This is a genomic window from Paenibacillus sp. FSL R7-0189 (assembly GCF_037969925.1).
Lineage (GTDB): Bacteria > Bacillota > Bacilli > Paenibacillales > Paenibacillaceae > Paenibacillus_AQ > Paenibacillus_AQ odorifer.
The window spans coordinates 5594132-5709474 of sequence record NZ_CP150223.1 but is presented as its reverse complement, the minus strand read 5'-3'; the positions used below and the strand labels follow the sequence as shown (position 1 = coordinate 5709474).

General features: G+C 43.1%; 114 protein-coding genes, 1 pseudogene and 2 riboswitches (2 of these 117 running past the window's edge). Of the genes and pseudogenes, 23 read left to right on the top strand and 92 right to left on the bottom strand.

The window, feature by feature from the left end; all coding sequences use genetic code 11:
- The 6 genes from MKY63_RS25055 to MKY63_RS25030 form a co-directional block, all read right to left on the bottom strand.
- Nucleotides 1-239: the start of a spore germination protein gene (locus MKY63_RS25055; RefSeq protein ID WP_036677387.1), read on the bottom strand. 1432 nt of this gene lie to the left of the window's left edge; only the first 239 of its 1671 coding nucleotides appear in the window; its start codon is at nucleotides 237-239; the stop codon falls past the left edge of the window.
- Nucleotides 240-411: 172 nt separating this feature from the next.
- Nucleotides 412-2610: a DEAD/DEAH box helicase gene (locus MKY63_RS25050; RefSeq protein ID WP_076296605.1), complete on the bottom strand. Its 2199-nt coding sequence runs from the start codon at nucleotides 2608-2610 to the stop codon at nucleotides 412-414.
- Nucleotides 2607-3926 carry an ATP-binding protein gene (locus MKY63_RS25045; protein WP_036676916.1) on the bottom strand — a complete coding sequence of 440 codons (1320 nt, stop codon included), beginning with the start codon at nucleotides 3924-3926 and terminating at the stop codon, nucleotides 2607-2609. Before MKY63_RS25045 ends, MKY63_RS25050 begins: the two co-directional genes overlap by 4 nt.
- A gap of 15 nt (nucleotides 3927-3941) precedes the next feature.
- Complete coding sequence (locus MKY63_RS25040) at nucleotides 3942-5501, bottom strand: TerB N-terminal domain-containing protein (protein ID WP_076316473.1); 1560 nt, start codon at nucleotides 5499-5501, stop codon at nucleotides 3942-3944.
- 187 nt (nucleotides 5502-5688) lie between these two features.
- The gene (locus tag MKY63_RS25035; RefSeq protein ID WP_094900681.1) at nucleotides 5689-6900 is read right to left on the bottom strand and encodes an MFS transporter; all 1212 of its coding nucleotides are present in this window, start codon (nucleotides 6898-6900) and stop codon (nucleotides 5689-5691) included.
- Between the two features lie 82 nt (nucleotides 6901-6982).
- Complete coding sequence (locus tag MKY63_RS25030) at nucleotides 6983-7750, bottom strand: DUF1836 domain-containing protein (protein WP_036676915.1); 768 nt, start codon at nucleotides 7748-7750, stop codon at nucleotides 6983-6985.
- A 114-nt stretch (nucleotides 7751-7864) separates the two neighbouring features.
- Here MKY63_RS25030 and MKY63_RS25025 point away from each other — a divergent pair, with 114 nt between their 5' ends.
- Nucleotides 7865-9175 (top strand): hemolysin family protein, encoded by a 1311-nt coding sequence (locus MKY63_RS25025; RefSeq protein ID WP_036676912.1) that lies wholly within the window; start codon nucleotides 7865-7867, stop codon nucleotides 9173-9175.
- 50 nt (nucleotides 9176-9225) lie between these two features.
- Here MKY63_RS25025 and MKY63_RS25020 read toward each other — a convergent pair whose 3' ends face one another.
- Genes MKY63_RS25020 through MKY63_RS25010 form a run of 3 tightly spaced genes read right to left on the bottom strand, consistent with a single transcriptional unit; the run spans nucleotide 9226 to nucleotide 10591 of the window.
- Nucleotides 9226-9759 carry a GNAT family N-acetyltransferase gene (locus MKY63_RS25020; RefSeq protein ID WP_076296602.1) on the bottom strand — a complete coding sequence of 178 codons (534 nt, stop codon included), beginning with the start codon at nucleotides 9757-9759 and terminating at the stop codon, nucleotides 9226-9228.
- Between the two features lie 24 nt (nucleotides 9760-9783).
- Nucleotides 9784-10212: a GNAT family N-acetyltransferase gene (locus MKY63_RS25015; RefSeq protein ID WP_076106756.1), complete on the bottom strand. Its 429-nt coding sequence runs from the start codon at nucleotides 10210-10212 to the stop codon at nucleotides 9784-9786.
- Between the two features lie 25 nt (nucleotides 10213-10237).
- A complete protein-coding gene (locus MKY63_RS25010) occupies nucleotides 10238-10591 on the bottom strand; it encodes a VOC family protein (RefSeq protein ID WP_036677380.1) in 354 nt (117 codons plus the stop codon).
- 191 nt (nucleotides 10592-10782) lie between these two features.
- Here MKY63_RS25010 and MKY63_RS25005 point away from each other — a divergent pair, with 191 nt between their 5' ends.
- Nucleotides 10783-12099 (top strand): TrkH family potassium uptake protein, encoded by a 1317-nt coding sequence (locus MKY63_RS25005; protein WP_036677378.1) that lies wholly within the window; start codon nucleotides 10783-10785, stop codon nucleotides 12097-12099.
- Nucleotides 12100-12156: 57 nt separating this feature from the next.
- Here MKY63_RS25005 and MKY63_RS25000 read toward each other — a convergent pair whose 3' ends face one another.
- Entirely contained in the window at nucleotides 12157-12432 is a 276-nt protein-coding gene (locus MKY63_RS25000) for a hypothetical protein (protein ID WP_038571400.1), read from the bottom strand.
- Nucleotides 12433-12610: 178 nt separating this feature from the next.
- Here MKY63_RS25000 and MKY63_RS24995 point away from each other — a divergent pair, with 178 nt between their 5' ends.
- From MKY63_RS24995 to MKY63_RS24985, 3 genes are all read left to right on the top strand, one after another.
- On the top strand, nucleotides 12611-13843 hold the full coding sequence (locus MKY63_RS24995; protein WP_038571402.1) for an aminopeptidase: 1233 nt from the start codon (nucleotides 12611-12613) through the stop codon (nucleotides 13841-13843).
- Between the two features lie 44 nt (nucleotides 13844-13887).
- A complete protein-coding gene (locus MKY63_RS24990) occupies nucleotides 13888-15117 on the top strand; it encodes an aminopeptidase (RefSeq protein ID WP_076143602.1) in 1230 nt (409 codons plus the stop codon).
- A gap of 227 nt (nucleotides 15118-15344) precedes the next feature.
- Nucleotides 15345-15527, top strand: coding sequence for a hypothetical protein (locus MKY63_RS24985; RefSeq protein WP_036676895.1), 183 nt, complete (start codon nucleotides 15345-15347; stop codon nucleotides 15525-15527).
- A gap of 74 nt (nucleotides 15528-15601) precedes the next feature.
- Here MKY63_RS24985 and MKY63_RS24980 read toward each other — a convergent pair whose 3' ends face one another.
- From MKY63_RS24980 to MKY63_RS24935, 10 genes are all read right to left on the bottom strand, one after another.
- Nucleotides 15602-16294: a hypothetical protein gene (locus tag MKY63_RS24980; RefSeq protein WP_339810157.1), complete on the bottom strand. Its 693-nt coding sequence runs from the start codon at nucleotides 16292-16294 to the stop codon at nucleotides 15602-15604.
- 25 nt (nucleotides 16295-16319) lie between these two features.
- Nucleotides 16320-16892, bottom strand: a complete 573-nt coding sequence (locus MKY63_RS24975; RefSeq protein ID WP_339810155.1) for a WHG domain-containing protein — start codon at nucleotides 16890-16892, stop codon at nucleotides 16320-16322.
- Complete coding sequence (locus tag MKY63_RS24970; protein WP_339810153.1) at nucleotides 16893-17609, bottom strand: MBL fold metallo-hydrolase; 717 nt, start codon at nucleotides 17607-17609, stop codon at nucleotides 16893-16895.
- 84 nt (nucleotides 17610-17693) lie between these two features.
- Nucleotides 17694-18161, bottom strand: a complete 468-nt coding sequence (locus MKY63_RS24965) for a DUF6773 family protein (protein WP_076099096.1) — start codon at nucleotides 18159-18161, stop codon at nucleotides 17694-17696.
- Between the two features lie 2 nt (nucleotides 18162-18163).
- Nucleotides 18164-18367: a helix-turn-helix transcriptional regulator gene (locus tag MKY63_RS24960; RefSeq protein WP_036676881.1), complete on the bottom strand. Its 204-nt coding sequence runs from the start codon at nucleotides 18365-18367 to the stop codon at nucleotides 18164-18166.
- Between the two features lie 1032 nt (nucleotides 18368-19399).
- Nucleotides 19400-20002 (bottom strand): nitroreductase, encoded by a 603-nt coding sequence (locus tag MKY63_RS24955; RefSeq protein ID WP_076099095.1) that lies wholly within the window; start codon nucleotides 20000-20002, stop codon nucleotides 19400-19402.
- A 151-nt stretch (nucleotides 20003-20153) separates the two neighbouring features.
- Entirely contained in the window at nucleotides 20154-20930 is a 777-nt protein-coding gene (gene pstB / locus MKY63_RS24950; RefSeq protein WP_036687516.1) for a phosphate ABC transporter ATP-binding protein PstB, read from the bottom strand.
- A gap of 38 nt (nucleotides 20931-20968) precedes the next feature.
- Complete coding sequence (gene pstA / locus MKY63_RS24945) at nucleotides 20969-21865, bottom strand: phosphate ABC transporter permease PstA (protein ID WP_036687518.1); 897 nt, start codon at nucleotides 21863-21865, stop codon at nucleotides 20969-20971.
- On the bottom strand, nucleotides 21862-22764 hold the full coding sequence (gene pstC, locus MKY63_RS24940) for a phosphate ABC transporter permease subunit PstC (RefSeq protein WP_036687519.1): 903 nt from the start codon (nucleotides 22762-22764) through the stop codon (nucleotides 21862-21864). Before pstC ends, pstA begins: the two co-directional genes overlap by 4 nt.
- Before the next feature lie 90 nt (nucleotides 22765-22854).
- A complete protein-coding gene (locus MKY63_RS24935) occupies nucleotides 22855-23790 on the bottom strand; it encodes a phosphate ABC transporter substrate-binding protein PstS family protein (RefSeq protein ID WP_326047232.1) in 936 nt (311 codons plus the stop codon).
- A 328-nt stretch (nucleotides 23791-24118) separates the two neighbouring features.
- On the opposite strand from MKY63_RS24935, the gene MKY63_RS24930 reads away from it, so the two are divergent.
- Nucleotides 24119-25009, top strand: coding sequence for a LysR family transcriptional regulator (locus MKY63_RS24930; RefSeq protein ID WP_076223783.1), 891 nt, complete (start codon nucleotides 24119-24121; stop codon nucleotides 25007-25009).
- 50 nt (nucleotides 25010-25059) lie between these two features.
- Here the strand turns inward: MKY63_RS24930 and MKY63_RS24925 are convergent, their stop codons facing one another.
- The 15 genes from MKY63_RS24925 to queF form a co-directional block, all read right to left on the bottom strand.
- Nucleotides 25060-26049: a substrate-binding domain-containing protein gene (locus tag MKY63_RS24925; protein ID WP_036687526.1), complete on the bottom strand. Its 990-nt coding sequence runs from the start codon at nucleotides 26047-26049 to the stop codon at nucleotides 25060-25062.
- Entirely contained in the window at nucleotides 26046-27830 is a 1785-nt protein-coding gene (locus MKY63_RS24920; protein WP_339810147.1) for a sensor histidine kinase, read from the bottom strand. The genes MKY63_RS24925 and MKY63_RS24920 overlap by 4 nt, the downstream gene beginning before the upstream one ends.
- Nucleotides 27827-29437 (bottom strand): response regulator, encoded by a 1611-nt coding sequence (locus MKY63_RS24915; RefSeq protein WP_076143592.1) that lies wholly within the window; start codon nucleotides 29435-29437, stop codon nucleotides 27827-27829. The genes MKY63_RS24920 and MKY63_RS24915 overlap by 4 nt, the downstream gene beginning before the upstream one ends.
- Nucleotides 29438-29517: 80 nt before the next feature.
- Nucleotides 29518-30498, bottom strand: coding sequence for an ABC transporter substrate-binding protein (locus MKY63_RS24910; RefSeq protein ID WP_076143590.1), 981 nt, complete (start codon nucleotides 30496-30498; stop codon nucleotides 29518-29520).
- Between the two features lie 60 nt (nucleotides 30499-30558).
- Nucleotides 30559-31512, bottom strand: coding sequence for an ABC transporter permease (locus MKY63_RS24905; RefSeq protein WP_036687770.1), 954 nt, complete (start codon nucleotides 31510-31512; stop codon nucleotides 30559-30561).
- Between the two features lie 71 nt (nucleotides 31513-31583).
- Nucleotides 31584-33083: a sugar ABC transporter ATP-binding protein gene (locus MKY63_RS24900; RefSeq protein ID WP_036687534.1), complete on the bottom strand. Its 1500-nt coding sequence runs from the start codon at nucleotides 33081-33083 to the stop codon at nucleotides 31584-31586.
- A gap of 224 nt (nucleotides 33084-33307) precedes the next feature.
- Nucleotides 33308-34153, bottom strand: coding sequence for a class I SAM-dependent methyltransferase (locus tag MKY63_RS24895; protein ID WP_076099090.1), 846 nt, complete (start codon nucleotides 34151-34153; stop codon nucleotides 33308-33310).
- Nucleotides 34154-34185: 32 nt separating this feature from the next.
- Complete coding sequence (locus MKY63_RS24890) at nucleotides 34186-35100, bottom strand: DMT family transporter (RefSeq protein WP_036687536.1); 915 nt, start codon at nucleotides 35098-35100, stop codon at nucleotides 34186-34188.
- A 142-nt stretch (nucleotides 35101-35242) separates the two neighbouring features.
- Nucleotides 35243-36379, bottom strand: a complete 1137-nt coding sequence (locus MKY63_RS24885; protein ID WP_076142193.1) for a zinc-dependent alcohol dehydrogenase — start codon at nucleotides 36377-36379, stop codon at nucleotides 35243-35245.
- A gap of 81 nt (nucleotides 36380-36460) precedes the next feature.
- A complete protein-coding gene (locus MKY63_RS24880; RefSeq protein ID WP_076142194.1) occupies nucleotides 36461-37279 on the bottom strand; it encodes a VanW family protein in 819 nt (272 codons plus the stop codon).
- Complete coding sequence (locus MKY63_RS24875) at nucleotides 37280-37801, bottom strand: cysteine hydrolase family protein (RefSeq protein WP_036687540.1); 522 nt, start codon at nucleotides 37799-37801, stop codon at nucleotides 37280-37282. It lies immediately after the preceding gene.
- A 135-nt stretch (nucleotides 37802-37936) separates the two neighbouring features.
- Entirely contained in the window at nucleotides 37937-38659 is a 723-nt protein-coding gene (gene queE, locus MKY63_RS24870) for a 7-carboxy-7-deazaguanine synthase QueE (RefSeq protein WP_339810141.1), read from the bottom strand.
- Nucleotides 38652-39134 carry a 6-carboxytetrahydropterin synthase gene (locus MKY63_RS24865; RefSeq protein ID WP_036687544.1) on the bottom strand — a complete coding sequence of 161 codons (483 nt, stop codon included), beginning with the start codon at nucleotides 39132-39134 and terminating at the stop codon, nucleotides 38652-38654. Before MKY63_RS24865 ends, queE begins: the two co-directional genes overlap by 8 nt.
- A complete protein-coding gene (gene queC / locus MKY63_RS24860; protein ID WP_076316483.1) occupies nucleotides 39134-39796 on the bottom strand; it encodes a 7-cyano-7-deazaguanine synthase QueC in 663 nt (220 codons plus the stop codon). Before queC ends, MKY63_RS24865 begins: the two co-directional genes overlap by 1 nt.
- A gap of 29 nt (nucleotides 39797-39825) precedes the next feature.
- Entirely contained in the window at nucleotides 39826-40299 is a 474-nt protein-coding gene (queF, locus tag MKY63_RS24855; protein WP_036687775.1) for a preQ(1) synthase, read from the bottom strand.
- Nucleotides 40300-40462: 163 nt separating this feature from the next.
- A riboswitch (PreQ1 riboswitch) is annotated at nucleotides 40463-40506 on the bottom strand.
- Between the two features lie 265 nt (nucleotides 40507-40771).
- On the opposite strand from queF, the gene MKY63_RS24850 reads away from it, so the two are divergent.
- On the top strand, nucleotides 40772-41107 hold the full coding sequence (locus tag MKY63_RS24850) for a hypothetical protein (RefSeq protein WP_036687547.1): 336 nt from the start codon (nucleotides 40772-40774) through the stop codon (nucleotides 41105-41107).
- Between the two features lie 63 nt (nucleotides 41108-41170).
- Here the strand turns inward: MKY63_RS24850 and murB are convergent, their stop codons facing one another.
- The 16 genes from murB to MKY63_RS24770 form a co-directional block, all read right to left on the bottom strand.
- Nucleotides 41171-42082, bottom strand: coding sequence for a UDP-N-acetylmuramate dehydrogenase (murB, locus tag MKY63_RS24845; protein ID WP_076106777.1), 912 nt, complete (start codon nucleotides 42080-42082; stop codon nucleotides 41171-41173).
- 152 nt (nucleotides 42083-42234) lie between these two features.
- Nucleotides 42235-43035 carry an ABC transporter ATP-binding protein gene (locus tag MKY63_RS24840; protein WP_036687549.1) on the bottom strand — a complete coding sequence of 267 codons (801 nt, stop codon included), beginning with the start codon at nucleotides 43033-43035 and terminating at the stop codon, nucleotides 42235-42237.
- A 55-nt stretch (nucleotides 43036-43090) separates the two neighbouring features.
- Nucleotides 43091-44125 carry an iron ABC transporter permease gene (locus MKY63_RS24835; protein ID WP_076273257.1) on the bottom strand — a complete coding sequence of 345 codons (1035 nt, stop codon included), beginning with the start codon at nucleotides 44123-44125 and terminating at the stop codon, nucleotides 43091-43093.
- Nucleotides 44125-45180: an iron ABC transporter permease gene (locus MKY63_RS24830; RefSeq protein ID WP_051491521.1), complete on the bottom strand. Its 1056-nt coding sequence runs from the start codon at nucleotides 45178-45180 to the stop codon at nucleotides 44125-44127. The genes MKY63_RS24835 and MKY63_RS24830 overlap by 1 nt, the downstream gene beginning before the upstream one ends.
- A gap of 220 nt (nucleotides 45181-45400) precedes the next feature.
- Entirely contained in the window at nucleotides 45401-46408 is a 1008-nt protein-coding gene (locus MKY63_RS24825) for an iron-hydroxamate ABC transporter substrate-binding protein (protein ID WP_081389272.1), read from the bottom strand.
- A gap of 203 nt (nucleotides 46409-46611) precedes the next feature.
- Nucleotides 46612-48429: an APC family permease gene (locus MKY63_RS24820; protein ID WP_036687552.1), complete on the bottom strand. Its 1818-nt coding sequence runs from the start codon at nucleotides 48427-48429 to the stop codon at nucleotides 46612-46614.
- Nucleotides 48430-48553: 124 nt separating this feature from the next.
- Nucleotides 48554-48713: riboswitch (cyclic di-AMP (ydaO/yuaA leader) on the bottom strand.
- A 194-nt stretch (nucleotides 48714-48907) separates the two neighbouring features.
- The gene (locus MKY63_RS24815; protein ID WP_036687553.1) at nucleotides 48908-49372 is read right to left on the bottom strand and encodes a disulfide oxidoreductase; all 465 of its coding nucleotides are present in this window, start codon (nucleotides 49370-49372) and stop codon (nucleotides 48908-48910) included.
- Nucleotides 49369-50121, bottom strand: coding sequence for a DsbA family protein (locus tag MKY63_RS24810; RefSeq protein WP_081382431.1), 753 nt, complete (start codon nucleotides 50119-50121; stop codon nucleotides 49369-49371). The genes MKY63_RS24815 and MKY63_RS24810 overlap by 4 nt, the downstream gene beginning before the upstream one ends.
- 160 nt (nucleotides 50122-50281) lie before the next feature.
- Nucleotides 50282-51598: a hemolysin family protein gene (locus MKY63_RS24805; protein WP_036687555.1), complete on the bottom strand. Its 1317-nt coding sequence runs from the start codon at nucleotides 51596-51598 to the stop codon at nucleotides 50282-50284.
- Between the two features lie 314 nt (nucleotides 51599-51912).
- The gene (gene gerQ / locus MKY63_RS24800; RefSeq protein WP_036687556.1) at nucleotides 51913-52377 is read right to left on the bottom strand and encodes a spore coat protein GerQ; all 465 of its coding nucleotides are present in this window, start codon (nucleotides 52375-52377) and stop codon (nucleotides 51913-51915) included.
- Nucleotides 52378-52498: 121 nt separating this feature from the next.
- Nucleotides 52499-52930 (bottom strand): cell wall hydrolase, encoded by a 432-nt coding sequence (locus tag MKY63_RS24795; protein WP_036687557.1) that lies wholly within the window; start codon nucleotides 52928-52930, stop codon nucleotides 52499-52501.
- Between the two features lie 186 nt (nucleotides 52931-53116).
- Nucleotides 53117-53356 (bottom strand): hypothetical protein, encoded by a 240-nt coding sequence (locus tag MKY63_RS24790; protein ID WP_076142195.1) that lies wholly within the window; start codon nucleotides 53354-53356, stop codon nucleotides 53117-53119.
- 490 nt (nucleotides 53357-53846) lie between these two features.
- Nucleotides 53847-54239 carry a DUF2500 domain-containing protein gene (locus tag MKY63_RS24785; RefSeq protein WP_036687780.1) on the bottom strand — a complete coding sequence of 131 codons (393 nt, stop codon included), beginning with the start codon at nucleotides 54237-54239 and terminating at the stop codon, nucleotides 53847-53849.
- A 194-nt stretch (nucleotides 54240-54433) separates the two neighbouring features.
- Complete coding sequence (locus MKY63_RS24780; RefSeq protein WP_169744776.1) at nucleotides 54434-54610, bottom strand: hypothetical protein; 177 nt, start codon at nucleotides 54608-54610, stop codon at nucleotides 54434-54436.
- A gap of 223 nt (nucleotides 54611-54833) precedes the next feature.
- Entirely contained in the window at nucleotides 54834-56123 is a 1290-nt protein-coding gene (locus MKY63_RS24775; RefSeq protein WP_036687559.1) for a hypothetical protein, read from the bottom strand.
- 30 nt (nucleotides 56124-56153) lie between these two features.
- Nucleotides 56154-57536, bottom strand: a complete 1383-nt coding sequence (locus tag MKY63_RS24770) for an amino acid permease (protein ID WP_036687561.1) — start codon at nucleotides 57534-57536, stop codon at nucleotides 56154-56156.
- A 172-nt stretch (nucleotides 57537-57708) separates the two neighbouring features.
- On the opposite strand from MKY63_RS24770, the gene MKY63_RS24765 reads away from it, so the two are divergent.
- A complete protein-coding gene (locus MKY63_RS24765) occupies nucleotides 57709-58632 on the top strand; it encodes an L-lactate dehydrogenase (RefSeq protein WP_036687562.1) in 924 nt (307 codons plus the stop codon).
- A 191-nt stretch (nucleotides 58633-58823) separates the two neighbouring features.
- Here MKY63_RS24765 and MKY63_RS24760 read toward each other — a convergent pair whose 3' ends face one another.
- The 3 genes from MKY63_RS24760 to MKY63_RS24750 form a co-directional block, all read right to left on the bottom strand.
- Nucleotides 58824-59795: a glycosyl hydrolase family 53 gene (locus MKY63_RS24760; protein ID WP_249267770.1), complete on the bottom strand. Its 972-nt coding sequence runs from the start codon at nucleotides 59793-59795 to the stop codon at nucleotides 58824-58826.
- Nucleotides 59796-59905: 110 nt separating this feature from the next.
- A complete protein-coding gene (locus MKY63_RS24755) occupies nucleotides 59906-60811 on the bottom strand; it encodes a tyrosine-type recombinase/integrase (RefSeq protein ID WP_076106781.1) in 906 nt (301 codons plus the stop codon).
- A gap of 28 nt (nucleotides 60812-60839) precedes the next feature.
- Nucleotides 60840-61742 carry a LysR family transcriptional regulator gene (locus tag MKY63_RS24750; RefSeq protein WP_076099085.1) on the bottom strand — a complete coding sequence of 301 codons (903 nt, stop codon included), beginning with the start codon at nucleotides 61740-61742 and terminating at the stop codon, nucleotides 60840-60842.
- Nucleotides 61743-61870: 128 nt separating this feature from the next.
- On the opposite strand from MKY63_RS24750, the gene MKY63_RS24745 reads away from it, so the two are divergent.
- The 3 genes from MKY63_RS24745 (at nucleotide 61871) to MKY63_RS24735 (ending at nucleotide 65850) form a co-directional block, all read left to right on the top strand.
- Nucleotides 61871-63193 (top strand): amino acid permease, encoded by a 1323-nt coding sequence (locus MKY63_RS24745; protein ID WP_076213521.1) that lies wholly within the window; start codon nucleotides 61871-61873, stop codon nucleotides 63191-63193.
- A 198-nt stretch (nucleotides 63194-63391) separates the two neighbouring features.
- Nucleotides 63392-64348 carry an alpha/beta hydrolase gene (locus MKY63_RS24740; RefSeq protein ID WP_076213518.1) on the top strand — a complete coding sequence of 319 codons (957 nt, stop codon included), beginning with the start codon at nucleotides 63392-63394 and terminating at the stop codon, nucleotides 64346-64348.
- Between the two features lie 188 nt (nucleotides 64349-64536).
- Nucleotides 64537-65850, top strand: coding sequence for a PQQ-binding-like beta-propeller repeat protein (locus tag MKY63_RS24735; RefSeq protein ID WP_076213515.1), 1314 nt, complete (start codon nucleotides 64537-64539; stop codon nucleotides 65848-65850).
- A 6-nt stretch (nucleotides 65851-65856) separates the two neighbouring features.
- On the opposite strand, the gene MKY63_RS24730 is transcribed toward MKY63_RS24735, so the two are convergent.
- From MKY63_RS24730 to MKY63_RS24710, 5 genes are read right to left on the bottom strand one after another with little or no spacing between them, the layout of a single operon-like run.
- A complete protein-coding gene (locus tag MKY63_RS24730; RefSeq protein WP_036687572.1) occupies nucleotides 65857-66240 on the bottom strand; it encodes a hypothetical protein in 384 nt (127 codons plus the stop codon).
- A 3-nt stretch (nucleotides 66241-66243) separates the two neighbouring features.
- Complete coding sequence (locus MKY63_RS24725; RefSeq protein ID WP_111504304.1) at nucleotides 66244-66420, bottom strand: spore gernimation protein GerPD; 177 nt, start codon at nucleotides 66418-66420, stop codon at nucleotides 66244-66246.
- Nucleotides 66398-67012: a spore germination protein GerPC gene (gene gerPC, locus MKY63_RS24720; RefSeq protein WP_076142200.1), complete on the bottom strand. Its 615-nt coding sequence runs from the start codon at nucleotides 67010-67012 to the stop codon at nucleotides 66398-66400. Before gerPC ends, MKY63_RS24725 begins: the two co-directional genes overlap by 23 nt.
- 42 nt (nucleotides 67013-67054) lie before the next feature.
- A complete protein-coding gene (locus MKY63_RS24715; protein WP_076099080.1) occupies nucleotides 67055-67282 on the bottom strand; it encodes a spore germination protein GerPB in 228 nt (75 codons plus the stop codon).
- Nucleotides 67283-67295: 13 nt separating this feature from the next.
- Nucleotides 67296-67520 (bottom strand): spore germination protein, encoded by a 225-nt coding sequence (locus MKY63_RS24710; RefSeq protein WP_036687577.1) that lies wholly within the window; start codon nucleotides 67518-67520, stop codon nucleotides 67296-67298.
- A 114-nt stretch (nucleotides 67521-67634) separates the two neighbouring features.
- Between MKY63_RS24710 and MKY63_RS24705 the strand changes: the two genes are divergently transcribed.
- Both MKY63_RS24705 and MKY63_RS24700 read left to right on the top strand, forming a co-directional pair.
- Nucleotides 67635-68093 (top strand): Hsp20/alpha crystallin family protein, encoded by a 459-nt coding sequence (locus tag MKY63_RS24705; protein WP_076099079.1) that lies wholly within the window; start codon nucleotides 67635-67637, stop codon nucleotides 68091-68093.
- Between the two features lie 220 nt (nucleotides 68094-68313).
- Entirely contained in the window at nucleotides 68314-68481 is a 168-nt protein-coding gene (locus MKY63_RS24700; protein ID WP_175618918.1) for a hypothetical protein, read from the top strand.
- A gap of 121 nt (nucleotides 68482-68602) precedes the next feature.
- On the opposite strand, the gene MKY63_RS24695 is transcribed toward MKY63_RS24700, so the two are convergent.
- Nucleotides 68603-69475, bottom strand: a complete 873-nt coding sequence (locus tag MKY63_RS24695) for a GNAT family N-acetyltransferase (protein ID WP_339813614.1) — start codon at nucleotides 69473-69475, stop codon at nucleotides 68603-68605.
- Nucleotides 69476-69661: 186 nt separating this feature from the next.
- On the opposite strand from MKY63_RS24695, the gene MKY63_RS24690 reads away from it, so the two are divergent.
- Nucleotides 69662-70054 (top strand): hypothetical protein, encoded by a 393-nt coding sequence (locus MKY63_RS24690; protein WP_339810129.1) that lies wholly within the window; start codon nucleotides 69662-69664, stop codon nucleotides 70052-70054.
- 195 nt (nucleotides 70055-70249) lie between these two features.
- Here the strand turns inward: MKY63_RS24690 and MKY63_RS24685 are convergent, their stop codons facing one another.
- The 3 genes from MKY63_RS24685 to MKY63_RS24675 all read right to left on the bottom strand — a co-directional run bounded on the left by MKY63_RS24685 (nucleotide 70250) and on the right by MKY63_RS24675 (nucleotide 73649).
- Nucleotides 70250-70663, bottom strand: coding sequence for a VOC family protein (locus MKY63_RS24685; protein WP_339810127.1), 414 nt, complete (start codon nucleotides 70661-70663; stop codon nucleotides 70250-70252).
- 34 nt (nucleotides 70664-70697) lie between these two features.
- On the bottom strand, nucleotides 70698-71621 hold the full coding sequence (locus MKY63_RS24680) for a ketopantoate reductase family protein (RefSeq protein ID WP_339810124.1): 924 nt from the start codon (nucleotides 71619-71621) through the stop codon (nucleotides 70698-70700).
- A gap of 255 nt (nucleotides 71622-71876) precedes the next feature.
- Complete coding sequence (locus MKY63_RS24675; protein WP_339810122.1) at nucleotides 71877-73649, bottom strand: ABC transporter substrate-binding protein; 1773 nt, start codon at nucleotides 73647-73649, stop codon at nucleotides 71877-71879.
- Between the two features lie 143 nt (nucleotides 73650-73792).
- On the opposite strand from MKY63_RS24675, the gene MKY63_RS24670 reads away from it, so the two are divergent.
- Nucleotides 73793-75037, top strand: a complete 1245-nt coding sequence (locus MKY63_RS24670; protein WP_036687590.1) for an MFS transporter — start codon at nucleotides 73793-73795, stop codon at nucleotides 75035-75037.
- A 162-nt stretch (nucleotides 75038-75199) separates the two neighbouring features.
- On the opposite strand, the gene MKY63_RS24665 is transcribed toward MKY63_RS24670, so the two are convergent.
- Nucleotides 75200-76156, bottom strand: a complete 957-nt coding sequence (locus tag MKY63_RS24665) for a WYL domain-containing protein (RefSeq protein WP_036687592.1) — start codon at nucleotides 76154-76156, stop codon at nucleotides 75200-75202.
- Nucleotides 76157-76267: 111 nt separating this feature from the next.
- Between MKY63_RS24665 and MKY63_RS24660 the strand changes: the two genes are divergently transcribed.
- Nucleotides 76268-77203, top strand: a complete 936-nt coding sequence (locus MKY63_RS24660) for a Gfo/Idh/MocA family oxidoreductase (protein ID WP_339810119.1) — start codon at nucleotides 76268-76270, stop codon at nucleotides 77201-77203.
- Nucleotides 77204-77919: 716 nt separating this feature from the next.
- On the top strand, nucleotides 77920-79122 hold the full coding sequence (locus MKY63_RS24655; RefSeq protein ID WP_076121959.1) for an IS110 family transposase: 1203 nt from the start codon (nucleotides 77920-77922) through the stop codon (nucleotides 79120-79122).
- 220 nt (nucleotides 79123-79342) lie between these two features.
- Here the strand turns inward: MKY63_RS24655 and MKY63_RS24650 are convergent, their stop codons facing one another.
- The 4 genes from MKY63_RS24650 to MKY63_RS24635 all read right to left on the bottom strand — a co-directional run bounded on the left by MKY63_RS24650 (nucleotide 79343) and on the right by MKY63_RS24635 (nucleotide 83013).
- Nucleotides 79343-79648 carry a DUF3889 domain-containing protein gene (locus MKY63_RS24650; protein WP_036687595.1) on the bottom strand — a complete coding sequence of 102 codons (306 nt, stop codon included), beginning with the start codon at nucleotides 79646-79648 and terminating at the stop codon, nucleotides 79343-79345.
- Nucleotides 79649-79965: 317 nt separating this feature from the next.
- A complete protein-coding gene (locus MKY63_RS24645; RefSeq protein WP_036687597.1) occupies nucleotides 79966-80592 on the bottom strand; it encodes a type 1 glutamine amidotransferase family protein in 627 nt (208 codons plus the stop codon).
- A gap of 109 nt (nucleotides 80593-80701) precedes the next feature.
- On the bottom strand, nucleotides 80702-81664 hold the full coding sequence (locus tag MKY63_RS24640) for a YafY family protein (RefSeq protein ID WP_036687599.1): 963 nt from the start codon (nucleotides 81662-81664) through the stop codon (nucleotides 80702-80704).
- 536 nt (nucleotides 81665-82200) lie between these two features.
- Nucleotides 82201-83013, bottom strand: coding sequence for a hypothetical protein (locus MKY63_RS24635; RefSeq protein WP_036687600.1), 813 nt, complete (start codon nucleotides 83011-83013; stop codon nucleotides 82201-82203).
- Nucleotides 83014-83678: 665 nt separating this feature from the next.
- Here MKY63_RS24635 and MKY63_RS24630 point away from each other — a divergent pair.
- Both MKY63_RS24630 and map read left to right on the top strand, forming a co-directional pair.
- Nucleotides 83679-84263 carry a TetR/AcrR family transcriptional regulator gene (locus tag MKY63_RS24630; RefSeq protein ID WP_036687602.1) on the top strand — a complete coding sequence of 195 codons (585 nt, stop codon included), beginning with the start codon at nucleotides 83679-83681 and terminating at the stop codon, nucleotides 84261-84263.
- 7 nt (nucleotides 84264-84270) lie between these two features.
- Nucleotides 84271-85017, top strand: coding sequence for a type I methionyl aminopeptidase (gene map / locus MKY63_RS24625; RefSeq protein WP_036687603.1), 747 nt, complete (start codon nucleotides 84271-84273; stop codon nucleotides 85015-85017).
- A gap of 221 nt (nucleotides 85018-85238) precedes the next feature.
- Here map and MKY63_RS24620 read toward each other — a convergent pair whose 3' ends face one another.
- From MKY63_RS24620 to MKY63_RS24585, 8 genes are all read right to left on the bottom strand, one after another.
- Nucleotides 85239-85985 carry a class I SAM-dependent methyltransferase gene (locus tag MKY63_RS24620; protein WP_076099067.1) on the bottom strand — a complete coding sequence of 249 codons (747 nt, stop codon included), beginning with the start codon at nucleotides 85983-85985 and terminating at the stop codon, nucleotides 85239-85241.
- Between the two features lie 173 nt (nucleotides 85986-86158).
- On the bottom strand, nucleotides 86159-87133 hold the full coding sequence (locus MKY63_RS24615; protein WP_036687605.1) for an aminoglycoside phosphotransferase family protein: 975 nt from the start codon (nucleotides 87131-87133) through the stop codon (nucleotides 86159-86161).
- Nucleotides 87134-87358: 225 nt separating this feature from the next.
- Nucleotides 87359-88231 (bottom strand): AraC family transcriptional regulator, encoded by an 873-nt coding sequence (locus MKY63_RS24610; protein ID WP_036687606.1) that lies wholly within the window; start codon nucleotides 88229-88231, stop codon nucleotides 87359-87361.
- 238 nt (nucleotides 88232-88469) lie between these two features.
- Nucleotides 88470-88949 (bottom strand): flavodoxin domain-containing protein, encoded by a 480-nt coding sequence (locus tag MKY63_RS24605; RefSeq protein ID WP_339810110.1) that lies wholly within the window; start codon nucleotides 88947-88949, stop codon nucleotides 88470-88472.
- 39 nt (nucleotides 88950-88988) lie between these two features.
- A complete protein-coding gene (locus MKY63_RS24600) occupies nucleotides 88989-89834 on the bottom strand; it encodes a hypothetical protein (protein WP_339810108.1) in 846 nt (281 codons plus the stop codon).
- Nucleotides 89835-89895: 61 nt separating this feature from the next.
- A complete protein-coding gene (locus MKY63_RS24595; RefSeq protein WP_339810105.1) occupies nucleotides 89896-90519 on the bottom strand; it encodes a TetR/AcrR family transcriptional regulator in 624 nt (207 codons plus the stop codon).
- Between the two features lie 185 nt (nucleotides 90520-90704).
- Nucleotides 90705-90806 carry a sporulation protein YjcZ gene (locus tag MKY63_RS24590; protein WP_197069683.1) on the bottom strand — a complete coding sequence of 34 codons (102 nt, stop codon included), beginning with the start codon at nucleotides 90804-90806 and terminating at the stop codon, nucleotides 90705-90707.
- Between the two features lie 365 nt (nucleotides 90807-91171).
- Entirely contained in the window at nucleotides 91172-91681 is a 510-nt protein-coding gene (locus tag MKY63_RS24585; RefSeq protein ID WP_063829840.1) for a GNAT family N-acetyltransferase, read from the bottom strand.
- 165 nt (nucleotides 91682-91846) lie between these two features.
- Here MKY63_RS24585 and xerS point away from each other — a divergent pair, with 165 nt between their 5' ends.
- Nucleotides 91847-92929 (top strand): tyrosine recombinase XerS, encoded by a 1083-nt coding sequence (gene xerS / locus MKY63_RS24580; RefSeq protein ID WP_036687613.1) that lies wholly within the window; start codon nucleotides 91847-91849, stop codon nucleotides 92927-92929.
- 701 nt (nucleotides 92930-93630) lie between these two features.
- Here xerS and glp read toward each other — a convergent pair.
- The 8 genes from glp to MKY63_RS24540 all read right to left on the bottom strand — a co-directional run bounded on the left by glp (nucleotide 93631) and on the right by MKY63_RS24540 (nucleotide 99964).
- A complete protein-coding gene (glp, locus tag MKY63_RS24575) occupies nucleotides 93631-94893 on the bottom strand; it encodes a gephyrin-like molybdotransferase Glp (protein WP_036687615.1) in 1263 nt (420 codons plus the stop codon).
- Nucleotides 94894-95061: 168 nt separating this feature from the next.
- Nucleotides 95062-95568, bottom strand: coding sequence for a DUF4178 domain-containing protein (locus tag MKY63_RS24570; protein WP_036687616.1), 507 nt, complete (start codon nucleotides 95566-95568; stop codon nucleotides 95062-95064).
- Nucleotides 95569-95582: 14 nt separating this feature from the next.
- Nucleotides 95583-95987 carry a DUF350 domain-containing protein gene (locus tag MKY63_RS24565; protein ID WP_036687618.1) on the bottom strand — a complete coding sequence of 135 codons (405 nt, stop codon included), beginning with the start codon at nucleotides 95985-95987 and terminating at the stop codon, nucleotides 95583-95585.
- 123 nt (nucleotides 95988-96110) lie between these two features.
- Complete coding sequence (locus MKY63_RS24560; protein WP_036687619.1) at nucleotides 96111-96779, bottom strand: PspA/IM30 family protein; 669 nt, start codon at nucleotides 96777-96779, stop codon at nucleotides 96111-96113.
- A gap of 70 nt (nucleotides 96780-96849) precedes the next feature.
- A complete protein-coding gene (locus tag MKY63_RS24555; protein ID WP_076218215.1) occupies nucleotides 96850-97188 on the bottom strand; it encodes a hypothetical protein in 339 nt (112 codons plus the stop codon).
- 24 nt (nucleotides 97189-97212) lie between these two features.
- On the bottom strand, nucleotides 97213-98145 hold the full coding sequence (locus tag MKY63_RS24550; RefSeq protein ID WP_036687621.1) for a dihydroorotate dehydrogenase: 933 nt from the start codon (nucleotides 98143-98145) through the stop codon (nucleotides 97213-97215).
- The gene (locus MKY63_RS24545) at nucleotides 98138-98842 is read right to left on the bottom strand and encodes a dihydroorotate dehydrogenase electron transfer subunit (RefSeq protein ID WP_036687623.1); all 705 of its coding nucleotides are present in this window, start codon (nucleotides 98840-98842) and stop codon (nucleotides 98138-98140) included. The genes MKY63_RS24550 and MKY63_RS24545 overlap by 8 nt, the downstream gene beginning before the upstream one ends.
- An 87-nt stretch (nucleotides 98843-98929) precedes the next feature.
- A complete protein-coding gene (locus MKY63_RS24540; protein WP_036687625.1) occupies nucleotides 98930-99964 on the bottom strand; it encodes an NADH:flavin oxidoreductase/NADH oxidase in 1035 nt (344 codons plus the stop codon).
- 187 nt (nucleotides 99965-100151) lie between these two features.
- Between MKY63_RS24540 and MKY63_RS24535 the strand changes: the two genes are divergently transcribed.
- Nucleotides 100152-101033: a polysaccharide deacetylase family protein gene (locus tag MKY63_RS24535; protein ID WP_036687626.1), complete on the top strand. Its 882-nt coding sequence runs from the start codon at nucleotides 100152-100154 to the stop codon at nucleotides 101031-101033.
- Nucleotides 101034-101137: 104 nt separating this feature from the next.
- Here MKY63_RS24535 and MKY63_RS24530 read toward each other — a convergent pair whose 3' ends face one another.
- Nucleotides 101138-101794, bottom strand: coding sequence for a 3D domain-containing protein (locus tag MKY63_RS24530; protein ID WP_036687628.1), 657 nt, complete (start codon nucleotides 101792-101794; stop codon nucleotides 101138-101140).
- Nucleotides 101795-102194: 400 nt separating this feature from the next.
- On the opposite strand from MKY63_RS24530, the gene ppk1 reads away from it, so the two are divergent.
- A complete protein-coding gene (ppk1, locus tag MKY63_RS24525) occupies nucleotides 102195-104309 on the top strand; it encodes a polyphosphate kinase 1 (RefSeq protein ID WP_036687629.1) in 2115 nt (704 codons plus the stop codon).
- Here ppk1 and MKY63_RS24520 read toward each other — a convergent pair.
- The 5 genes and pseudogenes from MKY63_RS24520 to glgB all read right to left on the bottom strand — a co-directional run bounded on the left by MKY63_RS24520 (nucleotide 104257) and on the right by glgB (nucleotide 111896).
- Nucleotides 104257-105786, bottom strand: coding sequence for a Ppx/GppA phosphatase family protein (locus MKY63_RS24520; RefSeq protein WP_036687631.1), 1530 nt, complete (start codon nucleotides 105784-105786; stop codon nucleotides 104257-104259). The two genes, ppk1 and MKY63_RS24520, sit on opposite strands and share 53 nt — an antisense overlap.
- 161 nt (nucleotides 105787-105947) lie before the next feature.
- On the bottom strand, nucleotides 105948-106670 hold the full coding sequence (locus MKY63_RS24515; protein ID WP_036687633.1) for an amino acid ABC transporter ATP-binding protein: 723 nt from the start codon (nucleotides 106668-106670) through the stop codon (nucleotides 105948-105950).
- Nucleotides 106657-108120 (bottom strand): annotated as a pseudogene (locus tag MKY63_RS24510) (ABC transporter permease subunit); the annotation flags it as partial. The gene MKY63_RS24515 and the pseudogene MKY63_RS24510, both read right to left, overlap by 14 nt.
- 453 nt (nucleotides 108121-108573) lie before the next feature.
- A complete protein-coding gene (gene glgA / locus MKY63_RS24505) occupies nucleotides 108574-109998 on the bottom strand; it encodes a glycogen synthase GlgA (protein WP_036687636.1) in 1425 nt (474 codons plus the stop codon).
- 47 nt (nucleotides 109999-110045) lie between these two features.
- Nucleotides 110046-111896, bottom strand: coding sequence for a 1,4-alpha-glucan branching protein GlgB (gene glgB, locus MKY63_RS24500; protein WP_339813611.1), 1851 nt, complete (start codon nucleotides 111894-111896; stop codon nucleotides 110046-110048).
- A gap of 303 nt (nucleotides 111897-112199) precedes the next feature.
- Here glgB and MKY63_RS24495 point away from each other — a divergent pair, with 303 nt between their 5' ends.
- Nucleotides 112200-113423, top strand: coding sequence for a glucose-1-phosphate adenylyltransferase (locus MKY63_RS24495; protein ID WP_076098784.1), 1224 nt, complete (start codon nucleotides 112200-112202; stop codon nucleotides 113421-113423).
- A 100-nt stretch (nucleotides 113424-113523) separates the two neighbouring features.
- Here MKY63_RS24495 and MKY63_RS24490 read toward each other — a convergent pair whose 3' ends face one another.
- Together MKY63_RS24490 and MKY63_RS24485 are read right to left on the bottom strand one after the other, a co-directional pair.
- Entirely contained in the window at nucleotides 113524-114582 is a 1059-nt protein-coding gene (locus MKY63_RS24490; protein ID WP_081388067.1) for a GNAT family N-acetyltransferase, read from the bottom strand.
- 6 nt (nucleotides 114583-114588) lie between these two features.
- Nucleotides 114589-115343, bottom strand: partial view of a HAMP domain-containing sensor histidine kinase gene (locus MKY63_RS24485; protein ID WP_051491526.1) — the 3' portion only. The gene runs 712 nt beyond the window's last position; only the last 755 of its 1467 coding nucleotides appear in the window; its start codon lies off the right edge, out of view; the stop codon is at nucleotides 114589-114591.

Sequence of the window (115343 nt, the reverse complement as noted above, 5' to 3'; positions counted from 1 at the left end):
GCATCATAGTCCTGAGTAAAAGCAGTAGACACAGGAGGCTGCGGATTTACTTCCCGATTGTCATTCTTCTTCAGTTCCGCATCCTGTGATTTGGCCTCTGTTTCCTTAGAGCGTCCGCTTCCAACATAAAAATACAAATGCCTGTAAAGATAAAAAATCCCTACGGGAAAGAGCAGCGTAATCGCCGCCTGCATAAAAATTGTCCAGTCCGGAATATAAGAGACTATTTTAGGCCACATCGCAATCATCCTCTATAGGAATCTGTTAGTACTATTCTCCTTCCACCCTATTCTTATGCAACATTTGAAACTTAAGGAAAGTTCATTTATCACCATGGGTCCGGACATAACAAAACGCCCGCTTATGCGGGCGTCTGCAATTTAGAGTATTTTCGATGTTTACTGCTCAAGGTTAATTAGGTTGCTGCCACTGCTTTAAAACTTCAATCAGACCCGGGACATCTAATCCATCCAAGGAAAAAGCTTTGCGCAGCAGCTCATGCGGGATGAACTCATCGTATTTTCCGAGGTAGGGTGCTTCATCTGGTGATAACAATGATAATGGATCTGTGGCAGCCATACTTTCGGCAATGATCTCTGCTTCCAGCGTTTCTGCATCAGTTTTACCCGCAACAACCATATAATAAGGTTCCATCGGAACGATAGAACGCAGTCCCAGAGGGCTCTTCAGATTGTTCTTCAGAAGGCGCTCCAGCGTGCGGAATTGCCGACTGCCCGCCCAGGGCAGAATGAACATAGAATCTCCACCCGCCGGCATAACGGATCGCACAAGCATTCCGCTTTCCTTCGCTAAACGACGAGATCGTTCGAGCCGCGCAGCCGCACTCGGAGCTAAATACGGATACAATGAAGTGGCTCCTAAGATTTCACGGATCTTGTTCATGATGCGTGTATGTACATCCCCACCCGCACCAAGCCACAACGTATCTACTTTGCCGCGTGAGGTTTTCACATAAACGGCTTTATGGCGATTATCCACCTCTTCTACCTTCCAAAGCTTACCTGCCAGAGTAAAACAGTAGCCTGGTGGTGGAACCGTTGTGATCGATCCGATTTCCTCAGTTCCGTTATAGACCACATGCTCTTCATCATCTTTGAAGACCGCGTAGAAGCGGAAGTTATTCACGATCTTCTCTCCCGCCATCCCGATGATCAAGCTGCCTTCGTCCATCTTCTCAATTTGTCCCATGCCTAACATATAGGTCATGAAAATATCATAATCAGTAGGATCTATGGTTTTAAACGAAGGCAAACTCAGGACCGCTTCTTTTAAATCATCCGGTTCGGCCTCACCCATACTTTTCAAAATGCTCATCGTCTGATGGTATAGCAGTCCAACTGGCAGCTGACGCACGACCAGGGGTTCAACCCATTTCTCGCGCACATATAGCTCAATAACCGCTATCGCTCGAAGCAGTGTCCACGGCATCCGCGCCGGAAGCTGAGCTTCCTCGTCCTCTTCCTCGGGCGTGACAAAGATCATCTCGGATGCAGCGTCTCCACGCCTGCCCGAGCGGCCTAACCGCTGCACAAAGCTTGCGCAGCTATAGGGAGCGCCAACCTGTAGCACTCGCTCCAGCTCGCCCAGATCAATACCCAGCTCCAACGTCAATGTCGCTGCGGCAACAGCCGGTCCGGTGCCTTGCCGCAGCGCGGCTTCCGTCTCTTCACGCAGCATCGCGGAGATGCTGCCGTGGTGAACGTGAAACACATCCCGTTCACCACGCTTCGCGGCCGTTCTCCGCATCTCTAGGGTCGCCGTCTCCGCATCTGAGCGGCTGTTGGTGAAGATCAACGCCTTCTTCAGATGCGTATGATCATAAATAAAATCGTAATAAGACTGCTTCGCACGTTCTAAATGCTCCGCCTGCACCTCATCCCGTGCATCCGGGAAAGAGAAATGCTCCACACTTAACCTGAGCTTACGCCCGCCTTGTGGAGCGGACACTTCAACGCTCTCCCGCGTGCCCGCCGCCAGCCACTCTGTGACAGAAGCGTAGTCACTCAGCGTAGCTGATAGTCCGATTCTGCGAGGATAGCATCCCGCCATACGTGAGATTCTCGCCAGCTGGCTTAACACCTGAATCCCCCGGTCAGCTCCCATAAAGGCATGCACCTCGTCAATGACAATAAAACGCAGATCATGGAACAACGCTGGAATAGCATTCGGGCGGTTCATCAACAATCCTTCAAGCGATTCAGGGGTGATTTGCAGCACGCCTGAAGGATTCTGCACCAGTTTTGTTTTATCGGCTTGTGGTACATCTCCATGCCAGTGCCACACTGGAATGTTGCCTTCACGAAGCAAATCATTCAAACGTGTAAATTGATCGTTGATCAAAGCTTTCAGAGGGGCGATATACAAAATGCCAACCGAACCGGAAGGACGTTCATACAGTTCAGTAAGCGCAGGGAAAAAAGCTGCCTCTGTCTTACCTGAAGCGGTACCTGAGGCAATCAGCAGATGATGCGGGGTGTCAAAAAGCACCCGGCAGGCATCCACCTGTGCCTCACGCAAAGTCTCCCAGCGGTTCTTATAAATAAACTCTTTAATGAAGGGTGCCAGCCTATAGAACGGATTATCGCTCATAATTCAAACTCCGCCAGAAACCCATCCAGTTCATTTTGCTCAGTCTCAGCTGGCTTAGCCGTTTTTTCGCCCACTAGCTGTTCAAAAGTAATCTCCGGATGCTGGTGGAGCGTATGCAGCAGATCCATGAAATCACGTACTACCTCCCGTGGAGTCAAGAGTTCTTCAGCCCCTAATCTTCCAACCGCTTCCTCCATAAAATGAACCAATTGTTCCTGTGATAAACGCGCTTCATAACCATAATGTAGGGCGTGAATCCCTTTAAGCTTTTGCAGCAGTACCAGAATTTCCTCGTGTGATAACATGTCCAGTGCAATGATAGGTCCAGTATAATTGTTCAGACCCGCCGCCCCGTACCGGCCTGCAACCAATCTCGATCGCAGTGCCTCATAACTAAATAATCCACGCCGTCCATCTTCCACAAATTGCGGAGTTCCCCCTATAAAAATCCCAAGGTTCTCTGCCTTCCCCTGCATCGTATCATTGAACATAGTAAGCAGCTTTTCATAGTTGCTCTGGCGGGAAATACTGTTCGTAATTTTATAGAGATTGACACCTTCATCAATAAACAGCAGCAGACCTTTATAGCCAATAGCCGCGGTAAATTCCGCCCAAAGCTTCATATAGTCATACCAATTATCATCATCAATAATCACGCCAACTCCAAGCGCTTTGCGGGCTTCTGTCCGAGTTGCAAATTCTCCACGCAACCAGCGAAGCGAATCCTGTTTCTGGTCATCATCAGCCAGCTTGTGTGCATTCCAATAAGAGGCGAGTACTTTGGCAAAATCAAAACCATGCACCAAACCACGCATTTCAGAGGCTACAGCGTAAATTCGCTTCTCTACTTCTTCACCAAGCTGAGGGTGATCAGGTCCATATTCCTTCTCCTGCATCACGGACTGCTGTAGCGTAATAATCCATTTTTGCAGGATGATCTCCAACGCTCCACCATCTGGACGTGTGCGGGTCGATAAATGGCTCATTAGCTCCCGGTAAGTCGCTAGGCCTTGTCCTTTGGTTCCCACTAATCTGCGCTCAGGGGAGAGGTCAGCATCTGCTACTACAAAATCACGATCCATCGCGTAATTACGGATCATCTGAAGCAGAAAGCTTTTGCCGCTGCCGAATTTGCCTGTAATCAGCTTAAAAGCTGCCCCACCCTCTGCAATGTTCTCCATATCTCTTAATATGGCTTCAATCTCCGGCCGGCGGCCAACGGCTATATGCTCTAGTCCGATACGCGGAACAACACCAGCCGTCAACGAATTGACTAGCGCAGTTGTCATTCGTTTAGGTATTTTTAATTCACTCATCCAAAGTTCACCTCATTAAATATTGCGCAGCATAGAGATATATTCCTCAACAATGTCTTCACCCTCAATGATCAGATCACCGAGAATATCCATTGCGATTTCATTAATCTCATCAATTAAAAGCTCTGACATCGTGCCATTGGCAGCAGCCAGCTTCAGCATAGATTGACTTCCATCCTCATCCAAAAGAGCAAACAGTGCTACCCGTTGTAGTGGACTTAAAGCATTGGCAAACTGTTCTGCCTCCGACCCTATGTTAACCACTTGAGCTTCTTCAATCACATCTACAGGCAACAATTCTTCCTTGCTGTCTTTTATTGGATCGATTTCATCGATAATTACATCGATCTCGCTATCCTCGTAATCTTCCTGCTCGTCCATATTCTCAACCGTAAGCATCGTCCGTACAATTTCAGAATCACTTTTCAGGCGTTCTAGCTTCTCCGGATCTATGACGACTGCCGGCCTCTTGTCTTCCTGCGTCTCTTTAAGGTACTCACGCTTTAGAAAACGAGTGATCAAATCGTCCATATCGGCATCCACATTAACACCTTTAAGTCGTCCGCGGTAGCCCATCAGTTCCCGTAGTTTATTCTCAGTCAGACGAAATAGCCTGGTAATCAGACTGCGAAGTGGTGGAGATTTACTAATACGTACAACCGGTATAAGAACAGAATAGCCATATAATGAAATGTCATATACGGCACTTCGGAATAAATAACGCTCCCGCATCACCGCTGGTCCAGGTGGAAACATTTCAACTAGATTGGAGCCATGTTTTCGGGTGACATAAGCATTGATTAACGCCACGACCTGCGGAATGTATTGTTCAAGAGCTTCTTTGCCTTCTCCGATGTAGAACTTGGATTTACTAATATCATAGTCCGACATTGCCGTTAATACTGCAAAGGTTAGTTGCTCAGGCGCTGCGGTCAAGCCTCTCATTAATTCAAGTTCCGCCAGATCTCCTGCAAGACCACGTGAACGAGCCACAATGATAGAAAGCGGGACATCCAAGTGATGTACAAAAGAGAAGTCCGCGATCCAGCCGCCAAAATATTGATCCAAGCGTTTATAACTTTCCCGGTAAGCTTCCCAGATCTGATTTAGCTGCCTATAGCCATCATAAGGATCAGTCCACCCCACACCATTAATAAGCTCATATACATGCAGAAAAATATAAGAAAGATCTGTTTTCAGATATCTGCCTTGTCTAACTTCATTCCGCCAATAGAAATACCATCTGCTCTGCGTGCCTGTCATATGGCCATATGTAGGCCAGTAACTCTTAAAAGGAACAAATAGCGCTGAATCCTCAGTTTTATCAACCAATTCCTTCGCTCTTGTTACGAACTGCCCTTCGGTGGTAGTCACGGGCTCCGGCGTTTCCATCTCTGTATCCCAAAGCTGCAGCTGTAATGAAGGTTCAGGGGTGGAATTTGTTTTGCCATTATTCTTAGAAGATGACTTAGGCAGCGCAGGTTCAGGGGAATTTCGCGGCGGAATCGGTACATTTTGTTCCGTACTTTCCCAGACTAATTCTGTGAAATGCGGCTGCTTCCTATCATTACTCATGTGCGATCGCTCCGTCCTTATAAATAAGGATTAATGTAAAAAAACGGTCCTGTTCACAACTGTGAAGGAACCGTTTTGTTCTTACGTAATAGTAGTGGTCGTCCATACAGGACGACAACATCGTTTCTTCTTGATATTTTAGCACTGTTGATAGATTAACATCAAGTATGTAATGCAGAATCACACTTTAGAGAAGCTCGGTACCCTTTGTTTCTTTGCCAAGGAACAATACCGCTAATGCACCGATAATAATTGTTACAAAAAATAACATAAAGATCGAGCCAATCGCCATAGATTTACCTACTAGAACCCCTACCAGCAAAGGTGCGATAATGCCCCCAATCCGGCCAAAGGACGTTGCTAAACCAGCACCTGTGGAACGAATAGCCGTTGGGTACAGCTCTGGCGTATAAGCGTACATGCCACCCCAAGCGCCAAGATTGAAGAAGGATAAACAAATTCCGGCAGCCATCAGCATTCCTTCAGTAGTCGCATTTCCGAACCATGCAGCGCTAACCGCAGTGAACAGCATATAGATGACTAGGACAAATTTACGTCCGAACTTTTCAATAAAGTAAGCGGCAGTAAAATACCCAGGCAGCTGAGCGAGCGTCATAATAAGCACATACTCGAAGCTTTTGACCAAGCTGAAGCCTTTAAGTACCATAACTGTAGGCAGCCATAGAAACATGCCATAATACGAGAACACCACCGTAAACCATAAAATCCACAACATAATTGTAGAACGGCGATATTCTGGCGACCATACGGTAGCGATTCGTTTCTTTAAGGAAACGGGTGCCTTTTTAATCTCAGCAAATTTCGGTGAATCATCAATCGCCCGTCTTAGATATAAAGCGTAGAGTGCAGGTACAGCCCCAATTCCGAAAGCTATACGCCAGCCATAATCAGGGATAATGAAGAACGCGATTAATGCAGATGCAATCCAACCGACTGCCCAAAAGCTCTCCAAAAGCACAACCGCACGGCCTCTCTCCTGAGCAGGCATGCTCTCTGAGACCAAGGTAGAAGCGACAGGCAGCTCTCCGCCAAGGCCAAACCCAGCAATAAAACGAAGCACACAGAGGATTGCAAAGCCTGTTGCAAATGCAGATAATCCGCTTGCCGCCGAGAAAATAAGGAGTGTCCACAGCAATACCGGTTTACGACCAAAGCGGTCTGCTAATATTCCTGCCGCTGCAGCACCTACTGCCATACCGACGGAATTAATACTAGTCAATATACCGATCTGCTCCGGTCCCAGATTCCAATCCTTAGCTAAAGCTGCTACAACAAAAGAAATCATTCCGACGTCCATCGCATCGAACATCCAGCTCAAGCCAGCGCTGAAGAGTAATTTCCTTTGTTTCGGATTCCGCAGCAGTGTCATTTGATTCACTTCGAAGCCCCCTTATTTCAACCTGCTAACTAATAAAACTTACTTTTGATTGTTTCACTTATACATTTTAAAATTGAAGTGCTCAAAAATCAAGAAATAAAGCAGCATTAAAGTATTGCCTAGCCAGCGATTGAAAATAACAGGTCTGCACAGAAATTGTGGCGATAAGCAGCATATTACGAACGGATTCTCTCTGCGCTCTCGACAAATGTGTCAGCCGGTTAATTACACGATCTATAGAGCTTTTTAACGAGGTATCTTCTTTCCAAGAGAACTCCTTGTGCAACACTTGATCTACTTTACATTGCGTCTGAATCGATGGATTGCTTTTGATCTCCTCAAAAAGCCCTGCATATGCGTAATACAGCTTGGCCGGTTCAATTAGATCATCATCATCGCGATCCGGCTTTAGGAACATTAGCTGGAACAATTGGCGAATACTTTCAAAGTTAAGGGCTGATTTGAGATCATCAATAATAAACAAAAGCGCCGCCTGATTAACCGAATATTTCTTTCCTTCTTTAGGCGAACCGAGATATTCCTTGAAGTCGCGCTTGACCCAATTTTGCATAGCTGTGACGGTCAATGTGGAATACTCTATAAGATGGCCCAATGAAGCAATTTCACCAAGTGAAAAGCCTTTTACATGGCCGCCTTTAATGATCTTTTGTAATATGGGTGGAACATTGGTTGATAAAAAAGCGGGTAACGAAGTCCCCTTTTGTAATTCTTCACGGTGAAACTTTGCCCATGCCTCTTGGAGGATATTCAGCGGTTTCCGGTCTGACAATCCGGTCAATGAGAGCAGTAGACTGGACATCTCCACACGAGTCAATGCAAATGATTCCATATCTGTTTCCCTCCACCATTTGATATTTTACTGAAAAGTTCGTAGAATAGTTCATAAGAACTCATAATAATGAGTATAACCTATTTTAGGAACGAAAGGGATGGTAAAGATTATATGGGTATAGGACTTAGTTTGACGTTGGTGGTTATTTTGATTATTTTAACCGCTTTTTTTGTAGCAACAGAATTTGCATTGGTGAGACTTAGAGGTAGCCAGATCAGTCAAATGGTGCTTGACGGAAAGAAGAATGCCTTAGCAGTACAGAAGGTATCCGCTAATCTCGATGGCTATTTATCCGCTTGTCAGCTCGGGATTACAATCACTGCGCTGGGTATTGGTGCACTGGCAGAACCTGCATTCGAACAGTTATTGCTTCCGATTTTCGACTGGGCCAATATCAGTTCTAGTGTGAGTCACCCTCTTGCGTTTTTACTCGCATTCATCATTGCAACATTCTTACACGTCGTTGTCGGAGAACTTGCTCCGAAGACGGCAGCTATAAACATTCCGGAAAAAATCGGTCAAATTACTTCACCGCTGATTATTTGGTTCTACAGAATTTTGTACCCTCTCATTTGGTTCATGAACGGTTCCGCTAATATGCTTGTTCGACTTTTTGGGATGAAACCAGCTAGTGAGCATGGAGACGCGCATAGTGAAGATGAGATTCGTTTGATCTTGTCCGAGAGTTACGAAAGTGGGAAAATCAATAAAGCCGAATATGGCTATGTTAACCGAATCTTTACTTTTGATGAGATGCTCGCCAAAGAAATCATGGTTCCGCGAACCGATATGGTATGTCTTTTTACCAATCATTCGTTGAAAGAAAATTTCGAAATTATCCGCAAGGAGCAATATACTCGTTTCCCTGTGGCACAAGGCAGCAAGGATAATATTATCGGAATGATCAACACGAAACAGCTCTATTTGCAGTATGATAACAATCCTGATTTTGATTTCCACAGCTTAATTCAACCCGTACTGACAGTATCTGAGGTGACACCAGTCAAGAATCTTCTAACTCGTATGCAGTTGGAGCGTGTGCATATTGCCTTGCTGCTTGATGAATATGGTGGAACATCCGGTCTCATCACGATTGAAGATATTTTGGAAGAAATCGTTGGTGAAATCCGTGACGAGTTTGACGGTGATGAACGCAGAGAAGTCGAAAAAATAAGCGATACTAACTATCTATTCGATGGTAAGGTATCTCTGTTAGAGGTCAAGGATCTTACAGGGCTTGATTTCGAAGATGAAGAAGTGACCACAGTTGGAGGTTGGGTATACAGTCATATTACCGATCCAGCCATTGGCAAAAGTATTGTTCGTGACCATGTAACATTGACCATCCGCGAGATGAACAGATACCGTGTCCGCAAGGTTGAAGTTGTTATCGAACAATCAAGCAACACTGAATCATCATAAATTACGAAATCATAACCTTTATTCATAAAAAAAAGGATAGGGTCATCAGATTAAATCTGATCCTCTATCCTTTTTTCTTTTGGGAGAATTTTGCTCATATAATATTCGTCCACCCACTCACCATCGATAATAAGAGATTTCCGCTTCGTCCCTTCGATTTCAAACCCGTTCTTGATATATAGCGCCAAAGCAGCTTGATTATGGGTCATGACGGATAACTCAAGACGAACAATCCCATTGTTCATAGCCCAGATGTCCATCTCACGGAACAGGCCAGCTCCAATCCCATTCCCCTGATATTGTTTCTGAATCCCAATCACTATGTACGCGCTATGTCTATTACGTCTAACACTTCCACCTCTAACAGACAAGTAACCTGCCAAATGATTGTCAACCTCTGCCCCTATAAGAATTGAAGTTTTCCCTGCCAGAAAGCTTTCGAGCATTTCTTTGACCTGACAAAGACTAGCTTGTCTTTCATCCGGTTCCAATAACATAAATTTGGACTCCTGGTCTAACTGATGCTGAAGTCGAAGCAATTCACCTGCATCCTCCGGCACCAGCTCTCTAAGTGTGACCATCATATCATCACTTCCAATCGTAAATAACTATAAATACTTCTTGAACAACTTGCTGGAGCTGCCATCATAACCTAGATGCTCGTAAAAACGATGCGCTTCTTCTCTCTTTGCAGCACTTGATAACATAATCTTAAGGGCTCCCTTGAAGATTGCTACATTCTCGGCATGTCTCATTAGCATTGCGCCATACCCTTTTCCTCGTACTTTTTCAGCCACAATAACTCTTTCTATAACAGCAAAGGGCCTATCGTCACACAAAGCATCCATACAAAAATGAAGATGTAACGACCCGACAATTATTCCTTGTTCTTCGTACACATAAAGAAAACTATCCGGATGATCTGCTATCTGCTTCAGTCGCTCAGGGGATACATGAATAGCTGGATGCTCAGGCAGCAAAATCCGGTATAGTTCTTCAATATTGATAGCGTCTTTGGGCACAGCTTCTCTTATCATTCGTCTACTCCCTTCTATATAACGCTTAACAACGACAGACCATAATCACATTTCCATCGGGATCTTTAAAATTAAACCAATGATCATGTTCGATATCCGTCAGAATCTCTCCTCCGTTGGCCTTTACATAATCATAAGCAGCATCAATGTCCTCGGTGTTTAGATGAAACGAAGGGATGTTTAGAACAGATTCAGCGGTGTAAATCTTACTGTCCAAAACGATGCCCGGTCCCTGCATAGGGACTACATATAAATGGCCGAATAATACCTCTCCATCTAGTGGCAGTCCAAGCAATTGGCAATACCATTGTTTAGATTTCTCAATATCCTTTACCGGAATAAAAACAGCACCAATCTGATTCAGAATCGGACTTATCATCATTAAGAAAGCCTCCTCTTTAAAGTTGACGGATAGGGTGTTATTCTAGAATAATTCGATAAAATATGTCAATTACCTCCCTCCATTTAGGGAAGGGCTGGTAAGTTGTGTTATAATTCTGTGAGCATTACTCCAATATCACGTACGTCAGGAGAATTACATTGGCTAACCTGAACTTCGGTGGTTTTAAAATGACCCCGCCCAAAGTTTTATCACTAGGATTCTTAATCCTTATCACTGCCGGGACTTTTCTGCTTAGTCTCCCGGTCTCCTCAACATCCGGACAAATATCCTTTATCGATGCCTTGTTTATGGCGACTTCAGCCACATGTGTTACAGGTCTTGCAGTCATTGATACGGGAACTCAGCTAACTACCTTCGGACAAGTTGTTCTACTCATTTTATTTCAAATCGGAGGATTAGGCTTTGTAACGATGGCTACTTTGATTACCTTGGTCCTTAATAAACGGATATCCTTGAAAGAGCGAATCCTTTTGCAAGAATCTATGAACCAAAATTCGATGCAGGGAATTGTACTCTTAATCCGTAGAGTCCTGATCTATTCTCTTGTTATTCAGCTGTCGGGTGCCGTGTTGTTTGCTGGAAGGTTTATGATGGATATGCCCTTTGGGAAAGCAGCATATTATGGGATTTTTCATAGTATATCTATCTTTAATAATGCAGGCTTTGATCTCTTCGGTGATATTCATGGACCCTTTAGCGGACTTACTCGTTTTGTAAATGATCCCATTGTTAACTTCACCTCAATGAGCCTCATATTTCTTGGAGGGATTGGTTTTATCGTTCTGTCTGATCTTATGGACTTTCCTAAACGCAGAAGACTCACTCTTCATTCAAAGGTTGTTCTTTGGACTTCTCTTATATTGATTATTATTGGTGCGGGGCTGTTTTTCTTACTGGAGTATAATTCTACGCTGAAGCCCTTGAGTGCAAGCGGAAAGTTTTGGGCGACCTTTTTACAAGCGGTAACTCCGCGATCTGGTGGTGTCACCACCATTGAAGTTCCACTTTTACGGCAATCCACACAATTTCTGATGATTCTATTGATGTTTATCGGAGCTGCTCCTGGGTCGACGGGTGGAGGAATTAAGATCACTACATTCGCCGTACTGGTTACTGCGGTAGCTGCACGATTACGGGGGAAAGAAGATATTGTAATGTTTCGCCACCGGATCGCTAAAGAAAATGTATATAGAGCCCTTACCATCACATTAATGTCTCTCATGCTGCTTGTCATCGCTACGATGTTATTATCCTTGACCGAGAGCGCTGAATTTCTAACTGTACTTTTTGAAGCTGTATCTGCTTTTGGAACCTCAGGCTTATCTATGGGCCTTACTCCGGAACTGACTACGGCAGGAAAGGTTCTAGTGATTATCCTGATGTTTATGGGCCGGACCGGACCACTTACACTTGCTTATGCTTTGAAACCAAAAGGTAGTAAAGAACTGTATCGTTACCCAGAAGGTAAGATAACGATTGGATAGTCATGATATGGCCAGCGGCTACCAGATAATGCCGCTGACGTCATATCAATAATAGTATTATTCTTCCACGATTTCTTGTTGATCAAGTGCCGCATCCAGCAACTGATTGTACACATCATCGTCATTCTCCAGCAATGCATCCGTTTCTAAGAACTGTTCCTCGCTCCCAGGCTCACCCGCAAAGCTTAGACTGTAATCCCATTCCGTTCCTCTTGTACTGAAGAAAGTAATTTCATATGGAGCCTTATGATTTTCGAGAGTGAATACAGTCCTCCCTACATAACTTTTATCTTCTTTACGGCTCATTTCAGCACTTACGATCTCTAAATTCATCCACTTATCTTCCTTCCTATCATCAAATCAGCTACCCTTTCAGTATATCATTGAAATGATTGTAATTCCTTCTCTTTGCTCTGTAAATTCCACGTAATTGACTTTTTTCATCCGGCGGTTAATAATTTAGTACAATGCTTGTAAAGTACTAAACTATTAGTAAATGGAGGAAATTACAATGACTGATTTTCAGGCTAAGCTTAGTAAATATGCAGATTTAGCTGTACAAATAGGTGTTAATGTTCAACCCGGGCAAATTCTAGTGGTGAATGCACCGATTCTTGCCGCTGATTTCGTACGTCTAATTACCGCTAAGGCATATGCCATCGGAGCAAGTTTAGTTAAGGTGAACTGGAGTGATGCGAGCATTACACGCCAACAGTTTGAACACGCTGCGCCAGAGGTATTCACTCAGCCTCCTACTTGGTACGCAGGTGAAATGACTGAATTCGCCGAAAAAGGTGCGGCTATCCTTAACGTGATCGCTGAAGATCCTGATGCACTTAAAGGTATTGATCCAGTACGTATCTCCAATTTTCAAAAAGTACGTGGAGCTGCCCTCACCAAATATCGTGAAATGCAAATGTCCGACAAAGTTAGCTGGAGTATTGTAGCTGTTCCTTGTCAAGCTTGGGCGGATAAAGTGTTCCCTGAGGTTCCAGCCGAAGAACGTGTAGATAAACTCTGGGAAGCCATTTTCCACACCGTGCGTCTTGACCGTGAAGATCCAGTAGCTGCATGGCAGGAGCATCTCGACACCTTAGAACAAAAAGCAAATGTACTCAATGCAAAAAAATATAAAAAGCTGCATTACATAGCACCTGGCACTGACCTTAGCATCGAGCTTCCTGAAGGCCATATCTGGGCACAAGGAGACAGCATTAATGCAAAAGGTCATTCTTTTGTAGCCAATATGCCTACCGAAGAAGTCTTCACTGCACCACTAAAAACTGGTGTTAATGGCACTGTAAGAAGCACAAAGCCACTTAGTCATGGCGGCAACATCATCGATGGCTTCTCTATTAGCTTTGAGAACGGCCGTATTGTAAGTGTTACTGCTGAGCAAGGTCAAGAAGCGCTAGAGCACCTCATTAGTATGGATGAAGGAGCGAAATACTTAGGGGAAGTTGCCTTGGTTCCTCATAAATCCCCTATTTCTGAATCCAACATTCTTTATTACAACACATTGTTTGACGAAAATGCTTCTAATCACCTTGCTATAGGTATGGCTTATGCCTTCTGTTTAGAAGGCGGTAAAGACATGAATCCAGAGCAGTTAATTGAGCATGGCCTCAACAATAGTGTAACCCATGTGGATTTCATGATCGGGTCAGCTGAGATGAACATTTACGGGATAACTGCTGATGGAACTGAAGAACCTGTCTTCCTGAATGGAAACTGGGCGTTCTAATTTAAGCACACAAGAGATACAGGATATTGGGAGGAATAGAAACTATGTTGGATTTCAAGCAAAAGCTGGAGAATTACGCATTGCTGGCCGTGAAGATTGGCGTTAATATTCAACCGGGTCAGACACTCGTTGTGAATGCAGATATTGTATCCGCAGAGCTTGTGCGACTTGTGGTTCGTAAAGCCTATGAAGCCGGCGCGAGACTTGTAAAGGTGAATTATAGTGATGAAGTTGTATTACGTACACGATATGATCTTGCTCCATCCGATTCCTTCCTGGAGCCGCCGCAGTGGCAAGCCGATGAATTAGAGGATCTTGCTAAAAAGGGAGCGGCATTTCTAACCATTATCTCTGCTGACCCGGATCTTTTAAAAGGCGTTGAACCTGGAAGAATTGCCGATAATCAGCGTATCTCTGGGCAGACCCTAGCGCCATATCGTGAGTACTTAATGGGAAATCATGCGAGCTGGAGCGGTCTTGCCTTCCCATCAGCCTCTTGGGCTGCAAAAGTGTTCCCTGACGCTCCATCCGAGCAGCAGGTTGAACTGTTATGGGATGCCATCTTTAAAGCCACACGTGCGGATCAGGACGATCCTATTGAAGCATGGAGCCGCCATTTAGATGGACTCAAAACTCGTTGCTCTTCCTTGAATGAAAGTAAGTTTCGCAAGCTGCACTATACAGCACCTGGTACAGATTTAACTATTGAGTTGCCGGAAGGACACATCTGGTGTCAGGCTGGAGCTGTGAACGGTAAGGGCGTCCCTTTCTTAGCCAATATTCCTACGGAAGAAGTGTTTACTGCCCCTTTGAAGTCTGGTATTAATGGTAAAGTGAGCAGCACTAAGCCACTTAGCTACGGCGGCAATCTAATCAATAACTTCACGCTGACCTTTGAGAACGGTAAAGTGATTGATTTTACTGCTGAAGAAGGCGCTGAAACTTTGGCATCACTAATCGCGCTGGATGAAGGCTCTTCCTATCTTGGCGAAGTTGCTTTGGTACCTTTCCACTCTCCGATTTCTGAGAGCGGTATTCTTTATTACACTACGTTGTATGATGAGAATGCCTCCTGTCATTTGGCTTTAGGTGCAGCTTATGCCTTCACAATTCAAGAAGGAATTACGATGACTAAGGAACAGCTGTTGGAAAAAGGAATGAATCAAAGCCATACCCATGTTGACTTTATGATGGGCTCTCCTGAAATGAATATTGACGGAATTAACGATGATGGAACAACAGTACCTATCTTCCGTAATGGGGATTGGGCTTAAGGCTTAAACAACACCCGTTAGATCCTAGATAGAACCAACTTCAAACAACCCGCTTAGCTCTCTAATTAGAGAGTAAGCGGGTTGTTTTTGTTTTAACAACAACATTTCAGGTGGTAAAATGCCCAAATTTGAATAAATGTTCAATATTTGTTCACACTATTGTTGATTTCCGTTCACAAATATGTCACAATACAATTAAGGATTGAATTTCCAAGGAGGGGATTATCATGTTGAGAGACCCAGTATCCAAAGAAGTTGACAGCATCGAAGAAGAACAGCTAGAAATTCAACCACCGGTAGATTCAAGAATTGTTGCATCTAATGCTATTAAATACACTGCCTATGTTATGCTGCTTTTTGGATTCTTGTATTTCCTGATTGCTTACTTGGCGCCTATGTTGGAACCTTAATGTGATGGATATAACTTTATTGGAAAACGCTTACGGTTAATCACTCTCTATGGAGTAGTGATTAACCGTTTTTATTAATTCCATGAGAATGCTTTGTTTGTCCAAGCTATTGCTGTAGGCGACCATACCCCGTTCATCTTCGATTGTATCCAAGCTATGGCCTCTTCTCTATCCCCTTCAAAAGCGGATAAACCGTTATCTGACATCCAGTGACTGACCGTCTCGAACGAGGTACTGCTCCAACCATTTACTTCACCTTCATCATTCAGGCGTTGCTTGATGCCTGAGATCACCATATCTAAAGATCCTTGCAGCTCAGTAACCGCGTTATCGAAGGCTGTTTTCTTTTCTTTTGCCTTCATATCAGCCTCTGCCCGAAGTTTACGTGTATCAATACCTTCATGTTCACGAACAATCTGCAGCAAGGTCACAGCTTCTTTACTAGCCAACCCATCCTTGTACCGTTCTTCAATAGATTTTGTACTTCCTACTGCTGCTACAATTGCCGGGAACCACTCCCTTGAGACCAAGATAGCCTTTTTCTTAATAAATTTTCCGTATCCTGCTAGACCCTCACCTGGAAACTGTGCGCGCCATGACCACGGATCTAAATCTGTTCCAGTATGCCAATTCTCGGGCTTAGTTAAGCCGTTTAAAGACGGGTGCCCGGGAATCAGCACAGCAAGCGGTAAAATCCCCAATTTCGCAATAACCTCTGCTGTTTCCCCATAAGTGGTGACACTACCTTGTTCATATTCCTGACCCATTTGTTCATCATCTCCTAGATCTAATTTAATCAGATTTCATATTTCCAATTCCGGTTATAAAAGTGCTAATCAAGCGGGTTAGACTCTCGTTAGTATCGAGCGCCATACCGAATCCACCCTTTTGCTCCAATGAGGCGAATCCATGCAGGATACTCCGTAATCCCCTTACGGCATGAAGTTCTCCTTCTTCGCCTAATTGATAACTCTTCATCACCTGAATTATAAACTGCAAAATATGCTCACCAGCCGCTTCAAGCTCCGTGTTCTCCTGCTCAGGCGCTCGTAGTGTAGTCTCATACAAACCTGGTCTACTCCTAGCAAAATCCACATATGCCTGGCCCATCGCGTGTACAGCAGCATCTCCATTTAATCCTTCAGCTGCGTTCGACATGCTTGTAAATAATAACTCTAATCCGTAAATGGCGAGCCCAGTCCGCAAATCCTGCAGTCCATTTATATGGTTGTATAATGACGGGGAACGAACACCTAGTTTACCTGCTAATGCAGCCAAGGTAACGGCTTCTATACCTTCATCATCGGCAATTTCTGCTGCTCTAATCACTAGTGTGTGACGATCTAATCCTGCTCTAGGTGACATTTAATTACTCCTATCCTGAATCATTTGTGCCTTACGTATGGCTTTCTCCATCTCCTGCTTTGGCGCTTTCAGTAAGTTGCCGTGACCAACAGCAAGTAAAGCTGGAGATAACTCTAGAAGCTTAATCGCACTATTCAGAGCTTGAGCTTTATTCCATGTAGCCATTGCTGGAAAAGGAAACAGGGGGATGATGGTTCCAGCCACCGCAGTTCCCCGGAAGGTCTGAAGAGCATCCCCAACGATTACAGCACCGCTGCGTGAATCAAGGAAAGACATAGAGCCGGGGGTATGTCCTGGAGTGTGAATCGCTGTTAATGATCCAATGGTATCCCCTTCGTGGAGAAGGACATCTGGCTTGGTAGCTATCTTCTTCGGCACGCCTCCCTTAATAGGGGTCTGAGGTTCTCCTTCCCGAAGTGAACGATCTCCACGTAGTAATGCCGAATCTCGCTCAGAGATGTACACCTGAGCCTCTGGACGTTGCTTTTTTAGTCCATCCAGTGCCCCAATATGATCATCATGCGCATGCGTTAAGATCATACGTGTAAGCTTCTTATTTAGCTTCGCTTCAGTATCCATAATTCCTTTTAGACTAAATGGCATAGCGGCATCTATTAAAGTCAATCCATCGTTTTCCTCAATAATGTAACAATTCACTGGAAAAAAATTTGGCATCCAAGTCAACTGCAATAAATGACCTTCACGTGTTACTCTCATCCTTACCCCTCCGATAAACTAATGATATTAGCTTAAATATAAACTAATGATATTAGTTTTGCAAGAGATTGTTATCTTTAATATTTAACTCTCAATGTTCTTGTCAGCATTTTTGTTGGATTTATTAATTATGTACCACATCGCCCAAGTGATCCCTATGAAAAAAACAACCGCCCCCACGAGAGTACTCGATATATTTTTTCTAATATCCACTTCTCCCGCTTCTCTAAAATCAAGCAAAAATGTTAGCGTGGCCCAAATAATCGTGCTGATAACTCCCGATATTAAATGAATCTTCTTAAACCGTCTGAGTTCTCCTTCCTTACTCGGCAGCAGGTATATCCCATCTTTGACACAACAAACGGTAACATACAAGCAACCTAACAGCATAATCCCAAAAGTATCTACCCAATATTTGATGTCCCATTCCAGGATAAATACTTTTACCAAAAGGCTGATCATAAATCCCACTAACACAATCAATAATCCGTGCGTACTAAACTTCTGAATTTCTGTGATAATTCGTTCGTCTTTAATCTTTGGCCCTTTCACAACTAATCCTCCCAAAAAATATCGTTTAATGACGTATCTAACGCCTTGCAGATGGCTATGCACAGCTTAATCGTCGGGTTATAGTTACCAGCTTCAATCAGGCCGATCGTCTGCCGTGTAACCCCTACAACTTCCGCTAACTGTTCTTGGGAAAGATTCTTTTGGATTCTTGCCAGCTTTAACTTGATGTTTTTGTTCTCTCCCACTCCATAACCTCCCTTTAATGTTTGTGATGCATTCCATTTTCCACCATTGTAATCTATATCGGTCATTATGTACATTATATATTACATTTGTTTATTGGGATCAACATTTCACTTTAGGATCGACGTGTCATTTTAGGATCCAGACTTCATTTTCCATTCCCTCTCCATCAGGAAATACTTTCTCCCCACCGTTGGATCAAATGGTGAAGAGTGATTGTAATTGAGTCCATAGCCAGTCAGCTGCGATGCCTAACTCGCCGCCTTGGCTAGTATGTAAGTACACTTTTGCCAATAGTTCGGACTCAGATGACCTTATAATGCAAATTCGAGTGTTTTCTGCGGGTTATCGGACTCAATTGCAGCTATTTACTCAAAACCACACCAATTCTGCGCCTTTACAAGGTAATAAGAGCTATGGGGTCCGATACTTCTACAAAATGACTCAAAAAGCTCAAATAGCTGCAATACAGTCCGCAACATGAGGTTCTTTAGTTAGTTTAGGTTAGTTTGGGGTTAGTTCGCTTATTCGCCGTTGCATCGGACTGAGGAGTCCTTATTTCGTATATTTGCAGCTAATTGACGTGCTATCGGACCCAGTTGCAGCTATTTACTCATAACCACACCAGTTCTGCACAGTTACATGGTTATAAGAGCTATGTGGTCCGATACTTCTGCAAAATGACTCCAAAAGCTCAAATAGTTGCAATACGGTCCGATGCGGAGATCAGTAGGATATCACTAGGGAGCCCGTAGGAGGTCTGTATGAAGCCCGCTGGAGGTCAGTAAAGATCATTAAGAAGTAAGTAGAAGGTTGAGCCACATCAGCAGAGGAACCAGCAGCGAAACGTGATCAGCACCTAGCACCCAGTAGCCCTCCCCCTACTATCGCTAGTCAAAGTAACAAAAAAAAGCATCCCTAAGGATACTTTTGATCTTTCGATGCTTTTGATCTTTCGATCTTTTTGATATTTCGACGCTTTTTCGATGTTTATGATCCTTCCGCTTTTAATATACGAATGCCTTCGACTTTCCTTATTCCACTACGCCATTCTCTGGATAGAAGTCTACGATCTTCAGCAGCTCCGAAGCGTCTGTGCGTGGACGGCTGTCAGGTACAGTCTCCGGATATCCGGCATGGATCATGGCTACAATTTTTTCGCCGGGCTTCACACCAATTTTAGTGCGGAATTCAGGGTTGTTGATGTATGGATCTGTCTTCCAAATCGTTCCTACACCTTGTTCCCAAGCTGCGAGCTGGAAGTTCTGTACTAGTGCGGACGCTGCTGCAAAATCCTCGTCCCACTCTCTTTGCCGAGGATCTTCAGGCATCACTACGATTACTGTTAACGGAATATTCGAGATATATTCTTTACGTTTAGCAGCCACTTCTGGATCAGCTATAGCACGTTTTACAAAAGCAAATGCAGATTCAGCTAGGAATTTCGAACCTTCCCCTTGAAAAGCAATAAATCTCCACGGCTCACGCACACCATGATTCGGTGCCCATACCGCTACATTTAATAATTCCTCTAAAAGGCCTTGTGGAAGTGGATCTTTTTTAAAAAGCTTAATCGAGCGTCGTTCTTTTATTATTTCGGCCACACTATTCTGTTGAGTCTGTTGAGATTGCGTCATAAGATCCACTCCCTAATATAGTAATAATGATAATCATTATCACAAATGATACAGCATCTTTCTGCCTTTTGCAAATAATAGGCAACCATTCGAATCACAACTCTTGAATTCACAAAAAAACACCGTTCCCGAAAGAACGATGTTCACAGCTTCAGCCGAATCGGCCCATGATATATTCTTGCGTCATTTGATTCTCTGGATTGGTAAAGACTTTATCCGTCTTATCATATTCGACAAGGGAGCCTAGATAAAAGTATGCGGTATAATCAGAGATCCGAGCTGCCTGCTGCATATTATGTGTCACAATAACGATGCGAAGCTCTTCTTTCAACTCCTTGATTAGCTCCTCTACTTTACCTGTGGAGACCGGGTCTAGAGCTGATGCTGGTTCGTCCAAGAGCAGAATTTGCGGGTTAACCGACAACGCTCTAGCAATACAAAGGCGCTGCTGTTGTCCACCGGAAAGTGCAAGTGCTGAATCTTTTAAACGATCCTTTACCTCATCCCACAATGCTGCTTTGCGAAGACTGCTCTCAACAATCTCATCAAGAGCCTTTTTGCCTTTAATGCCGTGATACTTAGGTCCAAAAGCGATGTTATCGTAAATCGATTTATAGAACGGATTTGGCTTTTGCCATACCATCCCGATCTTCTGACGCAGCTTAATCACATCCGTACCCGGAGCATTAATATCCACTCCATCAATCCAGATGCTTCCTTTTGTTTTTGAACCAGAAATTTCGTCATTCATCCGGTTCAAAGAACGAAGAAAGGTTGATTTACCGCAGCCGGAGGGGCCGATCAGTGCAGTAACCGTATTTTCAGCAAATGGAAGGCTTATCCCCTTTACTGCCTCATATGTTCCGTAAAAAATACTCAGGTCTTCGGTTTGAAAAGATTCACGCACTGCTGTTGCCGACGTTCCCATCGATTACTCCTCCTACATCTCTACTTTAATTTGTATGATTAGTTCATTCTTTTTGAAGCTGTAAGCTTACGATAAATAAATCTTCCGAAATAACGTGCTGCCAGATTGAAGATTAACACCATAATTACAAGCACCGCCGAAGCTCCCGCAGCAATCTGTGCAGCATCTGGAGCTAGACCTTCACTGTTGACCTTCCAAATGTGGACAGCCAGCGTTTCCGCTGGACGGAAGGGATTCAGTGGCGAATTCGCACTAAGTGGATTCCAGTTGGTGAAATCCAATCTAGGGCTACTCATTCCTGCTGTGAACATCAACGCAGCTGCTTCCCCAAAGACACGGCCAGCGGACAAGATAGTACCTGTAATAATTGTAGGTAATGCTACCGGAAACAACACCGAGGTAACAATTTTCCACTTGGATAATCCTAGTGCAAAACCGGCCTCTTTTTGTTGTTTTGGAACACTACGAAAAGCTTGCTCCGTAATCCGCACCATCAGCGGTAGATTAAAGACCGTCAATGCCAGCGCACCGGAGATTAAGGAGAAGCCTAGATTGAAATAGTTAACAATTAGCAATAGACCAAACAAGCCGACTACGATGGAAGGGAAAGATGACAATACTTCAACAATCAAGCGAATAAAGCCGGTAATCTTACCGGGACGAGCATATTCTGCCATATAAATACCGGCACCCAGTCCAAGCGGAACTGTAATAATAAGTGTCAATACTAACAGGAATAAGGAGTTAAATAGCTGTGGTCCGATCCCTCCACCTGCACGAATCTTTTGCGGTGCGGAGAAAAGAAAATCCCAACTGATATGGCTTAAGCCTCTAAAGAGGATATATCCCAAAAGTCCAAGTAGAATGGCAACGATGAGCATCGCGAAAAATACAATAAGACTGGTGGCAATTTTATTTACGGTTCTCGGCTTCAAATTTTATTTCTCCTTTCAAGCATTCTCACAAAGAAGACAAATACGAAAGTCATCAGCATGAGAACCAGTGCCATACTCCACAGTGCATTATTGTGAGGTGAGCCCATGGTCGTGTTCCCCATACCGAGTGTGATCACACTGGTCAAGGTAGAAGCTGACTCAAAGAGTGATTTTGGTACGAATGGCGCGTTCCCGATAACCATTTGTACAGCGAGTGCTTCACCGAAAGCACGAGCCATTCCCAATACAATCCCTGTCATTATGGCAGGAAAGGTTGTTGGAATAATCACCCGCGAAATCGTCTGCCACCGGGTGGCACCAAGCGCATAGGAAGATTCTTTTAAGTTTTGCGGCAATGAAGCCAGCGCGTCTGCAGCCACGCTTGTAATCGTCGGAAGAATCATTACCGAGAGCACAAGCGCGCCTGCAGCTACCCCGATGCCTTGGCCCGGCAGGTTGTTGCGTAGAAACGGTACAATTACACTTAATCCGATGAAACCATATACTACCGAAGGAATCCCTGCCAAAAGCTCAATAACAGGTTGAAGTAATTTTTTGCCCCACCCTGGAACAATCTCAGTCATAAATAACGCAGCGCATAAGCTAAGTGGACTAGCAATCAATGCGGCAAGCAAAGTAACCAGAAAGGAACCCGAGATAAATGGAAAAGCTCCGAAGGAAGGCGTATCCGCTTCTGGCGACCACTTTGTACCGAATAGAAATTCAGAAACTGTAGCATTACCACTTGTGAAGGTTGAAATTCCTTTAGACGCTACAAAATATACCATCGATACAATGATTGTTATCAACAGTAATACACAGAAGGACATATAAGTACGTCCAACAAAATCTTCAATATGATGTTTTTCGAATCGTGAGTTCTTTAGTTTCACCCTCAATTGCTCCCTCTTTCTAAAGTGAAAAGAGAGGCAGATGTATCCGCCTCTAATCACTTGAGATTCTAATCAATAACATTGCCTAGAATTTAATTACTTAGCGGTAACATTTCCTGCAACGTCGCGAACAACTTGCATTTTAACAGCTGGGATGTATCCAAGTTCAACAACTTCACCTGTTTGCACTTCGTCAGTTAAGAAAAAGTCGAGGAATGCTTTTACTGTTGCGTTAGGTTCACCATTTGTGTACATATGCTCGTAAGCCCACACTGGGTATTTACCCGAAACAACATTGTCAACAGATGCTTCTACACCGTCAAGACTAAGTGTTTTAATGGAATCATCCAGGTAAGAAAGAGCAAGGTATCCGATTGCCCCTGGAGTTTCACCGATCATTTTCTTAACCGTACCGGAGGAATCTTCTTGAATCGAACCTGGGATATCTTCTGTTTTGGTTCCAAGTGCAAAGCTTTCAAAGGTTGCACGAGTACCGGAGCTGCCTGGACGGTTGATGATTTGGATTTTTTGATCCGCTCCGCCTACTTCAGACCAATTAGTGATTTTACCAGTGAAAATGTCCACCAGTTGTTGTTTAGTTAAGCTATCCACACCAGCATCAGGATGAGCTACTGCTGCGATCGCTACTACTGCTACTTGATGATCTACGAGTGCTGCTGCTTTTTCTGCATCTGCATCTTTTAATTTTTCTTCTGCGAATACGTCAGAGTTTCCGATATCTACTTGTTTCTCAGCTACTTGAGTAAGACCAGTACCACTGCCACCGCCTTGAACTTGAATGTCCACGCCAGTGTTTTTATCCATGAAATTCTCTGCTACCAGCTCAACCAAGGGTTGTAATGCTGTTGAACCTGAAGCCAGAATCGAACCACTTATTTCAGCGCCGCCGCTTCCTTCGTTAGTTGCTGCAGCGTTTCCTCCTGTGTTGTTTGCCCCGCCGTTACCGCAAGCCGATAGTGCCAGTACGCTTGTTAAAGCCAAAGTCATGATCCATGATTTTTTGAATTGCATTGTTTTGTCTCCTCCTAAATGGTTTGTTAGCATGGCTCCCTGATCAGTTCATACCAAACTGGCTTCGAAAGCTTTAACATGGTGTTGTGGAGCTTGGCCCCCATATGCATGGTTACTGTAAAAGTTCATCAAACGCATATGTTATATGTTGTCCGGGACTTCTTGGCCCCTCTGACTCTTCTTATTCTAGAGCTCGTTCGTTAGAGAAACTTCTTATCTTTGTAAAGTGAACGAAAAAAATACCAATATAAAGTGTATATCTGTATAGATATAATCTATAATGGAGATATAATTTGTAATCCAACTTAGCATTATGTGGAGGAAAGTCATGAATATTATGAAATTGAACATCGTAGTTCTAATTGAAAAATATAAAAAGGTAACCGATGTAGCCGCAGAATTAGGCCTTAAACAGCCTACTGTTTCTTTTCATATGAAGAATCTGGAGGCTGAGCTCGGAACCCCTCTATTTCTTTACCGCAGCGGAAGAGTGCTGCTTACGGATGCTGGGCGAGCCCTTTATCAATACGCCCTCAAAATCGTTTCCCTCACAGCAGAAGCTGAGCGTACAGTCAAACAATTTTCTTCTCCCTCAAAAGGAACATTAGAGCTGGAAGCCAGTTTTATTCCTGCAACTTATATTTTACCTAATGTGTTAATCCAATTCATGAAACTCTATCCGGGGATTAACAACTCCTTGACTGTTCAAAGCGATGCTTTGTTACGTGAACGTCTCCGTAGTCGGGATATTCAGATGGCTATTTTACATACTTCGGATTGGCAGGACGAATCTTTTGATTTTCAGCTTATTGTCCGTGATGAACCTGTCCTAATTTTTGCACCTGGTCATCCATTTGAAGACCTAAAGAAATTAACACCTGAACTAATTGCCAATGAGCCGTGGATTCAGCATGAGCAAGGATCTTGTTTACGGGGGTATGCCGATCAATGGGCACAATTCAATCAAATCCGTTTATGGAACCGATCCGAGTTGAATTCTCCAGAAGTGATTAAGCAGCTAGTTAGCGGGAGTGACTGTGTTGGCATATGTTCTAAAGCGGCTGTTAAAGCTGAGATTGAGCTAGGCAAGCTTAGCTATGCCAACCTACCAGGGATTTTGCCTGAAAGCGGCGGGTTTGTGCTCGGCTGGCGTAAAGATCATATTTTAACACCGTTGCAGCAATCCTTTGTTGACCTTGTTGAGTCTCTTACCCCTTAAACAAAGGGTAGCTCCTAAATCCACGAATGGTTTAAGGAGCTACCCTTTGTTTATTCTATAAAAGGAAACATTAATTTCTCATTTTCACTTAAATACATATTCTCCTTCGTGATGACCACGGAGCCTGTGTCTATTATCTGTTCCACTTCCTCACCCTCAACAGCTTCAATCGCCGTCTTCACAGCTAAGTACCCCATATTAAAGGGCTTCTGCATGACCGTGCCAAGCAAAATCCCTTTTTCGAGGAGCTTCACCTCATTGCTAGAATTGTCGAACCCAAACAATTTCACTTTGTCCTGAAATCCCATATCCATAATCGCCTCCCCAGCACCTAGTGTAGAAGGTTCATTAAGACCGATTATTCCCTTTAAATTTGGCTCGTCCTTTAGCAAATCAATAGTTAACTGATACGCTTTTCGCACGGAACCATCACTGTATAATGTAGGCTGCACATCATGAACTCCATTTTCTAAAAGGGCGTCACGAGCTCCTCTTTCCCTCTCTATTGCTGTCGCAGAGCCTTGTACAAAGTTAACGATGGCGACTTTATCCTCTGGATCGATATATTTTCTTAACTCCTGCCCTGCCTTACGTCCTGCTTCATAATTATCCGTAGCAATAAAACTCTCTGATACACCACCGCTCAAGCCCGAATCTACAGTAATAAGCGTAATGCCAGCTGATTTGATCTTTTCCGCGATTGGAATGAGGCGATAATAATCCGTAGCAGATAAAATAATGGCGTCAGGCTTCTCCTTAATTGCTTGCTCCAACAGTTCTATTTGTTGATCTACATCAAGCTCTGTATCCGTTCCAACCGTGCGAACCTCTGCACCGAACTCCTTAGCCGCTGTTGCCACACCTTGTTTCATCACTTCCCAGAATTCAATACTGCTATCGATAGTCTTGGGCACATAAATAATGGTCCTAACCTTTGCGTCAAGCTCATTTGCAAACATACGATAGGCTAATGAACCCAAAGTAACAATGAAGAGCAGCAACAGAGTATACAGGCCAATTTTTGACCGTAATGCGCTCATTGACTCTCCTCCTCATAAATTACAGGTATTCGTAAAGTGGCCGTCGTTCCTTCCTCCATCTCGCTTGTAAAAGACAAACCGTATTTCACACCGAAATACAGCTGGACACGATGGTTCACATTTGCGACACCTACACCGCTGCCAGTCTTGAAATCTGATTTTTGCAGCAGTACCTTACCCATCTGCTCTTCATCCATCCCAATACCGTCATCAATGATCTGTACGATAATATCGTTCTGTTCTTGTCTTGCCCGGATCAGAATGTGCCCTTGCTCAGGATTATGTTTTATGCCGTGATAGATCGCATTTTCAACCAAAGGCTGAAGTACCATTTTTAAAATGCTGCAGGTTAGGATATCTTCTTGTATCTCTATGGAATAAGTGAATTTATTACGATAACGCATGTTCTGAATCGTTAAATAGTGCCGAATATGCTCTAATTCTTTGGCCAGCGGAATCAATTCCTCACCCTCACCAATTGTTGAACGGAGCAGCTTGGATAGAGATGAAGTCATCTCCACCACTTCCTCCATCTTTCCTGTCTCTGCCATCCAAATAATCGAATCAAGTGTATTGTACAAAAAGTGAGGTTTAATCTGCGCTTGCAGCGCCTTCAGTTCACTGACACGCTTCATCTCTTGCTCCAAGACGATCTGACCCATTAACTCTTTAATCTTCATGATCATAAGATTAAACGTACGAGCAAGCTTGCCGATTTCATTCGTGCTCTCAATCTCTACGCGTATGTCGAACTCTCCACGTTCCGCTTTTTTCATATTCAGCTCCAAATTCTTCAGCGGTTTGGTCAGTGCGTAAGAGAGAAAAATCGATATAGCCATAGCAAAAATCAAACTAATTGCTCCCCATAAGGCGGCAGTTCCTTGCATACGTTGCTTGTTCGCGACCAAATCATCCGGATAAGTGACTCCAACTATTTTCCAGCCAAAGCTTGTAGTGTCCACAGTGTACAGTTTCTGGTCATTCCCCGTGTTAACCGTAACAGATCCATTTTTGATCCCAAGAACCGTCTCCAATTGTTCGAACTTGAGCTGGGAGTAGATCAACTGCTGTTGTGGATGATAGACAAGGCTGCCTGCGGGATCGACAATAAAAACATAACCGCGCTTTCCCAGTTCGATTTGTTTACATAGATTATTAATTACACTGTAATTGAGATCTACGAGCAGTACACCTTGTTGATCCGCTTCCGTCATAGCATTCGCATTCGTGAGTTTTCGGCTGATCGAGACTACCCACCGGTATTCATCTTGAAAGATGTGCTGCACATGTGAGGAAGAAACTGCAACGTCAAGTTGATTCATAGCTTTTTGATACCAATCTTGAGCTATTAGTTCAGGAAGCGGTTTCAAAATAGCATGCTGTCGATCCGAAACAGTCATGCCATCTGAGCCTGCATATAATATAGAGGAAATATCCGAGCGGGATTGAACGACTGACCGGAGATAATGACTGGCAAGCAGTTTATTCTTAAGCGCTTCTTCTTCATCTAATTTCGAGCCTTTTATATATTTCTCTAGATCACTGCTAGTTAACACCAGAGCAGCTATGCTCTCCATATTACCAATGTAATTCTCGATATTTAGTTTTACTTGTTCTATTAATTGTGAAGTATAGGCTACAGAATTGCCCTTGACCGCGGCTGAGGACAGGCGATAGGAAGTATAACTCAGGACAATAGTTGTGCAGAGGATAAGAAGTGAAAAGGAGACAGCAATACTAGTATGAATACTTCGGCTGCGGAAAAAGCGCTGTGATCTCATAGAGAGAGATTCTCCTTCTGCCGGTGTCGATATTCCTTCGGTGTGCTTCCTACATTACGTTTGAAAATAACACTAAAATACTGTGGATCAGCATAACCAACTCTGGCAGCGATATCATATGTCTTCAACTGCGTGACGGTAAGGAGTTCTTTTGCTTTTTCCAAACGGAGTCGAGTCAGATACTCTATAAATGTTTCACCGGTATGCTGTTTAAAAGTTGCACTGAAATAACTGATGCTCATAAAAATATGGCTACACAGCTCATTGAGTGAAAAGCTGTCATTACAATAATTCTCGCGAATATAAGCTTCTGCGGCTTGCATCTGAGAAGTCCGAACCGTTGTTCTCTGTTCCGATAGTTTAAGTATCAGCTCATGGCAAGTCCTCTCCAGATAATTTCTAGCTTCATCTAAAGTCTTAAGCGCAGCAACCTCTGCAAACATATTATGCGAAACAACTACTGTATTTGGGAAGCCGATGTCGACCACATAATTCATCAAAGAAACCAGCAGCTGATAGATGCTGCTACGGCAGCCTTCTATAGAGGAGGTATTACTTTTAAGCTCCTGAAACCACTTCAATAGAATTTCCGATACAGCAGAAGCTTTACCTGTCTTTAAAGCGGATATGAATTGCTTTTCCCATGAGGTGAAATGCGCCTGATCCAATCCCTTGCCAAACTCAAGATCCTGTATGGAGATAACTTTATCTATGCCTAAAAGGTAACGATATTCTATGGAGGAGACCGCTTCTTGGAAGGATAGTGGAATTTGTTGCAAATTATTATATTTTCTACCGATGCCTATGGTTGATGACAGCTTCAAATATTTATTTAAGCTACTCTGGACTTGCTCTGCGAGAAGCTGCGTTGCTACTTCTAACGCCTCTGAATTGCCGGATAATATCGCAGCGATTTTTCCATCTCTCGTCTGGAATACCACTCCGTCTTGCTCTTTCTCCAGCTGCTCTTGAACAATGTTAAAGGCGCCGAAACGCAGTAGCTCTGCATCGAAAGTTATGTTCTGGCTTCGTTTCTCCAGTTCTATATCTATAACGAGCGCAAGGTACACTTGACCCTGCAACTGAATATGAAAATAACTCAATTTATTCTCGATTTCTTCGCTTTTCATTCGAGTAGTTACCAGCTGCTCCAAGAATCGTTCCCGCAGCAATGGAAGACTCTGATTAAGTTGCATACGAAGCTTAACTAAATTCGCTTTTTGTAAATGCTCTTCATCTAAATCCTGCTTCATCTTACTTAGAAATTCAGCAAACTCACGTGCATTAATCGGTTTTAATAAGTACTCAGTCACCTTCAGTGTTATGGCCTGCTTCGCATATTCGAAGTCTTCATATCCAGTGATGATAATGACCTTCATATCCCGGTACCTATCCATCACAGCTCTGGCCAATCCCAGTCCATCCATAAAAGGCATACAAATATCAGTAATAATTACGTCAGGCCGATGCTGCTCGATTGCTTCCAGTGCATCTCTGCCATTATCGAAATCACCAACCAGCTCAAACCCATATTTACTCCATGTAATCTTCTGTTTGATCCCTTCGCGAACCTCATCTTCATCATCAACCAGAATTATCTTATACATCCAACACCTCCACAACTTTAAACTTATCAGCATAAGCATAATAGAGGCCGCCTGCGTGAGGCAACCTCTATTATTAAACTCTATTCGTATAGTAGAGGTTTGATCTCATCGGAATCCATATTGTTTTTATCATACCAGTGGAACCCCGTGTCGATGTTCTTTTCAACCGCTTCCCCTTTAATCGCTTGCACAGCTGCCTTCACAGCTTGATAGCCAATACCAATGGGGTCTTGTGTAACAGCGCCAGCCACAACACCACTGCGGATAGCATCCATCAACTGCTTGCCAGAGTCAAAGCCGACGACTACGATCTTACCATTCATTTGCAATTCATTTACTGCATTAGCCACACCTACAGCAGAACCTTCGTTAGAGCCATAGATTCCTTTCAGATCCGGATTTGCCTGCATCATCGCTTTCGCAAGGTCTGTGGACTTTAACTGATCTCCACCCCCATATTGCGGCTCTAACACTTGAATATCCGGATATTTTGCTTTCATTTGTTCCAAGAAGCCATCGCGACGCTGTTGCCCTGTGCTGCTCGTTTGGTCATGTATGACAAGGCCCACTTTACCTTTCTTGCCAATCAGTTCAGCCATTTTATCTGCGGCCAAAGCAGCTGCTGCTTTATTGTTAGTCGCTGCTGTTGCTACAGGGATATCACTGTCTACACCAGAGTCGAAGCCGATGACCGGAATCTTATTTTCCTTTGCCTTTTCTAGATAAGGAATCGCAGCCTTGCTGTCTAGTGCGGCTAGCGCAATTGCTGCTGGCTTCTTGTCGAGAGCTGTTTGCAGCATCTCAATTTGTTTATCCACCTGACTCTCATTTTCTGGACCTTCGAAGGTAATCTCAACATCAAATTCCTTAGCAGCTTTCTCCGCTCCTTGCTTCACCGCTTGCCAGAATTGATGCTGGAAACCTTTTGATATGACTGGAATGTACGGTTTGTCTGAACCGGATGCACTCTTGTTACTATCATTGTTGTTACATGCACTCAGCGATGTAGTGACTAATAACAGACAGGCAAGCATGATAAACCCTCTACGACGCAGTTTCATTTGAATCTTCCCCCTCGTCATTTGCTTTGTATATCACTCCGGATGGAGATCATACCAAGTTTATTGCTTACGGCGGCGTAGAATATCAGCGTAAACCGCAATGATGATTACAACACCGACAATGACCGTCCGCCATTCCTGAGCCACGGACATAATCTGCAAGCCATTCGTCAGCACACTCATAATCAGTGCGCCAATAATCGTGCCTAGAATAGAACCTACACCTCCACTTAAGGAAGTTCCGCCAATGACCACTGCCGCAATAGCCTCTAGTTCATAACCGGTGCCCAGTGATGGCTGTGCTGAATTCAAACGTGATGCCATCAGGATACCTGCGATTCCGCTAAAGATCCCTGTAATGGAATAGATAATAATCTTCCATTTGACTGTGTTCACACCTGATAAGCGAGTAGCTTCTTCATTACTGCCAAGCGCGAAGTTGTAACGCCCAATAATCGTCTTAGACAAGATTATGCTTGCGATCATACCGAGTAATAAGAAGATAACGATGGTATTGGGTATACCGGGGATCATTTTACCCATAGCGATCTTGGCGAAGATCGGATCATCGTTGAAATAAATGGGTTTGGCTCCTGTAATGACAAGCGACAAGCCTTTGGTGACCATCATAATCGCCAGAGTGGCGATGAAGGGTGGAATGTTCATCTTCGCCACCATCAAACCGCTGATAAAGCCGCACAGTGCTCCAGCCAGAATCCCACCTACAATACCTAACGGGACGGGCAGACCCCAGAAGGTAATAATGACTCCAACCATAACAGATGAGAATGTCATTACAGTACCCAGAGCGAGGTCGATGCCACCCGTAATAATAACAAAGGTAGCTCCAAGCGCTAATACTCCGATTACAGCTGTAGAAACTAGAATTCCGACAAGATTTGAGAATTGAAAAAAGTTACTGGAGGATAAAGAGAATACGATGACCAATATGATCAGACTGGCAAATGCCAATAATTTTTGTTTGAATCCGGATTGCCCTCCCGTTTGCTTCATACCCGCTGGCTGACTAATCTCTTTATCCGCGATCTTCATAGTCCTGACACCTCCGGTTAACTCTTGAACAGTTATGAACGTTTCGTCGCATATTTCATAATCGCCTCCTGCGATGCTTCTTCTGCGGGGAGTTCTCCTGTTATACGCCCTTCACACATAATGATAATCCGATGGCTCATTCTTAGAATCTCAGGAAGATCTGAAGAAATGATAATGATCGCCTTCCCTTGACTCGCAAGCTGATCCAGCAGCTTATAAATTTCACTTTTCGCGCCTACATCAATACCTCGTGTGGGCTCATCGAAGATGAGTACATCACAGTCTCTAGTCAACCACTTGCCGATGACCACTTTCTGTTGATTACCTCCGGACAGAAACTTAACCTTTTGACCTACACTTGGAGTTTTGGTGGCTAGCGCTTCAACATGCTGCTCCGCTGAGCTTCGCATCTCCCGCTCCTTCATCCAGCCAAATGAATTACGGAATTTATAAAAGGAGGCAATCGCATTATTCATGCTGATATCCATATCCACAAGCAGTCCGAAACGTTTACGGTCTTCGGACAAATACCCAATACCATGCTGTACCGCTTGATGTGGCTGACGTATACGAACCGATTTTCCATGGAGCATAATTTCACCCTCATCGATGGGATCGGCACCAAATACGGCACGAACAACCTCGGTACGTCCAGCTCCCATTAAACCAGCGAAGCCCAAAATCTCACCTTTATACAGATGAAAGCTAATATCCTTGAACGCATGCCCTCTAGAAAGATTCCGAACTTCTAAGACAACTTGCTGAGTCTGTTTCGCAATCGTTGGTTTCGACGTTTGATATAATTCACGTCCAACCATCATGCTGATGATCTGATCAATCGTTATTGAATCGGTACGAACGGTATCTACATAACAACCATCGCGCATAACTGTAATGCGGTCTGTAATTCGCTTCAATTCATCCATGCGGTGAGAGATATAAATAATTCCCACACCTTTATCTCGTAGCTGCTCAATCATTCGAAATAACTCGTTAATTTCTGTATCTGTTAACGCGGCGGTTGGTTCATCCATGATCAATACCTCGGCTTGGAAAGACAAGGCTTTAGCGATTTCAACCATTTGCTGATTAGCAACTGTCAGATCTGATACCAAAACTCTGGGATCCAGCTTCAGATTCATTTGATCAAACAAAACCTGAACTTTTCGGTTTATCTCTAAATCATCAACGAACCATTTCAGAGCTTTTCGCGGCTCTCGTCCAATGTAAATGTTCTGGGCGACCGTAAGATGAGGCATTAAATTCAATTCCTGATGGATGATACTAATTCCAAGCTCCTGTGCTTCACGGGTATTAACAATTTGCACTTCATTTCCCTTGTACCACATTTGACCAGCATCCTTGGAATAGACACCTGTCGCAATCTTCATAAGGGTAGACTTGCCAGCGCCATTTTCTCCTACTAACGCATGAACTTCTCCACGCTTCAGCTCAAATTGACATTCATTCAAAGCATGAACACCTGGGAAAAACTTGTTGATTCCCTCCATACGAAGCAACACTTCGTTCATTTTGATATCCACCTCAAATTCTTTGAGAATGCATTAACCCTTAAAGTAATCGCTTTCAATCCGGAATGTAAAATCATTGTATTCCCTATAAGTTGCCATTGTAATGGAATAATCTCCGTAAAAAAGTTTAAAATTTTATGTTTTACACAAAAAAAAGCTGAACCGAGAGCACCTCAGTTCAGCACAAATGTTATACCCTAAAAATCACATGTCAGCGATCCCTCTTACAGGCTTGCGCCATTTCCAGCCACCAATGTGAAGGTCTTAGGAATTCCCTTATCATACACGTCGGAAGATAGATTAGGTTCTTCTACTAATTGGCGGATCACTAGTCCGCTATTAGCTGCAGCGGTTACAATTTCTCCGAGTGTCCAGCGGCGCCAATACACAACACTATGCTCTTGTTCACCTGCTGGTGTACCTGTGGAAGGCAAATACTTGGAATAGGATACCTTCTTCTCTTCCAATGATGAGTCAAAATAATCTCCGTTTACTTTGTGTTTGCGTACCTTCGCAGTAGATCCCTTTGAGGAAATAAGCTTGGTCGTTACCGGATGAAAATCGCGGAGTACAAATACGCCTCCAGGAGAAAGCAATCGGCGAGCTGTTTCCATGAATAGTGTAAGGTTAGTAAAGTAATGAACAATTCCTAACTCCGCGAAGACGATGTCATATGAACCGTCAAGGACGTCTTCTGGTAGCTTAAGAATATCTGAGACGATATAGGTTAGTGGTACCCCTGCTTCTTGGGCAAGATCAGCCGCATATCGCGCATTGGCTTCCGAGAAGTCAGCAACCGTTACTTCCGCACCTAGTAATGAGAGTGCCACGGCCTTCATTCCGTTTGAGCCCATTAAATTCATCATTTTCTTCCCCTTCACCTCTCCAAAAAAAGAAAGGAGCGGGTAAAGCTTTGCACTTGGTTCCTTTATTAATTTTGCAGCTGCTTCTGACGGTGTACCAAACCGAGTTACCCAAGCGGTATAAGTATCTTCGTTCCAAAGCTCTTCGCTTGTTGGCACAGCGTTTTTTTCTGCCTGATTATTTGAATATTGATTCTGCTCTTCCATCCATTACTACCCCTTTATGTGTAAAATATCTGTTATGAAGCATTCTGAATGGCATCAGCCATCCGGATAGTTTTCCTTCTTCCCGCGTACAAATATACTGCGAGTCCAATCATAACGAGCAGCCCACCTGCCCATTGTAAGGTTGTTAGCTGTTCACCCAAGAGTAAATACGCTAAGATACTGGCACCCACTGGTTCTCCTAAAATGTTCATTGAAACCGTAGTCGCAGATACATATTGTAGTAACCAATTAAACAAAATATGGCCAAACACCGTTGGCACCACTGCTAACAATACAAAGATTCCCCATTCCTTGGCCGGATAATTAAAAAAGGAAATCCCCATGAACAGATTGTATACGGCGAACACGCCAGCGGCTGACAAGAAGACAATCAAGCTATATAAATAAGAGGGCATGCGCACCACTAGCTTTTGACCGATCAGCATATGTATAGCTACCGCCACAGTGCCTCCGACCGATAATAGATCACCTTTAAGATTATCTGCAGAGATTCCAATATCACCCCAGCCGATAAACACGACACCGCCAATTGCAATGCCAAGCCCTAGAATAGCAGACAGAGCTGTCTTTTCCTTATACAAAAAATAAACACCCAGCATAATAAATACAGGCTCCAGCGCCATGATCATTGTTGAACTAGCTACCGAAGTATACTTTAATGATCCCATCCATAGCAAAAAATGCAGCGCAAGCATTGCGCCTGAGAGGATGAGCATTAGCCAGTCTTTTTTACGAAGAGCAAAAGCAGCTCCACTATAGGGTCTTGCAAAAGGCAGCATCAGCAGTGAGGTAAATAATAATCTGTACATGCCTTGTATAGATGCAGGTGCATCAGACCATTTAATAAAAATGGCGGAAAAAGAGATGGCCACAATCCCTATCAACATTAATAGTGGAATCGGAAGTGGCGGTTTTTTAAGTTTCACATGTTACGCGTCCTTTCAATATCTTAAGTCACTTATGTTAATTTAACGCAGACCGTGAAAAAATGCATCTTTTTTCATAAGATTTCACTAAAAAAAGCACAAGCAATGTCATTTCTGACGAAAGCTCATGCTTCTTAAAAGGCTACGGCTTCAGAACAACCTTGATGCAATCTTCTTTTTTCTCACTAAAAACGTCATAGCCATGCTCCGCTTTACTAATTGGCAGGCGATGCGTAATGATATCTGTAGGATCAAATTTATTTTCTTTAATCATCTTATACAGCAACGGCATATAGTGAATCACCGGCGCTTGTCCCATCTTTAATGTGATGTTTCGTTCAAATAGCTGACCCAGCGGGAACATATTGTAATTAAGTCCATAGACCCCTACAAGCTGGATGGTTCCGAATTTACGTACGATATCCGCGGCCATTCTGAATGCACTGAGCGAGCCCCCTTGCAGCTTCAGAACCGTTTCCACTTTCTCCAAGGCAGATATTTTGGCATCTAGACCCACACAGTCAATAACCACATCTGCGCCCCCATGAGTGATCTCCTTCAAATGAGCCCCAATGTCCTTGATCTCTTCGAAGTTATAAACTTCAACATTATTGGTCAGCTTCGCATGTTGCAATCGGTAGCCGATATGGTCAACAGCAATGACTCTAGAGGCTCCTTTGATCCAGGCAAACTTTTGAGTTAGCAGTCCCACGGGCCCGCAGCCGAGAACAATGACCGTATCTCCCGGCTTCACTCCCCCGCTTTCTACTCCCCACCAAGCAGTAGGCACAATATCAGATAAGAAAAGAATTTTCTCATCTTCCATTTCTGCATCCTCCGGAACTACAAAAGGCCCAAAATTACCATAAGGTACCCGCAGCAATTCAGCTTGTCCGCCAGCAAAACCGCCATAAGTATCGGAATAACCAAGATAACCGCCTGTGTCCTTGGCGTCATTAGCATTGTCGCATTGGCTCTCCATCTCATGCTGGCAGAAAAAACACTGCCCACAGGCGACATTAAAGGGGATGATGACTCGGTCACCTTTTTTGACTCTAGTTACGTCAGGTCCCACTTCCTCAACAATCCCCATCGGCTCATGACCAATAACATAATCATCATGCATACCTGGAATTTCTCCGTTATAAATGTGCAGATCCGAGCCACAAATCGCCGTAGTGGTAATCCGAACAAGAATGTCATCTTTTTTCTCAAGCTTCGGATCAGCTACTTCTTTAACTTCCACTTTTTTCTTCCCTTGGTAGGTTAGTGCTTTCATGCTGTTAATCCGCTCCTTTGGAGATGGTCTAGAGATATAACGATCATACCTTTCTATGTTATATCCCTAAGCCCTAACCTCTTATCCATGAAGAAGCGGAGAATACATCATCAGTGCGTAATTATCAGTTACAGCTTCATCTCCAATTAGATCTCCAGATCGGGTATATACTTTTCGACTGATCTTATTACTGCGTATATATCCGCCCCAAGGCTCTAGACTAATCCTATGATCACTTTCGTATACTTCATAATCATAAAGCGCCTGCTCATTGCATCTCCATTCCCCGTGTAAATGGCTATCGTCCAGCCAGAGCTTTAGTTGATACGTTTGAGCGGTGTTATTTTTCAATTGAAGATCCAAATAGTTATAAGAACAGGTCGCCCCGCTTCCAAAAGGTTGTGTACGTTGTTCATCTGGAAATACATCATAGCTGTGACGATGCCGTTCCATAACGGTAAGTGGTGTGTGCAGTGCCATCCAATAGATCAGATTAGACAACTGGCATAAGCCTCCTCCAACCCCGGAATGAAAACCACCATAATGCAGCACCATACCCTCCAGATACCCTTTTCGTTTAGTGGGCTTACCAATACTTCTCCAGTAGGAAAAAGTCTCCCCCGGCTGCACAACAAGTCCATCCAGCTTCGCAATTGCCAGCCGTAAGTTAGTAATTTTATTGTATTGAAGCAGCATATCTACATTCCGAAGACTTCTTAATAACGGGGTAGCATGAGTCATAGCTGCATAAGATAATGTTTCATCCGTACGCTGCTTCGCTATTTTGCTTCGTCCAGTGTACCATTTCAAATATCTTTTCCAAATAAAATATCGTTTGCCAGCAAACAATCTAAGGCGAGAACGCTGAATAGGCTTCATGGCAGCCTGGGGTGTATTCATCTAGAACTGAACCTCGCTTTCAGCTCGTAACTGGGCGAATCTACCTCCAATTATCGCATTATGATGCTTTACGATCTCCCTACTACTCAGAACCCCATTATCAAAGGTGCTATGAGCATCTGAAACCAGTACACTTTTATATCCCATGCTGTATGCGCGTCTTATTGTCGTATCCAGACAGAATTCACTTTGCATCCCACAGATCACCAGATTCGTGATCCCGAGCTTTTGGAGTTCATCTTGCAATTCCGTTCGGTGAAAAGCATCCCAAGTAGGCTTCTCAACGATAACTTCGCCTTCCTGCGGTGTGATGCGGTGACTGATCTGCCAAGTGGGTGTACCTTTTGTGTACTCCTCATCTTCGGTATGTTGAATATACACAATAGGAGTACCTGCTAATCGAGCTTTTTGCTGAAGGGAGACAATCCTGTCCATCACACCCTCTTCATCGTACAGCTTTAGTTCATAGGAGAACATGGCTTCTTGAACATCGATAATTAATAATGCTGTTGATTGTTCCAAATGAATAACCTCCAAGAGCTTTTTTCAAAATCATACCAGAAACTGGGACAGACTATCTACCTACTAGAAGTTACAAATGTTAAAAATAAAAACCGAGCATCTGTAAGCAGATACCCGGACGATTTCATCAATCTTTTATTTGCCACGCTTATTATGCCAGATCAATGCATGCAGCTGTGGAAGTACACGAACCTTGTTCATATCCCAATCCACGATTACTTTATTAAACAACCACTCCAGCCTTCCCAGAAGTCGAGCAGAAATGTTGCCCTCTTCCGTGACATCATCATTACCAGGCTGCAGAAAGAGCTGCACATTCGGATATCGCTGGTGAACGTTTTTCGCATAATCAAAATCCTTATCATCAAACACTACGACCTTCAAGCTATGCGTAGAACGACCCAGTTTCTCCATCTTACTCATGATGTTATCTAGCATTTCCCAATTCGTTGTCATTCCTGAGCTTGGAGGTTTAGGACTGATTGTCAGCACATCCACGTCATTGAACCAATCCTGCCATTTACTCCCCTGAGTTTCTATCGCTGCTTTTATTCCACGCTCATGAAGCAGGTTGATGAAGGTACCCATTCCTTCACCAATCAAGGCAGGATTACCGCCTGAAATCGTAACACAGTCGAAATTATCTCCAGCTAACGCCAATAATTCATTTATGATTTCTTCTGCTTCCATCATGCGAACCTTATTCTTAGCCGTACCATCCCAAGTAAAAGCGGAGTCACACCAGCCGCAGCGATAATCGCAGCCATAGGTGCGGACAAACATCGTCTTCACTCCAATTACCGCACCTTCGCCTTGAATAGTTGGACCGAACATTTCAGTTACAGGAATCTTACTCACAGTCACAGCCTCCATACAAACGGTAGGATGGCCCTTCATCCGGAACATCTTCAGCCAGCACCTCTGCCCAAGAGGTTGGAGTCTCCCATAGCTTTACCGAGTATAAAGGCAATCCTGCTTGCTTAAGCTTGTAGGCAATATATGAAGACATATTCTCCACTGTGGTGCGGAAAGACAATAAGGCTACTTTGGAGCCCGTATTCGTTAACGTCTCTAACACAGGTTCATTTCCCATAGCAAGAAAAGCGTGATCTAAACGATCTACAAGGCTTTGTTGTACTGTCATTTTGATATCGCTGAAATCAATGACGAAGCCTTCATCCGAGTGGCCTTCCGCGGCCATAGGTTTGCCCTTAAGCACTACTTCGAGCTTATAAGTATGTCCGTGCAGATTGCTGCATTTCCCTTTGTGTCCCACTAACTGGTGTGCCGCATCGAACGTAAATATTTTGCAGACTGAAACCTCGTTAAGCATTAAGAGCCGGCCTCCATTCTCTCTGCCTCATATTGCTCAAGACCCCGCTGACGCAACTGACAGGCTGGACAAGTACCGCAGCCACTGCCAATAATACCGTTGTAACAGGTCAGTGTGTGTTCGCGAACATAATCAAAATACCCCAGTTGATCGGCCATTTTCCACGTTTCTTTTTTATCCAGCCACATTAGGGGAGTGTGGATCGCAAACTCATAGTCCATAGATAAGTTCAGCGTAACATTCAATGATTTCACAAAAACATCACGGCAGTCCGGATAACCGCTAAAGTCCGTTTGGCAAACCCCAGTGACGATATGGGAGTACCCCAGTTGTTTAGCTAATATTGCGGCAAAAGATAAAAACAACAAATTCCGTCCATCGACGAAAGTACTTGGAAGCTCATCCCCTTCCCCAGCCACGATATCTATATCCTGACGGGTAAGTGCATTGGGTGCCAGCTGATTAAGCAGCCCCAGATCAAGAATATGCTGTTTCACATTAAACTTAGCTGCTATCTCAGTTGCAACTTCGATTTCAGCCGCATGACGTTGATTATAGTTGAAGGTAACTACCTGCACTTCCTCATACTGCTGCAATGCCCAAACCAGGCAAGTGGTGCTATCTTGTCCGCCGCTGAATACGACGAGTGCTTTTTTGTTCATATGAATCTCTCCTTATCACAAGTTGGAATTTAGCGGTTGTCCACTTTTTCTGGATAGAGGTCGTGATTGATTAAGCGGTGTTCCGCCATCGCCTCATACTTCGTACCCGGTCTTCCATAGTTGCAATAAGGATCAATTGAAATGCCTCCGCGCGGAGTGAACTTGCCCCATACCTCAATGTAACGCGGATCCATCAATGAGATCAGATCATTCATAATAATGTTGACACAGTCCTCATGAAAGTCACCATGGTTGCGGAAGCTAAACAGATACAGCTTTAATGATTTGGATTCCACCATTTTTTGTTCAGGAATATACGAAATATACAGCGTGGCAAAATCCGGCTGACCCGTTACAGGACACAAGCTAGTGAACTCAGGGCAGTTGAATTTAACAAAATAATCACGTCCGGGATGTTTGTTATCAAACACCTCCAAAATGTCTGGATCATAACCAAACTTGTACTGTGTTCCCTGATTACCAAGCAAAGTAACTTCTTGCATTTCCTCTTTCAATCTTCCTTCTGACACGACAAAAAACCCCTCTCTTTTCCTTCGGCCTTGGCCGGTAATGGAAAGAAGAACGAGATTTCGAAAACTTGGCTCCACTAAGAAGAAACGGAAGCAACGTCCGGATAAAGGACAGCAACCGCTTGTACTGTTTAATATATTCTTAGTTTTTTATAGAGGGAGTTCGCGAACCTCTCCTGCACAACTTTAGTGCAGACTTCTTCTTAAAGCATAAAGCATATTGCGTCTTGAACTATACCATGGGTAGCCCGCTCCTGACAAGTTCTACTCTTTACGTACGTAGAGTTTATGAAGTTCAAAAACAATGCCATTTGATCGTGAATTTCTTTTTAATCACATGAATTATTCATATGATTAATTAAAATGTGGCAAAAAAAAGGATTCAAATCCTAAGAAAAGGGTAACTTATTCATAATAATCTTCGAGCTAAGGGTGGGAGCATTTTATGGAACAAAGTATACAGCAGCTTATGGATTGGCTTAACAATCATTTGAATGAAACAATCGCAATTGAAAAGAAAGAACTTCGTGATTTGGATAAAGTTCATTTCAATTTAGAGTCCGTAGATTTCCGGAGTGCAGACGATGTTATTGATGAATATCTTGGAAGTGCACTGATATTAAGAGGTTTCGGCAGCACACTTAACGCCGATGGTGAACTGGTATCCCTGCCACAATCCACTTATGATTTAGCTGTTGAAGGTCTTCAAATCGTAGACTTAGCCGACCGCAAGGCAGAAATAACTACGGACAGAGCTAATTACACCCTTTCAGTAGATTAAACGAACATGATTATGATAAGCAAAAAGAGCCCACAGCGATTGTGGGCTCTTTTTGCTTATCATTTATTCTTCTCCAATGATCTCCACTTCAGTTTCCAGCTCTACACCGAATTTATCCTTCACAGTCGCTCTTACATGGTGGATTAGCCCGATGTAATCACTGGCTGTTGCATTATCTGCATTCACAATAAATCCCGCATGCTTCTTGGATACCTCAGCACCGCCGATTCTTGTACCCTGTAAGCCGCTCTCTTGAATTAACTGACCTGCAAAACGGCCTGGAGGCCGCTTAAATACACTCCCACAGGATGGATACTCAAGCGGTTGCTTCGATTCACGTAAATAAGTTAGTTCATCCATTTTTGCCTTGATCGTTAAAACATCACCGGAAGTCATAGCAAATTTGGCCTCAAGTACAATGTACTCACCGCTTGCGAACACGCTTTTTCTGTAACCCCATTGCAGCTCATCTCCTTGCAGAGTTACCAACTGCCCGTTCTTATTTATAGCTAGTGCACTATGCAGGACATCTTTGATCTCGCCGCCATAAGCACCTGCATTCATATAAAGTGCTCCACCGACTGTTCCTGGAATGCCACAGGCGAATTCAAGACCCGTAAGCTCCTTATCAAGTGCATATCTGGAAACATCAATTATTTTGGCACCACATTGCGCATATAAGAGATTGTCGCGAATTCCCATTTCGGTCAGTCCTGCCGTTTGCAGAACGATCCCACGTACACCTCCATCACGGATAATCACATTGGAGCCATTCCCAAGTACCGTAAGGGTTATCCCATTTTGTTCTGCATATGTAACGATCTTTTGAATTTCATCATAAGTAGCTGGTGCAGCCAAAATATCAGCTTTGCCGCCCATTTTAGTGTACACGTGATCTTTTAAATTCTCATGACTTTTCACTATTCCTGCAGTCATTAACTGCTCTAGGTCATCTTGAATTTTGTCAATATTCATGTTTTCATGCTCCTTTAACCATGTATAAATGATGGTCCTTGATCTATTTTAAAGAGTTATTATGAAATTGTAGGCAACCACAACTGTAACAACGAACAGGCTCCCTTGTCAATGACGGGAGCCTGTTCGTTGTATGATTTTAGATGATAAAATTACACAGCTTTATAGGCAGCAAGCTCGTAAGGAAGACACAGTGGCACACCCGTACGTGGATCCGGAACGATATCCGCTTCAATTCCAAACACTTCCCGCAATACATCTGGTGTCATAACCTCAGTAGGTGAGCCTTCGCTAACCACAGTACCGGACTTAATCGCTACCATATGCTGCGCATAACGAGTAGCATGATTCAAATCATGCACGACCATGATAATGGTACGGCCCTCTTCCTCATTCAGCTTTTGCAAAAGTTGAAGAACTTCGAGCTGATGCGCCATATCTAGGAACGTTGTAGGCTCGTCAAGGAATAAAATATCTGTTTCTTGAGCTAACGCCATAGCGATCCAAGCGCGTTGACGTTGTCCACCTGAGAGACGGTCAATAGGGCGATCATGAAAAGATTCCATGCCCGTAACAGAGATGGCGTTGGAGATGATGTTGCGATCCTCAGCGGTCATCGTGCCAAATCCCTTTTGATGAGGGAAACGACCGTAGCTGACCAGCTCAGATACCGTCAGACCGTCAGGAGCCGTTGGGTTCTGCGGTAGAATCGCTAGCTGCCTAGCAACCTCTTTAGTTGAAAAGTTATGGATCGATTTGCCGTCCAGCATTACGGTGCCACTCTTCGGCTTCATAATCCGGGCCATCGTTTTGAGGATTGTAGATTTACCGGAGCCGTTAGCACCTACTAGTGCAGTGATTTTTCCCGTAGGGATAGACAAGTTCAATCCTTTAACTATAGTAGCCTCTGCATACCCAATACTTAATTCTTCTGTATTCAAACGTTCTGACATGATCTACAACTCCCTTAAAAGTTTTATGGAGCTATGCTCCTAAGTATGAACTAATTTACGCTTTAGACTTGGCGAGTAAATATAAAAAGTAAGGTGCGCCAATAATCGCAACCACAATGCCAGTCGGAACTTCCGCAGGTTGCAACACCCATCTGCCGATGGTATCAGCGGTAATCATAAGAAGCGCCCCTGTCAAAGCACTAGCAGGTAATAACACCTGATGACGGGGTCCCACGAGCCTGCGAGCCAGGTGTGGTGCTATCAGGCCGACAAAGCCAATACCTCCGCTTACTGCGACGCAGGAGCCGGCAAGCGCTACGGCTGTTACCAGAAGGAGAATACGTTCCTTCTCCACACGCATTCCTAGACCTAATGAAGTATGGTCCCCTAGATTCAATACATTTAGAACCCGGGCTTTATAGAAGGCGAACGGTAACAGAATCACGATCCAAGGCAGCAAAGCAAGGACGAATCTCCAATCCCCACCCCATATTTTCCCGGCGATCCAAGTAGCTACAAATTGATAATTATTAGGATCAAGCCTAAGTGCCAATACAAGCTGGCAAGCATTGATTCCTGCAGCGACCGCAATCCCGATAAGGATCAGCCTTGTAGGAGACAGACCATCTGCCTTCCGGTAGGCAAGAATATAGATTAAAGCTGCGGTCAGGCCAGCCCCACCAAGCGCTAGGAGAGGCAAGACAAATACCGGAGCTGCGGTTGTAGCCGGAAAGAACGAGATGAAAATGATTACAGCAAAACCTGCACCAGCACTTATGCCCAGCGTAGCCGGTTCAGCGAGTGCATTACGTGCGAGACTTTGTAGAATACAGCCTGACACTGCAAAGCCCGCTCCAACTAACAATGAAATTACGATGCGGGGTAATCTGAAATCAAATAAAATAAGCTTTTGCTGATGTGTTCCATCACCCAGCAGTGTATGTAATACCTCCAGTGGGGATAGACGCATAAACCCTGTATTCATACTGACTATAAACACCACGACGATCAGTATAGCAAGGAGCGATAACACCGTTATGGTGCGTGTGCGGCGTTCTTTTTCATCTGGAGTAAGGGTTATTTTGGGCATTACAGCTCCCCCTTCCGCTTACTCGCTAAATAAATAAAGAAAGGTACGCCGATGATGGCAATTAAGGCTCCTAGCGGTGTCTCATACGGTGCATTTATCATTCTTGCGGCAATATCTGCAAAGATAATCAATAAGCTCCCCAGAACAGCCGAGCAAGGTATAATCCAGCGGTAGTCCACTCCAACGAAATAACGTGTAACATGTGGAATAATTAGTCCTATAAAAGCAATCGGGCCAACCGTTGAAACCGCACTTCCAGCTAAGATAACCACAACAATCATACATGCCAACTGAACTAACCTTGTCCGCTGCCCCAGACCAACCGCAACTTCTCTTCCTAAGCTGAGCAATGTAACGGATCGTGATAACATCATCGCTGCAATTAAGGCTACGGCCACCCAAGGGAATATAATCTTGATCTGAGTCCAGCTAGCTCCCCCCATCCCACCGGCTAACCAGAAGGCTATATCCTGAGATAAGTTGAAAAGAATAGCTACTCCCTGACTAATAGCAACCAATAAAGCACTAACTGCCGAACCTGCTAGTGTCAATCGCAAGGGGGTCAGGCCATTAAAAGAAAGCGAACCGATTCCGAATACGATAAAAGAGGCCACAGCGGCACCGATAAAGCAATACAACATTAGTGAAGTGAATGAGAGTGAGGGTGCAAAAGCAAATACTATTGCCAGCGCTACTCCTGCTCCTGCATTCAAGCCTAACAGCCCTGAATCCGCAAGCGGGTTTCTTGTCATCCCCTGCATGATAGCCCCTGCTACTGCGAAGCAAGCACCGACTAAGGCGCCAGCAATAGCACGTGGAAATCGCAGTTCTCTAATCACCTGATGTTTTTGTAAATCTGGATTGAAATGAAATATAGCTTCCCATACTGTAGCTAACTTGATATCTGCCGCACCCACTGAGACCGAAAGTGCCAATCCGAAGGCAATGGCAGCAAGTCCAAAAATAAGAATACCAATGGCAGCTGCCGGTCGGGTATGTAGAGCTTTTTTGGGTTCATTGTTAATACGATTTGCGAAATCTGAGGGTGAAACCATGGGTTGTCTCCTTATTCAATAGTTACAATGGTTTATATGATAACAACAATCATTCTCATTATCGCAAAAATATTTATGTTGTACAATTGCAGGAACGATTTTTCCGTAATATGGGATTGGTTTATAAAAAAATGGTGCAGATCTTTGTATCACGAGATACTTGATCTGCACGCCCTTCCCCACCGAAATGATCAGTCTCATTCATGGTGAATTACGACTTTTATTTCACAAGACTTTTTAGCACATCGTCAATGATTTTGCTGCCAGCGTTCGCACCACTGTAAAGCCAGCTGCTTGTTGAGCTCATTTCATGCACATTTCCAGCTTTTACAGCTGGGATGCCCTTCCAAATTGCACTATCTAAGATCTCCGAACCCTCAGTCTTATCACTATTTACAAGGAAAATATGATCTGCAGTCAGCTCAGAAAGCTTCTCTAGCGAGATCGGATTCCAAGTTGCTCTTGTTCCTACTGGGATCTCTGTTACTAAGTTAGGAAGCTTTACGCCAAGGTCTGTATATAATACAGCACCACTGCTGCGGGTTTCGTCTACAATATAGAAGTTTTTTTGCACCAACCATAGAATAGCCGCGGACTCTTGTCCAATAGCTCCTGCAAGCTGTTCTTTCGCAGCCGCTGCTTTAACATCATAATCTTTAATGGCTTTTTCTGCTTCAGGGGTTTTGTTCAAAATCTCACCAATCTTGAGCAAAGATTTGCGCCAATCTTGATTTAGTTCATCCCCAATTACATAAGTGGGTGCAATCTTATTCAACTGATCGTAAATCCCGTTCTGAACAGAAGACTCCGATGGGATGATAATAAGATCCGGAGCAAAGCTAGTTACAGCCTCTAACGGAAGATCGTAACTAATTGTAGGAACATCCTTCAATTCAGTGGCCAGATAATCCTGAACGCCATTTGTAACTGACCATTGAGCTACTGGAGTCACACCCAGAGTTACCAATGAGTCTTCCAAATATGAACCCAGGACGCGCTGTGGATTAGCCGGAATCGTTACTTCATGGCCCATTGCATCTGTTAATGTCTTAGGAGCAGCAGGTGCCTCTGTAGATTCTGCTGTAGGAGCTGTTGTAGGCGCTGTTCCTGCATTTGATGAACTTTCAGCATTATTATTACCACAAGCGGAAAGTAATAGCGTCATCACTATTAGTCCGCTCATTGTCACTTTCATGCTTCCTGATCTTTTTCTGTTAAGCCAAAACATTAAAAACCCTCCTATATGTAACTGCTTTGATATTCAAAGGTGACCTTTACCTCTGCTTCACTTTTAAATGATATTGATTCTCATTCTCTGTGTCAACATATAAATTTCAAATTCTGTGGATTTGCAACAATTTCCCTCATATAAAATACAAAAGAGGTTATATTCCGAACGTTCCGGATATAACCTCATCTTTAATCTTCTACTTATTTATTTAAATGATAAGGGACAGTCGCTACTACAACGTCCTTTTGATTCATTAGATACGAGCGGATTAAAAAGCTGGTCTGATTATGAAGCACGGCTTGCCACCAATGTTTGGTAATAAACTGTGGAATCAGAATCGTGATGTGATCCGTCGCAGCTGTCTTCCACTCAACCGTATCGATAAACTTCACTAACGGACGAATGATACTACGATATCTGGAGCGAAGTACAATCAGGCGTACGCCTGGATTCCATTCCTCCCACCGTTGCTCCATCTTATGAATGTCTTCTTCATCAAAGCCTACATACACAGCAACAACATTATCTGTTAGAGACTTCGCATAGCTGATGGAATGTAATACAGCACGTGTAACCCCTGCAACAGGAACAACTACAGTACTTCCTTTAATTATAGGTTTATCAGTAGCCGGACATATACGCAGTTGATCCGCAGTGTTCAAATAGTGCTTATGAATACGGTGGAACACGAACATTACAGCAGGTAAGAAAATGAATGCCATCCATACGCTTGAGAATTTAGTAATAATAAATATAAGCGTAATCGTCAATGTAGTCAGCATACCGATGGTATTTACAACAAATCTTTTCACCCATCCAGCAGGTCTTGTTTTGATCCAATGCACCATCATCCCCAGTTGGGATAAGGTAAAAGGAATGAACACGCCTACCGCATAAAGTGGAATCAAACCTTCCGTATTCCCATGGAATGCAGCCACAAGTATGATAGACATAACTCCTAGAAAAATAATGCCGTTTGAGAAGCCCAGGCGGTCACCACGGACCATAAATGCGTGTGGCAGATATTTATCTTTTGCAAACATAAAGGCAAGCAGCGGAAACGCTGAATATGCTGTATTAGCTGCCAAGAACAAAATCACTGCTGTAATCCCTTGAATGAAAAAGTACAATCCGCCACGGCCAAAGGTCGATTCAGCGATCTGAGAGACAACCGTAGCCTTTTCATCTGGCACAATACCATACCAATACGCCAGCACAGTGATTCCGGTAAACATAAAGCCAAGGATAAGTCCCATGATCATTAGCGTCTTGGCTGCATTCTTCTCAGCCGGTGCTTTAAAGTTTGGGATCGCATTAGATACGGCCTCAACCCCCGTTAGGGCTGAACAACCAGAGCTAAACGCTTTTAATAGTAGAAACAAACTTACATTAGATACGGCGCTGCCTATTTCAGGAACATTCGCATGCGCGCCACCCATTGCATATTTAACGATACCGGAGATAATCAGAACAACAATCGAAACCACAAACAAATACACTGGAATTGCGATGAACGAAGCCGATTCAGTCACTCCGCGAAGATTAATGATTGTTAATAGAACGATAACAGATACAGCGATGAGAACAGTATGATTATGAAGACTTGGAAAAGCCGATGTGATCGCATCCGTCCCTGCCGAGGCACTAACCGCTACGGTAAGAATGTAATCCACCAATAATGAACCCCCAGCGAGCAGCCCTGTCGGAATACCAAGATTGCTCTTGGCTACGATATAAGCTCCGCCTCCTTGCGGATAAGCAAATATCGTCTGCCGATAGGATAAAATCAGGATGGCCAGCAGGCCCAATACGGCTAATGCAATTGGCAGGGAATACCAGATGGCAGTAAACCCGGCAGCCACCAGTACAATCAGAATTTGTTCCGTTCCGTAGGCTACAGACGAGAGCGCATCAGAAGACAGGACAGCCAGTGCTTTAACCTTGGATAACTTTTCATGATCGAGTTCATTCGACTTCATCGGACGTCCGATCAATAGTCGTTTTACCTTGCTTACCATGGTGGATACAGTTCCTTTCTTTGGGAGCTGAAACGGAATTTCCGTGCGCTGTTTTCATCGGTGGATTTCATAAATGCAGACACAAAAATAAGCATACGGAAATGATCCGCATGCTTATGCATGGTCATTTTCCCACCTTGCTTACGAGGTTAGCTGGCGGATTCGGGCTGTGGTTATAGCCCTACGGTACAGGTCTGTTCGACCCGGTTCCGATTCACCCCATTGGCATGAATGCCAAGTTTGGTTCCCCCGTTTTTCCTAAGAAAATTCAGCGCATATTCAACTTCTCACAAGGTCTAATATTAGTCTACAAAGTGCCTACAGTAAAGCGTTGAAAAAAATGAAAAAAGAATGAAAAAACATCCAATAAGCTCAAATATAGCGTCTTATTGGATGCTCTCTTTCATTATCTTCAATTATCCCTCTAGCCCGTGATTTTAATACCTTTTCAGCTTTTTTGTAACTTCCAAAGCGAAAACTAAAATCCTAAGCTCTCCTCTGCATCTACTTCAATCATTTCTTCTTCCTTACGTCCATACCAAAGAAGGAGACTAATTAGAGCAAAAGCGATTAAAGCTAACAAAGGAATCGTAATAAATCCGAAGTAGTTCAAGTAATCTTTATTACAAGGAACACCAATTGTACAAGGTAGAACTTTACTTAACGCTGGAATCTTCTGTTCCGCATAATGATAGATTGAGATACTGCCACCAATCAAACTTAATGGAAGCACATAAGGAATGATGCGCTTATCCCCACGGAAAGTGGCAATTCCCAACAAAAATAACTGCGGATACATAAAAATCCGCTGAAACCAGCAAAGCTTACAAGGTTCATATTTCAAGACTTCACTTAAATACAAGCTACCAGCTACAGCAACCAAAGAGACAAACCAGGCCAGATAGAGGCAGTTACGCTTGCAAAAAGATAGGAATTTTGTCACTTTGCCTCCACTGCTTTTGCGGCGGCGTTAATTTCAGATGTAATCGCTTCAATATCGAAAGGTTCAGCCGTTTTCACCCCATTAATGTAGAGCGAAGGCGTAGTTGTCACGCCTGCGTCAGTTGCCAACTGAATGTCTTTCTTCAGCTCATCTGCATAAGTTTTCTCTTGGATGTCTTTACGCAACAGATCGTAATCGATCGCTAATTTCTCTTTTTCAGCAAGGCTTATCAAGAAATCCTCAGTGGCCCATTCGTCGCTCTCATCCCCTTGCTGCGCATATACAGCATCATAGAACTTCCAGAATTCATCCTTATTCTGATGGTATACAGACAATGCAGCTAGTGAAGCTGTCTCAGAGTCAGGACCAACGAAAGCCATATTTACAAAGTAAAGAGCTGCTTTTCCCTCGTTGACAAAATCTTGAACAATTTTCGGTTTCATGGAGCCAGCAAACTGGGAACAAGCTGGACATTTGAAATCGCCAAATTCAACAAGCTTAACAGGTGCATCCTCATTACCAATCCTAGGTAGCTCACTGTAATTGAATTCTACCGGTTCTCCTGTAGAGACATTCTTTGCTGCATCTTTCGAAGCTAACATAAACAATCCAACAAAAATGATAACTACTACAGCTATTGAACTAATAACTAAAATTCTCGTTTTCTGCTTCTGTTGCTCCTGTTCTACCCGTCGTTTCTCTTGTTTGCTCAACTGGGGAACATTTGGACTTTTTTTAGGTTTACTCAAGGAGAATTCCTTTCTGTCCTCTAGGGACTAATGTAGTTTTTATCATATACATTTAAAATTATATAATTATTAATCTCTTTTTGGCAAACAGTATAGTCAAAAAAACAGCGTGACTCCAAAAGGAGAAACGCTGCTCTTATTTTAAAAATATATAATTCCATCAAGCTCCAGCTTCTTCATTCAATAACTGTAACCGCAATAGCTTAATTCGAGAAATTCGCTTATTCTCAGTCTCTTCTACAATAAATAGATGATCATCAAATTCTACGGATTGCCCTTTTTGAGGTGGATTAACCTCCAATTTAGAATACAGCCAGCCGCCTATCGTATCGTAATCCTCAGTCTCCATATGAAGACCCAAAAGATCATTAATCTCTTCAATAAGCATCAAACCGTCAATGGAGTGTTCATCCTCGCCAAGCTTCTCAACACCGGGACGTTCCTCATCAAATTCATCCTGAATTTCTCCAACAATTTCCTCCATGATATCTTCCAATGTCACCATTCCTGAAGTTCCACCATATTCATCGATCAATATGGCGATTTGTGTCTTCGCACGTTGCATAACTTTCAGCAAAGCGCTAATCTGAATGGATTCCGGCACGGTCAATATTGGACGAATTAATTTCTGATAACTTTGCGGGCGATCCTTAATTAAGTCCTTTATATGGATGAAGCCTAAAATATGATCCTTATCACCATCACAGACGGGATAACGTGTCCTCATGCCATCATAGGCAATCTCAAGGTTCTCCTCAGCAGAAACATGATTATTCAGACAGATCATCTCTGTCCGCGGAATCATGATCTCCCGAGCCATGGTATCCACAAATTCAAAAATATTGTCAACCAAAGCCATTTCAGTATTATCGATAAAGCCGCTTTTGTTACTTTCCTGCATGATAATACGAATTTCTTCTTCCGTATGCGCCGTTCCCAGCTCTGAAGCCGGGGCTAATCGGAAAATTTGCAGTAAACCACGCGCCAGCCCATTAACGATCCATATCACTGGATACATGATTTTGTAAAATACATTCATCGGTCCTGCTGTTAGTAAAAGGACAGATTCAGCCTTGTTAACAGCAATGGTCTTAGGTGCAAGCTCACCTAATACGATATGCAAGATAGTAATGAACATAAGAGCAATAACCAAAGATACAACATTAACAGCAGTTTCTCCTAAACCTATGCTTCCTAATAAAGGCCCTATAAGATTAGCTATAGCTGGTTGACCCAGCCACCCTAATGCAAGAGAAGCCAATGTAATGCCGAGCTGACAGGCTGAGAGATAGCCATCCAGGTTGCTGACAATGCTTTTTGCATTAAAAGCTTTTTTACTACCTTCTTCAATCAGGGTATCAATTCTACCACTTCGCACTTTCACCATTGCATATTCGACTGAAACAAAAAATCCATTTAACAATACCAACAAAATAATAAGACCAACATGTAATATACCGGGTAAAGGGTCGCTCAATTTATACTCCTATCCACCATTTTCCGTACATGGATGGATAGGCCCACCTCCTTCGTTTTTTCAGAGTATTGGCAAAATGCTCGCCGTTTGTTCCTTTCAGTATCAATTTCCCAATGGTTTCATCTCCAGTCTAGAATCACGTTTTTGAATATATACTTTATTATATTAATATATTGGGGCAAACCGCAAGCATGCGTGTCCTTTCGAAAAAAAATGGGCAGTGATTATCAAGATTATTCCATAAATTAATCACAAATAAAAAGAACTCCTAACCGTTTGGCGTTGGAGTTCTTCTCATCGAAGATGGATTACATTTAGCGACAATTTCTCATCGTTGGAGGATTGCCAATTACACCTGGGTATTGATAAGTAAGGGGCTCATCGAAGGTAGCATAATCAAAATAAATCATAAGTAAGACGGTGCGTTGGCCAGTCGCAGGGTCACTGATAATAATGTGGTCACGGCCTGCCGCTTCCAGCACACCCTTGTAAACTTTGGCATTCCAGTCTTTGTTGTTCTCATAAGTAAAATAAAACGTACCTACTTTTCCTAAATTCAGGCGGAAAATATTTTCGATGTAGGATTGTTCGAACGTTTGTGGTGGATTCTGAACTACTACTCCCCCTGGCGTCATTGGACTACCACTGCTTACTTGAGGTGGCATGCTGCCCATGCCTTGCATTCCTGATGACATCGGCATTCCGGAAGACATTGGCATACCTGAAGAAGAGACACTACCGATGGTATAAGTTACGGGGCGGTAAGGTTGAACGATCATTTAATGAAACCTCCTAAATGTTTATCGGAGCATAAACTCCTTTGGACACAATTGAAATCACTCTTACTTTCTGTGAGAATTACTCATTTTATTGAGTAATTCTCTTTGCACAGTTACCATTCTAATTGCCGATAAATACAGTCGGGCAATCTTCTCCGGTCGGAGTAAAGAAGCAATGGGCTTTGAAGCGGCCTGTGTTTTGTTGGTTATACCAGGTTGCAGGACAATCACCTGCGGGTCTGAAGAACCACAAAGCATTGGTAGCTGGCCAGGTTCTTTCACCAGCAATTACACGTTTGGCTAGACGGATATCTGCTTCTCTGGCTCGCTGATAGAAGTATCCCTTCTGCGGCGCTTCGAAACCTCCTGGACTTTGATAGACCATGTCATTCACATTCCGAATGTTATTAAAGTCCAAGCAATTGCCAAGAATCCGGTTGACGCCAACATTGCCGACCATGAGCATACCGAGTTCTCCATCTTCCTCAGCTTCCGCTCTCATCAACCGCGCCAGCACCTTCACATCTTCCGAGTTCGTTTTGATGACGGCCACGCTGTCTCCTCCTTGGGGTCACTTCTTGTAGCAACCTCGTTCTTAACTGCATGCTGTATAGTATGTGCATTCGCCTAAGAGGTGACAGTTCCCGCCTATTTTTTAGAGTAGGGATTTTTCCTTTTAACCACTCAGCAAATCCCCTTTATCTACACTCTAAGCTGCGTTTGCCCAATTACATTCGCGTTACAGCGTAAGAGTCGGGGGCAGCTGCGGTGTTAGCGACAAAGTCAGCGTCAGCATCGATGTCCTCGTTAACGACAGCGTTAGCGTCTGAGTCGATGTTGGTGGCAGCATCAGGGTCGGCGTCGGTTTTAGCGTCGAATCGGTGCTGGAATCGTTGTCGGTTTTAGCCACAATGTACACGTCAGCGTCGATGTCCTTGTTAGCAACAGCAATAGCTTCAACGTCAGCAACAGCATCCACGTAAACGTCCGCTCAGAAGGCGCTATCGGACACAGCCGACCTTATTCGCGATATTAATCCACTTTTGGGATTCTATCGGACCCCAAAGCCCCTATTGGCCCGCAAAGCACCGATTATAAGCATCTTTCTAATGAATAGCTGCATTGGAGTCCGAAACTAGGCTCAAAAGGCTGTGAAATTACAAATAACGTCATCTGGGTCCGTAAGGTAAGAGGGTAATGAATATCTGACACTTAATAGATGATCGCACCTACAGTGAGCTTTGAGAGCTATAGTATCAGTGAGCTTTGAGAGCTATAGTATCAGTGAGCTTTGAGAGCTACAGTATCAGTGAGCTTTGAGAGCTACAGTATCAGTGAGCTTTGAGCGCTACGGGATCAGTGAGCTTTGAGAGCTACAGGGTCAATGAACTTGAATTGTACATAACCAAAACGCAAAGCAGCGATCCTCCATTAGCATGAGGATCGCTGTTTTGATTTAATACAAATGACTACTCCGCAGTTGAGTATTGTGGCTGTCGTTGGAATCCATGATATCTAGTTCCTTGATAAGTAAGCATTCCTCTATCGCCTTCTGCGCTCAAGCCATATTCATGGCCATCTACTTTAAATTCCATGCGACTGCCGCCTTCCAGCTCGTACGTTAAATAGTAAGTTGTACTCGTACGAGTTGAGCCATTCTCTTCCTGAAGCTGCTGCTGACGTACTTCAGTCCGTTTGCTAACGATATGTGCAGGGATTGTTAGTATGGGTGAGCCATTGTTCCTGCCCCATTGAAGCAAGCCCCTGCCTGCTGATATAGCAAGAATACCAATCATAACAACGATAAAGATCGGCATCACCGTTCCGGCAAAATCAAACATCCACGAAAGATCCGGGCCCATTCCCATGACAGTTTCCCCCTTCTTCCCCTTGTAATTCAGCCTAATTGCTGCGTTCTGGGTACTTCTGTACATGTATATGCCTCATCTAGTCCAGAAAGCATTAAATAAGTGAGACTAGATGCAAAAAAGACCACTTCGTTTTCTTAGAAATCAAGAATTCGAGTGGTCTCTATACAGAGTTTTCAGTTATTAAATTAAGCATGAACTAGGTCTAGCAATTTCTTAGTTTCGTCTGTCTGATCATCTAACATTCCATTTTCAGCCCAGCAAGCTCTGCATTGTTCTTCAGTTTCACAAAGATGAGCGTCATCACAGTTGTAGCAAAGTTGCAAAAGGTTTCTTGTCATATAATCTGTTTCGAATGTTTTCATTGTAATCTCTCCTATTCGATGTCTGAGTTTGTGAAAATTTGAACTTGTTTTCTATGTGTTAAATATATCACAGGATTCTTTAAATGTCATGTGATTTTTTTCACATTTATAAAGAAAATTTTAAATAAGTTTTTTCCTTATATTCAATCATTCACAAACAACAATAAACCCCCACTCTGCTAACAACAAAAGAACCTACCAACAGGCAGGTTCTTTTTCCCTATTACATTACGCGCCAGCTGATACCACCATTCGTAGTCTGTAACAGTATCGAGCGCTTGTCCTCTTTTTTCTCAATCAAAAGCCACCCCACCTCAGTGGAAAAAAACTGCAGCTTTACAATCTCCGGATATTCCAGAAGTTTAGATCGCAATACACTACTCTCTTTAAGGGGCAACCACGTAGCTCCTTGATCAACCGTATGGTAAAGAGTGTCGCCGAGTATGGTCCAACCGATCTGTGAGTTCAAAAACGTCGGAGTAATTTGACGATTAACACCAGCTTGTGCGTTCAATCCAAAGGATGCAAATTTCCAGTTAGCACCTCCGTTAGCTGTAAAATATCCATGGTAGGCGATTGTTTTTTCTTTATCCTTTTGGCAGCCAACAGACATCCAACCAGTAGACTTACTGGCATCGAAGAACTCCGGTTTGCCCGTAATTACTCGGTCACAATCCTCTAAACGTTCGTTAACCAGAAAAGCCGGCCCGAGGCTCCAGCTCTTACCGCCATCTTTTGTCATAAAGATTTTGGGAAGAGCACCTGTCTGCATTGTCACAAATCCATGTGTACTATTGCGAAAAATCATTCCAGTGGTGACGCCGGCAAACGGTATCGAATCATTAGGGAAATTCGGATTGTATTGCTCATTCTGCATCACTTCTTCCCAAGTGGCCCCACCGTCTGTCGTTGAAAAAAGTGCCTTGTTCTCTTTATTGGAAGAAGCGTTCCATGAGGTCATCAGCCAACCCCGTTTTGGTGAGTTGAAATATACAGAGGATACTGTATTAACATCTCCTAAAGATGAGATTTTCCAGCTTTGGCCACCATCTGTGGTTCGCAGCACAATCGTTTCTGTCGAGCCAAAAGCACTTCTTATAATCCAACCATGTGATGGATCCGTGAAGAAAATCCCCTTCCCATACACAGGGTTGGAGAGGAACTGCACATTTGGTGCTGGTGAAATATTAGCCCAAGTTGCTCCGTTATCCCGGGTTAAGTACAACCGGAGTTCGTTTTTGGTAACCCCCCAGGCCAGACCTTCACTTTCACTAAGCAGCTGAAAATCTGTAAGACGAGTCTGAATTTGATATTTCGGAGCGCTATCATTGTCAACATGATTGGCGTCTGGAGTAATCAGGGTTATCGTCTGTCCTTCTTCAGGTGCCTCTGTCGGCTGGGGCTGCTGAGTAGGTTCCGGGGGAGGAGATGAACAAGCCGTGACCACCCACGCTAACAAAATCAGCATCAATATTAATCTTATTCCCTTCAATCCAGCAATCTTAGATGCCAATAACCTCTCTCCTCTCGGATGGATTGAATCTTATTTATGATTCAAATTACTATTACGATAGCCGTATAGTGCATAGATTAGAAGTCCAACAACTGTCCAAATTAGAAAACCAATCCATGTCTCACTTCCTAGATTATACATCAAAATACCACAAGTTGCCGCACTTAACAGCGGAATGAAAGGTACCCATGGAACTCTGAACCCTCTTTTTAAATCCGGATGAATATATCTAAGCGCGATTACCCCTAAAGACACTACAAAAAAGGCAAACAATGTTCCTATGCTTGTCAGATTTGCCAACCGGTCCAGTGGGATGAAACCCGTTAACACGGCTATTAAGATGCCTACCATCCATGTGCTTCGTACGGGTACCTGTGTTTTAGCATTAATCTTAGATAAACTTATTGGCAGTAGGCCATCACGTGAGATGGCAAATAACAGCCGGGTTTGACCGAATAACATCACGAGGAGTACTGTAGTCATTCCCGCGATGGCTCCAACAGAGATCAGACCGGCAATCATATCCTGATTTACAAAGCGAAGCGCATAAGATACAGGATCACTAACATTGAGATCAGTATATGGAACAATACCTGTTAATACGAGTGAGACAAGAACGTACAAGACAGTGCAGATAGCAAGGGATGAAATAATTCCAATCGGCAAATCGCGTTGGGGTCTTTTCACCTCTTCTGCAGCGGTTGCTAGCGCATCAAAACCTATGTAGGCAAAAAACACTGTGGCCGCACCATTGATCACGCCATGGTACCCAAAGGGGAGAAATGGAGTCCAATTCTCTGGCTTCACATAGAAAAATCCAGTTACGATAAATAGAAGCACCACTGCTATTTTGATAAAGACCATGATGGCGTTAAAACGTGCCGTTTCTTTCGTTCCCCGAGTCAGTAAATAGGAAATTAACAAAATGATGATTACTGCAGGCAGATTTATTATTGTACCCGCTTCCGGATTATAAGCCCCCGATAGTGCGGTTGGGAGATGTATCCCAAAGCCCTCTAATAACCCCTGAAAATACCCTGACCAGCCACTGCTTACAGCCGCTGCGGCAACTCCGTATTCCAAGACGAGATCCCAGCCTAAGATCCAAGCTAATAGTTCTCCAAAGGCTACATAACTATAAGCATAAGCACTCCCGGAAACAGGAATGGTCGAAGCAAATTCCGAATAACATAATGCCGAGAGCACACAGGCAAACGCCGCTAGTAAAAAAGAAATTATAAGACCAGGACCTGCATGTTCTGCTGCGGCAACTCCTGTCATTACAAAAATACCTGTGCCGATAATGGCTCCTACCCCAAGCATTGTTAGATCCAGGGCACCCAACGTCTTGTTTAACTGCGTCCCCTCAGAACTTGTGGGTATGTTTAGAGCCTTTTTACGAAATAAATCCATCCTTACATTCTCTCCTGTCTAGTCTTGCTAAGATAATGAAATAAAAATCACATTTTAGTATGGCCTTAATTAGGGTAATGCATTAAATAAGATCAGCTTGAAAACACTACCGTTAACGATTATGATGGACAAGATTGAAACCAAAAATTTGAAATATTAAGGAGATGGAGACATGGCCCCCCCAAAACCCAATCGGGTCGTAGTTATCGGTACTGGAGCAGTTGGTACAACTACAGCCTATACATTATTGTTACGTAGACGTATGCCCGAACTCGTACTTATTGACGTTAATCATCAGAAAGCACTTGGCGAAGCACTGGATATGAATCACGGCATGCCTTTTGTCGGTGGTGTGAAGTTATGGGCTGGTACTTATGAAGACTGCCGTGAAGCAGATATCATTATAGTAACTGCCGGTGCATCACAAAAACCGGGAGAAACCCGGATAGATCTGCTTCGTAAAAATATTTCGATTTTTAAAGATATCATTGAAAAAATTACAAAGTATAACCAACATGCCATTCTACTTATTGCGACTAACCCTGTAGATATTCTGTCTTACGCGACTTTGAAAATAAGCGGGTTTGACCGCAGACGTGTAATTGGTTCTGGTACGGTACTTGATAGTGCTCGTTTTCGCTATTTGATCGGTCTTCACAAAGAAATCGATCCTCGCAGTATTCACGGACAGATCATCGGTGAACATGGAGATTCAGAGCTTCCGGTTTGGAGTCTTGCGAATGTAGCTGGGATTGATCTTGGTTTTGACGAAGCAGAACGCGAAGAAATCTTCCAAGATACCAAGAATGCAGCCTATGAAATAATTGATGCCAAAGGCTCAACCTCTTATGCAATAGCGCTTGCACTGGACCGAATTGTAGTCTCCATTCTTCATAATGAAGGCGCCGTGTTGAATGTTTCTACTTTATTAAATAACTATAACGGGGTTTCGGATGTCTATCTCGGTGCACCTTGCGTAGTAGATCGCTCGGGTGTTCGACAGGTACTGGACCTCCCACTCAATGAAACCGAACAGGCTTTATTCCAGAAATCCGCTGAGAAGCTAAAAGCAGAAATAGCTAAGCTAGAATTGTAAGCGAATCTGGCTGGAAACAGCCCTTTTTGACTACAAAAGACACAAGAAACCGTCCTTTTTATATGTGGAGCGTTGCCTCCACTATGAAAAGGACGGTTTTTAATATAACACGAATTAACTTAGCCTGCCAATGACAAAAAGATCCTTTAGCAGGCCAGGCTCACCTGAAATTCCGGATCTTTTTTATCAATTTATTTAGTGATAGTTTGCTTATAGTATTCTTTGAGAACTTGTTCGGCTTTTTTGCCATAAATATCAAAACCACGGTCAATGGAAGCCTCTTCTAAGTCATACAATTTCGTGCTCCAATCCCACCAGAAGTAACCGGCAAACCAAGGTTCATTCCAGAATGCTTCCAGCGCTGAGCGATAGAAGTTGGCCTGTTCATCTTCTGAATATGGTAAGTCTGTGTATGTAAAGTCCCATGGCATGGTGGCACACCCATGAGCACTTCGGCAGCCAATCTCGATGAATACGAGAGGCTTGCCAAATCGCTCAGACAGTGACTTAAGCCGCGGTTTCTGCCGCTCCCAACCAGCCAGCATATTCTCATAAGAATCTCCCGGCACTGAAGCTACCGGATAATAAGCGCTGGTTCCGATAAAATCCACCTCATCCAGCCACTCGATTCCTTCTTCTTTGCCATGATTGGCATTATAAATGATCGGCCCTGTATAAAGATTGGTGACCTCTTGAATCAATTGTCTCCATTCCGCAGTTCTAGACTCTGTGCCGACCATTTCGCAGCCGATACAGAACATCTCACATTCAAGTTCTTCCGCCAACTCTGCGTAGTGTTTAATGAAATTAGTATAAGAACGGAACCATGCTGCCCAATAAACATCTCCCTCTTCCGGAAATCCAATCCTAGCTCTCCAAATGCCATCCCTCGAATTCACTACAGGTTTAAGACAAACTTTAAGACCAAGCTGTTTTGCCAGTTGTACCGCATGTGTGAGATCACGATCAGTCACCGTGTAACCGTAATCATAATGAATTTCTGTTGAATGCACAGTGTCTTGCCATGTCCAAAAAGATAAGGCAATCCATTCACTACCTGTCTCTGCCAGCTTTCTCATCGAATCTTCTGCATATTCTGTACGGTATTCACCTCGTTTTGATCCCCAGCCATAAGTCATCCCTTTTAGAAAAACATTCTTCACGATTAGGACCTCCTATAAAACTCTTAATAACTGTTAGAATAAATCAATACCGTTATAATAACAAGTTATTTTTTGTTATCGATTTTCTAAGGAGGTTGCTTTCTTTTCAATCACAGCTGGATTTGTAATTTAGACATGGCCTCTTCCTTCTCACGACTCGTGATATGTGTGTATACGGTTGTAGTCTGGATCGAGGAGTGACCTAGCAGTTCCTGTACGGTACGCAGATCTGCCCCTTTTCTCAGCAGCATGGTTGCAAAAGAATGTCGGAGCTTATGGCTTGAATACGGGCGTCGCTGTGCTGCTGGCACATCCCTTTGGAAACGATCGAAGGTATCTGCTGCGATTTGCTGAATGCCTCGGATAGACAACCTGCGTCCTTTTTGTGAAATGAACATCGCTTCCTCTTTACTGCGCCAAGGGTCTAACCTTTCTGCTAACGCGGAGTCGAGAAAAGGCACTACATCCTCGGGAACCGGCACATTACGCCATTTACGCCCCTTCCCAAACACACGGAGGGAATGTCTTTCTACATTATAATCACTCAAATTCAGCGTGTGGACTTCCCCCACCCGAAGCCCCATATAGGACATCAACAAAAAAACTGCTAAATTACGCTTTTTGTATTTACCATCTATAGAAGATAAAAACCGCCCCAGATCACTTTCATCTAAGTAAACCGGCTCACGATTGATCTCAGTTTTGGATTTCTTAATTCCGGCTGCCGGGTTGTTTTGAAGTAATTCCAGCTCAATCAATGCCTTGAAAAAACAGTTAATCGCAGCATGCTTCCGGTTACGGGTGGCATCACTAACTCCACGTTCGCGGACAGAGGTCAAAAAGGAAATGACATGCAGCTTCTTCACTGTCTCAAGCTTTTTACCATTCAGACTGTCTAAAAACTGTTTCACATCTACTAAATAGGATTTTTGCGTATAGGGAGTGTACCCGGCATCCTTCATCCAGATGAGAAAGGCCTCCAGCCCTTCTTCGTAGTCTTCACACCACTCATTCATGCCTTAGAGCCTCCTTGTTAATGTTGATCTATATTAGACTTCTCCATTGCTCAGCATGTTTTTTTATTGCAAGTAAGAACTCCGTAAGCACGGGCGATTTCCATTTTTTATGATGATAGGCGATCTGCGTCGCCACACGCTGTGATTCATCATTCCAATTTAATCTGGCAAGTTTGCCTTCAGCCAGTTCATTTTTTACAGTAATTAATGGAAGAAAGGCAATGCCAAGATCAGCCATTACACATTGCTTTATCGCCTCGATACTCCAAAACTCTAACGTGGGGTCAGGAAATACACCGTAACTGTTCAAATGCCGTTCAAATAAAGTCCGGTAGGAACAGCCAGTTTCGGTATGAAGTATGGTCACTCCTTTTAAATGAAGGGGTTCTACCTCAGCAAGGTTTAATAAGGGATGATCTGGCGCTGCGATCAGCGTCATCGGCTCATGTACTAATGTTTCTATATTTAAATCTTTATCTTCCGTCTCAGGTTGCAATAAGAACGCTAAATCCAGTTCACCCGAACGGACAAAATCTGATAGTTCCCAGCAAGCTCCAGGCTTCAGAATAATTTGCACCTGCGGATATTTAGCGCGAAACTCCTTAATAATGCCTGGTAAGCGAAAAGCAGCCAGAGATTCAGGAGCCCCAATCCGCAAAGAACCCGTTAGTTCACTATCCGAGCGTAACGCGTCCTGTGCTAAATTGTGCATTCTGGATATTTCCTGTGCGAACGGAAGCAAACGACGGCCTGCGTCGGTTAGAATAATCTTTTTACTGATCCGATCAAATAATGGCTGGCCAATTTCAGACTCTAGTGCTTGGATTTGTGCAGTAATACTGGACTGTGCATAATCAAGCTTCTGTGCTGCTCTAGTAAAACTGCCCGTCTCCACTACCACTAAAAAGGTAAAAAGATGACGTGACTCCATGAATTTCCCCCTAAATGAAAATGAACCATCGGAATATTGAATGGATACTATTCAAAAATTCTGTTTTTCCAATGGATCTATTATCTGCTACTCTAGAACAAAAGACAAGGAAAGCAGGATAAAAAAACATGAAGGAATCCGGTTCAAACACTTTACAAAAAAACATTGGCATGCCTCAGGCTATTGCCCTTTACATCGGGGCTGTGTTGGGTTCTGGGGTCTTAATTGTTCCTGGTTTAGCTGCAGAAATGGCGGGTCCCGCTTCATTACTGGCGTGGGGATTTATGTCGTTGCTGATTTTGCCGATGGCCTTATCAATGGGTCTGCTCTCTGCTAAATTCCCTAACGCCGGAGGTGTGTCCCATTTTGTAACGCTTGCTTTTGGTCCAAAAGCTGGCTCACTGGTGGGGTGGTTTTTTCTGATGTCCGTTCCGATTGGTGCACCTGTTGCTGCACTGACTGGAGCGGGTTATATGACAGCCGCTATGGGCTGGGACGAATCTGCGAGAATTACTATCGCCGCTATTATGCTGGTCATTGGTCTGATTACGAACTGGATTGGCATGCAGGTCACTGGAAAGGTACAGATAGCGGTAGTAATAGCGATTGTTGCTGTGCTGGTCTTCTCCTTTGCTACTGCACTGCCTCGCATGGAAGTCGAACACTTCACTCCCTTTGTTCCACATGGATGGATGAGCATTGGCCAGGTTGCAGCAATCTTATTCTGGTGTTTTATTGGCTGGGAAGCTGTCTCACACCTATCTGAGGAGTTCAAGGACCCACAGCGTGCCGCCGTTAAAGGGGTCACCATCGCCGCTATTATAGTAGGGATTCTATATTTTCTCTCCGCACTAGCAACTGTTGGTACACAAAGCTACCTCAAAGGTGGAGCAAGCACATCACTCGTCTGGATTATTAGTCAGCCTCTTGGGCGCTGGGGAGGATTTATCGCCGGACTTACCGGTCTGTTCATCTGTACAGCCACAATTATTGCCTATGCAGGAGCTGCCTCACGTGTGGCTTATGCTTTATCGCGCCAAGGCTCCGCACCGAAATGGATGGGTAAAATATCCAAACTATACCATACCCCTATCGGTGGCATAGCTTTTCTTCTGCTCTGTTTTGTAACAGTGATGACACTGTATGGCAGCGGGTCCATCTCCATCACCACTCTGATCCAGTTTCCGAACGCTACTTTTATCCTAACCTATATCGGAGGTTGTGCCGCAGGGATACGCCTGCTCAAAGGAAGTCGCTTAGGCGTGACGATAAGCTGGATTTCTTTTTTAGCAACAGCTGCTGTGTTTCCTTTTACGGGTTGGGCGATAGGCTATCCGCTGCTCATCACTTTGGTGTTCGTTTGGATTATCCGTAATAAAAGTAAACAGAGGATAAGTGTCACTGAGGAAATTAGTCGTGGAATGCATGAGAAACAACAAAAGGTGTTGTAAGGCTCTAACTGCGTTTGAACCTCTCCCAAAGGAATAGTTACACTGGTTTCCGAAACCGTGCTCAATAGGCGATAAATGTGCAAATAGTGTCAAATCTCTAACTAGTCGTAAACTGGCATTCGTTTCAGCAGCTGCTTAGATGGTTATGGAATGAAGAGGGTATACTAGACTATGACCAGTCAAAGGAGACGATAAATCATGCCAAACAAAACTAAGATCATTCTTGAGCCAGCAGCTCAAAAATTTGCCGATGATAATGCGAAACCTCCCTTTCTACCTGACCTTGGGCCAGAAAAAGGTCGTGAAACGGTAGATAGCGTACAATCCAGTGATATATATAAACCGGAAGTTGATATTGAAGATCTAATGGTGCCAGGTGGACCTAACGGTGATGTTTCCATAAGAATCGTTCGTCCCCCAAGCTCCTCATCAGCATCGTTGCCTGTTATCCTGTACATTCATGGCGCAGGCTGGGTGTTTGGGAATGCCCATACCCATGATCGCTTGATCCGTGAACTAGCTGTCGGAGCGGAGGCCGCTATTGTTTTCCCAAATTACAGCCTCTCCCCAGAAGCTAAATATCCTACAGCTATTGAAGAAATCTACGCAGTTCTCCAGTGGACAGCTGAAAAAGGAAGCGAGCACGGATTTGATACTAGCAAGCTTTCTATAGCCGGAGACAGCGTCGGTGGGAATATGGCAGCTGCTATTACTCTCATGGCGAAAGAACGGAGTGGACCGAAGATAGCGAAACAACTACTATTCTATCCGGTAACGGATGCCTCGTTTGATACTGAATCCTATCATGAGTTCGCCGAAGGTTATTTCTTGCAGCGGGACGGCATGAAATGGTTCTGGGATCAGTATACCACTGACCCTGAGGAACGAAATCAAATCACTGCCTCTCCTCTTCGGGCTAACCTAGAGCAGCTACGGGATTTACCAGATGCACTGGTTATTACTGGTGAAGCAGATGTGCTACGGGATGAAGGTGAAGCTTATGCCGCCAAATTGCGGGAAGCTGGCGTGAATGTTACGGCTGTCCGCTTCCAAGGCATCATTCATGATTTTGTCATGCTGAATCCTTTAGCCGAGACTCATGCTAAAAAAGGAGCTATCAAGTTAGCGACTACATGGCTTCGTGAAGGTTTCTAAACAAATCAACTGTTGACATATTCTTTTACTAGGCGAATTGGTTCTCACAAGAATTTTGTGCGAAACTGATTCGTCTTTTCTTGTTAACATAATATTTATTATGTTAACAAGTGTATTTTTACAATTGAGAAACAAATATCCATTCCCTGCGTCAATATATTATAAATGATCTATAAGGAGCTAAAATCGTGAAATATGTACCGTTTATCCTAAAGACCGTTATAGCATCCTCCTTGCTCGTATCTGGAGCTGGTGTATATTTGCCTGGTGCTCAAGCAGCAGTAACAACCCCTGCCTCCTCTTCAACAACCGTCGACTCTATCACCACAATTAAACCCTTATGGCACGACAAGGCAGATGGTCAAGGAATTTATAGCCAACAGGCCCCTATTGCAAATGGATTATTCTATTATTCATCAGGCGGGACACTAAAGGCCGCCGATCTCAGTACAGGCAAAGTTAAATGGTCCTACAAAAACGGAACAAATCCTGAGATTATAACGAATAACTCGGTTTTCTTTATCACTTATGAGGGTTATCTTGTAAAAGTTAATGCCCAAACGGGGAAATTGCTTTGGAAGGTTAAGGCTGCCAAAGATCCGATTGAAATCGGTGCTTTCGCGGAGTTAGTTAACGGAGTGTTGTACTTCCGGAACGAGCATGGTGGAATTGCAGCTTATCACCCGGTTACTGGTAAAAAAATCTGGGAGAATAAAGACATCCCTATGTATGTAGGAAGTATCGACGGCCTATATAACGGGGTATTGGTAGTATCCAGTACTGTTGATAATAGGCGTACACAGTTTTTCGGGCTCGATCCGGCTACAGGCAAGAGGTTATGGAGAATTCAGGGATTTTATAGCTTTGTTGCTTACCGGGATGGTGAATTATTACTCCGCGAACAAGCAAATGCTGCAAATGATGCCTCTAACGAGCCTCTTAAAGGCTATCAGTTGACCTTGGTACATGTTGATGTTAAAACTGGAAAAGCGAAGACCAAAAAGAACTATAAACTGCTCGAAGATGTCAGTAGACTCGGTAATTATTTCACATCACTTCAAGGCTCGTATCTATATACAGTCGATGGAGGTTTAGACCAATGGGGGGGTCATCCACTATACCGCTTTACCTTAGGTCAAGAAACAGCGAGTGAACCCAAAAGTTATGAGGAGTACGGAAATTGGGTGGCTGGTCCAGTAAATAACATGGCTTTTTTCCAAAAGGATGCACAGATCACTGCCGTTCAAATGAACGATAATCGCATTATAAGCTTCAACGGGCCGGACAGTCCTGCGTTAAGCGTTCAATCTATGGGTAAGGGGCTATACGCCGGCTATGAGAACGGATATTTCCTTATCATAAATGCAGAAACAGGAAAAGCGCTTGGCAAAGTAAAAACTGGAGCACAACAATACGGCAAACTATTCAGTGCGAATGGTATTCTCTACATCCAGACGGAGCACAATATATTCGCGATTTCTCTGCCAAAAGAATTAAAATAGTTGTTGTTACTCCTTATCTTTTGCAGCCACTTCTCGTTTAAACTCAATGGTTCGACTCTCCAGATGAACTGACCCGCTGTTTCCAATCTGGAAGGTCGTGCCAGACCCAATCGACAGAATTTTGATATATTGTATATTAATTGTTGATTCCGCGGAATCCTTTAATATCACAAATTCATCCACTTCATTCCCTTGGTTTGTCCATACAGGGATAGGAATGTCTATAAGTGTAGTATCTTTCGTGCGATTATTAATCTCCTTTATGTTAAAAAGGTAATTCTCCTTGCTTCCCAGGAATTTAGATTGAACCCGGCCTACAGATCCACATATAAAAATAGAACTGTCAGACAGATTGTTGATATAGACATCTTGTATGCGTGAGGTGTGCATAGGTTAACTGCCTTTTTTGACTTGATCTGGAGCGCTCTGAGTATATTCTATTACGCTGTCAAACGCCGAGGAGCAATGAATGGATTGAGTATCCCCTACTAAAAATACTGATGAACCCGAGATCGAAACGACTTTCACTGCATTGACACTAATATCTCTATTGATCACCGTTATCTTCATTCGTCTCCCGCCTTCCGGTTATATTTATTTCCAAATGCCGCTCTACTGCCATAACGATATCTCGTTTGATTTGCTCTACAATAGAAGCGCATTCCTCATCAGTGTATCCACGCCCTTCTTCTGTGGCAGGGAGTTGGCTTACATACTCGTTAATCCGTCCATCCATCTGATTCAGCAGATCCTGAGTCACCATTTGGATATATTGCTCATCAATGCTTAAATTCTTCTCTTTTTCTAAACGTGAAAATTGCGAGGGAACCTCTTCTTGCACATACTTCAGAATCTGTGGGCGAATCTGATCCGATAAGGCAGTTGTACCTACCTCCTGCTCTCCAATAGATTTACCGTTGATCATCGCTTCATCCAGATTGTTCCCCTCATTCGGTGTAATGCCTATATTTAAAGTGCCTTCCAGCTTTTCGATTTTTAATTGTTCAAAATGATAATTGATAGGTCCTATACTTGCAGATTTATTGTTCTTTATGCTGTCTACATCGCCTTGCAAATCTCGAAGCTGCTTCTCTAGCTGTTGAATCTTCTCCGCTTGCAATCTTAGTGTATTAAAAACCTGTTGAGCATAATACGGATGCATACAACCCCCTCCTATGGTTTATTGTATGCGGGGACAAAGAGCCTAATTCAGTTGTGCATATAGTTCTGCCGCTGGCGGTAAGGACACAAGGGGTGAATCCATTTTTTCCGCTGGAGTCGTTGGAGGCGATGATGGAGCTCCAGAGGTCTCATAATTATGAGACAAAGTATTGATTCGTCCCGAAGTACCAATCTGAAGAACCGAGGAATTAGAGATAGTACCGATTTTTAGATTATAGATCGATATGCATTGATATACCGTAATGTTCATTTAAACCCCACCCTTAAGGAGGTGATACTTGATCCACCACATCTGAATCCATCGTATTTGTACTGCTGGCCGCATTATTCGTTATATTCGTACCTATGGAGTCACCTATGGAGAAGGAGTTGGCACCGGCATAAATTTTAGAGTTGCTGCTCAGGATAACGGATGCCGTATTTCCTACTAAGACTGTGGAGCTGGGGCCTACGCTATTGATTTTAATATTGCCGATGATTGAAACCACCAAACCACTCCTCCTTTCGGAATGATAAGCTATTCTATGTAGATATTCGCCCAGATGTCACTGAATAAGTCAAACGCCCATACAATGGATAAAAACCGTAGGAGGCGCAGAGCTATGAGTCCCAATAAGACGAACCCTTTAGATTGGATGAATGAAGATCCTTTTTTTAAGAAAAAGTTATCCTTGAAAGCTCTTGAAGAGCAGTGGAAGTTGGATCCTAACCAAATTGACGGGTATGTCGAAAAAGTCATCCGAGAAGCAACTGCAGCGACCTCCTCTTCATTTATGAACGAAACCTCAAGTTTAAGCTTTGAGCATATCGACACTCATAATCACCTGATTACCAAAATTCGTATTCCGAGCGGAATCCACCCCGAAAGTATATGGGCACAAATCAATCGCACACAAATTAAATTAACAGGTTTAGGAAAAGATCATAGCGAGATTATTCAGCTGCCAGTTCCCGTCATTCCAGATCAGAGCAGAGGCACTTATAAGCAAGGTTCTCTGCAATTCAGAATGCCTAAAATGTCATCGGGAAGATTCAAAGATATCGACATCCGTTATTTATAAAATATCCCTTTAAAATCCACCTGTTTTACTCGTCCAAGTGCCCCATTCCCCCTAAAAAAACGCCTTACAATCAAAACAGCGTATAATTTAAGTTATACGCTGTTTTTTAAAGGTGTTTTTTGGCCCTTTTTCTTCCGATTTTCTATTCTTTTCGCTCTTCGAACTTTAAGTTCCTCTTGGTCATAAGATGGAGTATTAAGAGTAAAGGTGGGGTCAAATCATGTCTAAAAACAAACGCGGCAAAGCACTTTGGCGCATTCCATCCCGGGCTAGAGGAACATGTCCGATCTGTGGCAGCACACGTATTAAGCTGTTGTACTTCGGGAAAGGCATTTCAGGTGAAAAACTTAACGTATGTAAGAAATGTGATGGAAAGCAAAAGGTATGAAAGCATTTAGCAGTTGATTCACAGAAAGGGTTACCAAATAAAGTGCGACCTTAACCTCGAACCTAGCCTCGACAAAAAAGCTATCGCACTTTGCTTGGTAATCCTTCACTTTCAATAACTTTTATAGCTCAATCCGATATCGTCTTTCCTCATTTGTTAGAATAAATCCCACTGATTCATATAACCGTAATGCTGAATCATTTTCCGTAAGCACCATCAGGCATGCCTCTTCCAGTCCGTGGGTTCTAAAATAGTTCAATGCTTGAAAAAGCATGTACTTAGCAATTCCGGATCTTCTCCATGGTTCAAGAACAAATACATTTTCGATGTAGCCGCCCTTCTCTTCCTGCCAGACCATTAAGCTACCCGCAACCTTCTCCCCTTCTCGAACAACAAGTGATGTCCAGAGCGGATTTTGTTTGAATTCAGCTAACCGTTCTTTCCCTAGCGGAGTTTCCGGCCAAATCTCAGCTTCTAATTCCAAATAATGCTCGTCTTCTTCAGGCGTCTCCATATTCCAGGTTGCGAATTCAAGTTCCTTAGCCAGAGTGGGTTCGGACAAACCATCACTTAGATTGTGTTTCATCTTAAATAAGCTATTATAATGAGAGAAGCCCTTCACTTTTTCGAAAAATTGAGTATTCAAGACCTCTGCCGAATCGTTCCCTATACAAAGAGTGGTTTTGTAATCCTTTGATAACGTTTCTTTTAATTCGAGTGCTCTTAATAAGAGTGACTGATAAACTTTTTCTAATAAATCATAATCGCCTTCACGTTCTGGTATTGTTTTTAAGTTCAGGTAGATCGAATGTCTGCTATCCTTGGAACGGCCGGGCGGAACAATATTGATGATGCTCACTTGACCTTTGGCCACCATTTTACCGTCCTCGAAAGCGCAATATACATTTTCCCAATTTTCCTCTGTGCCAACCCACCAAAAAACAACATTCCCCTTTGAAGATACTGTGTTATAAAGTTCACCAAGTAATGGCATGTCACCTTGTTCAAAATGACGGATAGTAGTCAATACAAAACCCCTTTTCAAATCATTAATATGGAATATATTTATAATAACATGCAGGTCCACGCTTGATTTGGTAATGAATTTTTATAACTAACTTCTCCTTGTTGTAACATTTTTTAAGTAACCCCTGTCTTATTTATATAGGGGGACTGAAGGATGAGAAAACGATTTTTTATAGGGATTACGATATTTCTGATTACTTGTGGAGTTGTTCTTGGTGTAGGGACGATATCAAATCTTCTGAGTCCGTTTAAAAGCTTCTCAGTCATCGTAGATAATCAATCTGATGTTGATATTAACTCTATCGAAGTAGGATTAATTGGTGCGGATTCAAAGAAATTGTATACAAGTCCAATAAAAGCAGGACAAAAGAAAAAATTCAAACCAAAATTGAGTTTAAATGGTGAAGGTGCTATATATCTTCGATATACCAACTCTAACGGACAGTCGAAAGAACAAACCGTGTGCGGTTATACCGAATATTTATCAGGTCATTCCAAAGTCACGATTACTAATGAACGCACAACCGTTGTTCAGCAATGTAATTAACAGCTGTTGCTTTAATTGCTAATATACAGCTAATTTCTTCATTAGTCATAAGCGGGCTGCAATCGTAATTTAAAATCAGAAGATTCCTCAGACCTTTCCGCTGCCTGAACACTAAGGGGCCGAACTCGTCATTTACAGACGAACTCGGCCCCTTGTGATACAGAATATTATCTGACCGTGCAACACATCAATCGATTACACATTCCCCGAAAGATTTAATTGCCATGACACACCAAATTGATCCGCTACCCAGCCAAATTTCGAACTGAATGGATATTCGCCTAGTGGCATGAGCACCTGTCCACCCTGGGATAATGCTGCATAGACGCGGTCAATTTCGGCTTCACTTTCACAATTCACATATAAGGATACCGCTGGAGTAAAGGTGAATCCATGCTTCACGTAGCTATCTATACACATAAAGACTTGTCCATGTAATGAAAAAGTAGCCTGCATGACACTCCCTTCAGGACCTGCTTCATTTGCTCCATAACGTTTAATACTGATGATTTCGGAGTGTTCAAATAAAGAAGTATAGAAATTCATAGCTTCTTCAGCCTTTCCTTCGAACATTAGAAATGTCATTATCTTTTGATTCAGTTCCTTCATAATCGTCCAGCTCCTTAAAGTAATTTTATACAGATCATCTCATATCATTAACGCTTTCGTATACTTTCAAACGGGCATATACGGTTTCGAGAATGGGATACACAACTTGACCAGGTACAGCCATCGCCAAAAGTGCACCATGCAGATGCTCAGCTTCCACTGGCAGATGTTTTAGCATATCCCTATGCATAGAGGAAGTAAATTCGGGTAGCACCGAATCCATTTTTTGCATCGTAGCAGTCACCATATCTGCTCCAACAGGCATACCTGCACTTTGCGCTATACTCACGATCTCATTTAGAAGCTGCTCATAAATAGTACGCGCTGTAGATGAGGCTAAAATGGGTCCAACCGAGCTATCCATTAAAGTTGTAATCCCGCTTAAACTAGCTACGAATATATATTTCTGCCACACTTCGCGCTGAATATCAGAGCTTAGTATCACAGTGAAACCTGCTTTATCCAAATGACTGAGAAGTTTCTGCGTTCGTTCTGACTCCCCACCCGCCCATTCACCAAACACAATACTATGAAAAGAACTACTTTGTATGATAGCTCCATTAGAACCTAACGTTGTCTCGATATAACAAAGACCACCCAGTACCTTTTCTGCTCCAAAATGCTGCTGCAAAATACCAAAATGCTTATACCCATTAAGGAGCGGGAGAATCATAGTCTGTTCACCGACGAAAGGGGTAAGATCCATCATCACCTGAGGCAAATGATAGGCCTTCACTGCAATAATAATACAGTCAAAAGGCGCTGCCTTCTCCCCATATGTAATCGTCCGAACGGGAGTCTGAAAGTCACCATGCACACTTTTTATTGCCAGACCCTCATCTTCTAACTGCTTTTGTTTAGTAGAACGGACTAGAAAAGTTACATCTTCCCCTTTTTGAACCAGACGTCCTCCAAAATAACCACCAATTGCTCCTGCACCCACGAATAGAAAACGCATGTAAGTCTCCCCTTTTTTCACCTAATTTTTAACAAATAAAAAGACCGCTTAGCTTATCCGCTAAACAGGTCCGAATGGCAAAAAAAGAGTCAAGTATCGACCGTTCTTTTGTCTCGGTCCATACGGATCTGAGCAAAATCCAACGAGTTCACCTCCATGGCTACAAATAAATTACTATTCTTAAATCTGATCCATCTAGAGCGCCATTCGATTCTATCGATACAGCCTCCCTGGAAAGTATAACAAAAGAAAACCTTAAAGCCTAGTTTTAATCCATAACTTAGAGATGTCCAGAAACCCGAAGGAACCGGTGTGCAGACCAAACAGGCTTTGATTTAGCTGAGCTTTTTTATTCATATGACAGCCATGCAGCACCCAATAATTGTCTCGTAGAATTCCCTCCGCTTGATTCAGCAGTTTCACCCGTTCATCCTTTGGAGACTCTGCGAAAGGACCTAATACCTTCGAAAACAATGAAATTTGGTCCTCTCTAAGCAAAGAAAATAAATAATTAGATTTATTATTAAAGTAGTTAATCATTCCCCATTGCCAATCATCTTCTAAAACCTCTTCAGCAAGCTGGATCTCGGCTGTTGTCTGTATATGATCTGCCTTAAATTCATTGAAAAAATATAACTCAATTTGCAAACCTACGGAGGCAGCGCGTGTTTGGAGCCATAACGCTTCTTCTCGTTCTTCTTTTTTATCCTTAGTTGCTAAAGTAATGACTTCTCCCTGATACCCATTTTCCGCTAAAAGCGCTCGGGCATGTTCCAAAGTTGGATCTAGAAGCTCTCTCTTACTGCTCTCCCATGGCAAAAAGCTATCTGCTGGAGTGATACGATTGCCACCCAATTCTTTTATTAAAGCCGTTCGACTGTAAAGGATACGGATGACTTGGCGAAACCATAGCTGCTGATGAATTCCCTCTCTATGAAAATTAAACAGAATATATCTGCAGCCTAAGGCCGGGTAATCTATACTGTGATTGCTGATGATATCAGGTAAAAGTTCTCCATGTTCAGGATCTGGCAGCTGGTATTGGCGTTCATTAGAAGCCTCTTTTGGCAAATACCAAATCTCAACACGATCCAGGAGCGGCCGAATTCCGAAATAAAAATCAAAAGCTGCGAGCACCAATACATCCTCATTCAGATCCATTAAACGGTAAGGACCTGTACCGATCACTTCACTAGTGATGTCTATATCGTATGGGAGTATGGACATGTGAATGCAACTAAACAGATGCAGAAAAAAGAGATTTGGACGAGACAGATCAAACCGGATTCGATGATCTCCTTCAACCTCTACTCGTTCGATATCCTTATAAAGGTTCACCGCAGGGCTATTCAAGTCAATAAGCCGTTGTAGCGTCTCTTTTACATCTCTCGAGGTCATAATTCTTCCGTGATGAAAGCGTACCCCCTTGCGGAGGTAAAAAATATAACTTGTATGCTCCTCATTAGCTTCCCACATATGGGCCAAACCAGGAAGAAAGGCATCGGTCGTTGCGTCATAAGTAACTAGTGTGCTATAGATCTGACCCAGCAAATAGGATTCAAAAGCGGTGTATACATAAGCAGGGTCCAGTACTTCCTTATGCCGGTTACGGGTAATCCGCAGGACGTCCAGCCCTGAGGTTGACTCTGCTTCACTACGAAAACCCATCTGTTTATTTAACATCGTTAACAATCGTTCCTTTAAGGGTCCGGTCACCTGATCGCTGCTCATCAATTCGATAGCTTCTTTTATCTTGCCTTTACTGACTAACTCCTGAAAGCTATCCTCGAACACCTCATCAATACTTTTTAAAAAAGTAAGTTGAGAGATATGCCCCCTGCCTCTCCCCGGCTGCCATAGAATATATTCCTGCTCTTCCAGTTTCCGCAGAACGAATTTAACATTGCGTGGAGTGCAAATTAGGATCGAAGCCAATAAATCTATCGTCACAGGAACAGGTTCATTCACTTTGAACGAACTAGTAACGCTTGCTGCTAAACATAAAAAATGATTACTTATCTGGTCCAAATGGTTCACTCCTTTAAAGGTGAAACGGTCAATGTATTTCTTACACTTTTCCTTCCCCCTTTTATCATTATAATTATACATAAATCAACAATGAATATGCAGCAACAATATTAGAGCAATAAGACTAGGAGATCGTAATCATTATGAAACAGCATCTAAGGCACATTCACCCTCTAGCCTGGACAATTATCATCGGCACTATGTTCGGACGTCTGGTGACCTCGATGAGCATCCCATTCTTATCCATCTATCTGACCCAAGTTCTCGGAGCTTCCCCGACACAAACAGGGATTACGGTCGCGGTTAGCTCGCTGGCAGGCGTATTGGCTAGTTTCTATGGCGGTTATATTTCTGATATTGTTGGCCGCAAAATCGTGATGTTAATCTCGGTATTTGGCTGGGCAGCCGTCTTCTTCGGATTCTCAGTGGCTCAGCATCTATGGGTATTTTTCTTGGTAAACACCCTAAATGGCTTATGTCGATCAGTATTCGAGCCTACTTCACGGGCACTTTTGTCCGATATTACACCACCCGAGAGCAAGCTGCTTGTCTTTAATCTTAGATATGCAGCAATTAATCTTGGTGTAGTATTTGGTCCGATCATTGGGCTACAGCTCGGCTCTGCGGAATCAACTTTTCCTTTTCTAATCGCCGGAATCGTATATGTTGCATACGGAATTGTATTATTCATGCAATTTAAGGCACATCGTTCAAGCATGCCCGCCCGTACACAAGCTCAAGCACCACGTTTACTCGAAGCTTTGACAATCACAGGAAAAGACCGTGTGTTCCTGCCAGTATTGCTGGGTACAATCTTTTGTGTGTTAGGATACGGTCACTTCGGCTCAACAATGGCTCAATATTTAGCGATGAACACGCATTTCACCAATGGGGGGCAATTGTTCTCCTATATGCTTTCACTGAATGCTATAACCGTGTTAGTAGTGCAGTATCCCATTGTACGTACGGCAAGTAAATTTCCACCGATTGTCCCTTTAATACTTGGGAATATCTGCGTTGCACTTAGTCTTCTCTTAGTGGGGCTTGCTGGTGGTGTGGCTCTACTAATGATCAGTGTAGTTCTGTTCACTATAGGGGAAGTCTTACTCTTTACGATGATGGATATGTTAATCGATCGGATTGCCAAACCTGAAATGAAAGGGACGTACTTTGGTACGATTGGCTTTAATAATTTAGGGAGTGTTATGGCACCTATCTTCGGTGGGGTGTTGTTAGACCATTATGGCGCTCAGAATGGCCTTGCGATCTTTGTGCCGTTGGCTTTAACAACAGCTTTTGGTCTTCCTTTTCTTCTCGTAGCGCACAAAAGACTTGTTGCCAGAGAGAAATTAACACTTGGTATTAAAAATAGAGCAATAAAAGGATGATTTTCCAATTCAATACGTTGTTTATTGGATCATCCTCATCTCGGTTAACATAATCATTATTATGTAAACCAATTATATGAATTAATTCTTTTATCAGAAAAGAGGGACCGTATCTTTGCAGAATATGCAATAGCTACGGTCTCTTTTACATAGAAAAAACGGTTAATCATATATTCCCTGAAGAAAACTCAGCTGGCCTTTTACATATTGCCTTAGCTCTAAGGGCTCCATGATTTCGGAATGACCTATTATGCACCAGACATTAGCACATGCACTTTCATAACCAAACATATTCACCTTTAAAATGAATGCATCCCCTTCTTCTCTCATTTCCATGATCTCTAGCTGAGATAAAGAAGACATTGTTCTCTTATCAGCTCTGATCACAACAGGATAGACCTCTTCTTCTTTACACGCTTGCTTAAAAACCTGTCCCTGCTGCTTCCAGTGCTCTTCTAATGAAAACTCCATAGGTATAGAGTACTCTTCTTCCACAAGCTGCGTAGAGACAATTCGCTCACATTTAAACGTTCGGATTTGATTAGCTTCTTCACAGTAGGCTATAAGATACCATTCCTCTTTTTTCACCACAAGACCATAGGGCTGTAATTTCCTGCACGATACTTCTCCGTTAACCTTTTGGTACTTAACCTGTAGTTTCTGAGATCGCCAAACGGCTGTCCGGATAGATTCCAGACAGGGGATTTCTATTCGTTCTGTCCACCAAGGTGTGTCATCGAAATAAAAGCGCTTTTGCGCTTTCTGAATGTCAGGTTGATAGGATGCGGGCAATGTTTTTTCTAATTTCAACAGCGTCGTCTTCAGCTTAAGACCAGATTCAGAATGTCCCCCAGAATAGATGCCCATACCTGTTAAATATAGATTGATTACATCTTCACCATGTAACTGCTTCAGGTTAACTGTATATCCCTCCATTAAGGAGATACCACCATTCGGCCCCGACATAGACAACAAAGGAATTCCAGCTTCAGCTAGTACATCAATATCTCTATAGATTGAACGTACAGAAGTCTCCAAGGCTTGAGCTAGTTCATTGGCCTTCATTTTCCCTCTCGACTCCACTAATAATAAAATAGCAATCAAACGATGCAAGCGCATGGGAACCTCCGAGCTTTTCTTTTTTATCAAGTATACTTCAAAATTCTTGCCATGATGTTGTCAACAATAAGAGGTTATGATTAGTTCATTACATAAAGGGAGCTGAAACATATGAAAATTGCCGTTTTAGGAACAGGGTTCGGAGCTTATCATGCAGAATTATTGACGAAAAATGAGCGTGTAGACAAAGTTATTGTTTATGGTAGAAATGAAGCTAAGCTGCAAAATTTAAAACAAGCGTTAGGCGTTGAGATTACCACAAATATAGAGGATATCATGCTTGATACCAAAATTGATGTGATCGATATCTGTCTGCCCGTAACTTTACATAGACAGTTTGCCGTTGAGGCGCTTAAGCATGGGAAACATGTATTCTGTGAAACACCTGTATGCTTTAACAATGAAGATGCCCTTGCGATGAAGGAAGCAGAACAACAGTATGGCAGACGAATCCTCGTGAACCAATTTATTAAATTTGATCCTGCGTACAAATATTTATACGAAACCACTCATCAAGAGAAATATGGAAAGCTCTTAGCCTTCACCTTAAAAAGAGAAACGGCACCTCTGTGGGGTGATCTCGGACTTCATTCTATCTCCACAAATCTGATGATTCACGAACTTGATTTTGTTACCTGGCTGCTTGGATCTTTAGAAGAATACTCTGTGTGGGGAACCGATGGTGGACGAAATGAACAAGCGTTAGTACGTACCCATTTTCAGAAAACGAATGTCTCCGCAGAAATCGTTGTATCCTCACAAATGCCAGCTGGTTATCCTTTTTCCGTAGGGTATGAAGCTTATTTTGAACAAGGAAAGCTTGTCTATCAAGAAAGTGACGACATGAACGGAAAGGTTGAAGGATCATTAATGGAATATACCTCTGCAGGTAAACAGCAACTATTGATAGAACAAGCTAATCCTTTTGAAAAGAGTATTACGCATGCTATCCAATGCTTAGAGGAGGGTACTTCATCCATAATCGAGTTAGACCATGCCCTACAAGCTATGGAACTAGCAATAAAAATAGAAAAAAAGCTTATGTAAACATAGAGGTTGGTGTTGGGTATCCTTTTTCATGGGTTTTGTTTGTGGGGGCGTAGAACTTATTGAATTAGTGAATTGTAGCTAGGGAGAGGAATAGGTTTTGATTTTTCTATTGTGAATTTTTCATATGTTGAAATTATAGAACAAAGTAGTAATTTTAGTCCTTTTTGGTAAGGTAAGCTGTCCTTAGTTCTAGTTTATAAAATGCTGTTATTTCACAGCATTTTGGAGGGATTTCATCCTGGGATTAAGATAGTTCAATTAGAGGTTAAACTAGTCATACGATGGAAATTCTCAAAGATCGCGGACCCTGCTGATATTGAGGAGGTAATGACCGAGGCAAATAGGGTTTTAAAATGACTCCTTATAAAACCAGCGGCAGTCTTGGACTGGAAAATAAAGTCCTATCTTTAATCCACCTCTATTACTCTTCTCATTTAAAGTACACACCTACATCACGTTATTCTGCCCGTTCGTATTATGAGGTCACCAGATCTTTCTGGTCGACCTTTTTTTTGTATGGTCGTAAGATAGCGGTAGCCGGGGATCGAACGTTTCTGCCCGTGGGACTTGGATCCCGAGAGCTATTCTGTTCATCCCCCCTACTTGTTCAACCATGGTTAGGCTGGTTGGGACGTTGATCCCGTATCACATGCGATAGTGTGGAAGACAAGAAGGTTAGGGGTTGCCGGTGAAAATACTACAGGAGTGATGTCATGAATCCAGTCATTGGTTTGGATGTGTCCAAGGGAGAGAGCCATGCACAAGCTTTTTTAGACCGTGGAGTACCTCATGGGAAGATCTTTAAATTTAATCATGATCTAGAGGGATTATCGTCTTTTCTTAATTATGTTAGAGCAGTGGAATCAGCTGCTGGGGTGAGCCCTTGCATTGTAATGGAGGCAACAGGTCATTATCATAGCCCTGTTGTTCAGTTTCTGGATGAGCACCAGTATCTATACATCGTCATTAATCCGTTAATCTCATATGAGGCCAAAAAAACTAATTTAAGACGGGTCAAGACGGATGCTGCTGATGCCTATCAACTTGGGGCACTGTTCTATAAAGAAGAGTTTGAACCCATCAAAAAACGGGGTCAGCATCTCATGAATTTACGCTATCTAACACGACAGTATGAATCCCTAACGGGTATGTATGTTCAAGCAAAACTACAATTCCAGGCCATTCTGGATCAAGTTTTTCCCGAATACCATGGCGTGTTTGGTGACCTTTATTCGAAAGTTTCACTTCGATTTCTAGCCTTACACCCGACGTCTAAAGAAGTCCTGGGTATGACTGTGGAAGAGATTACAACAACAATCCAACGTCTTACTGGACGCGGAAGATCCGTCTCATGGTGTTTGGAACGCGCTCAAATCCTAGCGGCTGCAGCAAGGCGAAATCCCTTTAAGGAGACGGCTTTTCCAAGTCATTTGATCTCCATGCAGCTGCTCATCAAATTACTTCTTCAATACCAGGACCATCTATCAGACCTTGATAAATCGATAGAGACCCTGGCTGAAGAGTTACTTGAATATGATTTAATCCAATCGATACCCGGTATCGGCACGAAAATTGCTGCAACAATTTTGGCTGAGATTGGAGAAATCGATCGGTTCGATCACGCAAAGAAGCTGGTGGCCTTTGCTGGTGTTGATCCCAGTGTATTTGCTTCAGGTAAGTTTGTGGCAACCCAAAATCGAATCACGAAACATGGCTCGAGAAGGCTTCGTACAGCCCTGTATCAAGCTGTGCGCTGTGGTATTCGTAGTAATAGAAACAAGAAATTAAGAGCTTACTACGATAAAAAGCGTGCGGAAGGAAAGCTGTTCAAAGTAGCGGTAATTGCTTGTGTAAACAAACTCATCCACTGGATTTTTGCCATCTTAACTTCAAAAGAAGCATTTCGTCTAGAATGAGCAGCATGAAATAGAAAAAGATGAAATATATTCCTGTGCCGAAGGGGACGGTTATTTGTCATATCTTTTTTTAAGTATACCACTTCAGGAATCGGCCATTAATAATTAAATATTGACAAGCTATTAGCTGGAATAGCTGAACAGGCTGCCTATGATCTCGGCAGCCTGTTGTCATTGCACTATCGTGCCCCATTAGCGTAAATAGCGAGATTTATTAAATCTAACGATTAGTTTCAGAAAACTGAATCGATTGGATTGTATCAGTTGATGGGTCAAATTGGATTGATACAAAAACCCCAAACTCATTACCTGCTTTGCTTCTAATCCATAGTTTGAATTTCTCTTCAGACTTTTTAGGTGTTAGTTCAGTACGACCAATGTGCTTATAATCAATTATGACTGCATTGTATCGTTTTTGTGTTTCCTCTACTGCAATTTTGCCCCATTTTGCGTATTCAGGCGCAGCCTCTACTGTAACAGTGGAAAAAATAAGTATCGCCAAAAATGATATCAGTAATTTTTTCATAATAACCGCCCATCTGGAGAAGTTTTCAGTAATATCTCCCACTTTATCCAAATGTATTCTTAAACAACTTAATGCCAGCGTGCAGTCTACAACTTTATTTTTTCAATTAATCAAGATCTAGATTTAGGAAAGTCAGATATAATAAAGGGTTCCACATATTATACATGACTAATATGTGGAACCCTTTATGCTTAACTATCGTACTCCATTAGGATTCCTATGGAAGGAATATTTTAAGTCGCATTGTTACTCATGTGGCATCTTGTCCATATCTATATATACAACACACTTTCACTTTTCCTTAAATGCTGACACCTTCATTGTATTGAATTCATCAACTCATAGTAATATTTAGAATCATTAGTCTTATTAAGGTTATACCAGGCGTCTAATGTTTTTGGAGAAAACACATCCAAAGCTTTCAAGATGTGTGCAGAAAATTCCAATGGAGCTATTCCAGATGCTGTGATCAGTTTTCCATCCGTTACAGCAGACTCCATTTTGTAATACTTTTCTCCTGTATAAGTGGGACAGATCATTTTAAGGTATTCCAGATCATTGCTTGTATGCCCACGTGAATTCAGCAATCCTGTCTGGGCAAGTCCCATTGTAGCACCACAAATCGCTGCAACCCATATACCTTCCCTTAAACACCTTTCAGCGATTTTTAAGAGGGGGTGGTGAATGGTTTCTGTCCATGTATTTCCACCGGGTAAAATCAATAGATCTGATCTTTCAATGCTGCACTCATCCAATTTGATGTCAGGCAGTATTTTCAATCCGCCCATTGTAGTTACTGGAGTCTTATCAATTCCCACGGTAACTATTTTTGACGGGACCAGCCCCTTTTTATAATATCTTCCCGATTTCAGTTCGGCAGTTACGTAGCCTATTTCCCAGTCTGCCATTGTGTCAAACACATAAAGATATACCGTATTATTCATTTGCAAGTTCTCCTTATTTTACAATTCATCTAGTGATACCAACCATCGGTAATCAATGATTATCGTCATTATAAAATGACTTCACTGACATCCGCTGTCAGTGAAGTTATTAAAGTTGATAATATTCCAATAACTCCGACACCACACCAACAAGTTTTTCCTTCAAACTCTGTGGTTCGATTACTTGAATGGATTTCCCGTAGGATAAGAGAAAATTAGGAACATAGGTATGAATTGATTTTTCCTCAAGTAAAAAGATTGCTTGATTTGATGTACGCTCTTTCAGATGATGCCCCAAAAACCAATGCAGGCATAAGTCATCCAACGCCTCTGACCTACCTTCGATAACTAAAGCAATTAACCCGTCCTTGTCGACTAAATCAGGTAATAGATTTCGCAAAAAAAATTCCCGAGCCAAAAAAGCTTCGGAACGTTTAAATATGTTTTGAGTCCGCTTGATTTGTAAAATCCGTTCTACCCGAAAGCTGCGAATCTCATTTCTCAGGTGGCAAAATGCAACAATATACCATTTATTGTTCCAGTACACCATACCATAGGGATCTATCACCCTAGTCTTGGGTTGATCATCACGGCGTGTGTGATAATCAATTTCTACAGAGAACTCGTTTGCTACAGCTTGCTCCAATTCCGCTAATACTGGCTGAATAGAAGGATCTCCCCTACGGTTTATAACTTCAAATCCGGCTAAATGACGGCTGAGAACACTTTCCTGTTCCTCATTCGAATACATTTTCAATTTGGATGTCGCATTACCTAATGCCTCACTCAAAGGGTATCCGGCTTCTTTTGCAAAAACAGCAGCATGAAGAAGTGCTTTTTTTTCTTCAATATCAAATAGCAGTGGTGCTCTGATAAAATTATTCAGTAGGCTATACCCGCCATTATGACCAGTGTCGGATATTATAGGCACTCCACTGGCACTTAGCGCATCAATATACCGATAGACTGTCCTTATATTTATTTCTAACTTTTCGGATATTTGTTTTGCGGTCATTTTAACACCCGAATTCAGCATCCATAGGATTGCCAGCATATTATCGTTTTTTGGCATCACATATACCTCATCTTTTATTAGGATCGCTCAAAATTATTAGCTTTGCGAATCGCCTGCATCCCTTTATTCATCGATCTTCCAGCCTTTCGATCCTCACTTAGCAATCTATAAACAACAATCTGCAATTTTTAACATTGCTGCTCTTAGCTCAACCCAACAATCTACTTTACCACAACTTGTGATACAGTTCACCGCGCTGTTTTTAACGGTGAGTTTTTGGGTCATCCTTTGCAGGATGCTCTTTCTTTGATCCGCTAGGTTCCAATTGCCCTAACCGCCGTTCAGGGGACTAAAGAATATACTCAGCATATACATCACCTCGAAGAATGGATATTTCCAGTTCAATAAACTTGAGTGATGCGTATAGACTTTACCAAGTAGACAGTAATAACGCCTTTACACAAAAACAAACTTACCATGCGTCTGCTCATGAGCAGTAACGCACGGTAAGTTCCATCAATAATAACTCTTTATTTGGTAATATGTTGTATTTTTACGAAAATATCTTCCTTCTTCATTTATTTATGCCGTCATCAGTATTTAAGCTCAATATTCTTCCACATGGTATTCCCATCCTTGTCGAAGCCTGTCATCTCGGTAGCGCTCATCAATTCGCCTGTTTTGACATCAAAGAAAGCGCTCATTCTCAAACTGTCATTCTCACGATTAGGAGAATTCGGCGAGATACCCATAACTCTTAGCAGCAGACGTGTTTTGGAGGAGTTAGGATCAGTATTATACCTGCTGATAGTAAAATGATACCCCTTGATCCAGTCATCTGCTATAGCAGGATTTCCTGGTTTCATCCCCAGTCTCTCAACAGCTTGTTTAACTGCATCGGAAGAATCGATTTGAATATCAGATATCGCATACTGTCCTTTTACAAGTAAATTCTTATCGTGCTTTTTCACATCAGTCTTAATGGCCATTCCATTATCGATCTTGATATAAATAAAAACATTCCCTTTCTTGCTGCCAAATTCGAGATTCCAAGCATCTCTTGTTCCATCCGAACCATCGGTTCGTTCCTGGGAAACAGAAGTGTCATCCGTGCTTGTTATGTTAATAAGTAATGGCTCTTCTTCCGTAAGCTTATTCGCCTCTGAGTACCCAAGGCGCAGTGCCTCCATCGCGGTTACGCTCTTCTTTTCATTGGTTCCCTTATTCGTTATTGTGGCAGCTGGTTTCTCTGTCTCGTTAATCATCTCACTGGTTGTTGTGACGGCCTGTTCCTCTGATTTGTTAGAAGAGCCGTCGAAAAGAACATTTTTCATACTGAAGAATAGAACGACCATAATCACAATCAATGTAATTGAGGCTATGCTAACATATTTCTTCTTACGCAAGGCTGCTTCTCCTTAGTTAATAAGTATAAGAAACTTTGGTTACTGCTGAAGTAGTATCCGTACTGTCCACACAATGACGATTAAATTTTCCAATTTTTAACACAACAAAATCATACAATAATATTTCTTCAAATGCAATTTTTGTCGCATATTTAAAAATAATGGATATTATTCACATTAACTCGAAACGAAATTGATCCTAGCTCACTGGTTTCAAGGGTTAAACTTGCCCCTATTTATGATACAGTTCACCGAGTATGATCTTAAATTAAGCTGCCCGTAAGCTGGATAAGCTAACAGTCATTCCCTCAAATCCATTGATAGACCTCTGCATAGGAAAACTTAAGTTGTTCTCGCAACTTTTTATTTTCTTCTTCGAGCTTCTTCATCTTTCGTTTTAACGACGCAATGATGGCGTCCTTGTTGTTTTCATCCATCTCCCGCTTAATTTGTTTCGGTGTCGGCTCTTGAACTTGCTGCTGACGAAGCGATTCAATGCGAATTCGTATCTCAGGATTGTCTTACCCGGTAAGCACTTTATTATTCAGTCTAATACTTGTTTTCATCGAACGCCAACGGATAATTGCATTTCTCCGCCTCATGCGTTACACTCTTTATATTGACAAATTTGCAGGTCTATATAAAAAAAGGAGGTTAACGCGCCCATGTGCCCCCGTACCAAAGAACAAAATGAGCTCATACGCATGCAGCGCAGAGAACAGATCCTGGACTTCGCCGCGCATACCTACTTCCGTACGGGCGGAAGCTTTGATATTCGCGACGTCGCCCGCGAGGCTGGTCTCGGTTATGGCACGGTATACCATTATTACCCCAACCGGCATTTACTAATAGAAGATGTGCTGAGCAGCGGCTTCGAGCGATGTGAGCAAACCCTGACTCAATGGGCGAACATCAGCCGGGACAACCCTGACGACAGGCAGTTGTTAACGTATTGCAAGACGCTACTCCAGTTGTGGCAGTCAGATGCCCGCGCATATCTCGTCTACAAAATGGCAGCGGAACATTTTACAGGCTTGCCAGAGAAAGATCGGCACCCTGCCAAGAGACGATTCATGGAAAGGCTGTATGTTCCACTCCAATCGACTATGCAGCGTGAAGACGACAGCATCAACCTTATGCTTGCCGTGTTGGTCGGCTGCTGCGGGCTGCACTACTATGCGAGCAATTCCGAGCTGGACATCGATCGAATCGCCCAGCTCGCGATACAAGCCATTACAAAGGAGTCCTGAAACAAACATGGTTATCTTAAAAAGCAAGTATGAAATCGAAGCCATCCGCAAGGCATGCCAGGTTGTGGCCGAATGCCATCGCACAATTGCCCCGCTCATCAAACCGGGCATCACAACGAACGAGATTGAGCGCATATTCGAGGATATTATTTTGAAGCACGGCGCCAAACCATATACGAAGGGCTACAATGGTTATCAATATGCGACCTGTGCCTCCGTCAATGACGTAATTGCACATGGCTTCCCTACAAATAAGCCACTTGAGGAAGGCGATATCGTGACGATCGACACGGTAGCGGAGCTCGACGGCTGGCTCGGCGATTCAGCCTGGAGCTATGCGGTCGGGAAGATCTCACCGGCGGCTGAGAAGCTGATGCGCGTCACGAAGGAGTGCCTTGACCTCGGCATCGCGCAGGCACAGCCCGGCAATCGGCTAGGAGACGTGACGAGCGCAATCCAGCAGCATGCCGAATCGAACAACTTTGGCGTCGTGCGCGACCTTCTCGCTCATGGCATCGGTCGTGACCTGCATGAGGAGCCTACCTATATGCATGTCGGCAAGCCCGGCAAAGGCCCCCGCATCAAGGAAGGCATGGTATTCACGATCGAGCCCATGATCACTGAAGGCACCTACAACATGACAATTGATCAGGACGGCTGGACCGCCCGGACACTGGACCGCAAGCTCGCCGCCCAATACGAGCATACGATCGCCATCACCGCTGAAGGTCCACAAATCCTGACCGCGCAATAGAACAATTAGAAGCCGACCAACGAGAGGGTCGACTTCTTTTTTATTTATTGAGCAGAACTTCTTTCTTCATCCGATACATGTGTGATCTTCTCACATAGGTGGAGAAAAAGAATGTCCCGCGGACCGATTGAATTCTTAATGCGAAAAGTATGCTAAACTTAGGAACAACAAAATCCCCCTCAATCTGAGGGGGAGTTCTATTGCAATGCATTACGTTTCTCCTAACATTTCCTACAAACGCTAATGATAGATGAAGATGACGGAGAAAACGGCGTTTTATTCCAGTCAGCATATAGATGTTCGACGCGAAAGCCGTGACGGGTTAATAAAGAATGCAGCGTATTCGGATCCGTGAACCGACAAGCAATCCGGGAAGTCGTTCGTTTATACCCCCAATCACGCATCGTGACCCAATGCATGATATGCTGGCCAGCATCGTAACATTGTGTGCCTGATACCTTGACGTTATTTCCATCCTTATCAATAAATGATCCCCATTCTGTCTCCTCTTGATCGGATAAATCCGTTCCCTCCGGATTACGGGTCTCAAATGCAAAGATTCCATGAGGTTGTAAATGTTTGTGAACGGTCGTGAGCAAATCGCTTTGATCTTGATCACTTAAAAATGCCTGAAATGCATTACCAGTCAAATAAATCATCGAAAATCGCTTGTCCGATTCGAAGGTACGGGCATCACCTTCCATAAAAGTAACAGTCAGCCCTTTCGCCTTCAACCGCGCATATGCAATCATTGCTGAAGAGATATCTACACCGGTCATTGTTATACCGGCTTTCGAGAGGGGGATCGTTGTTAAGCCTGTACCACAAGCAAGTTCTAACACTTCCCCAGGACTCGATCTAGCAAGCTCAAGATAGAACTGATATTTGTCCATTTCACCGTCAAATTCAAGATCGTAATTTACCGGATCTTGAAATTCTTCAAGATTGCTATGTTCAATCAACACCATTCCCCCTTTCATTTCTTGTTATAATATAATCGAAATAAATGCTCATCGACAGCCATCTCGCTTAACAGTATTATTTTACTATTTTTTTTGATAACACGTTTGGTGACAAACGGTTATAATCAATTTTTATCAAACCTACCACTCCTCGTTAGTTCAACCATGAACATTCCATTTCATATTTTATAAAATATACTTTCACCTTTGAGGAAGGGGCGACAATACTCAGCGCATAATTTGGGCATTCTTTCACGCATCCAGGCATGAACATGTACATTCTCCATCTGGAAGACGTAATATCCAATAATAGCGACCAACATTAAACCTTCCAACTGCAGTAGATCATTCGCTGTATTTTCGCACTCTCTGTAATAACCCTCTAGGAAAGTATCTCTTCGATCGGATGGCAGCATCATAGCTCCCATGGCTACATCAAGTAAGGCATAACCGTTACCGAAAAAGCCAAAATCGATGAAGCGCACCTCTCCTTCGGTTGTGATGATGATATTACCCATACACAAATCCCCATGAATAAGGTCAGGGCCAGCCTCCCCGCCACGGTCATCTAACCGGGAGTTGATCAATTGCAGCGTTTGTTCAATGACATTAGCATCAGAAGGCGTAAATAAATCCTTTTTCACACCCGAATGAATCACACGGATCATCCGTTCATTATAAGCTTTACCTTGACTCGGTCGAATCTCCATACCTGTATGTTCGTACTGCCGAAAAAAAGTATGCAGTTCTGCTATTTGCGATCCCAGTTCTTTTACCAGTTCAAGATTGTTAACATCATTCATATTCATGTCTCTTCCATCCAGCCAGGTGAGGACGGAGCAGTTTAGCAGTTCACCTTCGTATTCAATGATCGTAATAAGTTCACCCTCATTGTTTCTTACGGGAGTCTGTATTTCGTTGCTGCTCCAGCTTCCCAGCTTCTCAAGCATTTGCAATTCTCCAAGAATGCCGCCGTATGTATGTTGCAGACCTTTCATGTCATCTATAAAAGGGTCATGAATGCGGAGTAAATATGATTTTCCCGTTCTGTCATTAACACGATAGGTTCTGTTCTCGTTATGCCTTAAGAAAATAATCTCAGGCTGTTGGATATCGTACCTGCCTAGTAAGTCCAAAAGCTTCTCGTTCGTCATAAGGACTCCTTTAAAATAGAAGGATTCATTGATTCAATCTTCGTCTGAATCATAAAAATTGAAATCTACTACATTCCAAAAATCATTCGACTCACCAATTGTACTTCTACAACATTTTCGAAATATCCTGCCTATAGCTTGACGAAGCTGCCGGAATGTTTTTCGCGGCAGCTTCGTAGTGAAAGGATATTCAGCTCTCAGTCTCATTAATCCAACCAAACTCTTTTATTTCTTAGTGATAGGCATCCATATTTCGCTTTTAAAATTTGGCGATGTGATATCTTTGTGCTCATTCCAAAGAATTTCAGGCCCTTTAATTAGCTCATATCCCGATGACGGAGCCCATTCCGAATATATTCGCCCCCAGATCTCTTGTAGCGCACTCGGAAAAGAGCCGACGACTGTGAATACAGCCCACATGGAGGCCGCCACTTCCAGCTGATCCAAGCCATTCCATGCGTCTTTCGTAGTGGCAACGCCAATATAATGATCGAACTCTCCTTTTTCCTCCATACGCCCCTCAGAGAAATTTGTAGAGGCGCTTATAAACCCTGAGGGCTCAACATCGGAAAATCTCTTCATCTCATCAATCATTTCCGGCGTCAACCCTTCATACATCGACGCAATCTCCGGATTGACCCCTTGGAAAATGATTGGTACCCGTTTTTTTATGCCCACGATGTGAAAAGATTCTTTGATTTCAATACGGTAATTCATTTCATTTCCTCCTTTGATAGTCAGCTGAAACGACATCCGAGGGAACGCCTTAAGGGATTGTCCATGGACCCGAGCTTCCGAAGGATTTACCCCATGCATGCTATGGAAAGCCCTAGAAAAGGAATCAGGCGAATTATAACCATATTTCAGAGCGGTATCGATAATTTTGATATTACTTTGTGATAGCTCGAGTGCTGCCAAGGTTAGACGTCGACGCCGGATGTATTCCGACAGAGTAATGCCTGCTAGGAATGAGAACATGCGAGTAAAATGATATTCCGAACAGCAGGCTATTTTCACAACCTCCTGATAATCAATTTGATTTGTTAGGTTCTCCTCAATATAGTTTATTGCTTTGTTCAGTTGTATCAGCGTATCCATGACGTTGCCTCCCCTCGTTAATTATAGGTTATCAGAGAAGGTTTTTACCTTCCCGACTTTTTCTGCACGATTCTGTAGGGTTTTCATGTTTCGATGAACAGAGACTCGATATGAGGAAGTAAAATTCTTCTCACAAGAAGGACTACTTTTTTTGAATGTCAAGATCATAGTTAACATAATCATAATTATGTTAACTATGACCTGAAGTACGTTTAGCAGTTCGTTTGTCCACTCACTTTCACTGCCTTTTCATAGCAAGCGCAAAACGCTCTATCGTCTCTTTTGACAACCCATTTACGTTCTTATTTTTTCCTTTTACCATCCGCAATACAAACCGATCTAGCAAAGTTAGCTTCTCTTCATAGATCTCATCTCCAAAAACTTCTTTCGTCACAGATTGGTTATATAACACTTCTGGAAACGCAGATTTCAATTCTTGTGAGGCCTCCTCACCTTTTGCTCCTGCACAAATAAACAATCCTACTCGTTTTTTCCCTAGTTCATGTTGATATTTTGTTGTAAAATCAGTCATTTGTTTTTGGATTTTTCCATAATAAATAGATCCTCCCAAGATGACCGTATCATATCGTTCCAGTGTCGGCTCTTTAGCATGCATCAGGTTAACTACTTCGGTTTCTTCGCCCAGTTGAGATTTTAATAAATAAGCCGCTTTCTCCGCACACCCATATTTCGAGGTAAACATAATTATTGCCTTCATTCTAATCGCTCCCTTCCGCTCGCTAGTTACTTATTATCTTTAGGGTTCACGTACATGCTTTAACAAAATAACCATACAAGCAGCAATAGCTACAGTCATCGTCGGAAAAATTACACACTCGGCTATAGACACAGTCACATCGCTATAGATCATTGCCGCCAGCATTGCCGTAATTGCTAGCAGTAATGTAACTCCTTTGAAAACAACGACAGTTGCCAGTAGGTACCCAAAAGGTTGTCTACGAATGACCATAATCCCCGTTACAATTGCTAATGGGACTAAGATCGCAAGATCCAAAACTTGAATTACCAATGTACTATAGTGCTCTAGCCCTTGTGGCGGTGTTCCCCCCAGTAGTGAATTCAGTATTTTCCCTAGCCAGAGCAATAAAATCATAAAAGCAATAACCATTAGTGAAAAGCCGATTCCTTTAGAAGGTACACTGTTTTTAAAGTAAGTATGTATGGATTCTTTATCAAAGGAAAATAAGGCTAGGATGAATGCGAAAAAACTTAAAGAAAACAACAGCACATAAACTAAAAACAATGAATTGTACATCGTCAGAAAGCTGTAGGATGCGTAAGTATATAAAAAGTACCCCAGAGTGCCCGTAAGGAGCATCCTACCCTTTATCGAGCCTTTAATTGTCATGATGAGCGAACTGAGCAGTAAAGGTATGGCAAGAAATAATGTAACTCCATCCTGTGCTTTAGCTTGTGCCGCCGCAGAGACAGAATCATGGCTGTACACTCCTGACCCCTGAAGCTTTACATCCTCGCCCCATATTGATGTGAAAGTATATTTTGTTCCATCACTTATCCCATCTGAAAACAACCCAACCGCTGTTGCAAACACTGCAATAACCGAAATCAACACCGACAGCACTACGACTTTCCTTATATGTTTTATAACAACCGCCCCCTCCCTTCATAAAAATATTTAGATTTCACCTGGAAGCAATAGCAACCATTGAATCCAAATGACATGAAATCAGAGCTTCGACCTGATCATCAGGCAGATCCTTTTCGACAAGCAACCGCATAATTAAACCGAATGCTGCACTCCATATCACCTGAGCTGTGAGTTCTACGAAAGCTTCTTCACGGTTTTTTTGTGCTTCAAATCTGAGCAGGCCCTGGCAGAGCATCCCAATCGCTTTACGTTCCTGTGCAGCTCCTCTAAATAGAACAGCTGTGTAACTAAGAACAGCCGGTGTATCGTTTAGCATAACATTACGGTATTCTACACCCGTAGAAAGAGACATCCTGATGAACTTCTCCAATGATTGTTTTAAAAGTATATCTGGAGGTAATTCCTGCTGTACCTCTAGTTGCACAGACTGAAGTTCAGTAAGCATATCCGTATATTTTTGTTGCAAATAGCTCTCGATAATCTCTTCTTTGCCTTTAAAATAATGATAAATAATTCCCGGTGAATATTCGATTTTCTCAGCGATTTTTCGGATAGAGAGCTTCTCTATTCCCTCTTCAGCAATCAATAAAGCTGCATTTTGCAGGATTAGATTACTCATTTCTTCACGCTCACGTACTTTTCGTTGTTCTTTAGTCATAAATTTGTCTCCTCATGTGTTGAACACCGTTTAATCTTTGAACACTGTTTAATATATGTTTTGGATTAGTATTATGTCAATATCCTTAGTCACATGTATCCCCCTCCTCCAATCTACATATCTGGACATAAAAAATCCGCCAGTCATTTAGACTGACGGAACCTTTAATTTGTGAAGTTAAAGGATTACAGACAGAGGGTTTTAGTAATGATAACCAACAGGATAAACAGAACCAGAATAGCTCCTGTGGAAGTGAAACCACCGTATCCTCCTGCAAATTCGCCCATTGTTGACTCCTCCTTTGTAATTGAGTACATCATAAGATATGCAATATTGCCCTCACTGACTGGGTATTTTGAACACAAAAAATAAACCAACGACCCTTTTTATGGTGAATGGTTTAATTGGTTTACATAAATAATGTTATGTTAACTAAAGTAGAGAGCATTAGATGCTCATTACTTTACAATTCGTATATGTTCTTAATAGCTAGCCAGTTTTATAAAAAATACAGTTTCCTGGCCGTCCTTCTTGACGCTCTCTTGGTCATCCTCCACTGTCTAGCTCTCACTCGCTTAGCACCACTTTTCCATTCCATTTGCTGTTAATAGTAAACTCCTTCTTTAAGAAAAACCCGAAAACACACGGATTTTCATTTCTTAATTCGATTAATAGTTAATGTGTTGAAGTATTGGCTGGGGTTGCCTTGTTGTGGATTAAAGCGCTCTTGAAACTCTCCATGGGTATAGTCCCCGATCACTTTATGCCAGAAATCACGAGCGGGCGTATTCGCACGGACTTGTGAAACCTTCCATTCACCAGAGTACATATCAAATAGCTTATGCGCAGCCCATGTACCTACACCACTTCGGCGGTATTTTTGCATCACAAAAAACTCAGTCATATAAAACTGGCCTTCAGGATTACGCAATAACCTGTCCACCAAAGCAAAACCAGCAATATGCCCGTCCACCTTAAACAAATATGCGAATTTATTATTCCCGCTACTCCAATAAGCTTCTAGTCCCGGATAGGCCGGAAATACCCCGTCTTGATTGACTTCAAATTCCAAATAACGGGTGAAATCATATAGGTAGAACTGCATTAATCTGCTTATAGTATGCTTACGTTCTTTGGGAACCAGCTCAATTTCAAGTTTCATTATGTGCACCTCTGACATTTATGTTTACTTCACATCATAAAGCTTACCGGCATCAGGAGCAAGGCTCGGCCCTAGTTTTCCCTTCATTCGAAGTCCAATCTGGGACAAAACATGTTAAGATAGAAGGAAGAGATTTTATGCAATCTATGGAAAAAGGTGAATCACATGAGCGTTCAAAAGAACGATGACCGTAAAAAACTTGATCAAAAGCTACCCCTCATGCCCTGGTTCGTTCAGCAGTTTATTGACTATAAACGGCCTGATCTCTCCCCCTCCACACTGCTGGAGTATATCCGGGATTATGAATCTTTTTTCGGCTGGTTGCGGGCAGAGGGTTTATCCCAAGCCGGCTCAAATACCGAGATCACGCTTCTAGAATTGGAAACCCTACATATGGACAGTATTGTCGGATATCGGTTGCATCTAACTACCCGAGCCGAAGGTACGAACACTCGTGTTACTGTATCCCGTAAACTATCTGCATTACGCTCCTTATTTCATTATTTAAGTCAAATCGCTGAGGACGAGAACTTTTATCCATTGCTTAAGCGAAACATTATGGCTAAGGTTGAGGTCAAACGAACACATAAGCCAAAGGATACTGCCGCTAAATTAAAGGGTAAGATTTTGGAAGATGAGGAATTACTGGAGTTTGTGGGGTACATTTATGAAGGGTATGGACGGGATGTGGAAGGCAACAAACAGGCTTATTATTCGTTTCAATTGAATCACGAGCGTGATGCCTGTATTGCCAGCTTGATTCTGAACTCTGGCCTGCGTGTATCTGAGGTAGTCAATCTAAACGTAGACGATTTGGATATTAACAACAAGCTGCTCTATGTCACCCGCAAAGGGAATAATGACGAAACGTTTAAGACACCCGTCTATTTTAGAGAGCAAGCTAAAGATGATCTAGCTCTTTATCTTAGTCTGCGCCAATCTCGCTACAAAACACCCAAGAGAGAAAAGGCCTTATTTATCTCTCTCCCTAACGGGCGTCAAGAAGGCAAACGTATGACCAAACGTGCGATTCAAGAAATGATTATTAAGTACGCTAAACGCTTTGGTAAACCGTATCTTACGGTTCATAAGCTGCGTCATTCTTTTGCAACAGATTATTATCTGCAAAATGATATTTATAAAACGAAGGAACAGCTCGGGCACGCATCCACCGAGACAACTGAGATCTACGCTCATCTAACGGATAAAACGATGTCTGAGGCGATCGAGCGGCGTGTCGATAATTAATCATCACAAAGGGAGCTCATACTTCGGATGAGTAGCCGCTCTTCGCTATTGCAGAGTTGTTATCGGACTTAGCTGACCTTAAACGCAAGATTATCTCATATTTGGGTGGCTAACGGACCTCAAGGTCGCTATTGGCCTGAAATACGCAAATATGAGCTCCATTCTATGAAATAGCGACGCTGAGGTCCGAAACCCCGCTTAAAAGGTGATAAATATGCAAATAAGATCATCTGGGTCCGTAAGCGTCCGCGGGTGATTAATCTCGGCAGTGGCGCAGCCAATAACTCAAAACAATAGAGCAGTAACTCTTCCGATAGGAGATTTACTGCGATTTGTGTCGCCTACCCGGAAACTTTACTTTCGCTTTTCTTCAAATTTGAATTACATTCGGCGGGCACCCCTAACCCGATTATTGTTGCACTAAAAACCCACTTACGGTACGTAAGTGGGTTTTCTTATTCTAATTTCTGGGGTAACCCTCCCTTTAAAACCGGTTGTTAGCGACTATTGGGTTAGCAGGAACGCTGTTTTTTTGCTTATCTATTGTGAATTTTTCATATGTTGAAATGTTGGAAATAATACCGTTGACCTAGCAATTCTATGACGATTTCTGTGCGTGCGTGGATATCAAATACCTTTAATTACTCCAATATCTGCGGTGAAATTTTGTTCATCATCGATGGGCAGAGTACCCTCCACATCTAGCCCCGAATCTCTCCTGGCAGCTTGATCACCGTTACCTTATCTCCGGCAGATAGCCCCTTTTCTTCTGGGGGTACAACTATCAAACAGTCGCTATCCTTGATCGTGACCGTTACGGAAGATTCATCAATGAGTGCCGGATAAGCAAACAAGCTGCCGTCTTTTATTTCTAAGCGAGCTCGCACAAATCTAGTAAAATTATTCACTCTTTTATAATCTGTACCGAGTGTAACGTTCCATTCCGGTAAAAAGGGCTGAGAAGCACTTTGCATCAGAGAAATCACAGGCCGTGCAAACAGTTGGAACCCAACGAAACAAGCCCCCGGATTCCCGGATAAAGCTAACAGCAGCTTACCCTCTCTAACCGCAGCAGTAGTTACGCTTCCCGGACGCATCGTCACTTTGTTGAACAACATATTTCCACTTTGTTCACGAACCAAGTCGCCCATGATATCATAGTCCCCCACAGAAACGCCACCCGTTGTAATCACAAAATCATAAGTTTCCAGCGCCATCTGTACTTTACTTCTAGCCAGCTCCAGATCATCCACAATAGCGCCTAACATTACTGGAACACCCCCTGTCTCTTTGACTAGAGCTTCGAGCATAGGGGAGTTACTATTGCGGATTTTGCCAGGCTCCAGCGGCTCATGCACTTCCAGCAGCTCTGTTCCTGTGGCAAAGATGGCTACCTTAGGACGACGATAGACTTTCACGGTATGTAATCCAAACGCTGCAAGAACAGCTATATCCCCCGCAGAGATTAACCTTCCTATAGGCAATACAAGATCTCCTTGGCTTAATTCGAAACCTTGAGGTGTGATATTGCTGTTTGCTTCTAGTTTTTTTCGAATACCAACGTAAGTCTTTCCATCCTCTTCACGTCTCTCCGTGACCTCCAGCATCACCACAGCATCAGCCCCAACCGGTACTTGTGCACCAGTCATAATTCTTGCGGCTGTTCCCGGAGTTATATCTACCGCAGGCACTGCGCCACACGGAATATTATCCACAATTTCTAACCATACAACTTGTCCATTAACACAGTTACGGGTATCCGACGCTATAATCGCATATCCATCCATACTAGATCGATTAAACGCAGGAAATGGGTGTGGAGCAATCACTTTTTCAGCCAAATAACGTCCACAACACTCATACAGTGATACGTCTTCTGATTCTAGCGGATTAGCATATTTGATTATTTTGGCCTGAGCTTCTTTTACTTGCAGCGCTTCACGCTGAAATTTATTATCCTTCATAAAGACCTCCGCTCTGAAACGTCGATGTTTGCAGTAATAAATATTATTTTAACATGAGACCTCTTGAAGTAAAATTATAAACACAAAAGGCCACCATCCATGTTAATGGGCAGCAGCCTTTTCTACAATATTTTTTCCGGTATAGTGATCTATTACTTCTCTACTAGGCTAGGATGCTCTAATTACCTTTACATCCCCAGGGATTATTTTCTCCCCTTCATAAAGCATAAACCGTCCATGTTGCCACTCTACACGCAGTAGACGTGAATCATCTGATTGATATTGCCACACATGCTGCTCTCCACCATTCATAAATGGCGTCTGACCTGCAACAGCAACAAAACCTTCATATTCTTCCTCCAGGAAAAATGTATAGCCATCGAGCTCAAGGGTTGCTGGAACCTCAGCAGGATTATCTAGCCGCCCGTCGATAGGTCTGTACAATCCATATTGCAGCTGTTCCCGCTCTTCTATATGAAGATAAGATATCTGGCTTCCATCTCTAAGGGTCAGAACTACAGCATTACGGCCCCGATTATGTGTCCGGCCAGTAACTTCATAGGTGACAAGCGATACTTCACAAATGTCTCCGGGAGACAAATTAAGCATACTTTTTTGAACTTCCTGAGGCGCTGGCTTAGAGAAAAGGTTACCTATACGTTTCCACATACTCAACTTGATCGTTCCTCCTACATAAAGGCAGTAATAATTAAAGCACCCGTAATTTGCAGTGAACCTGATAGCAGGCCATATCCGATTTTACCAAGCTGTGTACCATGATCCAGATCCAGCTTCCCCCAATTTGCTAGTAGAAGCCGAACCGTTCTTTCTAAAATTAACAAAAGCAAAAATGATACCAACGAAATCAGCAACGCATCTAACAAACTATTGGAAGCCGCTATCGATGAAGATAAAATGAAGGCCTGAGCTAAAAGCTTCATTACAAACCGTGTAGTCACCGCCATATTTCCAGCCTTTAACTCTTCAATATCGTTATAACGAGTAAAAAGTGAATCTATATACATCAGTACAAACAGCAACACAGCGCCGCTCACCGTCCACACGACCATGGACACCAGAATATGGAGATCCATTCTATAGCCCCCGCTTAATCATTTTGCATGCCTTTCATAAGCATAGATAAAGCGAAGAAGAAACGAATTTCTGTCTCCCCTTCGCCTGTGAACACCAGCCGTGAACCGGCTAAAGATCAAATGTTATTGCTTCTCGTATTGTTTCATCAGAGCCGCCAGTTCATCTTCAACCGCTTGATCTTTGTTCAGCTTCTCGAATTCATCATCCAGAGATTTATTGCCTGAACTCATCTCATTACTGGCTTCAGCCTGAGCTTCTGCTTGCAGCATTTTATCTTCCATACGTTTGAGACCTGCAGACGCTGAATCGGAGCTAAATCCGCTCATTGCTTTGTTGATCTCGGTTTGAGCTTTGGCAGCGTTATAACGCGCAACCAATGTCTCACGTTTGTTCTTCATTTGGGTAAGTTGTTTGCGCATCTCTTCAAGCTTGCCACGAAGGTTATCCGCAGAGGCTTTGTTCTGATCAAAGCTGGCTTTGTATTCTACCAGTTTAGCTTCAGCAGCATTTTTCTCTTCCAGAGCGCGGCGAGCAAGGTCAACATTACCCGCTTGAGCTGCTGCATGAGCCTGTTGGGTACGTTTGTTAACAAGCGCTTCTTGTTCTTCATACAGCTGTTTGAATTTCTTCTCAATGGCGATTTGCGCCGCTACAGCTTTTTCTGCATCTTCTAAATCTTCGGTCATATCACGAATGTATTGATCTGTCATTTTAATCGGGTCTTCTGCTTTGTCAATAATCGCGTTCACATTAGACATGGTTAAATCGCGCAATCTTTTAAATATAGACATGGTTTCATTCCTCCAAAAGATAATTTAATTCCTCACATGCTATCTTTTACGTAGAATTGTCACTACCGTTTCATATTTGTTGCGCTAAATATTGATTTACTTTTAAATTCACAATTTCCACGACTTCCATAATACCTTCTTTTGTGAGATTGTCATAATGAATCCCCATCACTACTGTGACCGTCTTGTTCAGCGCTTCAGCTACTCTGATCGCAATGGGCTCGCTTATCGTGTGCTCTTTATGATGAGGAACCGCTGAAGTCAGTACTTTAACCTGCTCCCCCTCCAGATAAGCAGTACTCGTGGCACCAATATGCCGAACACCTCCACTAATTAAGAGCAAGAGATCACGTCCGACAGCCGTCGCCTTCAGCTCAATATCCTCAGGATCAATCTGGTTAGTAGTCAATAGTATTCCCCTCACTGCTTCACTTTATATAATGCCCCGTATTTCCTCTAGTGACTGAATATTTTCTTCAACCATAAATTGCTCAAGCTCTGCAACTAGCTGACTACCTGCACGCAAGTTCATGAAATTATAAGTTCCCACTTGGATAACTGCAGCACCTGCCATAATAAACTCGATGATATCCGTTGCTGAAGTGATGCCACCCATTCCGATCACGGGAATCGTTACGTTTTGTGCAACTTGATGCACCATACGCAGAGCGACAGGCTTAATCGCAGGTCCAGACAATCCAGCATATAAGTTATTGAATACACTGCTTCTGCGGCGGACATCAATCTTCATTCCTGAGATAGTGTTGATGAGCGAGACAGCGTCTGCTCCCTCCTCCTGACACATTTGTGCCATTTCAACGATATTTTCGGCTCCCGGCGACAGCTTTACAGCAAGGGGCAGTTTAGTTGCGCGTCTAACAGCCTGTACTACTTTTTGAGCTTCTGAAGTTTGGATCCCAAACGCAATGCCGCCCTCTTTAACATTTGGACAAGAAATATTCAATTCAATCATGTCCACTGCTGTCTTACCTGCACTCGCACGAGCATCTGCATCCCGCTGAATCATCTCAGCACCAAGAACATAATCTTCAAGTGTGCCTCCGCCCAGGTTGACCAAACGAGCAGTTTCGAGTGTTTCCCAATAAGGGCATTCTTTATCCAAAAATGCAGCTACACCCGGATTCTCGAGTCCCACACTATTCAGCATACCAGAAGCTGTCTCATATACACGAGTGCCGGGATTTCCCGCTTTCGGATTGAGGGTTAACCCCTTGCCAGAGATTCCGCCCAGCAGAGACACATCATACAGCTTGCCATATTCACGGCCAAAACCAAACGTTCCAGAGGCCATTATAATTGGATTTTTAAAATGAACGCCAGCAATTGTTGTGTTCAACTTAGTCATGGAAAATCACCTCCTCAGAAAGAAACACAGGTCCATCTGCACAGGCCTTCTTTTGACCATCACGGCAGGATACACTGCAGACCAGACAGGCTCCAATCCCACAAGCCATTCGGTTCTCTAGAGAAAGGTATACTTTCGTTCTACCGCCTGCTTCTTCAGCAGCAATGCCTTTACGTTGAGCAGCTTTAAGCATAGGGTGTGGGCCGCAGACAAAGACATGATCATATTGGCTGAAATCCACACTATCCAAAATTAAACCGCCAACATCGACTACAAGCTCACTTGCAAGTGGGCGAAACGCTTCTGTCCGGTAAGCTTCACGGCTAAAGCCCAAAAAGATATCACTCCCCGGAAGCTGCTTCGCACAATAATATAGCGGTGCAATTCCGATCCCACCGCCGATGAGCGCAACCTTCCCTTCAACCTGTGGAAATCCATTTCCAAAAGGGCCCTCAAGCTCTACCGAATCACCTGAACCCAGCCGTGAGAATATCTCCGTACCTTCCCCAACTACGTGATACAGAAATTCAACACTATCCTCGTGTACTTCATGTATACTTAAGGGTCTGGATAGGATGGGGTAAGCTCCCCATGCCCGTAACATGTAGAATTGACCCATTGCTCCGCCACTATTCGTCTCTACCTTAAGGTGATACACACCATCTGTCAGCCGTTCGTTACTTAGAACCGTCCCCACGTTATCAAGCTCCTTCAAATTTTATCTTTATTAAGATTGCCTTAGAAGGAGCATAAAATCTGTGACAAACTTCACATTGAAAACGGTCTAGCCTCTTTTCCAAATCCCACGTTCATAAGGTTTAGGTACATCATGTACGCCACCAAGCGCTTCTTCAGCATGTAAAGCCCAATAAGGATCACTTAACATCCCACGGCCAATAGCTACAAGCTCCGCCCTTTTTTCTGCAATGATGGACTGTGCCTCAGAATAGGCTTCAAGCCGTCCTACCGCAATTACTGGCACTTGTAATCCACTGCGAATATATTCTGCCAGATCTGCTTGGTAGGCTGGGCCCGCATTAGGTCCACCATTAGAGCCAATGGGCCCTTCACCACCTGAAGACACATGGAACATATCCACTCCAGCATCCTTATATCGGCGGCAAAACTCCAGGGCATAGGCAGCACCATATCCACCATCAACATATTCTTTCGCGGATACCCTCATGATCAAGGGCATATCTACTGGCACTACTTCTCGGATTGCTGCAACTACTTGTTCTCCAAAAAGTGCAGGATCTTGTCCATATTCATCCTCTCTGAGGTTGGACAGAGGTGAATGAAACTGGTGAATTAAGTAACCATGCGCACCATGAATCTCCACAGTATCAAATCCTGCCTCCACAGCTCTACGAGCGGCATCACGAAAGGCTTCTATCATCTCAAGGATGCCTTCCTTAGAAAGCACCTGTGGCTGCTTAGAACGAGCATCAAAAGGAATTGCAGAAGGTGCAACCGGCGGCTCAGCATCGACCGCTTTACGTCCGGCATGCCCTAGTTGAATGGCTATTTTTGCTCCATAGGCATGTACACTATCTGTGAGCTTACGATACGCCTCTATATGCGTATCACTCCAAATCCCTGTATCCCGGTTCGTTATTCTACCGTCCGGATGTACTCCAGTCATCTCGACAATGATTAGACCAGTACCTCCAATAGCACGGCTTACATAATGAACAAAATGCCAATCATTGGGGATGCCATCCTCTTTATCCACCGAATACTGGCACATAGGTGGCATAACAATACGATTTTTCAGCGTTAAACCCTTCAATTCATAAGGTGCAAACAATTCTGACATCCTTGTCCCCATCCTTCCACCTGTCTATAATTGGCCCGGGAATATCCCGTTCTATTTAGTATACACGCATTAGTGTGTGCAAGAAATCTTTACCAGAGACCTTGAAGAAACGGCATAAATTCATCCTTCAATGGAGATAACAATGAAGAATATGGTGATGATCAGGTAGTAAAGGAGGCATTTGGGGATGTATGATCAACGGAGAGTCCAGAAACTGCTGGTAGTATTAGGATCAATCATTGTCCTGCTATTTCCAACCTCTTCAGCAGAGGTTGCTTCAGCTCCAGCTCAGAATCAGAAGTCCTCACAGGATCAAATTAAAAGTACGCAGACCACTGACGAAGACAAGGCGATATCTGCGGGAACTTCTACTACAAATAATTCAACGAGCAGCAACAATAAGAACACTAAGGGCTTGTCTCTGAGTCAGCTATTACACAAATATCCCGAGACCTTTAAGACCAGCGGTCCTCGGAATAAAGTCATCGCCTTAACTTTTGACGATGTGCCTGACCCAAGGTTTACACCCCAATTGCTAGATGTTCTTAAAAAATATCATGTCAAAGCAACCTTCTTCGTGGTAGGAAGCCGAGCTGAGAAACATCCTGCTCTAGTGAAGCGGATGATTAGAGAAGGACATGCTATTGGAAATCACTCTTATGACCATCCTCAGTTTGTGAAGCTGAAGATGCATGATTTCAGATCACAGATCATTGAGACCGAGAACATTATTCAAACCTTGGCCGGATATAAACCACGCCTGATTCGTCCACCCTATGGAGATATCTCTGAGCAACAATTGAGATGGGCAAAAAATCATGGTTATAAGCTCGTAAATTGGAATGTGGATTCGTTGGACTGGAAGGGACTTTCCAAAACTCAAGTTAGAAATAACATCTTAGCTAATGCAGGAAAAGGAGCAATTATCCTTCAGCATGGTGGAGGTGGGCCGGGTAGTGATCTTAGTGGAACGATTCAGGCTTTACCTGAGGTAATCACGATTATGCGTAAACGCGGCTATTCTTTCGTTACCGTGCCTCAATTGCTGCAGGTCTCTAAAAATAAATAAATAAATAAGAAACGGAGGCAGCCGCTAAGGACTCCCTCCGTTTCTTATTTAACCTATTTAAAACCATTCCATATCTCTGTATAAATCTCTATATTTTTAGCTAGCTATTTAACAATGTATAATTGTACATATTGATAACCAAAATCCGCTACAAAGCTTTGGCTGCCTGGAATAAAGATATCGATGCGGTTACCTTTAATGGCACTTCCCATATCGGTTGCAGTAGCCAGAAAAGCTTCTTTAGGCAATCCTGAGTGTGAATGGCCGGTAACCAACACTTTTGTTCCAAGAGGAATTACACTTGGATCAACCGCAATGGTTCCTAGCTTAAGTGGGTTTCCAAAATAATCAACCGCACCCCAGCCTCCATTCTCACTAGCCGCTGAGGAATAAGCAGAAGCCTTAACTTGTATCGTTTTCTCATAGTTAAATGACTTGCCCCATGCTTCAACTGTTTTTGATTCTGGAGTAACATTCAGGCTTGGGGTAAGCACTGGAGTTTCTGTCGTAGCTACAGCTTCTGCTTGCATTTTACTAGGGATCGTTATTTTAAGTCCATCGTAAATATTAAGAGCTGCAACGTTTGGATTAGCTTTCATTAGATCATTAACACCGACATTGTATTGTTGAGAAAGAGTATAGAAAGTATTGCCTTCCTTTGCAATATGAACGCTGTCTGCAAAAGCAGGAGCGGTGTGCAGCAATGCACTAATTCCCATAACTGCAGCAAGGGTTTTAATGGTTCTGAACTTGTTCTTCATAAATGCCTCCTCTTTAGATGGGCGTAAGCGGTATGACTTCCGTATACGCTCGTGTACATTTCCTGTACTTATGTACATCTTGTGTGATGTCCTGATGTATTGTTGTCTTTTGTAAAACTGACAGGACTTAATATATCACAATTTTGTAACCTATGCGTATGTAATTGTTACCATTCTGAAATAACATGTTTAATTATTGTCTTTGATTCATTAAGAAGTTAACATAATTTTTATTATGTTAACTAATTAGCGACAATCATATCCTATTATATAAAATAATTAAATAATATTCTTTGAGATTTTACATAGATTTAACATTTCGTGCCTCATCCAATAGTAAAATGATAGAATATGATAAATAGATTTGAGATACAGACATCGAAGCATATTTGGAGGTCCCATGAATACAGAAGAGATTAAAAACAACCAAAGCAGTCCAGCCACTGCTTACCTCAATAGGGATTTGAGCTGGATCGAATTTAACCGCCGTGTACTCAAGGAGGCGCAGGACCCTGATAACCCTTTAATGGAACGTGCCAGATTTCTGGCAATCGTCTCGAGCAATCTGGATGAATTCATAAGCGTTCGCGTAGCGGGAATTCAAGATCAGATCCGGGCGGGTTATACTAAAAAAGATTTCACAGGCTACACCCCTTCCGGGCTGTATAAACGCCTCATCAAACGCGTAACCAAAATCATTGCCGATCAATACCGGACATTCCGTGATATTTCGCGGAGTTTGCATAAAGAAGGCATCGTATTTGTGGATTATAAGGATCTTACCCATGCCCAAGAGCAGTCCATAGAACAGTATTACCGGGATATCATCTATCCTGTACTTACGCCAATGGCTGTTGATCAGAGCCGGCCGTTTCCACTCGTGCACAGCCAGTTTATCTACCTAGCTGTTGTTCTTACTCGTAAGAATGGCCTTGAAGAGGAGCCTTATTTTGCTATCCTGCAAATTCCTTCGAATCTGCCAAGATGTATCCCTCTTCCACACCGCTCTAATAGTAAGAAAAGACAATTTGTATTTATTGAAGATGTGATCCGCCATCACATTCAAACCTTATTCAGCGGTTACGAACCTGTTGCGGTTAGTGAGTTTCGTTTGACTCGTAACTCAGATCTTACAATCGATGAGGAAGGTGCCGAGGATCTGCTGGAAGAGATCGAAAAAGAGCTGCGCAAGCGTCGTCGCGGGGTGCCTGCTCGTCTGGAGGTACAAAAAGGTATCCATCCCTATGCTCTTGAGCAGCTACAAGCTGAATTTGAGCTGGAGGACTTCGTATTTGAAATAGAAGGTCCGCTCGATCTGGGCTTTCTTCGTAATTTTGCCGGAAGCTTAAAAGGTTTTAGTTACTTGAACTATCCACCTATTGAGCCGGTCTACCCTGCTGAATTTCAAGAAAACGAGGATTTCTTCGAGGTGCTGCGTGAACGGGATGTATTAGTCTACCACCCTTACGAGTCTTTTGATGCGATGACAGACTTTATCATTCAAGCTTCAGAAGATGAGCAAGTGATGGCTATTAAAATGACCTTATACCGCGTCAGCGGAAATTCTCCACTTATCACTGCACTAGCCAATGCTGCGGAGTCTGGCAAGCAAGTTACAGTGGTTGTAGAGTTAAAAGCCCGATTTGATGAGGAACGGAACATCGCTTGGGCACGCCAGCTTGAAAAATCAGGCTGTCATGTCGTTTATGGTCTGATCGGACTCAAAACGCATGCCAAAGTGACCTTGATTGTCCGCCAGGAAGGCCCTGAACTGCGTCGTTACGTGCATGTAGGCACAGGAAACTATAATGACAGTACAGCCAAGGCTTACACGGATCTCAGTCTATTCACCGCCCAAAGCGATATCGGACTGGATGCTTCCGAGCTGTTTAATCAAATGACTGGATATTCGGCTAATTTTGACTGGCATTCCTTCATTGTAGCGCCAACGAATATGAGCTTATCCCTGCAAAAGCTAATGATGCGTGAAGCTGAACATGCGCGGGCAGGCAGACCCGCACGCATAATCGCCAAGATGAACTCACTCTCTAATCAGCAAGTGATCGACGATTTATATGGCGCAGCCCAAGCCGGTGTCTCCATTGACTTAATCGTGCGAGGGGTTTGCTGCCTACGTCCGGGAATAGAGGGCTTAAGTGAAAACATTACAGTACGCAGTATCGTAGACCGTTTTCTGGAGCACTCCCGGATCTATTATTTCGAAAATGGCGGCAAACCTGAGGTGTATTTATCCAGTGCCGACTGGATGACTAGAAACCTAACCCGCCGGATTGAGCTGATGTGTCCTGTCAGAGACAGCGGCATCCGTAAACAGATCGTCAAGATTCTAGAGTTGTCTCTACAAGATAATGTTAAAGCCAGCTTCTTGCAGGCTAATGGATATTACGAACAACCAGACGACAAAAAGGCCCCTTTCCGGAGCCAGTTTGCTGCAATGGATGTTACACGTTGGAAGGGAAGCCGAGTTTTACCTTCACCGCCCAAGCATTCTTAAATGCTTTTATCGCGTTCTCAATGTCCTCTAGGCCAATTAGCAGTGACGATGCGCCCTCTAAGTCCAGATGAAGCGTATTGCCGTGCAGATTGGCCTTCAGGCCGCTTACAATTCCAATCTCCGTGCTGTCCAGCGCAATGCTAAGCTGGACAAGCGATCCGAGCTTATGAATCCACTCTTCGTCGGATGGCAGCAAAATGTCCTTATGTTGTTGGGACAATTTCTGCTTCCGGCTTTTTGTGCTGTATGAGGCAATCATAGCGCAAAGAATAAGCTGACGGTGGGTAAGTCCACGAATCGGTGAATTCATCAACCAATACAAAGTATGTCGTTTGGATTGGTAATAGTTAATATTCGTTCCCGTACGATGCAGCATGATGGACACATAGATTAACATCTCGTGCTCTGCTCTATTCGATTCATCTTTAAATGCGTCAAACAGGCTGAGCGCTAGCTTGTTGATATGATCTAAATACCGTTTAGAGGTATGAATATCAAAGCGAATGATCGTGTTTAAGCTATATTCCAAAGCACTAGCACGCACTGGCTGCTCCGGCTCCAGCAGATCATGCAGCAAACCTTCTCTGAGTCCTTCCCCGCTGATCACCGCCTCACTCGCCCCAATATACTGATACACCGTATGGAAAATAATCAACCCGGATACAATGATATCCGCCCGACTCTTAGATAGTCCTTCTAAATCCTTACGTTTTTCGTAAGGCATTGAAGGTAGGGTGTTCATAAAGTGCTCGATCGTCTCACTGGTCATCGTATAGCCATGGGAGTTAGGCAATGAGTATGCTCGTGTCTTCTGATCCAGCTTCCCTAAAGAACGAACCGTCCCTCCTAAACCGAATAAAGGAAGACCAGCTTTGGCATTTAGCCAATCATGCTCAACCAGCCTGCCCAGAACAAAGGTCTGCAGCTTGTGAATCTGCTCATCGCTCCAATTCCCACCTTGGCCAAACATTAGGTTGGTATTTACTGCCCCAAACGGGAAAGAAATGCTGTGTTGATAACGCCGCTGACAAAAAAGAGTGATTTCAGTACTCCCGCCACCAATATCAATGACATAACCATCCTCTACATTAAAGGCATTAATAACACCCAAGAAGCCATAATATGCCTCCTGGTGGCCACTGATCACCTCAATCGGAATGGAAGAGGATTGTGACAAAAAGCTTATTATTTCGCTTGAGTTAGCTGCATTACGAATAGCTGCCGTTGCACCCGCCCGAATGGTTTCCACTGCAAAAGCATTGCAGATTTCCTTAAACTGCCGCAAGACCGGAACAATCGTTTCCATGTCCTTTTGTTCCAGTCTATTCTCCTTCGTAATCTTCTCACTAAGGCGAGCGGAGTACTTACACTCCTTGATGATCTTATAGCCTCCTTCGCGCGTTGTATCATAAATTACAAGACGAATGGAGTTCGAACCAATATCAATAATGCCTATCCGGCGTAGATCATCTCTCATTATGTATGTACTCCTTTTCCTGTTGATTGACTGACCATCTATTATACATGGTTTACATAAATAAATGAACTCAGTCCCAGCGATATATCCCCACATTACCCTCAGGACCCTATAACAAAACGGCCACCGGATACTTGTCCAGGGCCGTTTTGACGAATTCTTTATAATACTTTACTTAAAAAATCCTTAGTCCGAGCATGTGTAGGATTACCAAATACTTGTTCAGGAGTACCCTGTTCAACGATTACCCCGCCATCCATAAACAGAATGCGGTCACCCACTTCACGGGCAAAACCCATCTCATGTGTAACAATAACCATTGTCATTCCGTCTTCGGCAAGCTTTTTCATAACCTCAAGTACCTCTCCTACCATTTCCGGATCAAGCGCTGAGGTAGGCTCATCAAAAAGCATCACATGCGGCTGCATGGCTAATGCACGAGCAATCGCAATCCGCTGCTTTTGTCCACCGGACAATTGAGCTGGATAAACATCCTTTTTATCTTCAAGCCCTACAGTCTTGAGGAGCTCCATTGCGAATTTATCGGCCACAGCCTGTTGCTGTTTTCTTACTTTAATCGGTGCGAGTGTAATGTTTTGCAGAACGGTTTTGTGCGGAAAAAGGTTGAACTGTTGAAAAACCATCCCCATCTTCTCACGCGTTGCATTGATATCATGCTTCTTTGAGGTGATCGATTCCCCTTCAAAAGTGATCTCTCCACCTGTAGGCTGCTCCAATAGATTCAAGCAACGCAGAAAGGTACTTTTTCCCGAACCACTGGGCCCGATTACAACGACAACCTCACCCTTTTTAATCTCCAAATCGATTCCCTTGAGAATCTCCAGCTTTCCATAATGCTTCTGCAGGTTCTTAACGGCGATCATCGGTATTCAGCCTCCTTTCGAGTCTACCTAGGATCTTGGAAAGCGTAAATGTTAGAACAAAATACATAAAGGCAGCAATCACGAGTGGTGTCATACCATCATACGAAATCGTTGTAACCGTACGAGCTTGAAACATCAAATCCGTTACTCCGATAAATGAAATAATTGATGATTCCTTGATAATGGTAATGAATTCATTACCGATTGCCGGAAGTACACTTTTAAGTGCCTGAGGAAGTACAATATGACGCATTGTCATCCCTTGTTTCATTCCAAGTGAACGTGCGGCCTCCGTTTGTCCACGATCGACACCCTGAATTCCGGCGCGAAATATTTCTGCCAGATAAGCAGAACTGTTAATGGAGAGTGTAATCGCCCCGGACTGAATCGGAGTAAACTCAATCCCAAACGTCGCCAGCCCGTAATGGATGAGAAACAGTTGCACAAGCATTGGAGTGCCCCGCAAAAATTCAACCCAAGCAGTGGCTAAGAAACGTAACACTCTCCATTTTGACATCCGTAGTAGAGAGACGATAATCCCAAGAATGAAGCCAAAAAAGACACCAAGAACAGCAAGAAGCAAGGTATATTGTAATCCAGTCAAGAAAAGATCACGATAATCATAAGCCATTCTAAATAAAGTAATATCCAATATCTTATCCCCCTATCTCCAAAAAAATAGAAAATAGCAAAGTTCCGCTATTTTCTGTAATACACATACAATTTACTTCAGCAGACCTAAAACAATATCCATTCCTTACTTCGTGCTTTCAGCAAGCTCACTGGCTGCCGCTACATATTCATCAATCTTACCTTCTGATTCTAGACGTTTAAGTGTAGCATTTACTTTATCTAGAAGCTCTGTATTGCCTTTTTTAATACCAATTGCGTATCCATCATCTTCTACTTCAGGCTTAGCATCGGTAATTACAAGACCCGCTAAATTCTTAACAAAAGATTTGGCAACAGGTCCTTCAATAATTGCTGTATCGATACGGTTAGATTGCAATTGCAGAACGATCTCGGAGATTTTACCAAGAGAAGTGATCTTTGCGCCTTCAATCTCTTTGGCGATTTCTTCTTGAATAGAGCCTGTCTGTACACCAATTTTGGTGCCCTTCACCGCGTCCATAGTAGCGTATTTATCTTTATCTGCTTCGCGCACTACAATAGCTTGCTCTGCTTTGTAATAAATATCTGAGAGTTCAACCGCTTTTTTGCGTTCTTCAGTCGGGCTAAGACCGGAAATCACCATATCTACACGTCCACTGGACAATTCGTTAAGCAGTGAATCAAAAGGCAGATCCTTAACTTCAAGCTCAGCGCCCATGTCAGCAGCAATTTCCTTAGCGATGTCGATATCGAAACCTACGATAGTATCTTTTCCGTCCACTACTTTATGGAATTCGTACGGAGGAAAATCTGCACTTGTTCCCATAATCAGCTTTTTAGTAACTGCACCGGAATTTGCATTACCACTAGCAGCGGTATCATTATCATTTTTATTTTGACCGCAGCCTGAGAGCAGACCTACCGCTAATACCATTCCTAAACTAAGTTTACCCCATTTGTTCATTTCTATATCTCCCCTATTCATATGAAAAAATCTAAGTTGACCCAATGACTGACTTATTATAAATCAGAACGCATGAATATGCAAAGGCATAATTGTGACAATAACTTCCTTTTAATGGATTTCTATGAGGGTAATTCTATAATACACAACTAAAAAACCGTTTTTATTCACGATGAAGCAAGATTTATACATTTTTACTATCCCCTATACTAGCTAAATCATTCGATTATTCATTCCCTTCTGTCATAAAAAAAGGACTGCTCCCAGAGTATTTACCATACTCCCGGGTGCAATCCCTTATTAACCCATTACAGAATTTGTTAAACTTTATCTTGTTATATCATCATAGATATCCATGTACTGCTGAGCGGATACATTCCAGCTATAATCTCCCGCGAATGCATTTTTTGTGATCTTTTTCCAATGTTCAGGCTGCTTGTAAAAAGAAAGTGCCCGGCGCAGCGTAAACATCATATCGTGAGCATTATAATTGCTGAACGTAAAGCCATTGCCTTCACCGGTTTCTTCATTATAAGCGTGCACAGTATCATTGAGGCCACCTGTCTCACGTACAACGGGTATGCTACCATAGCGCAAAGCGAGCAGCTGACTGATGCCACATGGCTCAAACTTGGACGGCATAAGGAAGATATCGCTGGCAGCATATATTTTACGTGAGAGTGCATCATTAAATAGGATCTGTGAAGACAGCTTTGTCGGATAACGCCATGCTGCTTCCTTGAACCAACGCTCGTAGGATTCATCACCAGTTCCAAGCAGCACAAATTGAATATCATCGTGATATAGCAGCTCATCCAGCACTCGGGTAAGCAGATCTAAGCCTTTGGAGTCCACAAGACGCGTGACCATAGCTACCATTGGGATATTAGCATCTACTGGTAATCCCAGCTCTTCCTGCAAGGCTACTTTGTTCTCCGTCTTCTTGGTTAAATTGGAACGATAACGGGTGACAAGGCTGGAATCTGTCGCTGGATTATAACTTTTAGTATCAATGCCATTCACAATACCACTTAAAACATCTGACCGTGCGTTCAATAAACCATCCAAGCCGTAACCATAATAAGGTGTGCGAATTTCTTCTGAATAGGTCGGACTAACGGTCGTGACCCGATCACTGAATACAATCCCGCCTTTTAAGAAATTCACATTACCATAGTACTCCACACTACCAAAATAACTGCTATCCAGACCTAACAGCTCTCCAAGTACCTCATAAGGAAACACTCCCTGATACAACAGGTTATGTATTGTAAATACACTCCGCATTTCACTGTAAAATGGATTGTGACGATAATGCCCCTGTAAGAGCATTGGAATTACGGCCGCGTGCCAATCATGGCAATGCAGAACATCAGGCTGGAAATCAATGGCCGGCAGACACTCCAGTACTGCACGATTATAGAACGCAAACCGTTCACCATCGTCCATATAACCATAAATTCCATCACGCCCAAAATAATACTCATTGTCGATAAAATAAACGGGGATACCCTCATAGATAATGCGTTCAATTCCACAGTATTGTTTTCGCCAGCCAATTGGGACATACACTTCCGTTAAATGCTCCATTTGAGCGGTGAACTTGTCAGGAATCCCACGATATTTAGGCAAAATCACTCGTACATCTACCCCGGCAGCCTTCAGCGCTTTAGGTAGTGCTCCAATGACATCGGCCAAACCACCCGTTTTGACAAAAGGATGGGCTTCAGCTGCGGCAAATAAAACCTTCATGATTATTTCCCCCTTAAACTGTACGGATTCTCTATTCGTACTTAGATCTATAACTCTTTTGCCTCTTTATTCTTACCCATTCGTGACGTTTTTTTAAACACCAGGAAGCTAAGGGGCGGAAGAGTCAGCTCTATGCTGTTCACCTGATTGTGCCATTCCAGCTTAACGCTCTTTTGAGGGACATTGTGCAATCCGGAACCGCCGTACTCTACATTTTCGGAGCTAAAGAGCTCTTCATATGTCCCAGCCCGTGGCACGCCTATACGATAATTGTGCCGTTCTACCGGTTGGAAATTGATGACAATAAGCAGCGTATCTCCTGGTTTCTTCCCTCGGCGTATATACGAAATCACACTTTGATCATTGTCATCTGCATCAATCCACTGATAACCTTCTTGAGCATGATCCAGCTCCCACAGCGCTTTTTCGGAGCGGTACAGTTTATTAAGTGCAGCCGTGTAGGCAAGCATCCGACGATGGCTCTCATAATCCAACAGCAGCCAGTCCAGCTGCTCCTGATCCTTCCATTCGATAAACTGACCGAACTCTCCACCCATAAACAGAAGCTTTTTACCGGGATGTGAGATCTGATATCCCAGCAGCTGTCTGAGCCCTGCAAACTTCTGTTCATAAGCACCCGGCATTTTGTCTAACAAAGACTTCTTGCCGTGGACAACCTCGTCATGCGATAGCGGCAATGCGTAATTTTCGGCATAAGCATAACATATTGGGAACGTAAGTAAATTATGATGATAAGGGCGCCCACCAAAATCATGTTCTATGTAGCCTAGCGTATCATTCATCCAACCCATATTCCATTTGTAATTGAAGCCAAGGCCTCCTTCATGCACTGGTGCAGTAACCCCCGGCCAAGCACTGGATTCCTCCGCCATCATCAATGCTTTTGGGAAATAATGAAAGATAGCCTTGTTCAGATTCTGGATAAATTTGATGGCTTCCAGATTCTCCAATCCACCGTTAACATTCCGCCGATATTGATGATCCCGCTTTTCGAAATCTAATCGAAGCATACTGGTAACCGCATCTACACGCATTCCGTCGATATGATAATACTCAAACCAAAACAGCGCATTAGAAATAAGAAAAGAAGAAATCTCCGGCTTACTGAAATCAAACGAAAGTGTCCCCCAGCCTGGTTTTTCAGCTAACATTGGATCGGCATATTCATAAAGTGGCGCTCCATCAAACATACGTAATCCGTGTGCGTCTTTGGCAAAGTGAGCTGGAACCCAATCTAAAATCACACCGATACCTGCCTGATGCAGCTGATCGATCAAATACATCAACTCATGGGGTTCGCCATAACGGCTGGTTGCCGCAAAATACCCCGTCCCTTGATAACCCCAGGATAGATCGTATGGATGTTCTGCCAGCGGCATAAATTCCACGTGTGTATAGTTCATCTCCACCAAATAAGGAATTAAAAGCTCGCTCATTTCCCGATAGGTGTAGAACTCTCCATCTTCTTTTTGACGCCAGGTACCGAAGTGCATTTCATAAATGTTCATTGGTTGTTGATAAGGCGCTTTGCTTTTCCGACGCCATGCTGCATCTCCCCATCGGTAGCCATCCAGTTCTGCTACTACCGAAGCCGTTGCCGGTCGAACCTCGGCTTTGAAAGCAAAAGGATCCGCTTTTAGGAAACTTGATCCATCTGAGGCAAGAATCCTGTATTTGTAAAAAGTTCCCGGCTGTATTCCCGGAAAAAAACGACTCCAAAATCCTGAATCGGGTATCTTATATAACGAGTCCACGCCCTGTGTTCCGTCCCAATCATTATGATCACCAGCTAGTCCTACATATGTCGCATGAGGAGCCCACACGGTAAAGCGCACACCGGTAACGCCTTCTTCAGCGGCAGTGTGTGCACCCAGCATAGAATAGCTGCGATAATTGGTGCCCTCATGGAACAGATAGATATCAGCAGCTGACGGAAGGGTCTCGATTTTTGCTTTTTCAGCCAATTCTACACCACCTTTTTCAATGTGCTTGTACCTATTACCTTACCCGAATATTACCATTTTGAAAATGTTTTGATGTTAAAAGAAAAGATTTTCTGATAAAGAAATATTAATTGTAATTTTTCTGTTTACAAAGCAATATATTTCACCTATGTCGTTTCAAGCGCTTGTCGTAAGTTTATATTACAAGCATTGACAAAATAATGGGAGGGATAACAAATGAACAACAAAAAAGATTGTATCGCCATGTTATTGGCAGGAGGGGAAGGCCGCAGATTGGCTCCCTTGACTTCCAGTATGGCTAAGCCTGCAGTCCCTTTCGGTGGACAGTATAAAATTATTGATTTCCCGCTAAGTAACTGTGTAAATTCGAACATTGATACAGTAGGTGTTCTGACACAATACGAAGCTGACTCTTTGCATAATCATATCGGTGAAGGTGAGCCTTGGGGCTTAGTTAGTCAAAAGGATAAAGGTGTCACATTGCTTCCTTCAGGTGTTGAAGGCAGAGACAGTTATACAGGAACTGCTGATGCGATTTATAAAAACATTGACTTTATTGATAGCCGCAACCCAGAACATGTGCTCATTCTATCCGGTGATCATATTTACCATATGAATTACCGTAAGATGCTGAATTATCATATTGAAAAAGGAGCAAAAGCAACTATCTCCGTAATGGAGGTTCCTTGGGATGAGGCTAGTCGTTTTGGAGTAATGAACGTAAACGATGATCTGAAAATTTCCGAATTTGCGGAAAAACCTAAAGTACCAAAAAGTAATCTTGCTTCAATGGGTATCTACCTGTTCGAGTGGGCTTATCTGAAGGAGCACTTGTTGCGGGATGCAGCTAATCCTAATTCCAGCCATGACTTTGGTAAAGACGTTATTCCTACCATGCTGGATCAGAATGATGATTTATTCGCTTACCGTTTCAAGGGTTACTGGAGAGATGTAGGTACAGTCGGCAGTCTCTGGGAAGCACATATGGACCTTCTGCAAAAAGACAATGGCATGAAGTTAGACAAGACTCATTGGCCTATGTATAGTCGGGTTCGCCGGAATAAGCTTGCAGTTCATAAACCACGTGTACAGATCCCGTCAACGGACTCTCTCGTGAATGAATCCTGCTCCCAAGAAGGTAGTCTACAACGTTCTGTAGTCTTTAATGGGGTAGAAATCGGTAAGATGAGCCAGATCAAACAAAGTGTTATTATGCCTGGAGCTCGCATTGGTCGTGGAGTGCTGATTGAGAATGCCATTATTGGTGAAGGGGCAATCATTAAGGATGGCGCAGTCATCAAGGGAAGCATAAATAATATCGTTGTCGTTGGACCACATGAGACTGTGGCTGCCAAGCCGGCGGTCCGAAACCAACCTTCCCGTCTGTTTCAGGATGTGTATGAGAAGACAGGACGTTTGCGTGAAGTTCTTCCTTCATAACAACCATTATATAGAAAAATACTTTATATAAAAAGGGGCTGTTGTCCTGGTCGATCATGACCAGAGCAACAGCCCCTTCGGTTGTGCAAAATTAATGATTTTATGAATTACGGCTAGCCGTCCATTCTCTGTCTAATATGCTCATTTCCACACAATCTACATATTGCTCACCGAATAAAGCGGACTCACGTTGAACACCCTCCCGCTTGAAGCCAACAGCTTCATAAGCTTTCAGGGCAGCTGTATTGAAATCGAAAGCGCCTAGAGACAGACGATGCAGGTCCAGACCTTCAAATCCAATTCGAAGCATTTCTTGTATCATCCGTTTACCAATGCCTCTACCTTGAAACTCAGGGTCCACTACTACCCTGCCGATACGTGCAGAACGATTAACCCGGTCAATGGCTGAAAAGCTAATATGGCCCACTACCTGCTGCGTAGCTTCCTGAATTGCACAGAAGATAAGGCGATCGGATAAGCCTGGATGATTAGCATCCGTTAAGTATTTAACAAGCTGCTCATCGTCTAAAGGATAAGTAAGCGAAGGTCCTGCCCACTGCTTCAGATACTCTGGAGAAACACTCCAGCGCTTTAAGTGTTCAAAATCAGATTCTGATATAAACCTGAGGATCAGACGGTCTGACTCAGCACTCTCCTCAAAATGTTCATATAAGTTCACTAAACGACCATTTCCCATATCGTTAGTGCCCATGTAGTGAAAACCCATGCTCTGATAATAACGATTGAGCTTAATGTTATGTGCCACAGTGTCAAACCTAAGACTCTTACAGCCTAGATCTTTGGCTAGCACTACTGCATATTTAAGCATTTGCTGTCCAAGTCCTCGGCCGCGGTGGGAGTCTTTCACAGCCAATCGGTGCAAATAAGCGTAGGACTCATCATTTTTACTGCTCCAGTACTGTGGATCACTGAATTGCAACGTGAACATGCCAACTACAGCCCCATCGTCAAGGGCTAAATAAACATGTCTGTCAGCGAAATATCCTGCAATATCGGTCTCATTAAATTGTCCGGGTGTCCATTGGTTAATCCCGTTACGCTCCATCCATCCTGCCGCTTCTTGCAACAGCCTCAAGATGTCGTTAACCCGATCAGGCTCTCCACGAACTATACGGATCGAATTCTTCGTTATCCCCATCTCAGGTCACGTCTCCCAATCATCTAATTCAGGAAAGGTAGCTGTAATTTGAGTTACCTCATCTGAGTTAACTTCCGGCTGTGGTTCAGTAAGAGGCAAGATGACGGTTACTTCCGTTCCCTTTCCAAGCTCACTTGCCATATCAAGTGTCCCATTATGAAGTTCTACAATCTGCTGTGAGATCGCTAACCCCAAGCCTGTTCCTCCATTAAGTGCATCCACTTGAAAGAAACGGTCCTTAACTCTGGATATATGCGCTTCACTAATCCCTATCCCGCTATCTCGTACCATAATCGCTGTTTCTGTAGCAGACAGCCTCTTTGCTGACAATTCAATACTGGAATCTTCATGTGAGAATTTCACTGCATTGTCTACCAAGTTCAAGAATACCTGTTTTAATCGATTGGCATCCCCTTTAACAAAGATCGCGTCTTCACATTCCAGCAGCAGATGAATTCGTTTCTTTTCCGCTTTAGCCCAAACATTCAGTATCGTCTCTTGTAGCAGTACCTTTACATCTACAACCCCAATCGACAGCTTCATTTGGTTCTGCTGCAGCTTAGAAAAGTCGAGAATTTCCTCCACCAGCCCAATCAGGCGTTCACTTTCTTTGGAAATGATGCTGACTCCAAGTTTTGTCTCCTCCGGATCATACCCGCCGGAAACTAAGGTTTCACTCCAGCCCTTGATACTTGTAAGAGGTGTCCGCAGCTCGTGAGAAATGGACGAGATAAAATCATCCTTAATCTGATTGCTGCGTA

What these genes read in the sequence shown, in the direction of transcription:
- MKY63_RS25050 (WP_076296605.1), bottom strand. Translation starts at nt 2,610, where the DNA reads ATGAGCGATAATCCGTTCTATAGGCTGGCACCCTTCATTAAAGAGTTT.
- MKY63_RS25045 (WP_036676916.1), bottom strand. Translation starts at nt 3,926, where the DNA reads ATGAGTGAATTAAAAATACCTAAACGAATGACAACTGCGCTAGTCAAT.
- MKY63_RS25040 (WP_076316473.1), bottom strand. Translation starts at nt 5,501, where the DNA reads ATGAGTAATGATAGGAAGCAGCCGCATTTCACAGAATTAGTCTGGGAA.
- MKY63_RS25030 (WP_036676915.1), bottom strand. Translation starts at nt 7,750, where the DNA reads ATGGAATCATTTGCATTGACTCGTGTGGAGATGTCCAGTCTACTGCTC.
- MKY63_RS25025 (WP_036676912.1), top strand. Translation starts at nt 7,865, where the DNA reads ATGGGTATAGGACTTAGTTTGACGTTGGTGGTTATTTTGATTATTTTA.
- MKY63_RS25020 (WP_076296602.1), bottom strand. Translation starts at nt 9,759, where the DNA reads ATGATGGTCACACTTAGAGAGCTGGTGCCGGAGGATGCAGGTGAATTG.
- MKY63_RS25015 (WP_076106756.1), bottom strand. Translation starts at nt 10,212, where the DNA reads ATGATAAGAGAAGCTGTGCCCAAAGACGCTATCAATATTGAAGAACTA.
- MKY63_RS25010 (WP_036677380.1), bottom strand. Translation starts at nt 10,591, where the DNA reads ATGATAAGTCCGATTCTGAATCAGATTGGTGCTGTTTTTATTCCGGTA.
- MKY63_RS25005 (WP_036677378.1), top strand. Translation starts at nt 10,783, where the DNA reads ATGACCCCGCCCAAAGTTTTATCACTAGGATTCTTAATCCTTATCACT.
- MKY63_RS25000 (WP_038571400.1), bottom strand. Translation starts at nt 12,432, where the DNA reads ATGAATTTAGAGATCGTAAGTGCTGAAATGAGCCGTAAAGAAGATAAA.
- MKY63_RS24995 (WP_038571402.1), top strand. Translation starts at nt 12,611, where the DNA reads ATGACTGATTTTCAGGCTAAGCTTAGTAAATATGCAGATTTAGCTGTA.
- MKY63_RS24990 (WP_076143602.1), top strand. Translation starts at nt 13,888, where the DNA reads ATGTTGGATTTCAAGCAAAAGCTGGAGAATTACGCATTGCTGGCCGTG.
- MKY63_RS24985 (WP_036676895.1), top strand. Translation starts at nt 15,345, where the DNA reads ATGTTGAGAGACCCAGTATCCAAAGAAGTTGACAGCATCGAAGAAGAA.
- MKY63_RS24980 (WP_339810157.1), bottom strand. Translation starts at nt 16,294, where the DNA reads ATGGGTCAGGAATATGAACAAGGTAGTGTCACCACTTATGGGGAAACA.
- MKY63_RS24975 (WP_339810155.1), bottom strand. Translation starts at nt 16,892, where the DNA reads ATGTCACCTAGAGCAGGATTAGATCGTCACACACTAGTGATTAGAGCA.
- MKY63_RS24970 (WP_339810153.1), bottom strand. Translation starts at nt 17,609, where the DNA reads ATGAGAGTAACACGTGAAGGTCATTTATTGCAGTTGACTTGGATGCCA.
- MKY63_RS24955 (WP_076099095.1), bottom strand. Translation starts at nt 20,002, where the DNA reads ATGACGCAATCTCAACAGACTCAACAGAATAGTGTGGCCGAAATAATA.
- pstB (WP_036687516.1), bottom strand. Translation starts at nt 20,930, where the DNA reads ATGGGAACGTCGGCAACAGCAGTGCGTGAATCTTTTCAAACCGAAGAC.
- MKY63_RS24935 (WP_326047232.1), bottom strand. Translation starts at nt 23,790, where the DNA reads ATGCAATTCAAAAAATCATGGATCATGACTTTGGCTTTAACAAGCGTA.
- MKY63_RS24930 (WP_076223783.1), top strand. Translation starts at nt 24,119, where the DNA reads ATGAATATTATGAAATTGAACATCGTAGTTCTAATTGAAAAATATAAA.
- MKY63_RS24925 (WP_036687526.1), bottom strand. Translation starts at nt 26,049, where the DNA reads ATGAGCGCATTACGGTCAAAAATTGGCCTGTATACTCTGTTGCTGCTC.
- MKY63_RS24920 (WP_339810147.1), bottom strand. Translation starts at nt 27,830, where the DNA reads ATGAGATCACAGCGCTTTTTCCGCAGCCGAAGTATTCATACTAGTATT.
- MKY63_RS24915 (WP_076143592.1), bottom strand. Translation starts at nt 29,437, where the DNA reads ATGTATAAGATAATTCTGGTTGATGATGAAGATGAGGTTCGCGAAGGG.
- MKY63_RS24910 (WP_076143590.1), bottom strand. Translation starts at nt 30,498, where the DNA reads ATGAAACTGCGTCGTAGAGGGTTTATCATGCTTGCCTGTCTGTTATTA.
- MKY63_RS24905 (WP_036687770.1), bottom strand. Translation starts at nt 31,512, where the DNA reads ATGAAGCAAACGGGAGGGCAATCCGGATTCAAACAAAAATTATTGGCA.
- MKY63_RS24900 (WP_036687534.1), bottom strand. Translation starts at nt 33,083, where the DNA reads ATGAACGAAGTGTTGCTTCGTATGGAGGGAATCAACAAGTTTTTCCCA.
- MKY63_RS24895 (WP_076099090.1), bottom strand. Translation starts at nt 34,153, where the DNA reads ATGGAAGAGCAGAATCAATATTCAAATAATCAGGCAGAAAAAAACGCT.
- MKY63_RS24885 (WP_076142193.1), bottom strand. Translation starts at nt 36,379, where the DNA reads ATGAAAGCACTAACCTACCAAGGGAAGAAAAAAGTGGAAGTTAAAGAA.
- MKY63_RS24880 (WP_076142194.1), bottom strand. Translation starts at nt 37,279, where the DNA reads ATGAATACACCCCAGGCTGCCATGAAGCCTATTCAGCGTTCTCGCCTT.
- MKY63_RS24865 (WP_036687544.1), bottom strand. Translation starts at nt 39,134, where the DNA reads ATGCTTAACGAGGTTTCAGTCTGCAAAATATTTACGTTCGATGCGGCA.
- queC (WP_076316483.1), bottom strand. Translation starts at nt 39,796, where the DNA reads ATGAACAAAAAAGCACTCGTCGTATTCAGCGGCGGACAAGATAGCACC.
- queF (WP_036687775.1), bottom strand. Translation starts at nt 40,299, where the DNA reads ATGCAAGAAGTTACTTTGCTTGGTAATCAGGGAACACAGTACAAGTTT.
- MKY63_RS24850 (WP_036687547.1), top strand. Translation starts at nt 40,772, where the DNA reads ATGGAACAAAGTATACAGCAGCTTATGGATTGGCTTAACAATCATTTG.
- murB (WP_076106777.1), bottom strand. Translation starts at nt 42,082, where the DNA reads ATGAATATTGACAAAATTCAAGATGACCTAGAGCAGTTAATGACTGCA.
- MKY63_RS24840 (WP_036687549.1), bottom strand. Translation starts at nt 43,035, where the DNA reads ATGTCAGAACGTTTGAATACAGAAGAATTAAGTATTGGGTATGCAGAG.
- MKY63_RS24835 (WP_076273257.1), bottom strand. Translation starts at nt 44,125, where the DNA reads ATGCCCAAAATAACCCTTACTCCAGATGAAAAAGAACGCCGCACACGC.
- MKY63_RS24830 (WP_051491521.1), bottom strand. Translation starts at nt 45,180, where the DNA reads ATGGTTTCACCCTCAGATTTCGCAAATCGTATTAACAATGAACCCAAA.
- MKY63_RS24825 (WP_081389272.1), bottom strand. Translation starts at nt 46,408, where the DNA reads ATGTTTTGGCTTAACAGAAAAAGATCAGGAAGCATGAAAGTGACAATG.
- MKY63_RS24820 (WP_036687552.1), bottom strand. Translation starts at nt 48,429, where the DNA reads ATGGTAAGCAAGGTAAAACGACTATTGATCGGACGTCCGATGAAGTCG.
- gerQ (WP_036687556.1), bottom strand. Translation starts at nt 52,377, where the DNA reads ATGATCGTTCAACCTTACCGCCCCGTAACTTATACCATCGGTAGTGTC.
- MKY63_RS24785 (WP_036687780.1), bottom strand. Translation starts at nt 54,239, where the DNA reads ATGGGCCCGGATCTTTCGTGGATGTTTGATTTTGCCGGAACGGTGATG.
- MKY63_RS24780 (WP_169744776.1), bottom strand. Translation starts at nt 54,610, where the DNA reads ATGAAAACATTCGAAACAGATTATATGACAAGAAACCTTTTGCAACTT.
- MKY63_RS24770 (WP_036687561.1), bottom strand. Translation starts at nt 57,536, where the DNA reads ATGGATTTATTTCGTAAAAAGGCTCTAAACATACCCACAAGTTCTGAG.
- MKY63_RS24765 (WP_036687562.1), top strand. Translation starts at nt 57,709, where the DNA reads ATGGCCCCCCCAAAACCCAATCGGGTCGTAGTTATCGGTACTGGAGCA.
- MKY63_RS24755 (WP_076106781.1), bottom strand. Translation starts at nt 60,811, where the DNA reads ATGAATGAGTGGTGTGAAGACTACGAAGAAGGGCTGGAGGCCTTTCTC.
- MKY63_RS24750 (WP_076099085.1), bottom strand. Translation starts at nt 61,742, where the DNA reads ATGGAGTCACGTCATCTTTTTACCTTTTTAGTGGTAGTGGAGACGGGC.
- MKY63_RS24745 (WP_076213521.1), top strand. Translation starts at nt 61,871, where the DNA reads ATGAAGGAATCCGGTTCAAACACTTTACAAAAAAACATTGGCATGCCT.
- MKY63_RS24740 (WP_076213518.1), top strand. Translation starts at nt 63,392, where the DNA reads ATGCCAAACAAAACTAAGATCATTCTTGAGCCAGCAGCTCAAAAATTT.
- MKY63_RS24730 (WP_036687572.1), bottom strand. Translation starts at nt 66,240, where the DNA reads ATGCACACCTCACGCATACAAGATGTCTATATCAACAATCTGTCTGAC.
- MKY63_RS24725 (WP_111504304.1), bottom strand. Translation starts at nt 66,420, where the DNA reads ATGAAGATAACGGTGATCAATAGAGATATTAGTGTCAATGCAGTGAAA.
- gerPC (WP_076142200.1), bottom strand. Translation starts at nt 67,012, where the DNA reads ATGCATCCGTATTATGCTCAACAGGTTTTTAATACACTAAGATTGCAA.
- MKY63_RS24715 (WP_076099080.1), bottom strand. Translation starts at nt 67,282, where the DNA reads ATGAACATTACGGTATATCAATGCATATCGATCTATAATCTAAAAATC.
- MKY63_RS24705 (WP_076099079.1), top strand. Translation starts at nt 67,635, where the DNA reads ATGAGTCCCAATAAGACGAACCCTTTAGATTGGATGAATGAAGATCCT.
- MKY63_RS24700 (WP_175618918.1), top strand. Translation starts at nt 68,314, where the DNA reads ATGTCTAAAAACAAACGCGGCAAAGCACTTTGGCGCATTCCATCCCGG.
- MKY63_RS24695 (WP_339813614.1), bottom strand. Translation starts at nt 69,475, where the DNA reads ATGCCATTACTTGGTGAACTTTATAACACAGTATCTTCAAAGGGGAAT.
- MKY63_RS24690 (WP_339810129.1), top strand. Translation starts at nt 69,662, where the DNA reads ATGAGAAAACGATTTTTTATAGGGATTACGATATTTCTGATTACTTGT.
- MKY63_RS24685 (WP_339810127.1), bottom strand. Translation starts at nt 70,663, where the DNA reads ATGAAGGAACTGAATCAAAAGATAATGACATTTCTAATGTTCGAAGGA.
- MKY63_RS24680 (WP_339810124.1), bottom strand. Translation starts at nt 71,621, where the DNA reads ATGCGTTTTCTATTCGTGGGTGCAGGAGCAATTGGTGGTTATTTTGGA.
- MKY63_RS24670 (WP_036687590.1), top strand. Translation starts at nt 73,793, where the DNA reads ATGAAACAGCATCTAAGGCACATTCACCCTCTAGCCTGGACAATTATC.
- MKY63_RS24665 (WP_036687592.1), bottom strand. Translation starts at nt 76,156, where the DNA reads ATGCGCTTGCATCGTTTGATTGCTATTTTATTATTAGTGGAGTCGAGA.
- MKY63_RS24660 (WP_339810119.1), top strand. Translation starts at nt 76,268, where the DNA reads ATGAAAATTGCCGTTTTAGGAACAGGGTTCGGAGCTTATCATGCAGAA.
- MKY63_RS24655 (WP_076121959.1), top strand. Translation starts at nt 77,920, where the DNA reads ATGAATCCAGTCATTGGTTTGGATGTGTCCAAGGGAGAGAGCCATGCA.
- MKY63_RS24650 (WP_036687595.1), bottom strand. Translation starts at nt 79,648, where the DNA reads ATGAAAAAATTACTGATATCATTTTTGGCGATACTTATTTTTTCCACT.
- MKY63_RS24645 (WP_036687597.1), bottom strand. Translation starts at nt 80,592, where the DNA reads ATGAATAATACGGTATATCTTTATGTGTTTGACACAATGGCAGACTGG.
- MKY63_RS24640 (WP_036687599.1), bottom strand. Translation starts at nt 81,664, where the DNA reads ATGCCAAAAAACGATAATATGCTGGCAATCCTATGGATGCTGAATTCG.
- MKY63_RS24630 (WP_036687602.1), top strand. Translation starts at nt 83,679, where the DNA reads ATGTGCCCCCGTACCAAAGAACAAAATGAGCTCATACGCATGCAGCGC.
- map (WP_036687603.1), top strand. Translation starts at nt 84,271, where the DNA reads ATGGTTATCTTAAAAAGCAAGTATGAAATCGAAGCCATCCGCAAGGCA.
- MKY63_RS24620 (WP_076099067.1), bottom strand. Translation starts at nt 85,985, where the DNA reads ATGGTGTTGATTGAACATAGCAATCTTGAAGAATTTCAAGATCCGGTA.
- MKY63_RS24615 (WP_036687605.1), bottom strand. Translation starts at nt 87,133, where the DNA reads ATGACGAACGAGAAGCTTTTGGACTTACTAGGCAGGTACGATATCCAA.
- MKY63_RS24610 (WP_036687606.1), bottom strand. Translation starts at nt 88,231, where the DNA reads ATGGATACGCTGATACAACTGAACAAAGCAATAAACTATATTGAGGAG.
- MKY63_RS24605 (WP_339810110.1), bottom strand. Translation starts at nt 88,949, where the DNA reads ATGAAGGCAATAATTATGTTTACCTCGAAATATGGGTGTGCGGAGAAA.
- MKY63_RS24595 (WP_339810105.1), bottom strand. Translation starts at nt 90,519, where the DNA reads ATGACTAAAGAACAACGAAAAGTACGTGAGCGTGAAGAAATGAGTAAT.
- MKY63_RS24590 (WP_197069683.1), bottom strand. Translation starts at nt 90,806, where the DNA reads ATGGGCGAATTTGCAGGAGGATACGGTGGTTTCACTTCCACAGGAGCT.
- MKY63_RS24585 (WP_063829840.1), bottom strand. Translation starts at nt 91,681, where the DNA reads ATGAAACTTGAAATTGAGCTGGTTCCCAAAGAACGTAAGCATACTATA.
- xerS (WP_036687613.1), top strand. Translation starts at nt 91,847, where the DNA reads ATGAGCGTTCAAAAGAACGATGACCGTAAAAAACTTGATCAAAAGCTA.
- glp (WP_036687615.1), bottom strand. Translation starts at nt 94,893, where the DNA reads ATGAAGGATAATAAATTTCAGCGTGAAGCGCTGCAAGTAAAAGAAGCT.
- MKY63_RS24565 (WP_036687618.1), bottom strand. Translation starts at nt 95,987, where the DNA reads ATGGATCTCCATATTCTGGTGTCCATGGTCGTGTGGACGGTGAGCGGC.
- MKY63_RS24560 (WP_036687619.1), bottom strand. Translation starts at nt 96,779, where the DNA reads ATGTCTATATTTAAAAGATTGCGCGATTTAACCATGTCTAATGTGAAC.
- MKY63_RS24550 (WP_036687621.1), bottom strand. Translation starts at nt 98,145, where the DNA reads ATGACTAAGTTGAACACAACAATTGCTGGCGTTCATTTTAAAAATCCA.
- MKY63_RS24540 (WP_036687625.1), bottom strand. Translation starts at nt 99,964, where the DNA reads ATGTCAGAATTGTTTGCACCTTATGAATTGAAGGGTTTAACGCTGAAA.
- MKY63_RS24535 (WP_036687626.1), top strand. Translation starts at nt 100,152, where the DNA reads ATGTATGATCAACGGAGAGTCCAGAAACTGCTGGTAGTATTAGGATCA.
- MKY63_RS24530 (WP_036687628.1), bottom strand. Translation starts at nt 101,794, where the DNA reads ATGAAGAACAAGTTCAGAACCATTAAAACCCTTGCTGCAGTTATGGGA.
- ppk1 (WP_036687629.1), top strand. Translation starts at nt 102,195, where the DNA reads ATGAATACAGAAGAGATTAAAAACAACCAAAGCAGTCCAGCCACTGCT.
- MKY63_RS24520 (WP_036687631.1), bottom strand. Translation starts at nt 105,786, where the DNA reads ATGAGAGATGATCTACGCCGGATAGGCATTATTGATATTGGTTCGAAC.
- MKY63_RS24515 (WP_036687633.1), bottom strand. Translation starts at nt 106,670, where the DNA reads ATGATCGCCGTTAAGAACCTGCAGAAGCATTATGGAAAGCTGGAGATT.
- glgA (WP_036687636.1), bottom strand. Translation starts at nt 109,998, where the DNA reads ATGAAGGTTTTATTTGCCGCAGCTGAAGCCCATCCTTTTGTCAAAACG.
- glgB (WP_339813611.1), bottom strand. Translation starts at nt 111,896, where the DNA reads ATGCTGGGTGCACACACTGCCGCTGAAGAAGGCGTTACCGGTGTGCGC.
- MKY63_RS24495 (WP_076098784.1), top strand. Translation starts at nt 112,200, where the DNA reads ATGAACAACAAAAAAGATTGTATCGCCATGTTATTGGCAGGAGGGGAA.
- MKY63_RS24490 (WP_081388067.1), bottom strand. Translation starts at nt 114,582, where the DNA reads ATGGGGATAACGAAGAATTCGATCCGTATAGTTCGTGGAGAGCCTGAT.